Genomic DNA, 110,440 nt, shown 5'->3' on the forward strand with positions numbered 1-110,440 from the left:
ACGGTTTTGGAGACCGTCGCTCTACCAGCTGAGCTATACCCCTGTGGCCGGGTGACCGGATACTACCGGCGAGATTCGAAATCAACCCCGATTTTTCTGCCGGAGACCCGCGACACCGACAATATGTAACGTGCCGACGCTCACTTTCCGTCGCTGCGCGTCACCGCGCCGTGAGAAGTTATTTCAGAATTCCATGTGCATGAGTGCACAAATAATGTTTACGCCTCATGACAGCCGGCTTTCCGGCCTTTCGGTTCACGCTCCGGTCTCCCGTCTGTGCCACCAGATCGTGAAAAACCGCTTGTTTTCACCCCCTTGGAAGCCGTTGTGCAAGTTTCAAGTCCACAAGTTGGTGAGCCGGCGTGAGCCAGAGCGTGATTTGAGAACCGCCGCGGCATCCCCCAGTTTGATTGGTGTCGGAGGCGACCACCGACTTCGAACAGAAACGCCCAGACGGGCACCATTGAACTGAGGAAACGACAATGAAAAACATCATCGCAATCACCGCTCTCGTTCTGGCAGGGGCTGCCACCACCGCATCGGCTGCAACCGTGGCCAACTCCGTGGCAGAACGCACCATCCAGCAATACGCGCCGAACGCTGACCTGTCGCAACTCTCCGAGCGCCAGATCCTCGTCATCCTGAACGCGATCAACTCCGATGAATCGCGCAGCGAAGTCACCTCGACCGTGCGCTCGCTGGTCAACAACGCAGGCTGACCCCCTGCCCTCGATTGCCGTTCTGCCGGAACTCCCCCGGCAGAACAGCCCCAAAAACCGGCCCCTCGGGCCGGTTTTCTAGTTTCGGGATACTGGTTTAGCCCGGCCTCGGGTTGCCCGTCCGAACGCTACAGCTCTCTTGCCAAAACTAATCGGTATCGCAATGGTGAGAGCCTCGTTTCCTTTCAAAATCAGCGCATTATCCCTGTCTAGTGCAGATTCCGAACACGGCCACAAACATTTTGTTTACCGGGCTTTGGCGGCATTTGCATTGAGACCGGCGCCGAGCGCGCCAGTTCGTGGTGGGCTGGTGGCACTCAACGGCCGCCAAACGAGTAACCAAGTTCCGGTCCTCTGGGCCGTTTACCGAAAGGACAAGACATGAAACGCATTCTCTACGCAAGCGCCATCGTTCTCGCCGGTGCGTCCGGTGCGACCGCCGCCACCATCGAAGCGACCGAGCAGAACCTGCTGGCGATTCAGAATTTCGTGCCCGAAGCAACCATGGCCGACCTTCAGGCCATGACCGATACCGAAATCCGGGTGATCCTGAACGCGATCAGCTCGGGCGACTCGGGCAGCAACAAGGCTGCGACCGTGCGCTCGCTGTTCGAAGACTCCAGCGCAATGGATATGGACAGCATGGCGACCAGCGAATTCGCCAACGAGACCAACCTGGCCAAAATTCAGGCGTATGTGCCCGAGGCCACATTGGCGGATCTCCAGGCGATGGAAAACGAACAGATCGCCGGCATCCTGAATACCATCTCGTCCGGTGACGATGGCGGGGACAAACGCTCCACCGTGCGCGCGCTCTTCGAAGGCGACGACTCGATGATGATGAACGCCGAAGCGACGAGCGATTTCGTCAACCAGACCAACCTGGCAAGGATTCGGACCTTTGCGCCCGAGGTCACGCTTGCCGATCTCGCGCGCATCGGTGACGAGGAAGTCGCCGTGATCCTGAACATCCTGTCCAGCGACGCAAGCGAAGGCGACAAACGCCAACGCATCCAGGCGCGTTTCGAATAACGCCAGCCATATTGCGCCCGGCGCCTGACGCCCGGGCATTGAGCAAGGGCCGGCCTCCCGACGGAGGCCGGCCCTTTGCGTCTGCGTCCAGCCGCGCCAAGCACCGGACAAAGAAAAACCCCCGAAGCGCACGCCCGGGGGTCCAATTCTCTTGTGTCCAAAGCTGGGTTGCTCAGAGCAAACCTTCGCGCTGGGCTTTCTTGCGCGCCAGTTTCCGGGCACGGCGGATCGCTTCAGCTTTCTCGCGCGCTTTTTTCTCGGACGGCTTCTCGAAATGTTGCTTGAGCTTCATTTCGCGGAATACGCCTTCACGCTGCAGCTTTTTCTTCAGGGCACGAAGCGCCTGATCGACATTGTTGTCGCGAACACTAACCTGCATGTGGTTTTCACCACCTTTCTAAGTTTGAGTTGCAAGGAAATTGCAGGAAGTCGCCATATAACAAGCCCACCCCGCTTTGTCCAGTGGCGCGGTGCCGCAGCCGCTGGCTGGCTTGCAGCAGGGAACAAGCCCCGCCCTCGCATGGTTGAGCCAGTCCCCGCCTGACGCGGGAAGAGGCCAATCCAGGTCAGCGGTCCGCCCGACACCGCCGCCGCCTGGCAGCGATGGCCAGTCCGGCCAAGCGGCGCAGGATGCGGCTTTCGCTGCCGCGCCGGGCGCGATAACCTCGGCCCGACAGGAGATCCAGAGATGACGCAAACCCCGGTGGAAGACAGGCTGTTGGCGGCAATGACCTCGCATGTGCCCTTTGACGGCTGGAGCGAACCCGCCTTTCGCGCAGCGATCGCGCAGAGCGAAGTCAACGAAACGGTGGCCCGCGCGCTTTATCCGCGCGGCGCGGTGGATCTGGCGCTGGCCTATCACCGCAAGGGCGACAGCGCGATGATCGCGCGGATCGAGCAGGCCGACCTCTCGGCGATGCGCTTTCGCGACCGCATCGCCTTTGCCGTTCGCGCCCGGCTCGAGGCGGTCGAGGACAGGGAACTGGTGCGGCGCGGGATGACGCTGTTTTCCCTGCCCAACCATGCGCCCGAAGGCGCCCGCGCGATCTGGAACACCGCCGATGCGATCTGGACCGCGCTTGGCGACACATCAGACGACGTCAACTGGTACACCAAGCGGGCCACGCTGAGCGCGGTCTACAGCGCCACGGTGCTCTACTGGCTGGGCGACGACACGCCCGACCACCATGCGACCTGGGAGTTTCTCGACCGCAGAATCGACAACGTGATGCAGGTCGAGAAGGTCAAGGCGCAGGCCCGCGGCAACCCGGTACTGTCCAAGCTCATGGCCGGACCGGATATGCTGCTGTCGCGCCTGCGGGCGCCGAAACCGCCGTCAGGCTTTCCCGGGCGCTGGCGGCCACAAGATACCGAACATTGAGGGACACGAGATGACCAAGATGATGCAGGCGGTGGAAATCACCGCCCCCGGCGGGCCGGATGTTCTCCAACTCACCGAGCGCCCGGTGCCGGAACCGAGCCCCAACGAGGTGGTGATCCGCGTGGCCTGGGCCGGGGTCAACCGTCCCGACGCGCTGCAACGCGCCGGCTCTTACGCGCCGCCGCCCTCGGCCAGCGACCTGCCGGGTCTCGAGGCTTCGGGCGAAATCGTGGCCATCGGCACCAATGTCAGCGACTGGGAGGTGGGCGACCGCGTCTGCGCGCTGCTGCCCGGGGGCGGCTATGCCGAATATGTGGCGACACCGGCCGCCCACTGCCTGCCGATCCCAAAGGGCATGGAGCTGAAACAGGCCGCCTGTCTGCCGGAGACCTATTTCACGGTCTGGTCGAATGTCTTTCGGCGCGGCGGCTTGCAGGCCGGCGAGCGGTTTCTCGTGCACGGCGGCTCTTCCGGCATCGGCACGACGGCGATCCAGCTGGCGCAGCACTTTGGCGCGCGGGTCTTTGCCACCGCCGGATCGGCCGAGAAATGCCGCGCCTGCGCCGATCTGGGTGCCGAACGGGCGATCAACTATCGCGAAGAGGATTTTGTCGAGGTGCTGCGCGCCGAGGGCGGGGCCGACCTGATCCTCGACATGGTGGGCGGCCCCTACATCGTGCGCAATCTCAAGAGCCTGGCCGAGGACGGGAGGCTGGTGCAGATCGCCTTTCTGCAAGGCCCCAAGACCGAGGTCAACTTTGCCCCGCTGATGACGCGCCGGCTCACCATCACCGGTTCGACCCTGCGGCCGCAGAGCGATCTGGCCAAGGCGCGGATTGCCGAGGATCTGCACCGCGAGGTCTGGCCGCTTCTGGACACCGGCCGCATCGGCCCGGTGATGGACAGCGATTTTGCCCTGGCCGACGCCGCCGCCGCCCATGCCCGGATGGAGGCCGGCGGCCATATCGGCAAGATCGTCTTGCAGGTTGCCGGATGAGCGACGACCAGCCCGAGCGCATGACGCCGCTCACGCTGTTGCAAGAGCACGCAGTGCGCGACAGCTTCGAAACCTTTCGCGAGGCGATGACCGGCGCCATGCTGTTTCCGCGCAAGGCCGGGCTTCGCAAGTATTGCGCCAAGCAGGCCTTGGCCACCCATGGCGCCCGGAGGCTCTATGCCGAGTTCGGCGTCTGGCGCGGCCATGGCGTCAACCTCTTCGCCCGGATGCTGGAGCCCGAGGGCGGCCATGTGACCGGCTTCGACAGCTTCGAGGGGCTGGAAGAGGATTGGACCGGTCATTCCCGGGGTGGCGAGGCCGGGCGCTACAATCTCGACGGCGTGCTGCCGGAAGTGCGCAGCAACGTGACGCTGGTCAAGGGCTGGGTGCAGGACACCGTGCCGGGCTGGCTGGTGCAGCAGGGCGAAACGCCTTTCGCCCTGGCGCATTTCGATATGGACACCTATACGCCCACCGCCTTCGTGCTCGCGCAGATCAGGCCGCGGCTGGTGGCTGGCTCGGTGCTGCTCTTCGACGAGCTCTACGGCTATCCCGGCTGGCGCCACCATGAATACAAGGCCCTGCGCGAAGCGCTGCCCGAAGACAGCTATCGCTTTGTCGGCTTTTCCGAACAGGCCGTCGCGATCGAGATGACGCGCGCGCTGTGAGGCACCCGGGTCAGGCCAGGGCGGCGCGGGTCACTTCCTGGCCTTGGGCCTGGCGGCGAAAGGCGGTCCAGACCACGATGCCCACCTGGGGTTCGATCAGCGCGATCAGCGCCGCCAGACGGCCCGATATCCGGCGCCGCCGCGAAAGCCCCATCCGACGCAGGAAGAACCGCACCTCGACCGACGACAGCGGCGCGGCGGCGGCATCCTCGACCGTGACATCGAATCGCGCGCGGCCCATCAGCAGATCGCGGCAGAGCGCCCGGATCTCGGCCCGCCGTTCCCGCAAGGCGTCGCAGGCGGCCCAGGCCTCTCTGGCGCAGGCAAAGGCCTGCGCCGGATCATGCGCCACCGCGTGAAACGCCAGCGGCCGCTGGATGTGCTTGACCAGCCAGATCATCTGGCCGTCATCGGTCACGCCGCGCCGGGCAAACATCATGCCGCTTTCGGAGAACACGCAGTAGGACATGTCCACAAACATCCGCACCCAGAGCTCTGATTGCCAGTCCATGTCGCCGGGCGTGGCCTGAAACCCCGGATAGCCGGCCGGGAGCAGCCTGCGCTCGACCGCGAGCCGCGCCCGGCGGGCTGCGGCCTTGTTGGCCTTGAAAAATCTTTGCATTTTATCACCTCGAAATATCATGCGCCGGCCGCCGGGAATGAACGGGTAATTCCGTTCAGGCCGCCTGCGCATGGAGATCATGCAAGACTTGGTGAAAATAATCCAGTCAGGGATTCCCGACCGTGCCCGCCTAGCGCAGCTTGGGCGGCACGTTTCGGGGCGCATTGGCGGCGCGGACAAAGGCGGCCATCTTTTCGGCATCCTTGATACCCGGCGCGCTTTCCACGCCGCTGGCCACGTCGACCTGGGTCGCGCCGGTCATGGCGATGGCGTCGCCCACATTGTCGGGCGTCAGCCCGCCCGCCAGCATCCAAGGCACCGGCCAGCGCCGCCCGGCGATCAGCCGCCAGTCAAAGGTCAGCCCGTTGCCGCCTGGCAATTCAGCGTTCTTCGGCGGCTTGGCATCCACCAGAAGCTGATCGGCGACCCGGCCGTAAGCCTCCAGCGGCGGCAGGTCCTCCGCATCGGCCACGCCCAGCACCTTGATCACCGGCAGGCCGTAGCGCGCTTTGATCTCGGTCACCCGCTCGGGGCTCTCCTGCCCGTGCAGCTGGATCATGTCGAGCGGCATGCCGCCGGTAATGGCATCAAGCAGCGCGTTGTCGGGGTTCACCACCAGAACGACCTTGGCGATCCCCAGCGGCACATCCAACGCCAGTTGCCCAGCGCTGGGAATGTCGAGGTAGCGCGGCGATTTCGGAAAGAAGTTGAAGCCGAGATAATTGGCTCCAGCCGCGGCGGCGGCGGCCACGTCCTGTGGCCGGGTCAGGCCACAAATCTTGGTGCGGACATCGTTCATGCGCGGCCGGTCAGCTTGCCTCGTCGAGCAGGGCAAGCACCTCGTCCTCGCCCGCATGCTTCTCGGCCCGAAGACGCCGGAGCTGACGCTTGAGCTCCTTGATCTCGCGGTCCTTGCGGGCGCTTTCGGCGCGCTGCCTGAACTCGCGCAGCCATTCCCAGACAAAGCCGATCAACAGGCCGGCAGCCACCCCGGCAATGATCACCACAAAGAGCGGCAGATCGATCGCCTGGTTCATGCCGGCCAGCGCCGCCAGCCCCGAGGGCAGCAGCGTCAGGGTGACGATATCCCGGTTGGCCACGGCCACGGCAACCAGCGCCAGGGCCACGATCGCCAGAAAGGCGTATTTGATGTACCGCATGGTGTGACTTTACTTTCCGTTCAGACGATCCCGCAGCAGCTTGCCGGTCTTGAAGAACGGCACATGCTTTTCCTCGACTTCAACCGCTTCGCCGGTGCGCGGGTTACGTCCGGTGCGCGCATCGCGTTTTTTCACCGAGAAGGCACCAAACCCCCGAAGTTCGACCCGATCGCCGCGCGACATGGCGCCGGTGATCTCTTCGAACACGGTGTTTACGATGCGCTCCACATCGCGTTGATAGAGGTGCGGGTTTTCATCCGCAAGTTTCTGGATCAGTTCTGATCTGATCATGTGCGCCATCCCCCCTGAACCGGTCCGCGCGTGAAGTCTCACATTCGCGACTATAGATAGATTGTCGTGTTTCGCAAACATGCGCGAGGGGCAAACTCCCTGAAAATTCGCGATTTTTTTGCATTCCGGGGCGGCCGCGCGCACAAACGGGCGGCAAATCGGCAGCAGCCGGGGATTGCCGGCCTGTCAACCCTGACCTTTGATTCGCTGCGATTTTTCGCGCAGGCGCCTGGCCGGGCCCGGCCCGTGGCACCGCCGAAGGGGGCAAAGAAAAAGCCCCGGCGCAAGGCACCGGGGCTTTCCGAGTTCGGATCAGCGCGAGGCTTACTCGTCGCCGCCCTTCAGGGCCGCGCCGAGGATGTCGCCCAGCGATGCGCCGGAGTCGGAGGAACCATACTGCTGCACGGCCTCTTTCTCTTCGGCGATCTCGCGTGCCTTGATCGACAGGCCGAGCCGACGGCTCTTGCTGTCGACGTTGGTGACGCGGACGTCGACCTTGTTGCCGACCGAGAAGCGCTCGGGGCGCTGTTCGGCACGGTCACGCGACAGGTCGGAGCGGCGGATGAAGGATTTCATGCCTTCGTATTCCACCTCGATGCCGCCATCCTCGATCGCCGTCACTTCGACGGTGATCACGGAGCCGCGCTTCACGCCGCCGATCGCATCGGCAAACTTGTCGCCGCCGACGTTCTTGATCGAGAGCGAGATGCGCTCCTTGTCGATGTCGACCTCGGAGACCACGGCCTGCACCACGTCGCCCTTGCGGTAGTTCTGGATCGCGTCTTCGCCACGCTCGTCCCAGGACAGGTCCGACAGGTGAACCATGCCGTCGATTTCGCCCGGCAGGCCAACGAACAGACCGAATTCGGTGATGTTCTTGACTTCGCCTTCGACGACGGTGCCTTCGGGGTGGGTTTCGGCAAAGACTTCCCAGGGGTTGCGCATCGTCTGCTTGAGGCCAAGCGAGACACGGCGTTTTGCCTGGTCGATCTCGAGCACCATGACTTCGACTTCCTGCGAGGTCGAAACGATCTTGCCGGGGTGCACGTTCTTCTTGGTCCAGGACATTTCCGAGACGTGAACGAGACCTTCGACACCGGGCTCCAGCTCAACAAATGCACCGTAGTCGGTGATGTTGGTGACGCGGCCCTGGTGCACCGATTCCAGCGGATACTTGGCGGCCACCAGATCCCACGGATCTTCCTGAAGCTGCTTCATGCCGAGCGAGATACGGTGGGTTTCCTTGTTGATCTTGATGACCTGGACCTTCACGGTCTCGCCGATCGACAGGATCTCCGAGGGGTGGTTCACACGACGCCATGCCATGTCGGTGACGTGCAGCAGGCCGTCCACACCACCCAGATCGACGAAGGCGCCGTATTCGGTGATGTTCTTGACCACGCCGTCGACCGCCTGACCTTCGGCCAGGTTGGCGATGACTTCGGCGCGCTGTTCGGCGCGGCTCTCTTCGAGGATCGCGCGACGCGAGACAACGATGTTGCCACGGCGACGGTCCATCTTGAGGATCTGGAAGGGCTGCTTCAGACCCATCAGCGGGCCGGCATCACGCACGGGGCGCACATCGACCTGCGAACCGGGCAGGAAGGCCACGGCGCCGCCGAGATCGACAGTGAAGCCACCTTTGACGCGGCCAAAGATCGCGCCTTCGACGCGCTGGTCGTCGGCATAGGCTTTTTCCAGGCGGTCCCAGGCTTCCTCGCGGCGGGCCATCTCGCGCGAGATGACGGCTTCGCCACGGGCGTTCTCAGCCGCGCGCAGGAAGACTTCGACTTCGTCGCCGACGGTGATGTCGGGCTGTTCGCCGGGGTTCGCGAATTCTTTCAGCTCGACGCGACCTTCCATCTTGTAGCCGACGTCGATGATGGCCTGGCCCGCTTCGATCGCGATGACCTTGCCTTTGACGACAGAGCCCTCTTCGGGGGTGTCCATTTCGAAGCTTTCATTCAGGAGGGCTTCGAACTCCTCCATCGATGTGTTTGCCATGTGGCGGTTGGTTCCTTTTTCAAGTCACTATTCTGGCCGGGTGGTTGTCTCCACCGGTCTTACATGATGCGCCGCCTCTCGACGGAGCTTTGGTCACGCGGGCCTCCGCAAAACGAAAGAGGGCCGGAGAAATTGCCCGACCCTGCCCGATCTCTTGTTCTGCGGCGTTTATCGCCTTGTCGACGGGGCGTCCTTACACCTCTGCGCCCCGAGTTTCAAGGCCCTTCGCCGGCGCGGCCGGGCGGGTCAGCCCTGCCCAAGCATCCCGCGCAGCACCTCGGCCGCCACCGCCGCCTCGGGGTCCGGCACGGTGTCCTGCGGCACCTGATCGCGCTTGAGGCTTTTCCAGCCTGTGGTCAGGCTGCGGCAATGCAGAAACGACAGGTCGGCATGGGTCCGGCGGCGCAGGAAGGGCAACCGTTCCATCCCGTGCACATCCCAGCTGAACCCGCCCAGCCGCCCCGAGGGCACCAGGCACCATTTCGGCGGACAGGGGCGCGGCGGCGCGGCTGTGTGGCTGTGATCGGCGTGGCTGAACGGCCCCTCCGCGCCGGGCGCCGGATAGACCCAATGCCCCGCCACCTGAACGAAGCCCAGCCGCGCGGCGCAGGCGGCATCAAACACGCTCTCGCCCCGGGTCACGATCAGCTCGTCGACGTCGCAATTCAGCACCGCCCGGGCCTGCCCCAGAAAGCGCAGCCGCAGCACGTTGAACAGCGCCGTCTGCATATATTTTTCGGTTCGGCGATAAGGCTTCCGCCCGACCGGCCCGTATTTGAACGGCACTTCCAGCACTGTCAGCCGGGACAGCCCCACCCCCTCCAGCGCCGCGCGCAACTCGGCGATGCCGTAGGCCGTCGAGCCATTGTCCATCACGATCAGCGCCTCGAGCCCATGGGCGTCGCGGTGATAGCGCGCATGGGTCACCAGCCACTCGATGGGATTGTCGCGGGACATCACGAACGCCGTGTTCAGCCCGGCAAACTCCGTATGCGCGGCGCGGCTCACGCCGCTGGTGCCGGTCCAGCCCTGAAGCAGCACCGAAATCTCCGCGGGACAGTTCGGCGCATCCAACTCGGCCACCTCGTGGCGCGCATAGCGCCGCAACCGGCGGAATTTCAGAACCCGGTCATCGCCGCGAAACACCGCCTTGCGAAAGGCCGTGCGGAAATTGTTGAGCGGCGGACAGACCAGGAAAAGCCGCCCCTCCGACCAGATCGCATCATACCACAGCGTTTCACGGTCGAGCGCCGCGAGATAGCCCTCGGGCTGGTATTTCGCCGCCAGCACCGAGCTGCGCTGCATATGCGCGGGCAGGCGCAGGGAGGCGAAATCGCCGCTCATCGGCTCAGCAATACCGCTCGGGCCCGACGTATTGCCCGACGCTGTAGCGGTCGCCATGGGCCCAGCCCACCGGCAGCGCCTCTTCGATCCGGGCCAGATCCTCGGTCGAGAGCGCCAATTCGGTGCCGCGCACGCATTCGCGGAAATGCGCAACCGACCGGGTGCCGGGGATCGGAAGGATCTGCGAGCCCTGCGCGAGAAGCCAGGCAATCGCCAGCGCCGCCGCCGGTTCGCCCATCTCGGCCGCCAGGGCGCGGAACCGGTCGGTCGCGGCGATATTGGCCTCGTAATTGGGCGAGAGAAAGCGCGGATTGCTCTTCATCCAGGCTAATGTCGGCACCCGTTCGGCCTCGATCGGCCGGTCGGTGAGAAAGGCCCGGCCCAGCGGCGAAAAGGCCACCAGCGCGGTGCCCTGGCGGGCGCATTCCTGCACCAGACCCAGTTCGGGCGCGCGGGTCGCCAGCGAATATTCCGATTGCACCGCCGCCACCGGGGCCACGGCGGCCGCCCGCCGCAACGAGGCGGGCGCGATCTCGGAAAAGCCGAAACCCTTGATCTTGCCCTTGTCGCGCAGCGCGACCAGCGTCGCGGTCACCTCTTCGATCGGCCGGGCCTCTTCGCGCCGGTGCACGTAAAACAGATCGACCGCCTCAATCCCCATGCGCGACAGGCTGCGGTCGAGCTCGGCCTCCAGATGCTCCGGCGAATTGTCGAAGCAGCGGTTGCCCGCGGCGTCCTTGGAAATCCCCGCCTTGGTGGCGATGTGGAACACCTCGCGCGCCGCACCGTTGCGGCGCAGATAGGCACCGATCGCCTCTTCCGACCGGCCCATGCCATAGACGTTGGAGGTGTCGATATGGGTCACGCCCAACTCCATTGCCGCATCCAGAACCGCCCAGGAGTTTTCTTCGGTGGTCGGCCCGTAGAACTCGGCAAAGGACATGGCGCCCACCCCCATGGCCGAAACCTCGGCGCCGGCGATCTTGCGTGTGGGGCGGCTCATGTGCGGGCCTCCTGCCGGGACCGGACCGCATCCAGCGCCGCGGCGATGGCGGCGTCGATGTCCATCGCGGTGGTGTCGATATGCACCGCATCCTCGGCCGGTTTAAGCGGCGCCTCGGCGCGGCCCATGTCGCGCTCGTCGCGGGCGCGGACATCGGCGAGCACCGTCTCCAGCGTGGTCTCGATGCCCTTGCCGGTCAGCTCCTTGAAGCGCCGCTCGGCCCGCACCTCGGCGCTGGCGATGACATAGAGCTTGGCCTCAGCCTCGGGGCAGATCACCGTTCCGATGTCGCGGCCATCCAGCACCGCCCCGCCATCGCGGCGGGCGAAGGCGCGCTGGAAATCCACCAGCGCAGCGCGGACATCGCCCAGCACCGCCACCTTCGAGGCCGCCTGGGCGACCTCGGGGGTGCGCAGGCTGGGATCGTCCAGCGCCTCGGCGGTCAAGGCCTGCGCCGCCGCCAGCGGGTCGGCGCCGTCCAGCACCTGCCGCCCAACCGCGCGATAGAGCAGCCCGGTGTCGAGATGGGCATAACCCAGCTGTCGCGCCAGCGCCTTGGAAATCGTGCCCTTGCCAGAGGCCGCCGGGCCGTCGACTGCAATGGTAAACGCCATGAATATTCGTCCTTTCCGCTGCCGGGTTACGCCTCGCGGCGCACGTCGGCGCCAAGCTGTGCCATCAGAGGTTCGAAGATCGGGAAGGAGGTGGCGATCGGCGTGCCGTCATCCACCCGCACCGGCTGCCTGGTCGACATCCCCAGAACCATGAAGGACATGGCGATCCGGTGGTCAAGATGGCTGGCGCAGGTCGCCCCGCCGTTGACCGTTCCCGGCCCCTGCCCGGTCACACGCCACCAGTCCGGCCCGTCCTCGACCGTGACACCACAGGCGCGCAAGCCGGTGGCCATCGCCTCGATCCGGTCGCTTTCCTTGACGCGCAGTTCCTTGACGCCGGTCATGTTGGTCACGCCGGTGGCATTGGCGGCCACGACCGACAGCACCGGATATTCGTCGATCATGCTGGCGGCGCGCGCCGGCGGCACATCGATGCCTTTCATGTCGGGCGAATATTTCGCACGCAGATCGGCCACCGGTTCGCCGCCTTCCTCGCGCTGGTTCTCGTATGTCAGATCGGCGCCCATCTCTTGCAGCGTGGTGAAGAGACCGGCGCGCGTCGGATTGAGCCCGATGCCCGGCACCAGCACGTCCGAGCCGGGGGTGATCAGCGCCGCGCAGACCGGGAAGGCCGCCGACGAGGGATCGCGCGGCACGGCGATCACCTGCGGCGTCAATTCGGGCTGGCCGGTCAGGGTGATGACCCGGCCTTCGTCGGTCTCTTCGGTGGTGATCTCGGCGCCGAAACCGGCCAGCATCCGCTCGGTGTGGTCGCGGGTGGCTTCCTTCTCGATCACCACGGTCTGGCCCGGCGCATGCAGCCCGGCCAGCAGCACCGCGGATTTCACCTGCGCCGACGGCACCGGCACCTGATAGCGCACCGGCACCGGCTCTGCCGCGCCCACCAGCGTCATCGGCAACCGCCCGCCGGAGCGGCCGACCGCCTGGCAGCCGAAGAGCGCCAGCGGATCGGTCACCCGCGCCATAGGCCGCTGGTTGAGGCTGGCGTCGCCGGTATAGGTGACCGAGATCGGCGAGGTGGCCGCCGCGCCCATGATCAGCCGCACGCCGGTGCCGGAATTGCCGCAATCGATCACCTGGTCGGGTTCGGCAAAGCCGCCGACGCCGACGCCGTGCACATGCCAGGTGCCATCGTCATCGCGGATCACCTCGGCGCCGAAGGCACGCATCGCCTTGGCGGTGTCGAGCACGTCCTCGCCTTCGAGCAGCCCGGTCACCACGGTTTCGCCCGCCGCCATCGCGCCCAGGATCAGCGAACGGTGCGAGATCGACTTGTCGCCGGGCACCTCTGCGATGCCGGACAGCGGGCCGCAGGGCGTGGAAATCATTGGAATGGGCGTGCCGTGGCCGGACATGGGCGGGTTCCTTCGTTATCGCTCGCGCCCTCATAGCAAGCGGGTTGAGGGGGGTCCATCCCGCGGCGGAAGCGCCCGGAGGAAAACTGCCCGTCGCCGCTGCGCCGCCGTCCCCGGCCTGCCCCGGGCCCCCACCGCCGGCCCCGAGGGAGAGGCGCCGGATCAGGTCCGGCGCGCGCGGGGAAACCCCGCCAAGCCGCGTCGGCCATACAGCCCGCCTAGGTCTTCCGAAACGTCAGGTAATGCGGCACCCGGCCCTCGCGCAGCGCCTTCTGCTCGTAGCGGGTGGAGATCCAGTCCTCCCAGGGCCGGCGCCAATCCTCGGGCCGCTCGGCCAGCCATTCGAAACCGTGCCGCGGCACCTGCTCCAGCGTCTGGCGCACGTAATCAGGGATATCGGTCGCGACGCGGAACTCCGCGCCGGGCTTCATCAGCGCCGACAGCGGCGCCAGATGCTCCGGCGTCACGAAGCGGCGGCGGTGATGGCGTTTCTTGGGCCAGGGATCGGGATAGAGCAGAAAGGCCTTGGAGACCGAACGCTCCGGCAGCACGTCAAACAGATCGCGGGCATCGCCGGGATGAATGCGCAGGTTGTCCACGCCGGCCTGCCGCACCTTGCCAAGAAGCATGGCGACGCCGTTGATGTAGGGCTCGGCGCCGATGATGCCGACGTCGGGATTGGCGGCCGCCTGATGCACCAGATGCTCGCCGCCGCCGAAGCCGATCTCCAGCCAGAGATCGCGGCCGCCGAACAGCGCCCCGAGGTCCAGCGGCGCGCGGTCGGGGTTCTCGTCCCAGCCGACCGGGCCGGGCGACAGCGCGGCCAGGTCCTCGTCCAAATAGCGTTCCTGCGACTTGCGCAGGCCCTTGCCCTTGAACCGGCCGTAAAAATTGCGCCAGGGCGCGCCTGATGGGTGTTTTGTCTCGCTCATGGGGCGCGGGTTTAGCCGGGCTTGGCCAGCGGCGCAACGGCCGCGCGGCGCCTTATCGACGCGGCGCACCCCGTCGAGCAAGCGCGGTGCCCCCGCGCCCTGCACCACCGCCCCCTTTCGGTCAGGTGTTGGCCGGCCCTAGCGGCAGAGCCGGTGAAACAGATGCGCCAGCGTCACCACCATCGCCATGGCAATCACCCCGAGGTAGCGTTCGTACAGCCCGTCGATCCCGGTTGGCAGGAAAAAGAACACCGGCGCGGAGACCAGCCAAAGCGCCGCCAGCGCCACCAGGATGCGGCCATGCGGGCCGCCGTGCCGTCCCGCGCCCCGGGCCATGCCGAGCGGCACCAGGAATTGCAGCACGCCCAGCGCATAAACCAGATAGACATGGATGACCGCCCCGTCCTTGTCCTGATCGCCGTATTCGTTCCGCGCGCCGACCAGAAAGACGATCAAGGCCAGCACCGCCAGCCCCACCAGCCCGAAGCTCCATCCCCGGCCGCCCGGATGCAGATGCGCGGCCACAAGTGCGGCGGCGATCAGCGCGGCGGCAAAGGCATAGATGCCGATATCCACGATGTATTCGTATTTGCCGGCGCCGAGATCGCTGATCGTGTCGGCGATCCAGTCATGATCGGGCACCACGAAATCGGCGATCAGGATGCTGACGGCAAAGATCACACAGCCCAGGCAGGCATAAAGGCTCAGCGCGGTCACAAAGCCGCGCCGGGCCTCGGGGTACAGGGTCTCGCGGGCCATCTGCATCGCCTTCTCTTTCCGGGTGCGGCACCGGAATGCGCCGCACCCGGAAAGAGGTAGACTGGGGCGGGGTGTTGTCGACCAGGGGGTCGGCGGCAATGACAAAGCCGGCTTTGCCCTGATGTCATCTCAGAATGATACGTAACTGCGGTTCTGTATAAAGTCTCGGCGCGGGCCCAGTGGACCGTAGCGTAAGTGCCTTGGCTAGTTTGCCACCGTGATGTTTGTAGGCGTAATTCGGCGACCCTTCACTTCCGATCAAAACGATATCTGTTTTCCGGGTTGGTACGGACTGAAGTATCGCTCCGTATTCCTGCAACCTGTCCGAGACCTTACCTCGAGAACCAAAAGAAAACCTGCCTGTCAGGACGACTCGACTGCCATCAAGAATGGTTTCGTCGATCTCATCGATATCGTGAATAACGGGAAGGGTCTCCGAACTTGGGATTCCGGTATCGGCGTAACTGTCGCCTACCAATGTGGTAATCAGCTGACTGATCTCGGCAGACTCCGCCTCATCTATCAAGTCGTCTTCCAAGGCATCCAGCACCACATGCCGCAACGATACGACCCTTGGATCGTCATCAAGGTCATGCGCAGCCCCCAGTCGATCATAGAGCACCCTGGCTTCTCGTCGGGTGACAATGCCATCGCAGTTGACGCCGGCACAAAAACCCAAGAGCCGGTTCGCATTGGACCGCCGACACGCGGGATCAATCTTTTCCGACCGGATCTCTGCAATTTGCGCTATCGTCTCCAATAGCACCTTTGGCGTGTCGCCATGACCCGCAGACGCTTCGGCCAAGATCTCTGCGGCATCGTCGTCGCCAACCTGCCGACAAATGGCTGCACATTCCGCCAAGAGCGGCTCAACTTCAGTCAGATCCAATCGTTCATTGGCAAGAACGCCATCAAGAAAACCAACAAAGAAGCATTCGTTTTTTGCGGTATTCGCCTTGTGATGAATTGAATCCAGAATATGCGATTCGTATGAAATACGGTCTGTCATTTAGCCAACCCAGATACAATCAAAGCATGAACAACAAGCGTGAGCCGCAGCTGTCCTAGAGTCAACAAGTTCGAACAACCCACCCGAGCGCTCGTCAGAGGGTCTCAAGCAACCGGGAACTTAGCAATTGAGCTCAGATCAGCTCCACCGCGATCGCGGTGCCTTCGCCGCCGCCGATGCAGATTGCCGCGACGCCGCGCTTCAACCCGCGTTTTTCCAGCGCATTGAGCAGCGTCACCATGATCCGTGCGCCGGAGGCGCCGATTGGGTGGCCCAGTGCACAGGCGCCGCCGTTGACGTTGACCACGTCGCGCGGCAGGCCCAACTCCTGCATGAAGGCCATCGGGACCACGGCAAAAGCCTCGTTGACCTCCCACAGATCGACATCCGAGACCTTCCAGCCGATCCGGTCGAGCAGCTTTCTGGCCGCCGGCACCGGCGCGGTGGTGAACCAGCCCGGCGCCTGGGCGTGGCTGGCATGGCCGAGGATGCGGGCGCGCGGCGCCACGCCCTGGGCCTCGGCCACCTCCGGCGTGCCCAGCACCAGCGCCGCCGCGCCATCCGAGATCGACGAGGCATTGGCGGCGGTCACCGTGCCATCCTTGCGGAAGGCGGGTTTCAGCATCGGGATCTTCTCGGGGCGGGCCTTGCCCGGCTGTTCGTCGCAGGTGATGATCTCTTCGCCATGCCGCCGGTGCAGCTTGACCGGCGCGATCTCGTCGGCAAAGGCGCCATTGCGTTCGGCGGCAAGCGCATTGTCCAGCGAGCCGATGGCATATTGATCCTGCGCCTCGCGGGTGAACTGGTAATGCGCGGCGCAATCCTCGGCGAAGGTGCCCATCAGCTGGCCCTTGTCGTAGGCGTCCTCGAGCCCGTCGAGGAACATGTGATCGACCACCTGGCCGTGGCCGATGCGGGCGCCGCCGCGCATCTTGGGCAACAGGTAGGGCGCCTCGGTCATGCTCTCCATGCCGCCGGCCAGGATGGCGCCGGCCTGGCCCAGGGCGATCCGGTCAAAGGCCATCATCGCCGCCTTCATGCCCGAGCCGCACATCTTGTTGATCGTCGTCGCGGGCACGGTTTCGCCGAGGCCGGCGGCAAACCCGGCCTGCCGTGCCGGCGCCTGGCCCTGACCGGCCGGCAGGACACAGCCCATCAGCACCTCGTCCAGCGCCGGTTTGCCGGCTTCGCGATGCGCTGCGGCGATTGCCACGCCGCCCAGCGTGCTGGCTTCGACGCCTTCGAATTCGCCCTGGAATCCGCCCATCGGCGTGCGTGCCGCGCCCAGGATCATCACTTCGCTCATGGCCTACCTCCCCAAATCCTTACCCCTGCATACAATTTAGTAAGGATTGCCGTCTAGCGTGGGGGCGAAATCGTAACGCAAGGTGACCGAGCCATGGACATGACCAGCAGAACCGAAGGCGCATTGCAGATCGTCACGGTCAACGCCGGGCGCATCGACGCCGCGGTGGCGATCCAGTTCAAGGATGCGATGCGAGCGGAAACCGACGGCCCGTCCAGACGGGTGATCCTCGACCTCGCGCAAGTCGGTTTCATCGATTCCAGCGGGCTTGGCGCCATCGTCGCCGCGATGAAACAGCTCGGCCCCGGGCGCAGGCTCGATCTCGCAGGGCTCACCCCGGCGGTGGAAAGCGTCTTCCGGCTGACCCGGATGGACACTGTCTTTGCGCTCTTTCCGACACTGGATGCGGCGCTGATGGCTCACGCCGACTGACGGGCGAAAGGAGCACCGTCCCTTGGAACCGGTTGCCAAGCCCCGCATTACAGCGCACCGCATCTCACTGAACACCCGCACCGGCGGATTGGCCGTGCGCAACCTTCTGGGCGAGGCGATGGTGGCACTGGCGGACTGGGGCCACCCGGCCGAGGCGCGCAGCGCGGTCGAACTGGTGCTGGCCGAAGCGCTCAACAACGTGGTCGAACATGGCTATGGGTTTCGCGAGGGCGGGCCGCTGGGTCTCGAAATGGAACTGACCGCGGAAACCCTGACCTGTACCATCACCGATCACGGCCGGCCCTTCCCGGACGAGGCCCTGCCGGAAGGCCGCGCCGCCAGCCTGGAGGGCCCGACGGCGGAGCTGCCCGAGGGAGGATTCGGCTGGCATCTGATCCGCCAGATGACCTCGGATCTGCACTATCAACGCAATGACGGTCGCAGCAAGTTGACACTTCACTTTTCGGTTGTGTGACATTGCGCACAGTTGCAATCAATTACCGCCCGTTTCGCGCCTTTGCCCCAGTTCCGCCGCAATCCCATCCCACCGACGCCTGAATGGAACGCGATACAGTACGGGTAGCTGCATATAGCTTCACCTCGGCGCCGCGTGTTAACAGCCCCCACCCAGTGCGCGGCGCCGAGGTCCCTTTCTCCGAAATCGCGATTTTCTTCTGCGCCAGGCGACGCTAGCCTCCGATCCATCACGACGGAGGTTCAGATGCGCGATTTTCATCTTCCCGGACGGTCGCCGGTGCGAGCCACCAACGGCATGGTCGCCACCTCGCATCCGCTGGCCGCGGCCGAGGCCCTGGCCTGCCTGAAAGACGGCGGCACGGCGATGGACGCGGCAATCTGCGGCGCCTTGCTGATGAGCCTCTGCGAGCCGCATATGTGCGGGCTGGCGGGCGATTGCTTTGCCCTGATCAAACCGGCAGGGGCGGAGCGCGTGCTGGGCTTCAACGGCTCGGGCCGCGCACCGGCGGCGGCCGATGCGGCACGGCTGCGCGCGGCCGGCCACGACACGATCCCCGATGGCAGCGCGGATGCGGTCACCGTCCCCGGCGCGGTCGAGGCATTTTGCCGAATGTCCGAGAGCCATGGCCGCCTAGGCCTCGACCGATTGCTCCAGCCAGCGATCCGCTATGCCGAAGAGGGCGTGCCGGTGGCCGATCGCGTGGGGTTTGACTGGCCCAACAAGGCGCCGCGGCTGCAAGGCGTGGCGCGCGACTTCTACCTCCGGGACGGGCGACCGCTGAAACCGGGCGATCTGTTCCGCGCGCCGGGCCAGGCCGAGGTGATGCGCCGCATCGCCCGGCATGGTGCGCCGGCCTTCTACCAGGGCGAGGTGGCCGAGGACATGATGGCCGCGCTGGCGGCCGTCGGCGGCCGGCACTGCGCCGGGGATTTCGCCGCCACCCGGGGCGAAGAGACCACGCCGATCACCGGACAGTACCGCGCCACCGAAGTTTTCGAACATCCGCCGAACGGCCAGGGCGCGACCGCCATCCTGCTGCTCAACATTCTCGCGCGGTTCGATCTGGCCTCGATGGACCCGTTTGGCGCCGCCCGCACCCATCTCGAGACCGAGGCCGGCAAGCTGGCCTATGACAGCCGCAACCGGCTGATTGCCGATCCCGACGTTCTGGATGCCACGGCGCAGATGTGCAGCCCGGCGCTGGCCGCCGAGCTGGCCGCGCGGATCGATCCGGGCCGGGCGTTGCCGGGGCCGTCGCGGATCGCCGAATCGGTGCACCGGGACACGATCTACATCACCGCGGTCGATCGCGACGGCATGGCGGTATCGCTGATTCATTCGATTTTCCACAGTTTCGGGTCGGGCCTCGCCAGTCCGAAATTCGGCCTGCTGCTGCACAACCGCGGCTGCGGTTTTAACCTGCGCGAAGGCCATCCCAACGAGTTCGGCCCGGGCAAGCGCCCGCTGCACACCATCATTCCCGGCATGCTGGGCGCGGCCGGGCGCATCGAAATGCCGTTCGGCGTGATGGGCGGGCAGTACCAGTCCTGCGGCCATGCCCGCTTTGTCACAAACCTGCGCGACTACGGCATGGATTTGCAGACCGCCGTGGATGCCCCGCGCGCCTTTTTCGACGATGGCCGGCTTCAGCTCGAACGGGGCTACAGCCCGGAGATGGCGGCAAAGCTGGCGGCGCTGGGTCATGATGTGGTGACCCCGACCGAGCCGATCGGCGGGGCGCAGGCGATCCGCATGCATGCCAGCGGCGTGCTCGAAGGCGCCTCGGACGCCCGCAAGGACGGCTGCGCGATCGGATATTGAGCGGGATGTTCGGCGGCGGTTGGTTGGAAATCCACCCTACGGGGCGATTTTGGTGGGTTTGCAACCCACCGTCCCCTCAATTCAGCTGGAAGTGCAGAGGATAGGATCCATCTTCGAATTCGCCGAAGAGATCGGGGATATCCGGGTGATCCACAGGCCGTCCGGAATAATCTGCGACAAGGTTCTGCTCGGACACGTAAGCCACGTAGAAGCTCTGATCGTTCTCGGCGAGCAGGTGATAGAACGGCTGTTCGCGCTTGGGTCGGCTGTCCTCGGGAATGGCGTTGTACCATTCCTCGGTGTTGTTGAATTCAGGGTCGACATCGAAGACCACGCCGCGAAACGGGTGCTTCTTGTGCCGGACCACCTGTCCCAAATGATATTTTGCGCGTGCTGTGTGCATTCCGGGGCCTCTACCGCCACAGGTTAGCGTCATCAAGGGGGAAATGTCCAATTTTCCGCCGGGAAATCAAGGAAACAAACTGTGACCCATGGTCATACAGTGGCCCGGCAGCGGCCCGGGTGCAGGCCCGCTCAAAGCCCGCCGCCCGGGAAAACGTGATTTCCCTGTCAGGCGATTTTCGCTACACTGCGACAAAACAAAAGACCAAATACACGAGCGAGAGGCAAATGAGCAGAGTCCTTCGCGCCATGGTTATGGTGCTCGCCGTTGCGTCCTGTGGCGGCGGCAATCAATCGGCGCCGCGCAATCTCGATGACGCCTGTGCAATTCTTGAGGAGCGCCCGAAATATTTCCGGGCCTTCCGCGCCACGGAGCGGCGCTGGGGTGTCCCGGTGCATGTGCAGATGGCCACGATCTACCAGGAGAGCAAATTCGTCGGTAATGCCCGCACGCCGCTGCGCTACACGCTGGGGGTGATCCCGATGGGCCGGCAAAGTTCGGCCTTCGGCTATTCCCAGGCGCTCGACGCCACCTGGGACGAATACCGCGAAGAAACCGGCAATCGTCGTGCCAAGCGCGACCGGATCAACGATGCCACCGATTTCATGGGCTGGTACATGAACAAGACCCGCGCCCGCAACGGCGTGTCGCTGGTGGATGCGCGCAACCAGTATCTGGCCTATCACGAAGGCCACACTGGGTTTGCCCGCCAGTCCTACAACAGCAAGGCCTGGCTGCTGCGTGTCGCCGATGAGGTCGGCACCCGGTCGATCACCTATCAGGTGCAGCTGGCCCGGTGTCGCCACGCCCGCTGACCTTTTCCCGCGCACCGCAGCCCCCCATATTCATCCCGAACCCAAGGGAGACCCGCACCATGGACGACCAGACCCGTATCGAGCTTGAAGCCGCCGCCTTTCGCACCCTGCGCGCGCATCTGATGGACAAGCGCACCGACGTGCAGAACATCGACCTGATGAACCTGGCCGGGTTCTGTCGCAACTGCCTGTCGCGCTGGTATCAGGAGGCCGCCAACGAACGCGGCATCGAGATGGACAAGGAAGAGGCGCGCGAAATCTTTTACGGCATGCCCTATTCCGACTGGAGAGCCGCCCATCAGTCCGAGGCCAGCGACGATCAGCGCGAGGCCTTCAAGACCGCCTTTGCCGAGAACGTCGACAAGGGCTGAGCCCTGAGCCCCCTCCCCTGCCGGCGGATCGGCGGGGAGGGGCGCAGCACTCAGCCGTGCAGCAAGATCTTGCCGGATCGGCCCGGGGTCCGGGCCGCCGTGACCGCTTCGCTCACGTCGTCGAGCCCGTAAGTGCCGCCGACGTCGAGCCGCAGCGCCCCCTGTGCGGCCAGGGTCACAAGCTCGGTGATCAGCCGCTTGCGCTCTTCCGGCGCCATCTCGGCGCTGACCCGCGACCCCCAGAAGCCGCGCACGGTGATCTGCTTCATGATCAGCGCCCCGGACGACAGCGGCATCTGCGCGCCGGTCGCGGTGCCAAATATCACCAGCTCGCCATCCGATGCCAGCAGGTCGACCAGCGCGGCCGAGACCTCTCCGCCCACCGAATCGATGGCCGAAACCGCCCGGTCGCCCACCAGCGCCGCGGCCCTGTCCTGCCAGCCCTCGTCCGAAGTCGAAAGCACGTGCTCGGCGCCCAGCGCCTCGAGCTCCGCCGCCGCCTCGGGCCGGCGCACCAGATTCAGCAGGTGGATGCCGCGGGATTTCGCCAGCGCCACCATGATCTTGCCGACCGCGCCGTTGGCTGCGGTCTGGATGATCCAATCGCCTTCCTTGGCTTTCAGCGATTCGAGAAGCGACAGCGCGCTGAACGGCATGGCAATGAGCTGCGCGCCGTCGGCGTCGCTGATCGCCTCGGGCAGCGGAAGCACGCCGCCGGCCGGGGCGGTGAAATACTCGGCCCAGCTGCCGTGGACACCGGCAACGGCCACCCGCTGGCCGACAAGCGCGGCCTCGACGCCGTCGCCGACCTCGGCGATGGTGCCCAGCGCTTCCGATCCGCCGATGGCGCCGGGCAGCTCGGGCTTGTAGCCGTAACTGCCATGCACCGTCCAGAGATCGTGGTTGTGGATCGGCGAGAAGGTCATCTTGACCAGAACCTCACCCGCCGCTGGTGCGGGTTTTTCCACCTCGGTGGATGCAAGCACCTCGACGGGCTCGCCGAATGTATCGTGCGTGGCAGCTTTCATTGCAATTTTCCTTCAGGATGTGCGTGAGAGTTGGTCTGTCGTCTCTGCAAGCGCCTGTTGCAGCGGCGCCTGAGAGCGGGCGAGCTTGGCGAGAATGGCGGCCCCCAGCCATTTCGCATAGAGCATCCGGGCCACGGCCTCGGGGGCATCGAACCGGCGGATCGAGCCATCTTCGGCCCCGGCCCGCAGCAGGTCGGCAATGCGTCCCACCAGCTCTGATATGCCGGTGTCGAGGATCAGCCGCATGTCGTCGGACAGGTCGGCCACCTCGGCCCCCAGCTTGACGACAAGGCATTGGCTGGCAATGCCCTCGGCCCCGGCCTGCGCCAGCCAGGCCTGCCAGAAGCGATCGAGCTTGTCGCGCGCCGCTCCGGGGCCAGCGATCAGCGTATCGAAGCGCGCCAGATAGGTTTCGACATAATGGTCGAGCAGCGCCTTGCCGAAATCCTCCTTGGACTCGAAGTAGTAGTAGAACGACCCCTTGGGGATGCCGCATTCCTTGAGGATGCGGGCGATGCCGACCCCGCCGAAACCGTGCCGGACCACCAGGGCGCGGCCGGTTTCAAGGATGTGCAGCCGTTTGAGATCGGATTTGCTGTGCTCTGTCATGCCGGTGACCTAAGAAATAATAGACCGGTCGTCTAGCATTCCTCACGCGCTTGTGTGCCACGCCAATCCACGACCCCGCAAACGACAATCGCGCCCCGGAGGGCGCGATTGGAAAAACGGGCAAGACGGGGTGGCCTCAACCGAACTGGCGCCTGGCCAATTGGCTGCCGCGGCGTTCCTGCTCGAAGCGGACATAGCCGGTGCGCTCGGCCTCGAGGTCGGCCTCCAAAGTGGCAATACGCGCGTCCTTGTCGGCCTGAAGGCCGATGGCGGTGCGCAACTCGGCCCGCAGCGCCTCGATCTCGGCCACATGCGGCGGCCGCACCATCAGCGCGGAGCGCAACCGCCATCCGAGAGCAACGCCCGCCAAAGCTCCACACAGAGCCGCGGCCAAAACGATCAAGCCTTCCAGCATAATTGCCCCCCAATTACCCTCACAATCCGGTCACGCGGCGTCAGGGTCGGCTCCGGGCACATCGCCAGGGATCGGGCTGGCAGGCCCTCGGCCCTCGGCCAGACGCAGCGCTCACCAAGCAGTGAGAGCTGCCATGACCGCGCCGGAAAAACCGGGCGGCGGCGCCCCTGATGCAGCCCGGACGCATCGCTCCGGCCTCGCTTTGCCACAGACACCACGCCGCATGCGCGGCCTCAAGTGCCAAGCCTGTGAGCGGCAGATATCGGCAGGAAAGCGTGGCTTTTGCGTCCCGCCTCGGCCGATCCTTGCCACCTGTTGCCGCGGTGCCGCAGCTGGACTCAGAGGGCGGCCTTGCGACTTTCCTCGATGTAGATCTGGCGCAACCGTTTCGCCACCGGGCCCGGCGCCCCCGCGCCCAGCGCCACGCCGTCAATCTGCACCACCGGGGTGACAAAGCTCGAGGCCGAGGTGATGAAAGCCTCTTCCGCCGCCTGCGCCTCGTCGATGCTGAAACTGCGCTCTTCGACCTTCATCTGCGCCTCTTCGGCAAAGCGCAGCACGGCGGCGCGGGTGATGCCGTGCAGGATGTCGTTCGACAGCGCCCGGGTGATGATCCGCCCGTCCTTGACGATATAGGCGTTGTTCGAGGTGCCTTCGGTCACCAGGCCCTGCTCGACCATCCAGGCGTCATCGGCGCCGGCGGCCTTGGCCATCATCTTGCCCATCGAGGGATAGAGCAGCTGCACCGTCTTGATGTCACGCCGGCCCCAGCGGATGTCGTCGATCGAGATCACCTTGAGCCCCCGCTCGGCCTCGGCGCTCTCGGCCAGGTTCGGCTTGGCCTGGGTAAAGAGCACCACGGTCAGCGGCGTGGTTTCGGGATCCGGAAAGATGAAGTCGCGGTCGCCCGGTGCCCCCCGGGTGACTTGCAGATAGATCAGCCCGTCGTCGAGCGCGTTGCGCGCCACCAGCTCGCGGTGAATTTCCAGCAGCGCCGCCTCGGTGAGCGGCACCGCCATGTCCAGCGCCTCGAGCGAGCGGGTCAGCCGCCGGGCATGGCCGGGAAAATCCACCAGCTTGCCGCCCAGCACCGAGGTCACCTCATAGACGCCATCGGCCATCAGGAAGCCGCGATCAAAGATCGAGACCCGGGCCTCGTCCTCGGGCAGATAGTCTCCGTTGAGATAGACGGTGCGGGCCATGGGCTGTCTCTCCTGTCAGCGGTCAGCCCCAGAGGGCCGGGTCAGAGGGGTGCACACCCCTTTCATCGAAATGCAGCGGTGCGGCGCGGTCTTCGGCCAGAAGCAGCGGCCCGTCAAGATCGGTCACTGCCGCGCCCTGGGCCACCAGCACGGCGGGCGCCATCGCCAGCGAGGAGCCGACCATGCAGCCCACCATGATGTCATGGCCCGCCGCCCGGGCCGCATCGCGCAGCGCCAGCGCCTCTGTCAGACCGCCGGTCTTGTCGAGCTTGATGTTGACCATGTCGTATTTGCCCGCCAGTCCGGCCAGCGAGGCCCGGTCATGGCAGCTCTCGTCGGCACAGATCGGCACCAGCCGCTCCAGCCCGCGCAGCGCCTCGTCCTCGCCGGCGGGCAGCGGCTGCTCCACCAGTGCCACGCCCAGCCGCCGCAGATGCGGCGCCAGATCGGCATAGACCTCGGCGCTCCAGCCCTCGTTGGCATCGACGATGATCCGCGCATCCGGCGCGCCTGCGCGCACCGCCTCGAGCCGGGGCATGTCATCCGGGGTGCCCAGCTTGATCTTGAGCAGCGGCCGATGCGCATGTTTGGTGGCCTGCGCCCGCATCTTCTCTGGCGTGTCGAGCGACAGGGTAAAAGCGGTGATCTCGGGCCCCGGCGCCGGCAGTCCGGCCAGCTCCCAGACCCGCCGCCCGCTGCGTTTCGCCTCCAGATCCCAGAGCGCGGAATCCACCGCATTGCGCGCCGCGCCGGCCGGCAGCGCTTCTTGCAGCTCGGCGCGGGTGATCGCCTCGGGCAGCCCGGCAATCTGCGCCGCCACCGAGTCCAGCGTTTCGTCGTAGCGGGCATAGGGCACACATTCGCCCCGGCCGGTCGCCCCCGCGCGGGTGACGGACACGGTGAGCACCTGCGCCTCGCTGCGCGAGCCGCGCGAAATGGTAAAGACTTCCGCCAGACGGAAGGTATCGCGGCGCGTTTCGATCACATCCCGCTCCTTCTTCGCTTTCCAATAATTCGCCACGCCGTCGCGCTTCGGGGCTTCGCGGCCCGGGGCTCAGAGCGCGTCCAGCGCCTCGGCCAGACGTTCGGCACCCTGACGGAACGGATCGACCGTGGGAAGCCCCATGCGCGCCTCGATTTCCGACAGGCAGGCCAGCGCCTCATCCTCGGACATCGCGGCGGTGTTGACCGAAATCCCCACGATCCGGCAATCCGGGTTGGCCACCCGGGCCAGCGGCAGCGCCATGTCGCGCAGCGCCTCGAGCGACGGCAGAGGATAATCCGGTAATCCGCGCATGTGACTGCGCGTCGGCTCGTGGCTGAGGATCAGCGCATCGGGCTGGCCGCCATGGATCAGCGCCAGCGTCACCCCGGAAAACGACACGTGGAACAGGCTGCCCTGCCCCTCGATGATATCCCAGTGATCAGCGTCATTGTCGGGCGTCAGCCATTCCACCGCACCGGCCATGAAATCCGCCACCACCGCGTCAAGCGGGATGCCCTCGCCGGTGATCAGGATACCGGTCTGCCCGGTGGGGCGGAACGTGCTCTTGCGGCCCGCCGCCTTCATTGAACGGTCCAGCGCCAGCCCGGTGTACATCTTGCCGACCGAGCAATCGGTGCCCACCGCCAGCACCCGCTTGCCGCTGCGCTTGACGCCATTGGCGATCGGATAGTCCACATCGGGCACCCGCACATCGTGCAGTTCGCGGCCGCAGGCCTTGGCCACCGCCGCCAGATCCGCTTCGTCGCGCAGCAGGTTGTGCAAGCCCGAGGCCAGGTCGAAGCCCTCTTCCAGCGCCGCCACCAGCACCTTTTTCCACGCCGGGCTGATCACGCCGCCCCGGTTGGCAACACCGATCACCAGCGTCTGTGCACCGGCGGCGCGGGCCTCGGCCAGCCCCATGTCGGGCAGTCCCAGGTCGGCCTTGCAGCCTTCCATGCGGAACTGGCCCACGGCATTCTCGGGCCGCCAGTCCTTGATCCCCTGCGCCACCTTGGCCGCCAGAGCATCGGGCGCGTCACCGAGAAACAGCAGATAGGGCGTCTTGATCACGGCGAAGGCCTCCTGAGTCGTCTTGTTCGGCGAGAGATATAGCGCGGAATCGTCATCAGTGCCTCCTGAATTCGTGTGTCTTTCGACAGTTCTTTGCAAGATAACGCGAAAACTCTTCCCAAATTCCGAATAATCGTGCGCCTAGCTGGGCCACCACGCAGAAACCCGCCTTGGCAGCCTGCCGATACCTTGGCAGGCCGTCCAGCGGCGTGGCAACACCAGTCGGCCAGGCGCAGGAATGCTGCGACTGCAAAATACACTTGCATGGCGCAGCGCAATTTAATATCGCTGAGCGCAAAAATCACGTAATTTCCTTACCGAGAGGCGCGACATGTCCTTCCGTATCCAGCCCCAGCCCCCGGCCCGCCCAAATCGCTGCCAGCTCTTCGGCCCCGGCTCTCGCCCGGCGATCTTTGAAAAGATGGCGGGCTCGGCGGCAGATGTGATCAACCTCGATCTCGAGGATTCGGTCGCGCCGTCGGACAAGGACAGCGCACGCGGCAATATCATCGAGGCGATCAACGATATCGACTGGGGCAACAAGACACTGTCGGTGCGGATCAACGGGCTCGACACACCTTGGTGGTATCGCGATGTCGTCGACCTGCTGGAACAGGCCGGCGAGCGGCTTGACCAGATCATGATCCCCAAGGTTGGTTGCGCCGGCGATCTCTATGCCGTCGATGCGCTGGTGACGGCGGTCGAGGCGGCCAAGTCCCGGCAGAAGAAGATCGCCTTCGAGGTGATCATCGAAAGCGCCGCCGGCATCGCCCATGTCGAGGAGATCGCCGCCGCCTCGCCCCGGCTCGAGGCGATGAGCCTCGGCGCCGCCGATTTCGCCGCCTCCATGGGCATGGCCACCACCGGCATCGGCGGCACCCAGGAAAACTATTACATGATCCACGAAGGCCAGAAACACTGGTCGGACCCCTGGCACTGGGCCCAGGCCGCCATCGTCGCCGCCTGTCGCACCCATGGCGTGTTGCCGGTCGACGGGCCGTTCGGCGATTTCTCGGATGACGAGGGCTTTCGCGCGCAGGCGCTGCGCTCGGCCACGCTGGGCATGGTCGGCAAATGGGCAATCCACCCGAAACAGGTGGCGCTGGCCAACGAGGTCTTTACCCCCTCGGACAAGGCGGTGACCGAGGCGCGCGAGATCCTGAGCGCCATGGAAGAGGCCAAGGCCAAGGGCGAAGGCGCCACCGTCTACAAGGGGCGGCTGGTCGATATCGCCTCGATCAAACAGGCCGAGGTGATCGTGCGGCAATCTGAGATGATCGCCGGTAACTGAACCTTAGCGGTTTGGCGGCATGACGGCAGAGCCCCGCTGACCGGGGCCCTGCCGACCCGGACCCTGCCATGACCCTGCCGCTCACGCTTTTGCATTCCACCCAGCTTCATTGCCGGATCTTCGATCGATTGCGCGACCGGATCGCGCCGCCGCTGCGGCTCGAACACAGGGTGCGCGCCGACTGGCTGGCACGGGTGCGCAGCGACGGCATGACCCGCCAGCTCGCCGCCGAAATGCGCAAGGCGGTCGAGACCGCGCCGGGCCGGGTGCTCTGCACCTGCACCTCGCTGGGCGAAGCGGCGGACGAAGCCGGGGCGATCCGCATCGACCGGCCGATGATGGCGGCGGCGGCGCAATCCGACGGGCCGATCCTGCTGGTCTGTGCGCTCGGTAGCGCCGCTGGCCCCAGCCGGGCCCTGCTGCAATCCTGCCTCGAAGAGACGGGCCGCGCCCCGCCGGTCACGACCCTGGTGGTCGAAGAATTCTGGCCGCTGTTCGAGGCCGGGCAAGTGGCCAATTTCTGCGCCGCCGTCGCGGCGGCGGCGCTCGAGGCGGTGCAGGTGCGGCCGGATTTCCGCACTGTCGTGCTGGCGCAGGCCTCGATGGCCGATGCGGCGCATCTTCTCGGCGGTCTCGGGCCGGATGTGCTGGCGGCGCCGGAACTGGCACTGCGCTGCGCGCTGGACCTTGCGTAATCCCGAGGACGGCACGCAACAATTGCCGTTTCCCGCCGCAGCGAAGGCGGGTATCCCTGCGGCATGACCTTTGATCTCTTTTCCGCGCTGGCGGTCTTTGCTCTTGTCGGCACGTTGACCCCCGGGCCCAACAACCTGATGTTGCTGGCCTCGGGCGCCAATTTCGGCCTGCACCGGTCGCTGCCGCATATGCTGGGAATCATTCTCGGCTTTCCGGCGATGATCTTTCTGGTCGGGCTGGGCGCGCTGCGGCTGTTCGACCGCTGGCCGGCACTGCATGACGTGCTGCTGGCCGCCTCGGTTGCCTACATGATCTGGCTGGCGTGGAAGATCGCCCATGCCAGCCCGCCCGCCGAGGCACGGCAGCAGGGACGGCCGCTGACCTTTCTGCAATCGGCCGGTTTCCAGTGGATCAATCCCAAGGCCTGGACCATGGCGCTGGGGGCGATCACGCTTTATGCCGCCAGCCGCGATCTGGCGTCGCTGCTCTGGGTGGTGGGCACCTATGTGGCCGCCGGCGTGCTCTCTACCACGGTCTGGACGACACTCGGCCGGCAGCTGCGCCGGCTGTTGCGCGCGCCGGGCCAGTTGCGGCTGTTCAACCGGGCGATGGCAGTTTTGCTGCTGGCGTCGCTGGTGCCGGCGCTTCTGCCGGGCTGAGACACGCCAAAGATTGCATCCGGCTGCACATCGCGCCATATACCCGGTGAAGAAAAGGAGTTGTCGCATGGCGCATTATCTCGATTTTGAGAAACCGCTGGCCGAGATCGAGGGCAAGGCAGAGGAGCTGCGGGCCATTGCCCGGCAGAGCGACGATCCGATGGATGTGGACGAAGAGGCCAATGCGCTCGACCGCAAGGCCTCGGCGATGCTCAAGGACCTCTACCGCGAGCTGACACCCTGGCGCAAATGCCAGGTGGCGCGGCATCCGCAGCGGCCGCATTGCAAGGATTACATCGAGGCGCTCTTTACCGAATTCACCCCGCTGGCCGGCGACCGGCAGTTCGGCGAGGATCTGGCGGTGATGGGCGGGCTGGCGCGGATCAATGACCGGCCGGTGATGGTGATCGGCCATGAAAAGGGCCATGACACCCAGTCGCGGCTCGACCGCAACTTCGGCATGGCCCGGCCCGAGGGCTATCGCAAGGCGGCGCGGCTGCTGGACATGGCGGACCGTTTCGGTCTCCCGGTGATCACCCTGGTCGACACCGCCGGCGCCTATCCCGGCAAGGGCGCCGAGGAACGCGGCCAGTCCGAAGCCATCGCGCGGTCGACCGAGGCCTGCCTGTCCGTCGGCGTGCCGCTGATTTCGGTGATCATCGGCGAGGGCGGCTCGGGCGGGGCCGTGGCCTTTGCCACGGCCAACCGCGTGGCGATGCTGGAACATTCGGTCTATTCGGTGATCTCGCCCGAGGGCTGCGCCTCGATCCTGTGGAAAGATGCCGAGAAGATGCGCGAAGCGGCGCAGGCGCTGCGGCTGACGGCGGAGGATCTCTACAAGCTGGGGGTCTGCGACCGGATCATCCCCGAACCGATGGGCGGCGCCCAGCGTGACCGCACCGGCACGATCAAGACCGTGGGCCGGGCGATCGAGCAGATGCTGGCCGACCTGTCGGAGAAGGACGGCGAGACCCTGTGCAAGGAACGGCGGCAGAAGTTCCTCGACCTTGGATCGAAGGGACTGGCGGCCTGAGGGCGGATTTGGGGGCTCTGCCCCCGTCGCCAGGGGCGACCCCCCCGAGGGTATTTTCGGCAAGAGGAAGCAGGGGGTGCCGGGCTCAGTTGGCTAGCATCCTCAGCCCCTGGGTGACGTCGGAACGCACCGCGAGGCGCAGGCCGGGTTCGTCACCGGCCTTGAGCGCGGCGATGATCAGCCGGTGGAAATGCGGCGCCTCGGTGCGCCGCAGCCGGCCGTAGAGCGCCCGCATCGTCGGCCCCAGTTGCAGCCAGACGGTTTCCGCCATCGCCAGCATCGCCGGCGCCTGGGCGCGCAGGTAGAGGGTGCGGTGGAACTCGAGGTTGGCGCGGATGTAACCCACCGCATCGCGGTTCGAGATCACATCGGCAATTGTCAGGTTGATACTGTGCAGCCGCTCGATCAGCGCGATATGCGCCCGCGGCAGCGCCCGGCTGGCCAGCTCCACCTCGATCAGCGAGCGCAGCGCCGCCAGCTCCTCGATGCGGTCGTTCGACAGCTCGGGCGTGGCCACCCGGCCCGACGACGACAGCGACAGCGCGCCTTCGGCCACCAGCCGTCGCACCGCCTCGCGGGCCGGGGTCATCGAGACGCCGTATTCGGCGCCGATACCGCGCAGGGTGAGCGCCGCGCCGGGGGCAATCTCGCCATACATGATCTGCGAGCGCAGCCCGCGATAGACCTTGTCATGGGTCGACACCGCGCTGTCGGGCTTGGGGTTGATCAACATGGCGCAACTGTGATCACAAATCTCGCCGTCCGCAACAGGCTTTACGTGAACCGGATGCGGTGAAGCGCCGCGCCTTCCCGGTGCAGCCACCGGCGTTGCGCCTGATAGGGCCCGTAAAGCTGCGTCACCAGCGCCCAGAAAGCGGCGGAATGGTTCATTTCCTGCAAATGCGCCACCTCATGTGCGGCGACATATTCCAGCACCTCGGGCGGGGCGAGGATCAGCCGCCAGGAATACATCAGCCCGCCATCCGCCGTGCAGCTGCCCCAACGCGAGCGGGTGTCGCGCAGGGTGAGCCGCGCATAGCCGCGCCCGAGACGGGCGGAATATCGGTCCGAGGCTTCGGCCAGCCGGCTGCGGGCATGGGTCTTGAGAAACCCCAGCAGCCGCGCCGCGACCCGCTCTTCCGGCCCTGGCACCAGCACCCGGTCGCCGTCGAGCCGCACCCGCCGCCCCTGCCCGGCCTCCACCCGCCGCGCCAGACCCTCGATCGGCAATCGGACGCCGAGGCCCACCGATACCGCGTCCTCCTGATTTGCCAGATGTCCGCGCAGCCAGGCTTCCTTGTCGCGGGCAAAGTCCAGCGCCGCGCGTTCCGACACGCCGCGCGGGCGGGTCAATGTCACGGTGCCGTCGAGCGACGAGATCCTGAGGGTGATCCGGCGCGCCCGCGCCGATGTGCGCATCTGTAGCGGCACCGGGGGGTTGCCGGGAAGCGAATGTTGGCCCATATGGGGTCCTTGAACTGCCGATCCGGTGCCTTTTGCCAAAGGCTTTGACACGGGCACTGGTCTTATGGCAGGGGACCGCAATTGCCCGCAAGACTGAAAGTGTAAGAGGGACCCAGATGCCCAAGGAAGAATGGGGAACGAAACGCCTTTGCCCGACCACCGGCAAGCGATTCTATGACCTGAACGCCAACCCGATCGTCAGCCCCTATACGGGCGAAGTGCTGGAATTCGACCAGTCCAAGAACCGCATGATCGAAGCCGACGCGGAAGATGCCGCTTCGGCCAAGAAAGCCAAGACCAATGACGAGGTCGTGCTGGACGACGAGGATGCGGAAGTCGATGTCGACCTCGGCGACGACATTCTCGAGGACGAGGATGACGATGACAACGTGCCGCTCGAAGAGATCGCGGACGTCGCATCGGAAGACGACGACTCCTGATCGAAAAAAGTGGCCCAGGGGGGAAGATTTTCGCTTGAACCTCCCTGCGCCTTTGCCTAATACGCCCGTCACGAGGACGGACGATGCGTCATCGGCAAGGGGCCTTAGCTCAGTTGGGAGAGCGCTACAATGGCATTGTAGAGGTCAGGGGTTCGACTCCCCTAGGCTCCACCAAATCCCGCCAGCATCGGCGTGCAGAAAAGACCGGGGCCCGGCCCGGTCTTTTGCGTTTCCGGCCACTGTTCCGGCCGACCTGTCGAAGCTCAGGCCAGGAGGTGGTTGCGGCGCGCGCCGGGCCGATGCCCGCCGCGCCACTGGGCAGCAAAACCTGATCCGACCCTTGCCTTTGGCCATGGAGACTTATCCTCCTCTGTCATAAGCTGCGGTAAAACCGCAGAGCAGGGAGTGAGCATGTTCAAATTCGGCCGGTTTTTGGCAGTGGGGGCGGCCCTGGCCAGCCTGACCCTCGAAGCGCGGGCGCTCGAACGGGTGCAACTTCGGCTCGTCGGCCTCGAGTCGGAAGCGGATACCGCCGCGCTGGGTGAGAGCCTGCAATCTGCTTCGGTACTGAATACGCTGGAGAAATCCCCGGACACCGTGCCGCGCGACGTGGTTGCGGCGGCGCGGGCCGATTACACCCGGCTGGTCGAAACGCTTTATGCCCAGGGCTATTACTCGGCCGTCGTCCGCATTGGAATCGACGGACGCGAAGCGGCGCTGATCGACCCGTTCCAGGAACCGGCGACGATTGACGAGGTGATCGTCTTTGTCGATCCCGGCCCCCGCTTCCGGCTGGGTCAGGCGCAGATCGCGCCCCTGGGTGGCGACAATCCGCCGGTCGAGGAATTTCGCAGCGGCGCACCGGCGCTGGCCACCGTTGTGCGCAATGCCGCACAGACCGCCGTGGGCGATTGGCGTGAGCGCGGTTTTCCCAAGGCCGAGATCGTCGATCAATCAATCGCCGCGCGCCATCCGACGGCCCGGCTTGACGTGGATGTGCGTATCGCGCCGGGCCGCCGGGCCCGTTTCGGCGACACCACCGTCACCGGCCAGACCACGGTGCGCGAGCCCCGGGTGCGCCAGATCGCCGGGCTGCCCAAGGGCGAGCGCTATGCCACCAGCGAGGTCGAGCGCGCCGCCGGGCGGCTGCGCAAGACCGGCACCTTCCGCTCGGTGCAGATCGATCAGGCCGAGGCGGTCGAGCCGGATGGCACGATCGACATGGAAATCACCGTCATCGATCGCAAGCCGCGCCGCATCGGCGGCGGCGTCGAGGTATCGACCTTTAGCGGGCTCAACCTCACCGGCTATTGGCTGCACCGCAATTTCCTCGGCGGGGCCGAGCGGTTTCGCGTCGAGGGCGAGATCAGCCAGATCGGACTTCAGGCAGAGGGAATCGATTACGCGCTGTCGTTCCGGTTTGAACGGCCGGCGGTCTACGGCCCCGACACGCTGTTTTTTGCCGAGGCCGGTCTCGCATATGAGGACGAGCCCGATTACCTCGAGCGCCGGGCCGAGCTGACGGTCGGTGTCTCGCGGCAGTTCAACGAATTTCTCACCGGTGAGCTGGGTCTCGGCCTCAGCTATTCCGAAGTGACCGACCGGTTTGCCACACCGGAGACCACGCGCACGCTGCAAATCGTGTCGTTGCCCACGGCGCTGACCTATGACAAGCGCGACGATCCACTCGACGCCACCAGCGGCTTTTTCCTGCGCGGCGCCGCCACACCGTTTTATGAAACCGTCGATGGAGCTCCGGGCGCGCATCTCACCTTTGATGGCCGGGCCTATCGCGCCTATGGCCAAGAGGAACGCTTTGTCACCGCCACCCGGCTGCAACTGGGGGCGCTGGTCGGCCCCGAGGCCGAGGATGCGCCGCCGGGCATGCTGTTTTATTCCGGTGGCGGCGGCACCGTGCGGGGCCAGCCTTATCAATCGCTCGAGGCCGATTACGACGGGGTTTCGCTGGGCGGCCGCTCCTTTGCCGCCGCCTCGGGCGAGCTGCGCTATGGCGTGACCGACACCATCGGCGTGGTGGCTTTTGCCGACGCCGGTTACGTCGGCGCCGAGCTGTTCGAAGACGGCGAATGGCACGCCGGCGCGGGGCTCGGCCTGCGGTACAAGACGCCGGTCGGGCCGATCCGGCTTGACGTCGCGGGCCCGGTGGCCGGCGACACCGGCGATGGCGTACAAATTTATATTGGGATTGGTCAGGCCTTCTGATGCGGATTTTCCTGCTTTGTCTTTTGTTTCTCGCCCCTGCCGCCGCCGTCGCCCAGACCAGTGAAAGCGACCGTGGCTTCATCCAGGGCATTCTCGAAGACGCGCTTTCGGCGCCCGGGCGCGAGGTGCGCCTGGAAGGGTTTGCCGGTGCGCTGAGCTCGCGCGCGACGATCGACCAGATCACCGTCACCGATCCCGATGGCGTCTGGTTCACCGCCCGGGGCGTCGGCTTGTCGTGGAATCGCAGCGCCCTGCTGCGCGGCCGGGTCGAGATCGAGGAGATCTCGGTCGAGGAGATCGCCCTGCCCCGCCTGCCCTTGCCCAGCGAAGGCGAGATGCCTGCCCCCGAGGCCAGCGGCGGCGGCGCCTTTTCGCTGCCCGAACTGCCGGTTTCGGTCCAGATCGACGAAATGCGGATCGATCGGGCCATCCTCGGCGAGCCGCTGTTCGGCGAGGCCGCCGAAATGGCGTTCACCGGCAGCGCGCAGCTGGCCGGCGGCGCCGGCGAAACCCGGCTCGAGGTGCGGCGCCTTGACCGCGAGGGCTCTTTCACCGTCGATGCCGCTTTTGACAACGCCAGCCGCGAACTGGCGCTCGATCTCGATCTGAGCGAGCCGGAAAACGGCATTGCCGCCAATTTGCTCGAGCTTCCCGACCGGCCCTCGGTGGCGCTGAGCGTCGAAGGCAACGACCCGATCAGCAATTTCACCGCCGACATCCTGCTGGCCACCGCCGGCGAAGAGCGGCTGTCCGGCCAGGTCCGGCTGGGCAGCAGCGAGGATGGCGCCGCCTCCTTTGCCGCCGATCTGTCCGGCGACATCGCGCCGGTCTTTGCGCCGCAGTTCCGCGAGTTCCTGGGGAGAGACGTGGCGCTCGTGGCCAGCGGCCAGCGGCGTGCCAGCGGAGCGATGAGCCTCGATGCCCTGCGCGTCCAGGCCGCCGCCATGACGATCGAGGGTGAGGCCCGCATCGCCGCCGACGGCTGGCCGGAAAGCTTCAACTTCGACGCCGAGATCACCCCGCCGCAGGGCGACACGGTGATCCTGCCGCTGCCGGGGGATCTGACTTCTGTCGCCGGCGCCTCGCTGACCGCGACCTTCGACGCCTCGGCCGGCGATGTCTGGTCGCTCAACGGCGCGGCGCGCGGCTATCAGCAGGCCAGCCTGAGCATCGAGCGGGTCGCCTTTGACGGCACCGGCACCATCAAGCGCGACGATCAGAGCGTGACCGGCGGCGTGTCGGTCAACGCCGAGGGCATCGCCCCCGCCGACGCCGCCCTGGCCCGCGCGATCGGGGCGCAGGTGCGCGGCGCGCTCAACTTCGGATGGGCCAACGGCGCGCCGCTGCGGCTGCGCGACATCGCCCTGACCGGGGCCGACTATGGCCTCACCGGCTCGACCGTGATCAGCGGCCTGCAAGCCGAGGCGCCGCTGACCATTGCGCCGGATGTGACGCTGGCGGCAGAAAACCTCGGTCGGTTCGCCGATCTCGCGGGCGTCGCGCTGACCGGGGCCGCCGAACTGGCGATCACCGGGCGGATCGAGCCGCTGACCGGCGTGATCGACCTGGTGCTCGACGGCGCGACCGACGATCTCGGCGCCGGCATCGCCCAGCTCGATCCGTTGCTGGAAGGCGAGGGCATCCTGCGTCTCGGGGTGTTGCGCAACGAAGACGGGCTGCGCGCCGATCCGCTGACCATCCGCACCGATCACGCCAGCATCACCGGCATGGCCAACCTGCGCACCGGCACCTCGTCGGCCGAGCTCACCGCCCGCGTGCCCGATCTGTCGCGCGCTGTCGAAGGCTTTGAGGGCGCGGCGGAAATCACGGCGCAACTGGCACAGGATGGCGACGTCTGGAGCATTACGGCCGATGCCCTGCTGCCGGGTGAGACGACCGCTAGCTATCGCGGCTCGGTCACTGGCGATGGCCAGTCCTCGCTGGTGGTCGCCGGTGAGGCCGCGGCGGTGGTGCAACGACTGTCGGCCTACACGCCGCTGGCCGGGCGCACGCTTTCCGGGGCAGCCAATCTGACGCTCGAAGGCCAGGCCGACGTGCTGGCGCAGAGCTTTGACCTGACCGTCGAAGGCGCCCTGCGCGATCCGCGTTTCGGCGTGCCCCAGGCCGAGGCCCTGCTGCCCGGGCTGACCCGGATCGATCTTTCGGCCGAGGGCGCCGTCGGCGGCACGATCACCATCCGCGAGGCGGTCATCGACGGCCAGGAGATCGACGCCCGGGTGACCGGCGGCTTCGGGCCCGAGACCGGCGACGTCGCCTTCGATCTCACGATTGCCGATCTGGGCCTGGCCCTGCCCGACCTCTCGGGCCCGGCCGAACTGACCGGCACGGCGCAACGCCGCGACGCAGTCTGGCAGATCGACACCGAGGCCAGCCTGCCCGGCGGCACCGGCGCCAGCTATTCCGGTACGATCTCCGGCGATGGCGAAACCTCGCTGCTGATCACCGGCCGCGCCGAGGCGCGGGTCGCCGAGCTTGGGGCCTTTTCCGGGCTCGCCGGGCGCGATCTCGGGGGCGCGGCTTCGGTCACGCTCGAGGGCCGCGGCGATATCGTGCGGCAGAGCTTCGACCTGACAGCCAGCGGCAACCTGCAAAGCCCGCGCTTTGGCGTGCCGGTGGCCGAAGGGCTGCTGCGCGGCACAACGGCGTTCGATCTTTCGGCGGCCGGGGAGATCGGCGACGAGATCACCATTCGCCGTGCCGTGATCGTCGGCGATCAGCTTCAGGCCAATGTCAGCGGCGCCTTCGGCCCGAGGACCGGCGATCTGACCTATCGCATCGCGGTGGCCGATCTCGGTGTCGCCCTGCCCGATCTGCCCGGTCCGGCCAGCGTGACCGGCACGGCGCAACGCGACGACGCGGTCTGGCAGGTTGCGGCCGAGGCCAATCTGCCGGGTGACACCGGCGCACGCTTTGACGGCACGATCACCGGCGACGGCCAGACCGAACTGCGCGCCGACGGCCGTCTCGAGGCCCGCATCGCAAGGCTCGACGCCTTTTCGCCGCTCGCCGGCCGCGCCTTGGGGGGCGCGATCTCGGTGACGGCGCAAGGTTCGGTTGATGCCCTGGCCGGCAGTTTCGACATCGCGGCCGATGGCACCGTCACCAGCCCGGTCTTTGGCGTGCCGACGGTGGAGCCGCTGCTGCGCGGCACGTCGCGTTTCGACGTCAACGTCGCCCGCGGTGCCAGCGGCGCGCTGACCTTCCGCAACCTGGTGTTCGACGGCCAGGCCCTCGACCTCCGTCTCGACGGCGGTTTCGGCGGCGGCAGCAGCAGTCTGAGCTATCGCGTCGCGGTGGCCGACCTGGGCATTCTGGTGCCCGATCTGCCGGGCCCTGCAACGCTCTCGGGCACCGCCGATCAGCAGGGCGACCGCTGGCGCATCGACGCCTCGGGCACCGGCCCGGGCGGCATCCAGCTGGCGGCGCGCGGCAGCGTGGCCCAGGATTTCTCGCGCCTCGATGTCTCGACCGAGGGCCGGGTGCCTCTGGCGCTGGCCAATCGGCGGCTTCAGGGACAGGCGCTGAGCGGCTTTGTCAGCTTCAATCTCGCGGTCAACGGCCCGCCGGCGCTGAGCTCGGTCTCGGGCCGGCTGAGCCTGGCCAACGCGCGACTGGCGCTGCCGGCCCAGAATATCGCGGTGACCGGCATCACCGGGCAGGCCGACCTGGCCGGTGCACAGGCGCGGCTGGCGCTGACCGGCAATATCTCGAGCGGCGGCCAGCTGCGGATTTCCGGGCCGATCGCGCTCGAGGCGCCTTATACCGCCGATCTCGTGGCCGAGCTGGCCAATGTCACCCTGCGCGATGCCGCGCTCTACGAGGCCCAGCTTGGCGGCCGCGTCACCCTGAGCGGGCCGCTGGCAGGCGGCGCGCGGATTGGCGGCGCGATCGACATCGCCACCGCCGAGCTGCGCATCCCCGACATCGGGCCCTCCTATTCGGCGCTTGACGGGCTGCGCCACATCAACCCGCCCGCCGATGTCCGCCAGACCCTGCGGTTCGCCGGGCTCGAACCGGTGGACGAGACGGCAAATGCCATCGGCCCGGATTATCCGCTCGATCTGCTGGTGCGGGCCCCCAACCGCATCTTTGTGCGCGGCCGGGGCCTCGACGCCGAACTCGGCGGCAGCCTGCGGCTCACCGGATCGACCAATGATATCGTCCCGATCGGCAGCTTCTCGTTGATCCGTGGCCGGCTCGACCTGCTGGGCAACCGGCTGACGCTGACCCAGGGCGATGTGCAGATACGCGGCAGCTTTGACCCTGTGGTCGCCTTCGCGGCGACAACCCAGGTCGGCGAGGTCGATGTCACGCTGCGGCTCGACGGGCTGGCTTCGGCGCCCGACCTGACGGTGACCGCAGACCCGGATTTGCCCGAGGAAGAGGCGCTGTCGCTCCTGCTCTTCGGCCAGGACGTGACCTCGATTTCGGCCTTCCAGGCAGTTCAGCTTGCCTCGGCGATCCGCACGCTCTCGGGGCAAGGCGGCCTCGGCCTCACCGGCACGCTGCGCGAGGGCCTGGGGGTCGACGATCTGGATATCGCCACCGATGCCGAAGGCAACACCGAAGCCAGCGTCGGAACCTATATCTCGGAGCGGGTCTATACCGATGTCACGGTGTCGAGCGACGGCACCAGCGAAATCAACCTGAACCTCGACCTGACCGATGACGTCACCGTGCGCGGACGGCTGGGCAACGATGGCGACACCGGGCTCGGCATCTTTTACGAGCGCGATTACTGACGTCGCCTTGACCGGCGGGATGTGCCAGAACGGGGCGATGCAAGAGAGCTTTGTCATATCGCCGCAGAGCGCCCTGCTGACGCCAGAGGCGCGCGGGCTCGCTGCGCTGGTCCAAGCCCTCCGGCACGGCGGCGCGCTGCATCTGTCACAGGCAGCGGGGCCGCTGGCCATGGACGGTCCGCCGATGCTGTTCTGCGAGACCTCCGGGTCCTCGGGCGCGCCCAAGGTGATCCGGCGACGGCCCGAAAGCTGGCAGCGCTCGTTCGAGGTGACCGCAGGGCTCTTTGGCCTCGGCCCCGCCGCGCGCTATGCCTGCTTTGGCGATCTTGGCCATTCGCTCACGCTCTACGCCCTGCTCGAAGCGTTTCATCTCGGCGCCGATGTGGCGGCGCTGGCCGGAATGCGGCCCCGCGCGCAGGCGCAATATCTGGCCACGGGGCGGATCAGCGTGATCTATGCGACACCGACACAGCTGCGGCTGCTGCTGCGCGGCGCCGAAGCGGCGGGGATCGAGGAATTCCCCGCGCTGCGCCATATCTTCTGCGGCGGCGGCGCGCTCGACAGCGCGTTGCAGGGCCAGCTTCGGGCGCGGTTCGCGACGGCCGATCTGCGGGTTTTCTTTGGCGCCAGCGAGACCAGTTTCATCACCATGAGCGAGGCCGGCACGCCCGCCGGATCGGTCGGCCGCGCCTATCCCGGCGTTGACTTGCGGATCGATGCGCCGGCGGGAGAAACCGGCGAGATCTGGGTCGCCAGCCCCTATCTCTTCGACGGCTACGCCAGCGGCGCCGCTGCCGAAACCCGGCGCGCGGGCCACTGGCTGAGCATCGGCGAGATGGGCTATCTCGACGCGGCCGGCCATCTGTTCCTGCGCGGCCGCAAGAGCCGCATGGTCACCGTCGCAGATCACAATGTCTTTCCCGAGGAAATCGAGGCGGTGGTGGCAGGGCAGCCCGGCGTCTCGGCCTGCGCGGTGGTACCCCGCCCCGATGCCGCAAGGGGCCACCGGATGATCGCCTTCGTCCAGGGCACCGCGCCGGAGGCGGCCCTGCGCGCCGCCTGCCGCGCCGTCCTGCCGCCGCAGGCCGTGCCGCAGCGCTTCATCCGCATTGATGCCCTGCCCCTCCTGCCGGCCGGCAAGCCCAACCTCGCGGCCTTGGCCAGAAGGGCCGAGGCATGAGCCACATCCTCGCCGCCCGCCGCAGCGCCGTGGCGCCGCGCAACGGCGCCTTCGCCACGCTGGAGCCGCACGACATCGCCACACCGGTGATCGACGCCCTGCTGGCTGATGCCGGCCTTGCCCCCGAGGATATAGGCGAGTTGATCCTGTCAAACGCCCTCGGCGCCGGCGGCAATCCGGCGCGCGTCACCGCCCTGGCGGCGGGCCTGCCGCAGCGCGTCGCCGGGCTCACCATCGACCGGCAATGCGCCGGCGGCCTCGACGCGCTGCTGCTCGCCGCGGCCATGGTGCAAAGCGGCCTGCATGAGGTGGTGATCGCCGGCGGCGCCGAAAGCTATTCCCGCCGCCCGCAGCGCTTGCGCAGCTTCGCCGACGGCCGCCCGCCCGAACCCTACGACCAGGCCCGCTTCACCCCCTGGCCGGAACGTGACCCCGGCATGGCAGAAGCCGCCGACCGCCTGGCACGAGACCAGGGGATCAGCCGCGAGACACAGGACACCTGGGCCATCGAAAGCCACCGCAAGGCGCTCGCCGCCACAGCTCCCGGCATCGTCGAGATCGCCGGCCTCACCAGAGATCCCTTCACCCGCGCCCTCACCCCCCGGCTCTGCGCCCGCGCACCACAGGTCCATGGCACGATCACCGCCGCCAACATGGCCGTGGCTGCCGATGCCGCGGCCTTCGTTCTGGTGGTGTCAGAGCGTGTGGCCCAGGGCCGCCAAAGCGCCGGGATCATCGCCGGCAGAACCCTCGGCGGCCCCCCGGACATGCCCGGCCTCGCCCCGATGGCCGCCATAGAAGCTGTCCTGGAGGGCACCCCGGCTAACACGCTGATAAGCGCCGAGATCATGGAAGCCTTTGCCGTCCAGGCCATCGCCTGCCAACAGGGCGCGCAGCTCCCCCGAGAGATCGTCAACCGCGATGGCGGCGCCCTGGCCCGTGGGCATCCCATAGGCGCCAGCGGCACGATTCTCGCGGTCGACCTGTTTCACCAGCTGCGCAAGACGCCCGGCACCGGCCTCGCCGCCATCGCCTCCGCCGGCGGCCTCGGCACCGCCCTGCTTCTGCGCACCCAGGGCTGATCCAAGTCCCCTGGTCTTCTTCTCTTTGAAAATACCGCCGGGGGGTCCGGGGGGCTGGCCCCCCGGGTCTCGGGTCTCAGTCCCCCTGCGCCGGGGTGTTGATCCCCATCTTCTGGAAGTAGCGCTTGATGTTGCGCGCCGCCTGGCGGATGCGTTGCTCGTTCTCGACCATGGCGATGCGCACATAGCCCTCGCCGCGCGGGCCATAGCCGATGCCCGCCGCCACCGCGACATTGGCATTGGTCAGCAACTCCTTGGAAAACTCGAGCGATCCCATATGCGCCAGCGCCGGCGGCAGCGGCGCCCAGGCGAACATCGAGGCGGCCGGCGCGGGAATGTCCCAGCCGGCGCGGGCAAAGCTTTCGACCATCACGTCGCGGCGCTTCTGATAGCGGGCGCGGTTCTCGGCCACGATGTCCTGCGGCCCGTTCAGCGCGGCGCAGGCGGCGGCCTGGATCGGAGTGAATGCGCCATAATCGAGATAGGATTTCACCCGCGTCATCGCCGCGATCAGCTTGGGGTTGCCGACGGCAAAGCCCATGCGCCAGCCGGCCATGGAATAGCTCTTCGACAGCGAGGTGAATTCCACCGCCACATCCTTGCCGCCCGGCACCTCGAGGATCGAGCGTGTCGGCTTGCCGTCATAGTAGAGCTCGGAATAGGCCAGGTCGGAGATCACATAGAGATTGTTGTCCTTGGCAAAGGCCACGAGGCGTTCGTAAAACGCCAGGTCCACCGTCTCGGCGGTCGGGTTCGACGGGTAGTTGACCACCAGCACCTTGGGCTTGGGCCGACAATCGGCGACGGCTTTCTCGAGGCTCTCGAAATAGAACTCGTCCGGTGTCGTCGGCACCGCGTGGATCGTGGCGCCGGCCATGATGAAGCCGAAGGTATGGATCGGATACGACGGATCGGGCGCCAGCACCACGTCGCCCGGCGCGGTAATCGCGGTGGCGAGCGAGGCCAGCCCCTCTTTCGAGCCCATGGTCACCACCACTTCGGTCTCGGGATCGAGTTCGACATTGAAGCGGGTGCCGTAGTAATTGGCCTGCGCCCGGCGCAGGCCGGGGATGCCCTTGGATTGGGAATAGCCGTGGGCGTCGGGCTTCGAAGCCACTTCGATCAGCTTGTCGATGACGTGCTGCGGCGGCGGAAGATCGGGGTTGCCCATGCCGAGATCGATCACATCCTCACCCTTGCGCCGCGCCGCCGCGCGCATCGCGTTGATCTCGGCGATGACATAGGGCGGCAGAAGGCTCAGGCGGTAGAATTCATCGGACATGGCAGTATTTCGGTTGTTGTTGGGATGATGCGCCATGGCTTACCCGCCGTCGCCGCCGGTTGATAGCCCGATTCAGGACCAGAGCCGTCCGAAATGGCGAATATTTTCCCTCAGGTCAGCGTGACCACCACCAGGGCCGCCATGCCGAGGTAAGTCAGATGGTGCAGGAACTGGTCCAGACCCAGCGCCAGCCAGAAGCGCGGATCGGCGGTGGTCAATGCCTGCCGGCGCAGCCAGCGTTCCTTGGCCCAGTCGAGATGGTAATGCAGCACCGTCTCGGCCAGGGCGAGCCCGGCCAGAACGCCGGCCCCCACCCCGGTCAGCGCCAGAAGCCCGAAGCTCAGCGCGCCATGGATGCCGGCATGCACCAGGCCGCCGGGGTGGCCGTAGCGGCCCTTGCCGCTCAGCATGAAGGGGGTCTGCAACAGGTAGTCGCCGGCCAGATGCTTGACCTGGAAACCGAGGAGAAGGAGCAGAAGCCATTGCGCCTCGGCGCTCATGGCGCAACCGCGCGATAAAACGCCATGGTGCCCGGCATGTCGATGCCGCCGCCGGCATCGACAAAGGCGGAGAACGCCTCGCGGATCTCGCCGGCGATATGGGCCTTTTGCGCCGCACCGGGTTGTTTCAGGCGATAGAGCGTCGAAATCGGGCCGACGTAAGCCAGTGTCTGCATCAGCGCGTCCAGTCCTCCGGGATGGCGGATTGCGATGGTCTCTTGCCATCCTTCCACCTGACGATAGCCCGCCTGACGCAACAGGCCTGTTACATAGGTCACATCGGCGAAGGCCAGCGGGCCGGGCGGCGGTGTTTCGCCGAGCGGCGGGGACGGCAGCGGGCCAAGGTGCCGTTCGGCAACGCCGAGGGGCAGGGAAAACCACGGGTTGCCCCGCGCCGCCCAGCCGTTGAAGACGATCACCCCGCCCGAGGTCAGCCGCCGGCGCAGGCGTGTCAGCGCCACTACCGGATCGGAAAAGAACATCATGCCGACATGGGCGGCGCAGATGTCGAAGCCGGCGGCATCGAGCGCATCGGTCTGGATGTCGCATTTGGCAAAGGCGAGGTCGCCCCGGCCTTCGGCGCGGGCCCGCGCCAGGCGCAGCAACGGCTCCGAGACATCGAGGCCAAGCACCCGCCCGCCGGGGGCAACCGCATGGGCCAGCGCCAGGCTGAAACTGCCGGCACCGCTGCCGATCTCGAGCACCTGGCGGCCCGGCGCCAGCGGCAGCAGCGCCGCCAGCCGCCGCATCGACTGCCCCAGTAAGAGATCGAGATCGGGCTGGTGTTCGGCCCAATCGGCGCCGGACTGGCCGTTCCAGACGTCATGCGTGGCCCGGTTGCTCACCCGGCCCGTTCCCGGATTGTCGCCAGCGCCGCGCGGGCGTCGGCAAGGTCTGCGGTGGTCATTTCTGCCGGAAACCGCGCCAGGGCCTCGGCCAGCGCCCCGGCCCGGCCCGGATTGATCCGGCTGGCCGAGACATGCGCGCGCAGGGCGCAGAACACCGAGGCCTGTTCTTCCGCCACCGCCAAGGCCTGATCGATGTGCCAGAGCCCCTCGGGCACCTGCCCGCGCTGGGCCAGCAACTCGCCATGCACCCGCAGCACCTCGGGGCGGACAAGGTTTTCCTGGCTGCGTTCGAGCGCGGCCAGAGATTGCTGGGACATTTCCCAAGCCTCGTCCGGAAGGGCGCAATCTTGCGCCAGCCCGGCGCGCAGGGTGAGATAGAGTGGTTGCAGCATGTGGCTGCCCGAGGCGTTGTAGCAGTCAAAGCCGGCGTCGATCTGGCTGCGGCCACGGTCATGATCGCCCAGCCGACAAAGCCCCCAGCCCAAAAGAATCCGCCCCACCCCTTCGTGGAACGGAAACTCGAAACGTTCGGCCAGCGCGGCCGCCTCTTGCGCGGTGGGCAGCAGCCGGTCGAAATCCTGCATCAGGTGATAGGTAAAGGCCGAAAAGGTCAGCGACCGGGCGAGCGAGAACGGGTGTTCGATCCGCCGGGCGATCGAGAGCATCTCGTCACAGCAGCGCAGCGCAGCCTCGGGTTCGCCGAGATACCACAGCCCGCTGCTCAAATAGGCCATGCAGCCCAGCCCCGGATCATCGCCGTAGAGTGCGATATTGCCGGCGCCGTCGCCCTTGGCATAGCCGGCGATGGCCTCTTCCAGGTGGCCCCGCGCCGCGCGTAGGTTGCCCAGCATGAAGGCGGTGGCGCCTAGCGCGCGCCGGGCCTCGAGCGACAGCGCGGCATCGGGCGCGGCATCGCCGGTCAGCGCCATCATCTCCTGCGCCACCTTTTCGGCGGCGATGTATTGCGCGCTCATCTGGCGGTACATCCAAAGCCCGCGGCGCACGGCAAAGCGGTCGGAGGGATGCCCGACACTATCGGCCAGCGCGGCCGCCTCGGCATAAAGCGCGCCGACCGTTTCGGCGCCATACCCGTCGTGCGACGACAGCACCGGCCCCAGTGCCAACAGCATCGCCAGCCGGCGAGCGTCGCGGTCGCGCCCGGCGGGCAGCTTGTCTAGCAGGCTCAGGCCCCGGCGGAAATGCTCGATCGCCTCGCCCTGGGCCGACCGCCGCGCGGCGCGGATGCCGGCGCCCTTCCAGCGTTCCACCGCCTCGGAATAGCGCTCGGCCGCGGTCAGGTGGTTGGCCAGCACACGGTCATCCGCGGTCGGGCTGAGCGCCAGGGTATCGGCCACCGCACCGTGGATCGCGCGCCGCCGCGACTTCGGCTGCGACTGATACGCCGCCTCTTGAATGAGCGCGTGGCGAAAGATGTAGCGGGTGTCGCCGGCCTCGATCGGCTCGATCAGCGCGAGGGCTTCCAGCGTGTCCAGCAAGGCCGCCAGATCGACCGAGTCCCGGCCGGTCACCCGGGCCAGAACTCCGGGATCGAAGATCCGCCCGATGCAGCTTGCCACCTGCGCCACCGGCCGCGCATCGCCCGCCGATTCGAGCCGCGCCGCCAGCACCCCCTGCAAGGTCGCGGGGATGGTCAGCGTGGCGGCGTCGCCGCTGCCGTCTCCGGCGCGCTTGATCACGTCGCGGGTCAGCTCCGAAACGAACAGCGGCACCCCGTCAGAGGCCTCGACGATCCGATCGCGCACCTCCGGCGCCAGCCCGGCCGAAAGCTGCGCCACCATGCGTTCGGCCGCGCCCCGGCCCAGCCGCGACAGCTCGATCCGGCGCACCGGCCCGTGATGTGCCCAGCCCGGCGCATATTGCGGCCGCGCGCTGGCGAGGATGACCAGAGGCAGATCGGCGGCGGATTCGGCCAGATGGCCGAGCAGCTGATCGCTCAGCGGGTCGGTCCAATGCATGTCTTCGAAGACCAGAACCATCGGCGCATGGGCGCAATCGGCGCGCAGGATCTGCGCGATGGCCTCGAACCAGGCCGAACGGCGCAGCTCGGCCGATTGCACCAGTGGCGCAGGATCGAGATCGAGCAGATCGCCGAGACCGCTCAGATAGACTTCGGACGCCAGCCCTTGGTGCGCAGCCAGCGCGGCAAAGCCGTCGCGCCGCTGACCGACCGGGGCATCGGGCAGCACGCCCGCCCGCTCGTAGAGCCAAGCCACCACCGGGTAGAGCGTGGCATTGTCGTTGTAGGGCCAGCACTGAAGCTCGTGCCCCTGCCCGCCGCTGTTGCGGCAGGCGCGCAGGAAATGCGCGCTCAGGTGGCTCTTGCCGATACCGGCCTCGCCTTCGAGCAGCACGATGCGCAGACCGGCGCCTTCGACCACCTCCTGCCACCAACCGGCAAGCCGGCTGAGCGGCCGGGCGCGGCCCTCGATCGGCGCCTCGCCGAGCCGCGCATTGCGCGCCCGGCCCGGCATCGACTGTATCGAGGCTCCGTCAAGCCGCACCACGCCGACCTCCGAGGTGAAACCCTTGACCAGATGCGGCCCCAGATCGGTCATCGCAAAGCGCGGCTCGGGCAAAAGCGCCGCCGTCGCGCTGTCGATCAGCACTTCGCCGGGAGCGGCCAGCGCCTCGAGCCGCGCGGCCAGGTTCGGTGTCTTGCCGAACACGGTATCGAGCCGGAGCGACCCGGATTCGACCTTGCGTCCGGCCAGTACCAGCCCGGTGGCCATGCCGACCCGCACCCGCAGCGGCAGGCCCGAGGGGGCCAGCAGCTTGGCCGCCGCGCCGATCAGCGCCAACGACGCATGGGCGGCGCGCTGCGGCGCATCCTCATGGGCCTGCGGCCAGCCGAAGTAGATCAGCAGCCCGTCGCCGAGGTAATTGCCCACATGCCCGCCCCAGCGCGCCACTTCGATTCGGCAGGTTTCGACAAACCGGGCGATCAGCGCCTCGAGGTCTTCGGGATCCATCGCCGTGGCCAGCCCGGTGAAATCCACCAGATCGCAGAACAACACGGTGATCTGTCGCCGCTCGCCCGAATCCGGCCGGGGCGCCGGCAGGGCCCGGGCCAGGCCGTCGCCAGCCTCGCGGAACTCTGCAATCGCCTTGAGCACCCGTTTGCGCGCGCCCAGCGGCAGGCCGATTTCGCGCAGATCAGCACCGGTCAGCGTCTCGAGAATATCGAGGCCGATTTCGTGCTCTGCAAAGCGCGCCACGTATTTTTCGAGCCCATGGCTGCGAAGCCAGTCTTCAACCTGCAATCGGACCACCTGCCGATCTCAAACGAGATTTCCAAGTAAAGGTATTTAAAGTGATATTCATCACACTTATAACCGGTTACGCCGGATAACGGTATATAGGTAAGTCGCTTTTTTAAATCGATGGTGACAAAATGGGCGGCAACAGGGGGCAGGCCCATGCACAATCGCAGGCAGATATTGGCACTTGGCGCCGGCGGCGCGGCGCTGGGCGCTGTGGCCGCCGTCGGCTGGTCGGGGGATGCGCTGGCGGGCTTTGGCCTTGGCGGGCCCGGCGATCTGGCCAATCCGGCCGAGATCCGCAGCGAGGCCGGCGTCTTGCGGGCGACCCTGCACCCGACGCTCTCTCAGGCGCTGGTTGACGACAAACCCCGTAAATTGCGGCGCTATAACCGAGGGTTGCCCGGCCCGACGCTGCGCGTCCACCCCGGCGACGTAATGGAAATCCGGCTTGAAAACGGGCTTCCGCAGAACCCGCTTGCGTTGCCCGAGCTTGCCGATTCGCCGTTCCTGAGCGCCGCGGATCTTTGCGGTCCACAGGGTATGGGCCATGTCGCACCACATGATCTCAACACCACCAATCTTCACTTTCACGGCATGCACGTAAGCCCCAAGGGCGCCAGCGACAATGTTTTTCTCACTGTCGAGCCGGGCGGAGCATTCAACTACCGCGTGCAAATCCCCCAAAACCACCCTGTCGGTAGTTTCTGGTATCACCCGCATTGGCATGGCTCTGTCGCGGCACAGATCGGCAGTGGAATGGCGGGGCTGATTCTCGTCGAACCCGAAGATTATCTGCCCGCCGGACTGCCCGAACGGCAGATCGTGATCCAGACCGTGATCGGCAGCGACGCGGCAGCGTTTGACGACCCGAGGCAATTCATGTCGCTCGGCGCGCCGCGGATCTTCACCCTGAACGGCCAATACCGCCCCACCCTGCGGCTGCGCCAGGGCGAGCGTCAGTTCTGGCGCATGCTCCTGGCCAATGATTTCCAGTTTTGCCCACTGAATTTCAAGGCTATGGGCCTCGGGGCCATTCTGGTCGGCCGGGATGGCATACCCCTGCATGAACCGAAACCGGTGAACAGCCTGCTCCTGTCACCCGGCAACCGGTTCGATGTGGTGGTCGAGGGGCTGGCGCCCGGTCTGCATGACATGGAGCGCCAGCCCTATCGCCACGGACTTGTCGATCTTGACGCGCGGACCATCGCCCAGGTGCATGTGGAGCCCGGCGGCGCGTCCTCGGGCCTGATGCCCGCGCCGGCGGCCACTCCGCCCGACATCACCGACGCCGAGATCAGCCGCAAGCGGCGGGTGGTTCTGGGCGAGCGCAAGGATCCGCGCGCCATCTTCGATACCGCCTTCACCATCGACGGCCAGTCCTATGACCCCGACACTTGGCACCTGACCCCGAAACTGGACACCGCCGAGGAATGGACCTTCGTCAACACCACCGCCTATCCGCATCCGATGCACATCCACATCAACCCGTTCCAGGTGGTGGCAATCAACGGGAAGCCGGTGGCAGAGCGGCCCTGGCATGACACCTTCGTGGTGCCGGCGGCCGGGACGCTGACGATCCGGTCACGGTTCGAGGATTTCGACGGCGATTTCGTCACCCATTGCCACATCCTGCCGCATGAGGACGCGGGCATGATGATGAATGTAAGGATTTTGCCATGAGCCTTCCGCGCCCGACCCTGCCGGCCCTCGCCCTTGTCGTGCTTGGCGCCTCGCCGGCGCTTGCCGCGCCCCAAGTCGATGCCCAGACCTGCCTGAGCTGTCATTCCGTCGACGGCGTTGCCCAAATCGATCACATCCCGATCATCCACGGCCAGTCGCAGACCTATCTGCGCAACGCCCTGCACGCCTACAAATCCGGTCAGCGCAGCGGCGGCACGGCGGATGTGATGCAGGCCATCGCGCAACAGCTCTCGGATGCCGAGATCGACCAATTGGCCGGGTTCTTCGGCACCGAGGCCTCGGTGGTCAGCGCCGCGCCGGTGACACATCTGGTCAAGGCCTCGGCCGAGGGCGCCGACGACCGCCTTGTCTACCTCACCACCGAAGAGGGCGGCGCCCGTGTGGTGCAGAGCCGGTTCAACCACGATTATTTCCGCGTGGCGCCCTATCTGGAGAGCGAGAAATTCCTGACCTTCTGTTCGATCGCCAGCATGGCGGCGGTGCTCAATTCCTACGAGGACGCGGTGCAGCGGCCCATCGATCCCAAGCGCTATCCCTACCCCTATTTCACCCAGGAAAACCTGTTCAACGCGGCCAACCAACAGGTCAAGAGCTTTGAAGGCGTGGTGACCGACGGGCTGACGCTCGACGAGATCGGCCAGTACCTGACCCATCTTGATGTGCAGCCGACCACGGTCTTCGCCGATGAAAATGACGAGGCGCAGATGCGCAGCGTCATCCTCGACGGCCTGTCGGACCCGAACAGCCGGGTGATCCTGAACTACAATCGCGGCATCGTCGGCCAGGATGGCGAGGGCCATGTCTCGCCCATTGCCGCCTATCACGAACCAAGCGATTCGGTGCTGGTTCTCGACGTGGCGGGGTACAAGTATCCGCCGGCCTGGATTCCGATGCCGCTGCTCTACAAGGCAATGCTCGACAAGGACAGCGCCTCGAACCGCTCGCGCGGGCTGGCGCTTGTGAGGACATTCTGATGCAGCGCCTGGCCCGCCGCGACGTGATCCGTATCCTGGGCGCCGCCCTGGCGCTGGCCCCGGCCGGCGCCAGGGCGCGGCTGGGGGTCGAGGACGATCTGGCTGTGTTTCGCGACATCATCCGCGCCATCGGCGGCACGACCTATATGCCGCCGCTGCTGCTCGAGGCCTGCGAGACCGAGTTCGCCCGCGCCTTTGGCACCGAGGCGATATTCGGCCTGGTGGCGCTGGCGCGGCGGCGCCCCGATCTCGAGGCGATGAGCCAGGCGGCCAGCCTGCGCGCCGGCGACCAGATGCGCTGGATCGCCACCTTTCTCTTTACCGGCGAGGTCGATGGCAAGGTGACGTACTACGACTATTGCCTCGGCTGGCAGGCGCTGACATTCGCCACCGCGCCGGGGCTTTGTGGCGGGCCCTTCGGCCATTGGCAGGAGCCCGAGCGATGACGACGCCCGTGCCGGAAACCGTCGATGTTCTGGTGGTGGGCGCCGGCATGGCCGGGTCGCATCTGGCGCTGGAACTGGCACAGGCCGGGCGGCAGGTCACGGTGCTCGAGGCCGGGCCGAAAAAGCCGCGTCATGACTGGATGTCGATCTTCACCAGAAACCCGGTCAAGGGCCCGCAGGCGCCTTATCCGTCGAACCCCTGGGCGCCGCATCCCGAGGATGGCGGCTATGCCACCTTCTATGACCAGGCCGGGCCGATGGAGTTTGTCGGCGCCTACCTGCGGATCTACGGCGGCTCGACCTGGCATTGGACCGGCTTTGCCGACCGGCTGCGCCCGGCCGATTTCCGCATGAAGAGCACCTATGGCGTCGGCCTCGACTGGCCGGTCGGCTACGAGGAGCTGACACCCTATTACGCCCGCGCCGAGAAGATCTGGGGGGTCGCCGGCAGCATGGAACACACCTGGGGCGCCCCCCGGAGCGAGCCCTATCCGATGCCGCCGATCCCGGCCTCCTACATGGACAGCCGCGTCGATATCGCGCTGAAACAAATGGGCCTGCATTCCGGCATCTTCAGCCACGCCCGCAACTCGGTGCAATTCGACGGTCGCCCGCCCTGCTGCGGCAACAACACCTGCGTGCCGATCTGTCCTGTCGGCGCCAAGCTCGACGGCTCGGTGATCGCCGACAAGGCCGAGGCGGCAGGGACGCAGATCATCACCGAGGCGGTGGTGACGATGATCCACGTCGCGCCCGACGGTCGCGTCAGCGGCGTCGACGTGCGCCGCCCCGACGGCAGCGAAGCCCGCGTCACCGCCAATGTCTATGCGCTCTGCTGCCATGCGATCGAGAACCCTCGGCTGCTGCTGATGTCGGCGCAGGAAAACGCGCCCAGGGGCGTGGCCAACGGCTCTGACGCGGTGGGGCGCTATCTGATCACCCAGGCCAACCAGGACACCAAGGGCGTGACCCGCGACCCGGTCTTTCCCTATCGCGGGCCGCAACAGACCTCGGGGCTGATAGAGCTGCGCGACGGCGATTTCCGGTCGTCACATGCGGCCATCGGCACCAGTTTCATGAACTCCGGCCATTCCGGCAATTCCGACGGCACCGATGTGGCACGGGAGCTGATCCGCAAGGGATACATGGGCCAGGCGCTGGTCCGCGAACTCAATCGCATCGTGTCGCGGCATTTGCGGCTCAATTCCAGCGGCGAGATCCTGCCCGACCCCGAAAACCGGCTGACGCTCTCGGACGAGGTTGACAGCGCCGGCCTGCCGAAGGCGCGCATTGCCTACAACATCGATGCGTACACCCACGCCGGCATGGAAATTTCCCGGAAGATCAACACCGAGGTGCTGCAACGGCTGGGCTCGTCCGAGATCACCTCGAACGAGGTGTATCTCTCGAACGCGATCATCGGCGGCACGGCGCGCATGGGCGACGATCCGAACACCTCGGTGGTCACCGCGCATCAGCAGGCGCACCAGCACCCCAATCTCTACATCCTGGGGTCGTCGGCGCATGTGACCATGCCGGTCAACGCCCCGACGCTGACCATTGCCGCGCTGGCGATGCGCACGGCAGAGCATATTCTGGGATAGGTTCAGACGCTGGAGTTCAACATGCCCGAGCCGAGGAAATACTGCGAGGCGATCGGGCGATAGGCGGCGCCCAGCACGCGGGCATTGGCGCCGACCTCGCCCTCGGCGAACTCCGGCCGGTAAAGGCCGATGGTCTCGATGTCCTGTGCCAGGGCGGCCACGCGCCGGACCAGCCGGGCGCGCACCGCCGCCGGAAAGGCGCCGTCGATCAGCACCGCCTCGAAGTCGATCACCGCGCAGCAGGACAGCGCCGCCATCGCCAACTCCTGCGCCGCCATCTCGATCCAGGGGCCGAGCTGATGTTCGAAATCGGCCCAGTCGGCGCCCTGGGTCCAGAGCAGGCTGGGGTCGCCGCCGGCCTCGCGGATCGCGGCTTCGAGCCAGAAGATCGACGCCCGGTCCATCAGCTGCGCCGGCCGGCCCTTGGCATCGCGGGTGATCAGCGACCCGAGCGCGCCGGCGTTTTCCCGGTGGCCCTCGAAGACCGCGCCGTTCATCACCACCCCACCGCCGGCAAAGGCGCCGATGAAGAAATAGGCGTAATCGCGGAACTTGCGACCCTGGCCAAAGGTGTTCTCGGCATAACAGGCCGAGGTGGCATCATTGACCAGCGAAATCGGCAGCTCGGTGAAAGCCGCCATTTCCTTGACGATGTCCCGACCATGCCAGGAGTCGTAAGAGCGGTCGTCGGCGCCGATGATCTCGTGCCGTTTCCAGAGCTCGAACGGCGCGGCGATGCCGATGCCGCAGATCAGCGCGCGCTGTTCCGGCGCAAGATCGGCCGACATCGCGGCGATCCCGCCCTGAAGAAAGGCAAGCAAGGCATCCGGGTCGGGGAAATGATACTGCACCTGGGTCTGCGCCCGCACCGCGCCCATCAGATCCATCAACGCCAGGTCGGCCGAGCGGCGGCCGATCTTGAGCCCGAAGGAAAAGCTGCCGGCGGGATTGAGCGCCATCGGAATGCGCGGCTTGCCGACCCGGCCGCGCTGCGGCGCGCCTTTGATCAGCAGCCCATCCGCCTCGAGCGAGCGCAGGATCACCGACACTGTCTGCGCCGAGAGGTTGGATTGCCGCGCCATGTCGCTGCCCGGCATCGGCCCCAGACGCTGGATCATCGACAGCAACAGCCGTTCATTATAGTCGCGTACACCGCTCTGGTTCACACCACTGCTGAAGCTTCGACTGTTTTCCTGCGTCATGAATCACCCCTCCCAACTCTATAAACTTTACACGCGTCAATTAATAAATCAAAATGATTTATTAATTGACGCTGCGTCGCGAATCAGGTTGTATTGCCTTGTTCTCGCTCAGCATGGGCGAGACGGGAGGGCCGGTCCAGTGACCGGCACGAGATTATGTCTTTGGGAGGACACCATGAAAAAGCTTCTTCTCGGTACCGCCGTGACCTGCGCCGGATTTGCCGGTGCGGCCCAGGCGGGCAGCCATTCGGTTTCGGCCTGCCTGATCACCAAAACCGACACCAACCCGTTTTTCGTCAAGATGCGCGAAGGCGCGACCGCCAAGGCGGAAGAGCTCGGCGTCGCGCTGAACTCTTATGCCGGCAAGGTCGATGGCGACAACGAAACCCAGGTTCAGGCGGTCGAAACCTGCATCGCCAATGGCGCCAAGGGCATTCTGATCACCGCCTCCGACACCTCGGGCATCGTGCCCTCGCTGGAGCAGGCCCGCAACGCCGGGCTGCTGGTGATCGCGCTCGACACACCGCTCGATCCGATCGACGCCGCCGACATGACCTTTGCCACCGACAATTTTCTCGCCGGTGAGCTGATCGGCCAGTGGGCCGCCGCCAAGCTGGGCGACGAGGCGGCCAATGCTCGCATCGCCATGCTCGACCTCGCCATCAGCCAGCCCACCGTCGGCGTGCTGCGCGACCAGGGCTTCCTTCAGGGCTTCGGCATCGAACTGGGCGACCCCAACAAATGGGGCGACGAAGAGGATGACCGCATCGTCGGCCACGACGTGACCCAGGGCAACGAGGAAGGCGGCCGCCGCGCGATGGAGAACCTGTTGGCCACAGATCCGATGATCAACGTGGTCTACACGATCAACGAACCCGCCGCCGCCGGCGCCTATGAGGCGCTGAAGGCCATCGGCCGCGAGAACGACGTGCTGATCGTCTCGGTCGACGGCGGCTGCCCCGGCGTCGACAATATCGAGGCCGGCGTGATCGGCGCCACCTCGCAGCAATACCCGCTGAAGATGGCGTCGCTGGGCATCGAGGCAATTGCCGCATGGGCCAAGGACGGCACCAAGCCGGAAGCCTCCGAGGGCAAGGACTTCTTCGATACCGGCGTGGCGCTTGTCACCGATCAGCCGGTCGAAGGCGTCGAGTCGATCTCGGTGGCGGAAGGCAAGGACCTCTGCTGGGGCTGAGACAAACGGCCGGGCCGTCTCTGGGCGGTCCGGCCCCACTCCGCAGCCCGCTCTCTGGGCCTGATCGGGGAGCTTGCCCCGGGCTCTGATCCGGGAGCCCGCCCCGGGCTTGATCCGGGAGCCTGCCCCGGGCTTGATCCGGGGCCTGGGGTTGGCCTGGAGGTCCCGGATCAAGCCCGGGACGCGGAGGGCGTCCAGCCAGGACCGGAGCCGTTGCAGGCGCGGTGATTGACGGAACGCCCCGACGACACGCAAGCTGAAACATCGCCGGGCGCGGGCCACCTGCCCGCCCCGTTCCCATTCCTGAACGCCGGGCGGCGTTCGCACTCACATTCCGGGAGGCACCCATGTCCAACGCGGACAATTACGAATCGGCCACCGAGGGAGCGTCGGGCGACGTCGCTTCCTTCGACGCGCCGCACAAGGGCTTCGTGGGCCGGTTCCACGACCTGCTGCATTCCACCCCCGCGCTCGTTCCGCTGATCGTGCTGCTCGCGGCGCTCGTGATCTTTGGCCTTGTGCTGGGCAACAAGTTCTTCTCGCCCTTCGCCATGACGCTGATCCTGCAACAGGTGCAGATCGTCGGTGTGCTAGCCGCCGCGCAGGCGCTGATCATCCTGACCGCCGGAATCGATCTCTCGGTCGGCGCCATCGCGGTGCTCTGCACCGTGGTGATGGGCAAGGTCTCCTTCGACTACGGCCTGCCGCCGGTCTTCGCGGTGATCGCGGGCCTCGCCGTCGGCACCGGCATCGGCGCGGCCAATGGCTGGCTGGTCAGCCGGATGAAACTGCCGCCCTTCATCGTGACGCTGGGCATGTGGCAGATCGTGCTGGCCGCCACCTATCTCTATTCCGCCAATGAAACCATCCGCAGCCAGGACATCGAGGCCGAAGCCCCGTTCCTGCAATTCCTCGGCACCACCATCGACCTGGGTGGCGCGCGGTTCACGCTCGGCGTCTTCCTGATGATCGCTCTGGTGGCAGCGCTGGCCTATGCGCTGCGCTCGACCGCCTGGGGCCGGCATGTCTATGCGGTGGGCGATGACCCGGAGGCCGCCGAATTGGCCGGTGTCGACGTGCACCGAACGCTGATGTCCGTCTACATGCTGGTGGGCTTCATCTGCGCGCTGGCGGGCTGGGTGATGATCGGGCGGTTCGGTTCGGTCTCACCCTCGGCCACGACCGGCGTGATCGGCAACATCCAAGCGATCACCGCCGTGGTGATCGGCGGCATCTCGCTCTTTGGCGGGCGCGGCTCGATCCTCGGCGCTTTCTTCGGGGCGCTGATCGTCGGGGTCTTCGAACTGGGGCTCCGGATGGCCGGCGCCAACCCGCAATGGACCTTCCTGCTCATCGGTGCGCTGATCATCGCCGCCGTGGCCGTGGACCAGTGGATCAGAAAGGTGACAGCATAATGGAACCGATACTCAAGGGACGCAACCTGACCAAGCGCTACGGCAAGGTGACGGCGCTCGACCGCTGCGACTTCGACCTCTATCCGGGCGAGATCCTCGCCGTGATCGGCGACAACGGCGCCGGCAAATCGACGCTGATCAAGGCGGTCTCGGGCGCGGTGATCCCCGACGAGGGCACGGTGGAGCTGGACGGCAAGCCGGTCAACTTCCACTCGCCGATCGACGCCCGCAACGCCGGGATCGAGACCGTGTACCAGACGCTGGCCATGTCGCCCGCCCTGTCGATCGCCGACAACATGTTCATGGGCCGCGAGATCGTGCGCCAGGACTTCATGGGCAAGTGGTTCCGAAAGCTCGACAAGAAGGAGATGGAGCGGTTCGCCCGCGAGAAGCTGTCGGAGCTGGGCCTGATGACGATCCAGAACATCAACCAGGCGGTCGAGACGCTCTCGGGCGGCCAGCGTCAGGGGGTGGCGGTGGCCCGCGCGGCGGCCTTCGGCTCCAAGGTCATCATCCTCGACGAGCCGACGGCGGCGCTCGGCGTCAAGGAGAGCCGCAAGGTGCTGGAGCTGATCCAGGACGTGAAGTCGCGCGGCATCCCGATCATCCTGATCAGCCACAACATGCCGCATGTCTTCGAGGTCGCCGACCGGATCCACGTCCACCGGCTGGGCAAGCGGCTCTGCGTGATCAACCCCAAGGATCACAGCATGTCCGACGCCGTCGCCTACATGACCGGCGCCAAGGTGCCGGACGGGGCCCAGGCCGCCTGACCCCGCCCCGGGCCTGCCCCGGGGCCTCGCGGCCCCAAATGGCGCGGCCCCGGTTTTCCCCGGGACCGCCCGCCTCGATACCGGCCCCGCTCACGCCGCCGTGACGGCAGTGACAGATATTGGACAAACCGACCCCGCCACCCCACATTCGCTGCAACGGAGAAAACTGGAGGGGTCCGACGTGACATATGACAAATCCGCTGACGCGATCGCCGCGCTCAGCCCCGAGGAATACCGGGTGACGCAGGAGAATGGCACCGAGCGGCCGTTCACCGGCAAGTACAACGACACCAAGGAGCCGGGGATCTACGTCGACATCGTGTCGGGCGAGCCGCTGTTTGCCTCCACCGACAAGTTCGACTCCGGCTGCGGCTGGCCCAGCTTCACCAAGCCGATCGAGCCTGCCCATGTCAATGAGCTGCGCGATACCACGCATGGCATGATCCGCACCGAGGTCCGCTCGACCCATGGCGACAGCCACCTCGGTCATGTCTTTCCCGATGGTCCGCGCGACCGGGGCGGGCTGCGTTACTGCATCAACTCCGCCTCGCTGCGTTTCATCCACCGCGATGACATGGAAGCCGAGGGCTATGGCAAATATCTCGATCAGGTCGAGGAGGTGACCCAATGAGTGACACAGTGAAACGCGCCGTGCTGGCTGGCGGCTGCTTCTGGGGGATGCAGGATCTGATCCGCAAGCTGCCGGGGGTGACATCCACCCGCGTCGGCTATACCGGCGGCGACGTGCCCAATGCCACCTATCGCAACCACGGCACCCATGCCGAAGGGATCGAGATCAGCTATGATCCCGACCAGATTTCCTTTCGCGCGCTGCTGGAGTTCTTTTTCCAGATTCACGACCCGTCGACCCTGAACCAGCAGGGCAATGACCGCGGGATGAGCTATCGGTCGGCAATCTACTACGTGGACGAGGCGCAGAAAGAGGTGGCGCTCGATACCATTGCCGATGTCGACGCCTCGGGCATCTGGCCCGGCAAGGTGGTGACCGAGGTCGAGCCGGTGGGCGATTTCTGGGAGGCCGAGCCGGAGCATCAGGATTACCTCGAACGCTTCCCCGGCGGCTATACCTGCCACTTCCCGCGCAAGCACTGGGTACTGCCCCGGCGCTCTGCGGCGGAATAAGCCGGTCTGACGGCGAGGTCCCGGGGCACGCCCGGGACAGGCGTCGTTGTCCACCCCCGCCCCGGACCCGGGGCCTCTCACCACAGGCGGCCCGAGCTCGGCCCTGCGAATCCGGCCGGCGCCCCGGCACCTCGACCGCGCCCGCGCAGGGCCGCCGCGGCTGCATTACTGTCGGCCGCGCTGCGGAAAGCGCGATCGCCCCTTGGAAATCCGCCGCAACCGACACACCTTACAGATATGACACATCACACGCCGGATTTCACCTTCGACAACAGCTACGCGCGCGAGCTTGACGGCTTCTATGTCCCCTGGGAGGGCGACAAGGTGCCGGAACCGCGCATCGTGTTGCTGAATGCCGAGCTGGCCGAGGCGCTGAACCTCGACGCCGATGCGCTCGACAGCGACGAAGGCGCGGCGATCCTCGCCGGCGCCCGCGCCCCCGACGGCGCCGAGACGCTGGCGCAGGCCTATGCCGGGCACCAGTTCGGTGGCTTCTCGCCGCAGCTCGGCGATGGGCGGGCGATCCTTCTGGGCGAGGTGATCGACCGCGACGGCAATCGCCGCGACCTGCATCTCAAGGGGTCCGGCCGCACGCCGTTTTCGCGCGGCGGCGATGGCAAGGCGGTGCTCGGTCCGGTGCTGCGCGAATTCGTCATCGGCGAGGCGATGCATGCGCTGGGCATCCCCACCACCCGCGCGCTCTCGGCGGTGACCACCGGCGAGACGGTCTGGCGCGAAAGTGCCAAGCCCGGCGCGGTGCTGGCCCGGGTGGCCGCCTCACACCTGCGCGTCGGCACCTTTCAGTTCTTTGCCGCCCGGGGCGAACGTGACCGGGTGCGCCAGCTGGCCGAGTACGCCATCGCGCGCCACGATCCCGCGCTGGCCGGCACGGACGACCGCTATCTCGGCTTTCTGCGCGCGGTGATCCGGCGCCAGGCGGCGCTGATCGCGCAGTGGATGCATGTGGGCTTTGTTCACGGGGTGATGAACACCGACAACATGACAATCTCGGGCGAGACCATCGATTACGGCCCCTGCGCCTTTATTGATACTTTCGATGCCAAGGCGGTGTTCTCCTCGATCGACCATGGCGGGCGCTATGCCTATGGCAACCAGCCGGTCATCGCGCAGTGGAACCTGGCGCGGCTGGCCGAGACGCTGGTGCCGCTGCTGCACGAAGATCAGGAAGAGGCGGTGCGTCTGGCCACAGAAGAACTCGAGGAGTTTCCCGAGATCTACTCCGCGCAGTGGCTCGACGGCGCCCGCGCCAAGATCGGGCTGACCGAGGGCGACGACAGCGACATCGGCTTCGTCAACGCGCTTTATGCCGCGATGTCAGGGCAATCCGTGGACCACACACTGTTTTTCCGCCACCTGCCCGACGCCATCGCAGGCGATGAGGCGGTGGTGACCGATCTTTTCGACGACGCCTCGGCGATCCGCGAATGGCTGCCGCATTGGCGCGAACGGTTGGCGCGCGAGGGCCGCGATCCGGCGGAACGCCGCGCGGCGATGGCGGCGGTCAATCCGGTCTATATCCCGCGCAATCACAAGGTCGAAGAGGCGCTGACCGCGGCCGAGACCGAGGGCGACATGGGGCCGATCACCCGGCTGCTCGAGGTGTTGCGCGCGCCGTACCAGGAGCGCGCCGGGCTCGAGGATTACGCCCGCCCGGCGCCTCGGGATTTCGGCCCCTACAAGACCTATTGCGGCACCTGACACCCCGATGAAAGAACGGAGACACCATGGACAAATCCGTGCTCAAGACCCGCCTTCTCGAACTCACCCGCGCCGATTACGAAGCCGCGCGCGAGAAATACGAAACCCTCGTCGCCGAGGCCCGTGTCACCGGTGACGAGCCGCTGGATCACGATCAGCAGAGCCGGGCGGAATCGAACGGCGAGCTGGCTGCCGCCTGGGACGAGGCAATGCATGACGACGAGGCGCGGCTGCGCCGGCTGAACGAGATCGATTTCGGCGCCAAGGACGAGGTCACCGCCGGTGCCGCCGTCGAGCTCGATGGCCGCATGCTGGTGGTCTGCGTGGCGACACCCGAGTTTGATCTCGATGGCCGCAAGGTGATGGGCATTTCCCCCGCCGCGCCGATCTTTCGCGCCATGCAGGGCCTGGGCGCCGGCGACAGTTTCGAATTCAACGACACCCGCCACCAGATCACCGCCGTCTACTGACCCCGACCAGGAGTATCCGGTTTGCGCTTGCTCATCTCTGCCCTGATCGCGCTCTTGCCGCAGGCCCTCTGGGCCGGTTGCGAAGGCACCGACCTGCGCGCCGGCCTCTCGCCGGCACAACAGGCGGCGCTGACGCAGGCGGCGGAACAGACGCCTTTTCCCGAGGGCAACCGCTGGCGCGCAAGTCGCGGCGACCGGGTGATCGATCTGGTCGGCACGATCCACATCCCCGACCCGCGGCTCGACCCGGTGATGGACCGGCTGACACCCGATATCGAACGCGCCGAGCGCCTGTTTCTCGAGGCCAACGCCGAAGACCGCAAGGCGCTGGAGCGCAATCTGGCAGCCGATACCTCGCTGTTGCTGTTGCAGGAGACCTCACTGCCCGAACTGCTTGCGGAAGACGACTGGCAGGCGCTGGCCGAAGCCGCCCGCAGCCGCGGCATCCCGCCGGTGATGGCGGCCAAGATGCAGCCCTGGTATCTGTCGCTGGTGCTGGCGCTGCCGGGCTGCGCGATGGATCTGATGAAGGACGGTGGCGGGCTCGATGCGCAGATCGAAGCGGTCGCCACCGAGGCCGGGGTGCCGCGCAGCTCGATCGAGGCCTATGATACGGTCTTCCGGGTGTTCAACGAAGAGCCGCTGGAAGAACAGCTCGACATGCTGCGGCTTGGCGTCTTTCCCGAGGCCACCGGCGCCGATCTGCTGGTGACCACGGCCAACGGCTATTTCGACGAGGCGCATTCCGACAACTGGCAAGTGTCGCGGATGATGACCTTTGCCCATCTCGATCTGCCGGAGGCGCAGACCGAGGCGATGCTCGACGAGATGGAGAACAAGCTACTGACCGACCGCAACCTGGCCTGGATCGAGGTGATCGAAGCGGCGCCGGAAGACCGCCTGATGGTGGCGGTGGGCGCGGCGCATCTGATGGGCGAGAGCGGGCTGCTCAACCAGTTGCAGCGCCGGGGCTACAGCCTCGAACGTCTGGAATTCTGAGGGCCGGGGATCAGCTGGCCAGGCCGCGCCCCTTGAGCAACGCCTCGACACCCGGCATGCGACCACGGAAGGCGAGATAGAGAGCCTCGGCCTCCTGCGAACCGCCGGCCGAGAGGATGTGTTTTTCCAGTTTCCGCGCCATTTCGGGATCAAAGGCGCCGCCGGCTTCTTCGAAGGCGGCAAAGGCGTCGGCGTCCATCACCTCGGACCACATGTAGCTGTAATAGCCGCTGGAATAGCCGTCGCCGGCAAAGACATGGGCGAAATGCGGCGTGGCGTGGCGCATGCCGATGGCGGCGGGCATCTCGAGCGCCGCCAGCACCTCGGCCTGTTTCGCCATCGGATCGGCCGGCGCCGCGCCTTCGTGAAAGGCCAGATCGACCAGGGCCGAGGCGACATATTCCACCGTCTGGAACCCCTGATCGAAGTTTGCGGCCTTCAGCACCTTGTCGAGCATTTCCTGCGGCATGGCGTCCCCGGTCTCGACATGGGTGGCAAAACGGCGCAGCACCTCGGGCACCTCGAGCCAATGCTCAAAGAGCTGGCTTGGCAGTTCGACGAAATCGCGCGCCACCGAGGTGCCGGCAACCATCTCGTAGGTGACATCCGACAGCATCTGGTGCAGCGCATGGCCGAACTCGTGGAACAGCGTGCGCGCATCGTCATAAGACAGCAGTGCCGGGGTGCCCTTGGCAAAGTTGCAGACGTTGACGACCACCGGGTGCTGCACCTTCGGGAACTTGCCCTGCATCCGCATCGCCGAACACCAGGCGCCCGAACGCTTGGAGCCACGGGCAAAGTAATCGCCGATGAACACCGCCACATGCGCACCACCCCGCGTCACCTCCCAGGCCCGGGCGTCGGGGTGATAGAGCGGCAGATCGAGCGCCCGGAACTCCAGCCCGAACAACCGGTTGGCACAATCGAAAGCGGCCTCGATCATCCGGTCCAGTTGCAGATAGGGCTTGAGCGCCGCGTCGTCGAGATCATGTTCGGCCTTGCGCCGTTTCTCGGCGTAGTAGCGCCAGTCCCAGGGTGCCAACGCAGCGTTGACACCATCGGCGTGCATCCGCTCTTCGAGCAGCTGCGCATCGGCCTCCGCCTGGGCCCGGGCCGGCGCCCAGACCGCCGAGAGCAGCGCGCGCACCTTCGCAGGCGTGCCGGCCATCTCGGTTTCGAGCTTGTAGCTGGCGAAATCGGCGTAGCCCAGAAGTGCCGCCCGCTCCTGCCGCAGCCCGAGGATCTCGGCGGCAATCTCGCGGTTGTCGGTCGCCCCGCCACCGGCGCCGCGCGCCACCCAGGCCTTGTAGGCCCGCTCGCGCAGGTCACGCCGCGGCGAGAATTGCAGGAACGGCACGATCAGCGAACGCGACAGGGTGAGCACCGGGCCGGCGGCGCCGCGCTCCTCTCCGGCCGCGCGGGCCGCAGCCACGACAAAGCCCGGCAAACCCACTAGATCGGCCTCGGACAGCGGCATCGACCAGTCGCGCTCATCCGCCAGCAGGTTCTGGGTAAAGCTGGTGCCCAGCACCGCCAGCCGCTGCTTGATCGCGGTCATCCGCGCCGCGTCGTCGCCCTCCAGCGCGGCCCCGGCGCGGATGAAATTGCGGTGCACCAGCATCAGCACGCGCGCCTGCTCGTCGTTCAGCCCAAGCGTCTCGCGGCGCTCCCAGAGGCTGCGGATGCGGTCGAACAGCGGCCGGTTGCCATAGATCGCCGCCGCATGGGCGGCCAGTTTCGGCGAATACTCCCGCATCAGCGCCTCGCGCGCGGGCGTGCTGTCGCTGCCGGCAAGGTTGAAGAACACCCCGGTCACCCGGTCGAGCGTCGCGCCACAGCGTATCAGCCCCTCGATGGTATTGGCGAAGGTCGGCGGCTCGGCGGCATCTGCAACTCCTGCGACCTCGGCCAGATCCTCGGCCAGCGCAGCCTCCAGGGCGGGGCCGAAATCGGCGTCCTCGATGGCGTCGAAGGGCGGCAGGCCGAAGGGGCCCGTCCACTCGGCCAGCAGGGGATTTGTCATGATGTGGCTCCTTTTTCTCCGCCACAGACCGGACATTCCGCGCGCCGTTTCAGGGCGATCTTGCGGGTCTCGGACCACAGCGCATCATAAATCAGCATCTCGCCCCGAAGCGGCGCGCCGGCATCGGCCAGCACCTTGACCGCCTCGACCGCCATCATCGCGCCGACCACGCCGGGCAGCGGCCCCAGCACCCCGGCCTCGGCACAGGAGGGCGCAAGGCCGGGGGCGGGCGGCTCGGGAAAGAGGCATTGGTAACAGGGGGTGCCGCGCGCCGGATCGAACACCGAAAGCTGGCCCTCCCATTGCGACAGCGCGCCCGAGATCAGCGGGATGCCGGCCCGCACCGCCGCCCGGTTGGCCAGGTAGCGGGTGTCGAAATTGTCGGTGCCGTCGAGCACCAGATCGAATTCGGCGAACAGGTCATCGGCCACCTCTTCGGTCAGCCGCCGGTGATAGGGCAGCACCCGGGCATAGGGATTTTGCGCCATCATCGCGGCCCGGGCGCTGAACACCTTGGGCGTGCCGATATCGCCGTCGCGGTGGATCACCTGGCGTTGCAGGTTGGCATTCTCGACCACGTCGTCGTCGATCACCCCGAGCGTGCCGACCCCGGCCGCCGCCAGATATTGCAGCGCCGGGGCGCCCAGCCCGCCGGCGCCGATCACCAACACCCGCGCCCGGCGCAGCCGCTGCTGGCCCGGTCCGCCCAACTCGCGCAGCACGATGTGGCGGGCATAACGCTCCAGCTCCGCCTCGCCCATCGGCCCCTCCGGCGCCGCCGCCGGCGGAGGCGGCGCCTCCTGCCCCTGCGCCCGGGCCCGCACCCGTCCCAGCAGGTGGCGATAGGCCAGGATGACCGCGACAAAGCCCGCCAGCAAGAGCCAGAGCGCCGGCTCGCCGCCGGTGGCCGCCCGCAGCGCATGCCCCTGGGGAAACAGGAACTGGATGCCCAGCACGGCGACAAACAGCAGCCCGATCAGCGGCCAGCGCGCCGCCCGGGGCAGACCGAGCGCCCAGCCCAGCCCCCAGATCGCCGCCGCCAGCGCCAGAACCAGCAGCATCAGCCGGCCCCGGTAGAGCCAAAGCCCCCCGCCCCGCGCACGGTCTCGTCCAGGGTCTCGACCAGCGCGAAATCGGCCTGCACCACCGGCGCCAGCACCATCTGCGCGATCCGCATTCCGTGGGTGACCTCGAAATCCGCCTGCCCGGCATTGAGCAGGATCACCCCCAGCGGGCCGCGATAATCGCTGTCGATCGTGCCGGGCGCATTGGCCAGGGTTACGCCATGCTTCAACGCCAGACCGGAGCGCGGCCGGATCTGCACCTCGTACCCCAAAGGCACGGCCAGGCGCAGCCCGGTGGGCACCAGCGCCCTTGCGCCCGGCGCCAGCACCAGGGGCCGCTGCTCCGGCAAATGCGCCCGGAGATCCGCCCCCGCCGCCCCCGCGGTTTCATATCGCGGCAGCCCCAGCGACACATCCGCGCCTTGGTCCCACATGATGTTCAAAGCAACCACGCCCTGTCCTTCTTCTCTTTCAAAAATACGCCATCCCGCCGTCTCAGCCCAGCGCCGCCGCCAGCCGTTCTGCCAGACGCTCCGCCACCGCGCGCTTGCCCATGCGCGGCCAGGCCTCGGCGCCCTCGGAGGTGATCAGCGTGACGGCATTCTCGGCCCCGCCCATGATCCCGGTCTCGGGCCGCACATCGTTGGCGACGATCCAGTCGCAGCCCTTGCGTGCCCGTTTCGCCGTGGCATTTTCCACCACGTCATTTGTCTCGGCGGCAAAGCCCACCACCAGCCCGGGCCGCCCGGTCGCCATCTGCGCCACCGTGGCCAGGATGTCCGGGTTCTCGTCGAAATGCAGCGCCGGCAGCGCGCCGGCCTGTTTCTTGATCTTGCGGTCCGACGCCTCGCGGACGCGCCAATCCGCCACCGCCGCCGCGAACACCGCCGCATCCACCGGCAAGACCGCCTGCACCGCGTCCAGCATCTGCCGCGCGGTCTCGACCCGGTGCAGCGCAACACCATCGGGCGGCGCCACATCCGCCGGACCGGTGACAAAGATCACCTCCGCCCCCAGCCGCAACAGCGCCTCGGCGATTGCCGTGCCCTGCGCGCCGGAGGACCGGTTGGCGATATAGCGCACCGGATCGATCGGTTCATGCGTCGGCCCCGAGGTCACCAGCACCCGCTTGCCCGCCAGCGGCCCCGCCGCGAAATGCCGTTCTACCGCCGCAAGGATATCCGGCACTTCCGAGAGCCGCCCGGGGCCGAATTCGCCACAGGCCATGTCGCCGTCATCGGGGCCCACCACGGTCACGCCGTCCGCTTTCAGCACCGCAAGATTGCGCCGCGTCGCCGGGTGCTGCCACATCCGCACGTTCATCGCCGGGGCGATCATCACCGGAGTATCCGTCGCCATCAGCAGAGTCGTCGCCAGATCGCCGGCCAGCCCGGAGACCATCTTGGCCATCAAGTCCGCCGTCGCCGGCACCACCAGCACCAGATCGGCCACCCGGCTGAGCTGGATATGGCCCATCTCGGCCTCTTTCGTCAGGTCGAAGAGATCGCGGTGCACCGCCTCTCCGGCCAGCGCCGAGACGCTGAGCGGGGTGACGAATTGCTCGGCCGCGCGGGTCATCACCGGGGTCACCGCCGCACCGCGCTCGCGCAGCCGCCGGATCAGGTCGAGGCCCTTGTAAGCCGCGATTCCGCCGCCGATAATCAGAAGTATCCGCTTGCCCGCCAACATGCCCGGCCTCCAAAAACATCGCGCCGACCCTACGGCCTTTGCAAGGAGACCCGCAAGGGCGGAAGAACCCGCTACCGGAAGGCCGCGCAGGGATCCTCGCGCGGCGCCGCCGGGGCAAAAACCACGTCGTCGTGGCCGCCCTCGGGCACCACGTCCTCCTCGCCCTGCAACAGCACATGCACCCGCGCCTCGGGCGCCACCCGCGCCAGTACGCGCGGCAGGCCCCAGTCGCGGCGCGCATGGCCGTTGCCGGTAATCACCGCCACCGGCCCGCCGGTCGCCGCCAGCGCCCGGACCACCGCCCGCGCCAGCGCCGCGTCGCGCAGCCGCTGCACCGCCACCATCGCCGGCAGCATCTCGTCGGGCAGCGCACCGCAATGCGCCTCCTGTTGCAGGGTCTCGCGCTGCGCCTGCTCGGCCGGGGGTAACGCCTCTGTCAGCCCGTACCGCCCGGCCTCATCGCCAAAGGTGGCAGCCAGACCGTCACGCATCGCCGCGCGCGCCGCCGCGCGGGGCACCGCCGCGCCAAGGATCCGCGCCTCGGGCGCCGCCGCAAACACCGGGTAATACATCGTGAAATCGGGCCAGCCGCTCTCGGCCCAGCCCAGCGCCTCTTCCAGGGCCGTCGGATCGCCGCGTAGTTCCGGCAGGGCGCGAGCCGCCTGTGCCTCGGTCAGCATCTCGAACACCAGCGCCGCCGGGACGATCTCGGTCACCCGCCGGGCCTGCTCGGCATGATGCGCCGGATTGTCGTGCACCTCGCCCAGGACATGCACATCAAAAGCCCCGGCCGCCAGGGCGACCGGGGTCAAACTCATCAACCAGACGAAAAACAGAATCCTCATGCGAGGAAGTCGTGAACTTCCTTGCTCTGACCTTCAAGCGATTTCCGCATTTTCTGAAACGCCGCCGCCTCGAGTTGGCGCACCCGCTCTTTCGACAGGCTCAGCTCGCTGCCGAGGCTCTCGAGCGTGCGCGGCTTGTCGCGGAGCTTGCGCTCCTGCACGATGAAACGCTCGCGCTGGTTCAGATCGCCCATCGCGGCCACCAGCCAGTTGCGCAGCTGCTCGATATCATGCTCAAGCTCGACCTGCTCGGCGGCCTGCGGGCCTTCGTCCTCGATGGTGTCGATCCATTCGCGGCCCTCGTCCTCGGTGGACTGGGTCGCGTTGAGCGAGAAATCCGAGCCCGACAGCCGGCCTTCCATCATCTCGACATCCGCCAGCGGCACGCCGATCTCGGAGGCGATCTTGTGACGCATCTGGTTGCGATCCAACTCGCCGCCCTCGGCCGCCGCTTCGCGTTCGATCCGGGCCTGGACCCGGCGCAGGTTGAAAAACAGCGACTTCTGCGACGAAGTGGAGCCGGTGCGCACCATCGACCAGTTGCGCATCACGTAATCCTGGATCGAAGCCTTGATCCACCAGACCGCATAGGTCGAAAAGCGTACCCCGCGGTCGGGGTCGAACTTGTCGGCCGCTTTCATCAGCCCAAGTCCCGCTTCCTGAATCAGATCGTTCATCGGTGCGCCGTAGCGCCGGAACTTCGAGGCCATGGAAATCGCCAGCCGCATGTAGGCCGTGATCAGCCGGTGCAGCGCAACCTCGTCTCGCTCGTCCCGCCATGCATAGGCGAGCCTGCGTTCGGTGTCCGCGTCCAGCAATTCGGCTTTCATGGCGGCGCGGGACAGTGTTCTGTCATCCAGTGCGTCGAGTGCCATTTCCATTCCCCACAATTCCGTAGATGTCTGGTTTCAAACACCAAAGGTACGGGTCCGGTTCCGGTGCGGACCAAAAATACTTGAAAAAACATTCGATTTTCAGCCGCGCGGCCCTAGCCGTATGGCGTCACCAACGCTGATGCGGATGCGAACAAAACTTTGTTGGACAAGGAAAATCCGCGTTTCTAACCTGCTCTGATGACAGATACGCTTCATATCGGCGATTACGCCTATTCCAGCTGGTCGCTGCGCGGCTGGCTGCTCTATCACCGCTTCGACATTCCCTGCCGGATCGCGGTGGTCGACTTCAACCGAGCAGAGAGTGTGGCCGCCCAGCTGGCCCTGCCGCCGGCCCGCACCGTGCCCTGTGCCGAGCTGTCGGGCGGCGGGCTGGCCTGGGATTCGCTGGCGCTCGCAGAAGAGCTGGCCTGCCGCCATCCCGAGGCCGGGCTCTGGCCCATGGATCCGGTGCGGCGCGCCACCGCCCGATCGCTCGCCGCCGAAATGCATGCGGGCTTTGCCACTTTGCGGACGCTCTGCCCGATGAACCTGCGGCTGGCGTATGCCGGCGTGCCGGTGCCGGCACCGCTGGCCGCCGATCTCGCCCGCATCGAGGAGATCTGGAGCTTTGCCCTCGCCCAATCCGGCGGCCCCTGGCTCTGTGGCGAATATTGCGTGGCCGACGCGTTTTTCGCACCGGTCGCCGCACGCATCGCCGGCTACGGTCTGCCGGTGGGCGAAACCGCCGCCCGGTATGTCGCACGCCACCTGTCCGATCCGGCCTTCCGCCGCTTTCGCGCCATGGGGCTGGTCCGGGGCGAGACCCTCGCGCGCTATGCCCAGGAACATGCCACCACCCAATGGCCCGGACCCGCGCCAGAGGCCGCGCAGGCGGTGGACAGGGGGTCTTCGGTCAATGACATCTGCCCCTATTCCGGCGCGCCGGTGGCGCATTTCCTGGGATTTCGCGGCCGGACCTGGGGGTTTTGCAACGCCTTCTGCCGCGACAAGACCCTGGCCGACCCCACCGCCTGGCCCGCCTTTGCCGCCTTGGTCGCGGCCGCGCGGTAACCTTCTCTCGCCCCTGTTAACCCTTCCTCAACCCTTCGCGCGGCACCTTGGTCAAGGCGTGAAAGGTTGAGGAGGTGGCATGGTTGCGCGCGCCTATACGGTGGCATTCGAAGGCGTGACGGCGCGCCCGGTCGAGGTGCAATGCGCCGTCACCCCGGGGCTGCCCGCCTTTTCCATCGTCGGCTTGCCTGACAAGGCGGTGTCGGAGGCCCGCGACAGGGTGCGCACGGCGTTGTCGTCGATGTCGATCGCCCTGCCGTCCAAGCGAATCACCGTCAACCTCTCGCCCGCCGACCTGCCCAAGGAAGGCTCGCATTTCGACCTGCCGATCGCATTGGGGCTTCTGGCGGCGCTCGAGATCATCCCCGAGGACGCCGTTGCCGGGATCGTGGCCCTGGGCGAGCTGTCGCTCGATGGCGGGCTGGTGCCGGTGATCGGCGCCCTGCCCGCCGCCATGGCCGCCGCCGAGGATGACCGCGCCCTGCTCTGCCCGCGCGCCTCGGGGCCAGAGGCCGCCTGGGTCGGCGCGACCCAGGTGATCGGTGCCGCCACGCTGGCAGACGTGGTGCGCCATTTCACCGGCCAGTCGCCCCTGCCCCCGGCCGAACCCGGCGAAGTCCATGCCGTCCCGGAGGGCCGTGATCTGCGCGACGTGCGCGGCCAGGAACGGGCCAAACGGGCGCTGGAAATCGCCGCCGCCGGTCGCCATCACCTGCTGATGGTCGGCACGCCCGGCTCTGGCAAGTCGATGCTGGCCGCGCGCCTGCCCACCATCCTGCCCGATCTCTCCGCCGCCGAGGCGCTCGAGACCTCGATGATCCATTCTCTCGCCGGGCTGCTCGACGAGGGCGGCATTTCCCGCGCCCGCCCCTTTCGCGAGCCGCATCACACCGCCTCGATGGCCGCCATCGTCGGCGGCGGCCGCGGCGCCAAACCGGGCGAGATCAGCCTGGCCCACAATGGCGTGCTCTTCATGGACGAGTTTCCCGAATTTCCCCGCATGGTGCTTGAAACCCTGCGCCAGCCGATCGAGACCGGCGAGGTCATGGTGGCCCGCGCCAATGCCCATGTGAAATACCCCTGCCGCTTCATGCTGGTGGCCGCCGCCAACCCCTGCAAATGCGGTTATCTGCCCGATCCGGCACGCGCCTGCGCCCGGGTGCCGCAATGTGGCGAAGAGTACATGGGCCGCATTTCCGGCCCGCTGATGGACCGGTTCGACCTGCGCGTCGACGTGCCGCCGGTGTCCTTCGCCGATCTCGACCTGCCCGAGGGCGGCGACAGTTCGGCCGAGGTCGCCGCCCGCGTCGCCACTGCCCGCGCGGTGCAATCGGCGCGATATGCCGCGCTCGAAGACACCCGCGTCAATGCCGACATCCAGGGCAAGGCGCTCGAGGCCTTTGCCACGCCCGACACCGAGGGCCGGGCGCTGTTGTTGACGGCCGCAGAGCGTTTCGGCCTCTCGGCACGGGGCTATCACCGGGTGCTGCGGGTGGCGCGGACGATTGCCGATCTCGGCGGCGCCGACGACCTGCGCCGTCCACATATCGCCGAGGCGCTCAGCTACCGGCTTCTCGGGGCGAAAGACGTCTGATCCACTGCGCCAGATCGCCCAGCGTGGCCCGGCCTTCGGGCAGCAAGCTGTGCAGGATCGGCCAGACATGCGGCAGATCCCGGGTGATCGTCTCGGAGACTTCGACGCCCTGCGCGCGCAGCGCCGCCGTCATCCGGCGGGTGTCGTCGAGCAGGATCTCGCGGTCGGCGGCGGTCAGCCAGACCGGCGGCGCGCCGGTGAATTCTGCAAACAGCGGGGAGGCGCGCGGGTCTGCGGGATCGGCGCCCTGAAGGTACATCTCGGCGATCTCATGACAGCGTTCGGCCGGCAGGATCACGTCGCTGCCGGCATTTCCGACGATGCTGTTGCCGGAGTAGGTCATGTCGGTCAGGGGCGAAAAGGCAAACACCCCCAGTGGCTTGCGCAGGCCCTGCGCCAATATTCCGGCCAGCACCGCCAGGGCGAGCCCGCCGCCGGCGCTGTCACCGCCAAGCACCACGCCGCCGGGATGATCCATCACCGCCCGGTAGCTGGCCAGCGCATCGTCAAAAGCGGCGGGAAAGGCATGTTCCGGTGCCTTGCGATAGCCCGGCAGCAGCGCCGGGCCGTCGGTGCGCCGCGCCAGATGCGCCAGCATGGCACGGTGGGTGCGCGGCGCGCCAAAGACATAGCCGCCGCCGTGAAAATAGAGCAGCAGCGGCCCGGGTCGGCCCCGGTCGACCCAGGTGGCCGGGCATCCGGCGATCTCGGCCGCGTCAAAGGCCGCACCGCGCGGCGGCCAGAAAAACAGCCGCGCATTGACCTCGAAGGCCCGGCGCAGGGTCTCGGGGTCGGTGGCCCGTGCCAGGCGCCGCCGCTCCGTCACCCGCAGCCAGGGGTTGAGGAGTCGGCGCATCAGGCTCACGCCAGCTTGGCCTCGATCGCCTGCCAGATCTTCTCGGCGACGTTGATCCCGTCGAAGCGCTCGAGCTCCTGAATGCCGGTGGGCGAGGTGACGTTGATCTCGGTCAGGTAGTCGCCGATCACGTCGATGCCGACAAAGACCTGCCCCTTGTCACGCAGCAGCGGCCCGATCTTCTCGCAGATCTCCTGGTCGCGGGCGCTCAGCCCGATCTTTTCCGGGCGGCCGCCCACATGCATGTTCGACCGGGTCTCGCCCTTGGCCGGCACCCGGTTGATCGCCCCGACCGGCCTGCCATCGACCAGGATCACCCGCTTGTCGCCCTTGGTCACGTCGGGTAGATATTTCTGCACAATCAGCGGCTCGCGCGAGAAACTGGCAAAAAGCTCGTGCAGCGAGGCCAGGTTGCCGTCGGCCTGGGCAAGCTTGAACACCCCGGCGCCGCCATTGCCGTAAAGCGGCTTGAGGATGATGTCGCCATGCCGGTCGCGGAACTCGCGCAGGGTTTGCAGATCGCGGGCGATGGCGGTGGGCGGGGTCAGCTCGGGGAAGTCGAGCACCAGCAGCTTTTCGGGGTAGTTGCGCACCCAGAAAGGATCGTTCACCACCAGCGTCTTGCCCTTCAACCGGTCGAGCAGATGGGTCGAGGTGATGTAATGCATGTCGAACGGCGGATCCTGACGCAGCCAAACCACGTCGAACTCGGCCAGATCGACCTCGCGCAGCGGGCCAAGATCGGCATGGTCGCCCTGCACCCGCCGCACCGTGAGATCATGGCCCCGGGCGGTAATCCGGCCCTCCTGATAGGCCAGCTGGTCCGGCAGGTAGAAGAACAGCTCATGTCCCCGCGCCTGCGCCTCTTCGGCAAGCCGGAAGGTGCTGTCGGCATTGATGTCCACGGCCCCGATCGGGTCCATCTGAAAGGCGATTTTCATGGGCTGTTCCTGCTGATGTCCGCCCCTTACATGGCCCAAGGCCGGGGCGGGTTCAATGCCGCAGCCCCCATCAGTAGCCCAGCAGCGCACCCTCCATGATCTCGATCCGGCCCTGGCCGTCCATCAGCGCCGCGTCAAAGCGCGCCGCGCTGTCGAGCCCGGCCGGGCAATCGGCCAGAAATTCCGCCGCGGCGGCGTGGATGCGCGCCACCTGTCGCGGCGAAATGCGGGCCAGCGCGCCGTCGAGATCGCGGGCGGTCTTGACCTCGACAAAGACGAAACCGCCGGCGCCATCGCCAAACACCAGATCGATCTCACCGCCCTTGCCGCGCCAGCGGCGGGCGACGGCGGTATAGCCCGCCGCAAGATAGCGCCGCGCGACGGCCTCTTCGGCGCAGGTCCCCGCGCGGTGATTGCGCTCTCCGCGCCGGGCGCGCGCGGCGCCGATGTCGTCATTTTCGAGTTCCGGTGGCATTGCCGGCCCCTCCGGCGTCAATCCTTCGCCAAGCCTAGGGCCATCTGATAAACAATCCGTTTCTTTTGCCCGTATCCCTTGGCCACCACATCCGCCGCGTCGCGCACCGACATGGTTTCCAGTGCCTGACGCAGCGCGCTTTCGATGTCTTCCGCGCTCTCTGCCGGGGCCGCGCCCCGGCCGATCACCACGACAAATTCGCCGCGCGGCTCGGTTTCGGCCAGGCGATCCGCCAGCGCGCCCAGCGGCGCGCGCTGCACCTCTTCGAATTTCTTGGTCAATTCCCGACAAGCCGCCGCCGGGCGGTCGGCACCAAGCGCATCGCGGGCATCGGCCAGCATCGCCGCCACCCGGCGCGGTGATTCGTAGAACACAAGCGTTGCCGCCACGCTCGAAAGCTCTTCCAGCGCCTTGCGCCGGGCCGCACCGGACGAGGGCAGGAAACCGGCAAAAAAGAACCGGTCGGTGGGCAATCCGGCGACATTGAGCGCCGCCAGCACCGCCGAGGCGCCCGGTGCCGCCGTCACCGCCGCGCCGGCCTCGCTGGCGGCCCGCGCCAGGTCGAATCCCGGATCGGAAATCAGCGGCGTTCCGGCCTCGGAGGCATAGGCCACCGATTGCCCCTCGGAGAGCGCCGCAAGCAACCCGGGGCGTATCTTTTCGCCGTTGTGCTCGTGATAGGCGCGGATCTGGCGTCCGTTCAGCGCCACCCCGTGCAGCTCCATGAGCCGGCGTAAGGCGCGGGTGTCCTCGGCCGCCAGCACATCGGCCCCGGCCAGCACATCCAACGCGCGCAGGGTAATGTCGCGGGCGTTGCCGATCGGCACCGCCACGAAATAGAGCCCGCCCGGCAGTTTGCGGGCGTCTCTCTGCCAGTTCCGCCCCTCTGTCACATTCGCCACTGGACCCGCCTCGCTCTGTGTTTATTATCGCGGCGAACCGCACGGCTCCGGCCGCGCCACCCAACCGCGAAGTGAGATAGACCATGTTTGCCGTTTTGTCTGCCGCCCGCAAGCGGCTGCGCCTGCCGCGTTTTGCCCGCGGTGCTGCCGCCACGCTCGGCCTGATCGCTCTCGCCGCCTGTGAGCCGGTGCAGATCGGCGGAGTCGGCGGCGGCACGGGACCGCGCATCAACACCAGCCGGCCGGTGCCAGTGGCGCTGCTGGTGCCCAAGAGCGACGCCGGCGCCGGCGCGGTGGCCCGCGCGCTGGAAAACGCAGCCAGGCTCGCCGTCGCCGATCTCGACGGGGTCCAGATCGACCTGCGGGTCTATGACACCGCCGGCAATGCCGCCACCGCCGCGGCCCAGGCGCAACAGGCGGTGGACGCCGGCGCCAAGATCATTCTGGGGCCGTTGTTCGGCGAAGCCGCCAACGCCGTGGGCGTGCAGGTGGCCGATGACAACGTCAACGTGCTGAGCTTTTCCAACAACCCCTCGATCGCCGGCGGCAATGTCTTTGTGCTTGGCCCGACCTTCCGCAACACGGCCGACCGCCTGATGGGTTTTGCCGCGCGCCAGGGCAAACAGTCGGTGACCGTCGTCTACCCCGACAATGTCGAGGGCCAGTTCGGCAAGGGCGCCATCGAAGCCGCCGCCGGCGCCAATGGCGTGCGGGTCGTGGCTGCCGAAGGCTTTGATTTCTCGCAGCAGGGCGTGATCGCCGCAATGCCGCGCATCGCGGCCGCCGCCCGGCAGTCCGATGCGGTCTTCCTGACCTCGAACGCCGCTGGCGCGCTGCCGTTGCTGGTGCAGCTGCTGCCCGAAAACGGCATCAGCCCGGACGCCACGCAATACATTGGCCTCGCCCGCTGGGACGTGCCGGCGCAAACGCTGTCGCTGCCCGGTGTCCAGGGCGGCTGGTTCGCGCTGCCCGATCAGACCCGCACGGCGAATTTCGCGTCGCGTTACCAGGGCGCCTATGGCACCGCGCCGCATCCGCTCGCGGGCCTCGGCTTTGACGGCATCGCCGCCATCGGCGCGCTGGTCGGCGCGGGCAAATCCGACGCGCTGACCGCGACGGCGCTGACCCAATCCTCGGGCTTCCAGGGCACCGGCGGCATTTTCCGGCTGCGCGCGGATGGCACGAACGAACGCGCGCTGGCAGTCGCCACCGTGCGCGACAACAAGGTGGTGATACTTGACCCAGCGCCCAATCGATTTGGCACTGCCGGTTTCTGAACCGGTTGATACGACCCGACTTGAGACCATGCTGATCTGCCCCGCGGCGCGCATCTTCGATGCCGCCGCGGTTGCGGATCTGATGGAGGACTTCGACAGGACCGATCCGGCCGCCTTTCGCAAGGCGCTGGTCGGGCAGCTGCTTCAGGCCCGCAAGGCCGGCATGGCCACCATTGCCGAGGCCCTGCGCGCCCGCCCGCTCGAGGCCGAGGCCGCCAAGCGCAGCTATACCTGGCTGACCGACGAACTTGTCCTGAGCGCCTGGCGCGCGGCAACCGAATATCTGCATCCGCTGTCCAACCCCACCGATGGCGAACGGCTCGCGCTGATTGCCGTGGGTGGCTATGGCCGGGGCGAGATGGCGCCCTATTCCGACGTCGATCTGCTGTTCCTGACGCCTTACAAGATCACCTCCTGGGCCGAGAGCGTGATCGAATCGATGCTCTACATCCTCTGGGATCTGCGGCTCAAGGTCGGCCATTCCTCGCGCACGATCCGCGATTGCATCCGGCTCGGCGGCGAGGATTTCACCATCCGCACCGCCCTGCTCGAACACCGGCTTCTGGCCGGCGACGCGGCGCTGGCCGCCGATCTGTCGCGGCGGCTGAACAATGATCTCTTCAAAGGGTCCGAGCGGGAGTTTGTCGAGGCCAAGCTCGAAGAGCGCGACACCCGGCACGAAAAGCAGGGCGGCCAGCGCTACATGGTCGAACCCAACGTCAAGGAGGGCAAGGGCGGGCTGCGCGACCTGCAATCGCTCTACTGGATCGCCAAATACGTCCATCACGTCGCCCATTCCAGCGAACTGGTCCGGCTCGGCGTCTTCGAGCCAGAGGAATACGAGGGCTTCGTCAAAGCCGAGACCTTTCTCTGGGCCACCCGCTGCCACCTGCACCTCGTCTCCGGTCGACCACAGGAGCAACTGACCTTCGACCTTCAGGTCGAGGTCGCCGCCGCCATGGGCTATCAGGACACCGGCGGGCGCCGCGCGGTCGAGCATTTCATGCAGGATTTCTTCCTGCATGCCACCGAGGTCGGCGACCTGACCCGTATCTTCCTGACCGCGCTGGAGGCCGACCACACCAAGGGGCCGGCCCTGCTCGAACGGATTTTCACCCGGAAGACCAAGGTCAAGACCGGCTATACCGTCACCCATGGCCGGCTGGCGATTGCCGACGAAGCGGCGTTCCTGTCCGACAAGCTCAACATGCTGCGGCTGTTCGAAGAGGCGCTGCGCTCGGATCTGCTGATCCATCCGCATGCCATGCGGCTGGTGAAATCCAACCTGCAACTGATCGACGACGGCATGCGCCGCGACCCGGCGGCCAACAAGCTGTTTCTCGACCTGCTGCTGAAACACGGCAACCCCGAGCGGGCGCTGCGACGGATGAACGAGCTGGGCGTGCTCTCGGCCTTCATCCCCGAGTTCGCGCCGATCGTGGCAATGATGCAGTTCAACATGTACCATCATTACACGGTGGACGAACACACCATCCAGGTGATCCACCACCTGGCCGAGATCGAGCGCGGCGAGCTGGGTGAGGAGCTGCCGGTTTCGACCGAGATCATCGAGAAGGGCATCGACCGCCGGGTGCTCTATGTGGCCCTGCTGCTGCATGACATCGGCAAGGGCCGAGACGAGGATCATTCGATCCTCGGGGCACGGATCGCCCGCATCGTGGCACCGCGGCTGGGGCTGAACCGGAAAGACAGCGAAACCGTCGAATGGCTGGTGCGCTATCACCTGCTGATGTCGGATATGGCGCAGAAACGCGACATCGCCGATCCCCGCACGGTGCGCGATTTCGCCAAGGCGGTGAAGTCGGTGGATCGGCTCAACCTGCTCTGCGTCCTGACGGTCTGCGACATCCGCGGCGTCGGCCCCGGCACCTGGAACAACTGGAAGGCGGCACTGCTGCGCGCACTCTATCGCCAGACCCGGCGGGCGCTCGAGGACGGGATGGAGGCGCTCAACCGCGAGAACCGCGGCACCGAGGCCAAGAAGCACCTGCGCCGGGCGCTCACCAACTGGCCCCCCAAGGATGTCAAGACCGAGACCGGACGGCATTATCCGCCATATTGGCAGGGTCTTCACATCACCGCGCATGTGGTCTTTGCCAATCTGGTGCGCGGGCTCGAGGATGACGCCATCGCCATCGACGTCCATCCCGACGAGGACCGCGACGCCACCCGCGTCTGCTTTGCCATGGCCGATCACCCCGGCATCTTCAGCCGGATGTGCGGCGCGCTGTCACTGGTCGGGGCCAATGTGGTCGATGCGCGGACCTTTACCACCAAGGACGGTTTCGCCACCGCCGCCTTCTGGATCCAGGACGCCGAGGGCGCGCCTTACGAGGCCAGCAAGCTGCCGCGCATGCGTTCGATGATCCACAAGACGCTGATGGGCGAAGTGGTCACCGGCGAGGCGATCAAGTCGCGCGACAAGATCAAGAAACGCGAACGCGCCTTCCGGGTGCCGACCCATATCACCTTCGACAACGACGGCTCCGAGATCTACACGATCATCGAGGTCGACACCCGCGACCGGCCCGGGCTGCTCTATGACCTGACCCGGACGCTGGCCAACAACAACGTCTATATCTCGTCGGCGGTGATCGCGACCTATGGCGAGCAGGTGGTCGACAGCTTCTACGTCAAGGACATGTTCGGCCTGAAGTTCCACGCGCCGTCAAAACAGAAGGCGCTGGAACGGAAGCTGCGCGAGGCGATCGAGAAAGGCGCGGAACGGGCCGCGTCCTGAGCCCAAAGGCAAACCGCGCCACCGCCGGCACGTCGCGGCCCGCGCCCCGGACCTGATCCGGGGCCTCCGCAGCCACGCCGGCACGTCGAAACCGCGCGCAAGCCACCCGGCCATGAGTTCCCGGATCAGGCCCGGGACGGTGTCACATGGCTCAGCCGATGCGGCCCAGGGTGTCGCCCACGGCGCCGCCGATCTGGCCGCGATGCATCAGGATGTGATCGAGCAGGACGCAGGCCATCATCGCCTCGCCCACCGGCACCGCGCGGATGCCGACGCAGGGGTCGTGCCTTCCCTTGGTGATGATCTCGGTCTCTTCGCCGCTCTTGGTGATCGTCTTGCGCGTTGTCAGGATCGACGAGGTCGGCTTCACCGCAAACCGCACCACGATCTCCTGGCCGGTGGAAATGCCGCCCAGGATGCCGCCGGCGTGGTTCGAGGAATAGACCGGCCCGTCCGGCCCCATGAAGATCTCGTCGGCATTCTCGGAGCCGGTCAGCGCCGCCGTCGCCATGCCGTCGCCGATCTCCACCGCCTTGACCGCGTTGATGCTCATCATCGCGGTCGCCAGATCGGTGTCCAGCTTGCCATAGACCGGCGCGCCCAAACCGGCCGGCGCGCCCTGCGCCACCACCTCGATCACCGCGCCCACCGAATTATGCACATCCTTGCGCAGATGGCCCAGATAGGCATCCCACTCCGGCACGGCCGCGGCATCCGGCAGCCAGAAATCGTTGTTGCCGATCTCGTCCCAGTCGAACCGCGACCGATCGATGTGTTTCTCGCCCATCTGCACCATGTAGCCGGTGATCTTCAGCCCCGGCAGCATCTGGTTCAGCACCGCCCGCGCCACGCCACCGGCCGCCACCCGGGCCGCCGTCTCGCGGGCCGAGGACCGGCCGCCGCCGCGATAATCGCGGATGCCGTATTTCTGCCAATAGGTGATGTCGGCATGACCGGGGCGGAACTTCTCGACGATATCGCCGTAATCCTTCGACCGCTGGTCGGTGTTGCGGATCATCAGCTGGATCGGCGTGCCGGTCGACTTGCCCTCGAAGACGCCCGACAGGATTTCCACCGCGTCGGGTTCCTTGCGTTGGGTGGTGTTCTTGTTCTGCCCCGGCTTGCGCTTGTCCAGCCAGCGCTGAAGGAAGGCCGGATCGATCGCGATCCCCGGAGGGCAGCCATCCACCGTCGCCCCCAGCGCCGGCCCGTGGCTCTCGCCCCAGGTGGTGACGCGGAACATGCGGCCAAAGGTATTGTAGCTCATGTCAGACCCTCCATTTGCCCCTTCCCTAAGGCCCCGCCCGGCGACGCTCAAGCACTATTGGCTTGATGCGGCCCGGCCCGCACCCTAGGTATGAGGCCACCTCGGGGTGCTGGCGCAGTTCAAACCAGCTGAGATGCAAATCGCGAACCCGTTGAACCTGAACCGGCTAGAACCGGCGGAGGGAAGGTCGACCGCCCCGGCGCTCCCCCACTCCGCCCCGAACTGAGGAGAGACCCATGCTGGGACGCACCCTTGCCGCGGGCATGATCGCCGCCACCGCTACCATGGCGGCGGCCGAGACCCCCGTGCTGACCGTTTACGCAGGCGATTACTTCAAATCCGAATGGGGCCCCGGCCCCGGCATCGAAGCGGGGTTCGAGGCGCGCTGTGGCTGCGATCTGGTCTACAAGACCGGCGATCTGCTGCCCCGCATCCTGCTCGAAGGCGAACGCACCGAAGCCGACGTGGTGATCGGCCTCACCTCCGACGTCACCAAGAAGGCGCGCGAGAGCGGCCTCTTTGCGCCGCATGGCCTCGACACCTCGGCCCTGACCCTGCCGGTCGTCTGGCAGGACGACACCTTCCTGCCGTTCAACTACGGCCACACCGCCTTTGTCTACAACAAGGAGAAGGTGGCCACCCCCCCGGCCAGCTTCGACGATCTGCTGAACGCCCCCGACGACCTGCGGCTGGTGATCCAGGATCCGCGGTCCTCGATCTCGGGCCTCGCGCTGGTGCTCTGGGTGCATGCCGTCTATGGCGACGAGGCCGAGGCCGCCTGGGCCAAGCTCGCCCCCAAGATCGTCACCGTCACCAAGGGCTGGTCCGAGAGTTACGGCCTGTTCACCGATGGCGAGGCCGACATGGTGCTGAGCTACACCACCTCGCCGGCGTATCACATCATCGCGGAAGAGGATGACACCAAGGCGGCGGCGATCTTTCCCGAAGGCCATTACTTCATGGTCGAACTCGCCGCCAAGCTGGCCACCACCGACAACCCCGAACTCGCCGATCAATTCATGGCCTATGTCCTGACCGAAGACTTCCAGTCGATGATCCCGACCTCGAACTGGTCGCTCCCCTCGGCGCTGCCGCAGGAGAAATGGCCCGAAGGGTTCCGTGCGCTGCCGATGCCGGAAAAGGTGCTGTTCTACAACGAGGACGAGGCCGCCGCGCTGCGTGACGAGGCCATCGAGGCATGGCGCAGCGCGCTCTCCCGCTGAGCTCTTTGCCCCGGTCCGGGGCGGGGCTCTGGGCGCTCCTGGTCGCAGGGCTGGTGATCGGCCCGGTGACCGCGGTGATCTGGCGCGCCGGCGGGCTCGGCGCGCTCGGACCGGCCGATTTCGACGCGCTCTGGTTCACCCTCTGGCAGGCGGCGGTCTCGGCCGGGCTCAGCGTGGCGCTGGCGGTGCCGGTGGCGCGCGCCTTGTCGCGCCAGCGCTTCCCCGGTCGCGGGGCGCTGATCGCCCTGCTGGGCGCGCCCTTCATTCTGCCGGTGATCGTCGCGGTGCTGGGCCTTCTGGCGGTGTTCGGCGGCAACGGTCTGGTCAACCAGCTCACCGGCGCGCTCGGCCTGCCGCGCATCGACATCTATGGCTATCACGGCGTGATCCTGGCGCATGTCTTCTTCAACCTGCCGCTGGCCACCCGGCTGATCCTGCAAGGCTGGCTTGCCATCCCGGCCGAGCGCTTCCGCCTCGCCGCCTCGCTCGACGCGCCGGTCGGGCGTCTTCTGGAACGTCCGATGCTGCGCCGCATCGCGCCCGGCGCCTTCGCGGTGATCTTCGTGATCTGCCTGACCTCCTTTGCCGTCGCACTGACCCTGGGGGGCGGGCCGCGCGCCACCACGGTGGAACTGGCGATCTACCAGGCCTTCAAGTTCGACTTCGATCTCGCCAAGGCGGCGACGCTGGCGCTGGTGCAGCTGGCGCTGGGCATCGCCTCGGCACTGGCGCTGTTGCTGCTCTCGCCGCCCGACGGTTTCGGCGCCGGCCTCGACCGCCTCCAGGCCCGCTGGGACGGCCGGAGCCGGCCCGCCCGGCTGGGCGACGCGCTCTGGATCGGTTTCGCCGCGCTCTTCCTGCTGACCCCGCTGGCGATGATCGTGCTGGCCGGGCTGCCCGGCCTGATGGTCCTGCCGGTCGAGACCTGGCAGGCCGCTCTGCGCTCGGTCTCGGTGGCCCTCGGCGCCACCGCGCTCACCCTGGTGCTGGCCCTGCCGCTGGCCACTAGGGCCGGCGAACTGGCCGGCCTGCTCGGCGTCGCGGTCTCGGGTCTGGTGCTGGGCACCGGGCTGTTCCTCATCGTCCAGCCGCTGATGCGCCCGGCCGAGGCCGCCCTGCCTGTCACCCTGCTGGTCAATGCGCTGATGGCCTTGCCCTTCGTCCTGCGCATCCTGCGCCCGGAACTCGACGCCGCCCGCGCCGATTTCGGCCGCCTGGCCGCCACCTTGGGCATCACCGGCTTCGCTTTGTGGCGCATCGTGCTGCTGCCGCGCCTGCGCCGGCCGCTGGGCTTTGCCGCCGGGCTGACGGCGGCGCTGTCGATGGGCGATCTCGGGGTCATTGCGCTGTTTGCCGATGGCGAACACGCCACCCTGCCGCTGCAACTCTACCGATTGATGGCCGCCTACCGGATGGAGGCCGCCCAAGGCGCGGCCCTGCTGCTTCTGACCCTCAGCCTCGGGCTGTTCTGGCTGTTCGACAAGGGCCGGCGCGCCAATGCTTGAGCTGCGCCGGATCGCCTATCACCAGGAGGATTTCCACCTCACCGCCGACACCCGCATCAGCGCCGGGTTCACCGCGCTGATCGGCCCCTCGGGCGCCGGCAAGTCCACCCTGCTCAACATGATCGCGGGCTTTCTCGCGCCGACCTCCGGCCAGGTGCTCTGGGACGGGCAGGAGATTTCCGGCCTGCCGCCGGCGAAACGTCCGGTGAGCATCCTGTTCCAGGACAACAATCTCTTTCCGCATCTCACTGTCCGCGCCAATCTGGCGCTTGCGATGACCACCCGCCGCCCCGACGCGGACCAGCTCGCGCGCATCGAGGCGGCGCTGGCGCAGGTCGGCCTCGGCGGCATGGGCGGGCGCAGGCCGGCGGCGCTCTCGGGTGGCCAGCAGGGCCGTGCGGCGCTGGCGCGGGTGCTGCTTCAGGACCGCCCGCTGATGCTCCTGGACGAGCCGTTCTCGGCTCTGGGTCCGGCGCTGCGCAGCGAGATGCTGGATCTGGTCGCCCGGCTGGCGGCAGAGCAGGGCATCCGGGTGCTGATGGTCAGCCACGCCCCCGAAGACGCCCGCCGGGTCGCCGATGAGGTGGCGCTGGTCTCGCAGGGCGCGCTGCACCCGCCGCAGCCCACCCAGGGCTTCTTCGCCACGCCGAGCAAACAGCTGCAAGCCTATCTCGGCGACGGCTGAGCCCCTTTCCAAGGCTTTTTCTCTTTGAAAAGACGCCTGGGGGTGTGGGGGCAAAGCCCCCACCCCGGTCGGCGTGCGCAGGCACGGCGACAACAAAAAAAGCCCCGCCGAAGCGGGGCCTTTCGGAATGATATCGGCCGAGCCTCAGGCCTTGGTGCGGTTCTTGACCGGCTTCCAGATGCGCTTGTTGGTCAGGTAGAGCAGCACCGAAAGCAGCACGAGGAACAGGACGCCAGTCAGACCGGCCTGCTTGCGCGCCATCATCTTCGGCTCCGCCGTCCACATCAGGAAGGCAGAGACGTCTTCGGCCAGGGCCTGTTGGTCATTGGAATGACCGTCGGCGTAATCCACCAGCCCGTCGTCCAGCGGCGGCGCCATGGAAATCCAGCCGCCCGGAAAGGCGGTGTTTTCATACAGCGTCACGCCAGCCTCGGTCTTTTCCTCGCCGGTATAGCTGGTGAGGATCCAGGTGATGTACTCCGCGCCGCCCATGCCATTGAAGAGCTGGCTCAGGCCGGTGCCATAGGGGCCGTGAAAGCCGGCACGCGCCTTGGCCATCAGCGACAGGTCGGGCGCGCCAACGGCGGTGTTGGCCGGGAAGTTGTCGGTCTGTTTCGCCGGGCGGAAATCATCCAGCTCGGCGTCGAACACCTCGAAGTTCTGGGCCGCATAGGCGCGAACCTGATCTTCGGGCAGGTGCGGGCCGCCTTCGTCCGCAAGCGTGCGGATCGGCACATATTGCAACCCGTGGCAGGCGGCGCAGACCTCGGTATAGACCTGAAGGCCGCGCTGAAGCTGGAACTCGTCAAAGGCGCCGAACGGGCCCTCGAAGGAAAAGTCCACATCTTCCTTGGGGCCTTCCGCGACGGCGGCAAGGGCCCCGGTCGCCGTCAGCGCAAGCGCGGTGACGGCCGAGATCGTGAGGGTCTTGATGGTCATCTGTCTCTTGCCTCTCGATTATTCGCCGGGGGACACGACGGTCTTGGTGCCGCCGGTCTTGGGGGCATAATGCGCGTCGAAGTCATCCGCGATGGTGGCGGGCGGGGTCTGCGGTTTCTCGATCACGCCGAGCAGCGGCAGGATCACCAGGAAATAGGCGAACCAATAGGCAGAGGCGATCAGCGAGAAGGTGGCATAGGGCTCTTCCGCCGGCATGGCGCCCAGCCACATCAGCAGCATGAAGTCGAACGCCAGCAGCCAGAACCACCACTTGAACATCGGGCGATAACGGCCCGAGCGCACCGAGGAGGTATCAAGCCAAGGTGCCAGCGCCATCACCGCGATGGCACCGAACATGGCCAGCACGCCAAAGAATTTCGCATCGACGATGCCGCCGGTCACGAAAGAGGCGAATTGCACGACCCAGACTTCCGAGGTGAAGGCGCGCAGGATCGCGTAGAACGGCAGGAAATACCATTCCGGCACGATATGCGCGGGCGTCGCCAGCGGGTTGGCCTCGATGTAGTTGTCGGGGTGGCCGAGGTAGTTCGGCATGAAACCGACGATGGCAAAGAACACCACCAGGATCACCGCCAGGGCAAAGAGATCCTTGATCACGAAATAGGGCCAGAACGACACCGTGTCCTTTTCGGCTTCCGCCTTCGAGGTGCGGCGCACTTCCACACCGGTGGGGTTGTTGTTGCCGGTGGTGTGGAAGGCCCAGATGTGCACCGCGACCAGCGCCGCGATCACGAAGGGCAGCAGGTAGTGCAGCGAGAAGAAGCGGTTCAGCGTCGCGTTGTCGACCGCCGGCCCGCCCAGAAGCCAGGTCTGGATCGGCTCGCCGATGAAGGGGATCGCGCCGAACAGGCCGGTGATCACCGTCGCGCCCCAGAAGGACATCTGACCCCAGGGCAGAACGTAGCCCATGAAGGCGGTGCCCATCATCGCCAGGTAGATCAGCATGCCGATGATCCAGGTCACTTCACGCGGCGCCTTGTACGATCCGTAGTAGAGACCGCGGAAGATGTGCATATAGACCGCGACAAAGAACAGCGAGGCGCCGTTCATGTGCAGATAGCGGATGAAATGGCCGCCGTTGACGTTGCGCATGATGTGCTCGATCGAGGCGAAGGCCAGATCGACATGCGGCGTGTAATGCATCACCAGAATGATGCCGGTGACAATCTGCAACACAAGGCAGAAGGTCAGAACGATGCCCCAGATCCACATCCAGTTGAGGTTCTTGGGGGTGGGGATCATGATCGTGTCATACAGCAGCCCGACAATCGGCAGTCGCTTGTGCAGCCACTGCTCGCCACCGGTCTTCGGTTCGTAATGGTCGTGAGGAATACCAGCCATATCTTACGCTCCTTATCCCAGCAGCAGAGTGGTTTCGTCTTCGAAGACGGCAGGCGGCACATGGAGGTTTTCCGGCGCCGGACCTTTGCGGATGCGGCCCGCGGTGTCGTAGTGCGAGCCGTGGCAGGGGCAGAACCAGCCGCCGAACTCACCGGCACCATCGCCCAGCGGCACACAGCCGAGGTGGGTGCAGACGCCCATCTGAACCAGCCATTCGCCGGCTTCGTCCAGGGTGCGGTTCTCATCGGTGGCCGCGGTCTCGCCCGAGATGTTGGGGTTGCGCGCGATCGGATCGATCAGGTCGTCCAGATCTACGGCGCGGCCCTCTTCGATCTCGGCCGCGGTGCGGCGACGGATGAAGACCGGCTTGCCGAGCCATTTGACCGTCAGCTGCGTGCCCTGCTCGACACCCGAGACATCGACCCGGATCGAGCTGAGCGCGCGCACGTCGGCGGAGGGGTTCATTTGATTGACGAGCGGCCAGACCGCTGCACCGGTCGCAACGGCGCCCGCGCCGGCGGTGGCATAGTAGAGAAAATCTCTGCGGGTGCCTTCGTGATCGTCTGCGTGGGACACGAGTGATCTCCATTTCAGCGCCAGATGACTGGCTATAAAATCATGGCCGCACACGAGACCGAATGCAGCTTTCCTGGTGCGGTATGTAACCAAGCCTCAAAATGGCGTCCAGCGTTCAAAAGCGCGCAGGGGCCATCGCGCCGTATTGTCGCGCCAAAAAAGCATTGAAATCGCGTTCCCGACGCCCATGAGCCGGCCGAGGGCCGAAATTTCGCCAACCCGGCGAAGCGCTTGGAGCCGAATTCCCGACCGTTCGGCGACTCGGACGAATCTTTGGCCGTTTAGTCCTTCGGTGCGGTGGCCTGCATCGAGGGCCGCTCGGCAAATTCGGCATACCAATCGGCCAGAGCCGGGTTGCCGGTGCGCCAGACCCGCGCGGCATGGCGGAAGTCGAGATAGGAGAGCGCGCAGCCCACCGCGATCTGGCCGATGTCCAGCGGTCCGCGCAGATGGCTGATCCAGCGGGTGTTGAGCGCCGAGACCGCGCGGTCGATCTTGGCCCATTGCGCCTCGACCCATTCCGCCGATTGCTTTTCCTCGGGGCGGAAGCGCGCCTCGTAGACCATCAGCACGGCGGCATCCATCATGCCGTCCGCCGTCGCCTCGAGGGTCAGCGTATCCCATTGACGGCGCTCGGGATAAAGCCCGCCCTGCACCCGCGCATCAAGAAAGCGGCAGATCACCCGGCTGTCGTAGATCGTCGGCGCATCGGGCCGGATCAGCGCCGGGATCTTGCCCACCGGATTGGCCGCGATCAGCTCGGGCGAGGGGCCGGTGGGCGAGGCCACGACTGTTTCGTATTCCACCGCATCGACCTGATCGGTCTCATGCAGGGTGACCATGACCTTGCGGACAAAGGGCGACGGCCCCGCCATCAGAAGTTTCATGCCGCTGTCCTTTCCGTTGCGGAATTTGCGGCAGGTTAGCAGCCTATCCGGCGGTGTCCACGCCCCGCATCAGGGCGGCGAGCAGCGCCAGCTCCTGCCCCTGGCCATAGGCTGCGACCCCCTCGGCGGCGCGGGCGCGCACGGGCCCGGGCTTGTTCTGGCTCAACTTCCAGGTGCCGTCGACACCGGTCACCTCGAAACGATACGGCCGGATCATTCGCATCATCTTGTCCATCACCCCGGCCGACATCTTGCCCGAGGTCCAGGGCGGCTTGGGCAGCAGTTGTTCCTCGAACTTTGCGGTCAGCCGGTCGAGCAGATCCCAGAGCGCCTCGGGCGGCAGCGGGCGCAATTCGCCGGTGAGATGCACGGCGACATAACTCCATGTCGGCACCTGATCGGCGAGCTCGTACCAATCGGGAGAGATGTAGGAATCAGGACCGCTCACCGCGATCCGCCCGGCCATCGCGCCGGTGCAGGCCCGCGCAATCGGATTGGAGCGGACGAGGTGCAGATCGGCTTCGGTCCCCTCGGCGTTCAGCAGGAAGGGCACATGCGACAACAGCGGCGCACCGCTGCCCCCCGACATCGCCAGCACGCCAAAGCCGCGCGCGCGGGCGAAAGCCAGATTGCGCGCCGCATCCTCGCGGCGGAACGCCGGATTGGGATGCATTCAGACCACCAGCTGCTGGCCGTCGAAGCCGGAGATGGTTGCGGTCACGATCTCGCCTTCGGGCTGGGCCGCGGCAAAGCGCACTTCGGCGAATTGTTCGGTCCGTCCCATATGCGGGTTTTCCATCAACATATGATGAACGCGGCCCTGCTGCGCCGCCAGATGCGCCGCGACCTGTCTCGCACCAGCCGCACGCAGCCGCCCGGCCCGGTCCTTGATCGCCCGGCCATCGACCTGCGGCATCCGCGCCGCCGGGGTGCCCGGACGCGGGCTGTAGGGGAAGACATGCAGCCAGGTCAGCCCGCACTCCTCGACCAGCTTGAGCGAATTGTCGAACATCGTTTCGGTCTCGGTCGGGAAACCGGCGATGATGTCGGCACCATAGGTCATGTCGGGCCGCAGCCGCCGCGCCTCTTCGCAGAAGGCGATGGCGTCGTCGCGCAGGTGGCGGCGCTTCATCCGCTTGAGAATCATGTCGTCGCCGGCCTGAAGGCTGAGGTGCAGATGCGGCATCAGGCGGGGCTCGGTGGCAATCGCCTCCATCAGCGCCGGGTCGGCCTCGATCGAATCGATCGACGAGATCCTGAGCCGCGCCAGATCGGGCACCAGCTTGAGGATGCGCCGCACCAGATCGCCCAGTCGCGGCGTCGCCGGCAGGTCGGCGCCCCAGGAGGTCAGGTCGACCCCGGTCAGCACCACCTCGTTGTAGCCGCGATCCACCAGCCGCTTGATCTGGTCCACCACGACCCCCGCCGGCACCGAGCGCGAATTGCCCCGGCCATAGGGGATGATACAGAAGGTGCAGCGGTGGTCACAGCCGTTCTGCACCTGCACGTAGGCGCGCGAGCGGGTGCCGAAACCATCGATCAGATGGCCGGCGGTCTCGGTGACCGACATGATGTCATCGACCTTGACCTTCTCGGTCTCGCCGACAAAATCCGCCGCCAGGCCCTGCCAAGTCTCGGGCTGCATCTTTTCGGTATTGCCGACCACCAGGTCGACCTCGTCCATCGCGGCAAAGGTCTCGGGCTCGGTCTGCGCGGCACAGCCGGTGACGATCAGCCGGGCCTGCGGGTTCTCGCGCCGAAGCTTGCGAATCTCCTGCCGCGCCTTGCGCACCGCCTCGGCGGTGACGGCACAGGTGTTGACCACCACGGCGCCATCAAGGCCGGCCTCGGCGGCCAGCTCCTTCATCGCCTCGGTCTCATAGGCGTTCAGGCGGCAACCCATGGTCGAAAACACCGGCGCGCTCATGTCAGGCTCTCCAGAAAGGCATCGGTCAGGGTGCCGGTAAAGACATGCGCCGTCGGCCCGGTCATCCAGACGCCTTCGTCGGTGACGCGGATGCGGATTTCGCCGCCGTCGAGGTGGATCGTCACCTCCGGCCCGGTCAGCCCGCGGCGATGCGCCGCCACGGCGGTGGCGCAGGACGACGAGCCCGAGGCCAGTGTCACCCCGGTGCCCCGCTCCCAGACGCGCATCCGCAGGATGTTTTCGCCGGTCACGCTGACAAACTGCACATTGGTGCGTTCGGGGAACAGCGGGTGATTTTCGATCTCGGGGCCTCGGCTCTCCAGATCCACCGCCTCGGCGTCGGCGACAAAGAAGGTGCAATGCGGGTTGCCCATGCCGGTGGCGGTGGGGCCGCCTTCGATCGGCAGCTCCAGCGTCTCCATCGCGCGCGCCAGTGGCACCCCCTGCCAATGGGTCTCGGGCGGGCCCATGTTGACCGAGGTGAGCCCCTGCCCCGCATCCCGCGCCTCGAGCACGCGCGCGCCGGCCTTCAGGCGCAGCCGGGTCTTGCCGGTCTCGTCCATCAGGTGCCGCGCGATGCAGCGGGTGGCATTGCCGCAGGCGGCGGAAATCGAGCCATCGGCGTTGTAGAAAATCAGCTCGGCATCGACCTCCGCGCCCGGCACGATGACCGCCAGTTGATCGAAGCCGACGCCACGATGCCGGTCGGCCAGCGCCGTGGCCAGCGCCGGGGTCATCGCAAGCTTGCGCGCACGACCGTCGAGGACAACGAAATCGTTGCCCAGACCGTGCATCTTCATGAAGGTGCGATCTGTCTGATCCATGGTGTTCATGGGCGCGCATATACGCCTCTGACAGAACTTATTCCAGAGGCTGACGATTTTTCGCGTTTTCGGGGTTGACCCTATCGGCCGCAGTTTCTAGAAGCCGCGAACACAGTGGGCCGTTAGCTCAGTTGGTAGAGCAACTGACTTTTAATCAGTGGGTCGCAGGTTCGAATCCTGCACGGCTCACCACTGCACCAAATCGCCGAAAATTCCATGCCACCCCCTCCGGGGACCGGGGCGCCGAGACCTTGTGCGCACAGCAGCGTGGAACCAACCCGGCAGCGCGGCGTTTGGTGGTATGCTTCACCGTATCCGGCTTCTTCTCCTCGCGGTCCTGATCGGCCTCGCGCTTCCCCTCGTGGCCCAGGAAGAGAAAAGCCAGTCGTGGTATGAGGTCGATGCGCTCAATGCCGGGCTGGGCCCGGCGCCGGAAGAACTTGACCGGTCGACGCCGCGCTCGGCGATGCGGGCCTTTGTCGAATTGTCCGACGAAGGCAATTTCGCGGCGGCGCAGCATATGCTCAACCTCAACGCCCTGCCCCCGGAGCGCCAGGCCGAAGCGGGCGAACGCTTTGCCCAACAGCTCTATCAGGTGATCGACCGGCGGGTCTGGTTGGACTGGTCGGGGCTGCCGGCGCGGCCCGATGCGCTGGTCGAAAGTGGCAGCAGCAGCAATCCGCAGGCCGGCCAGGTGCGCCGCGACCTCGGGATCAAGTTGTTTCAGCTCAATGGTCGCGCCTACGAGATTCGCCTAGCCCGGTACAAGGCGCCAACCGGCGAGGAGGCGCATTGGCTGTTCACCCCGCAGACCGTCGAGGACGTGCCGGCGCTGCACGATGCCTATGGGCCGCGCGCCTTCGAGCGCCACATTCCCGACAGCCTGCAACGCGAGTTGGGCGCCCTGCGGATATGGGAGTGGATCGGCCTTCCGGTGATGGTCGTCACGCTGCTCGCGCTGGGCTGGGCGGTCAAGAACACGCTGGACGCGGCCTCGGGCCGGTTACGGCGCCCCTTTCTCAAGACCGCCGCCGAACGCGCCAGCGTGCCGCTTGCGCTGTTCGTCGTGGCGCTGGTGGCGCAGACGGTGCTGGAGCTGGCGGTGTCCTTCTCGGGGCCGGTCACGGCGGTGGTGCAGCCGCTTTTCGTGGTGGTCATGACCACTGCGGTGGGCATCGCCATCCTGCGGGTGATCGACGCCGTCCTCGACCGCGTGACCCAGCGCTACGTGGGCGAGATCGACGATGCGCGCAATCTCGACAAGCGCGAGCTTTACACCTCGATCTACGCGCTGCGGCGGGTCATCGTGCTGTTGATGGTCGGCTTCGCGGCGATTTTCGTTCTGGTGCAGCTCAACCTGTTCGAATCGCTCGGCATCACCCTGCTGGCCTCGGCCGGGGTGCTGACCGTGCTGCTCGGCATCGCCGGGCAGGCCGTGCTGGGCAATATCCTCGCCTCGCTTCAGATCGCCCTGGCCAAGCCTGTGCGGATCGGCGACAGCGTCGAATTCGAAGGTCACTGGGCCTATGTCGAAAGCATTTTCTACACCTTCATGCGGCTGCGCACCTGGGACGAGCGGCGGATCATCGTGCCGGTGAAATACTTCGTCTCCAGGCCGTTCGAGAACTGGTCGGTCAAGGATGCGCGGTTGATGAAGACCGTCCGGCTCTGGCTCGACCATGCCGCCGACGCCGAGGTTCTGCGCGAGACCTTCGAGACGCTGGCCAAAGACCTGGACGGCGTGATCGAACCCGAATCGCTGGCGTGTTTCGTGACCGATCACAACGAACATGGCCAGGAAATCACCTGCTACGTCATGACCCCCGATCCCTCGACCGGCTGGGAAGTCGAAATGCGGCTGCGCGAACAGCTTCTGGCCTTCATCCGCGCTAACCATCCCGACTGGTGGCCGCGCGAACGGGTCATTGGCGGCCGCCACGTGCCGGACAACGATTGACAGGCAGGGCGCGGCCTCTGGCGCCCTGCCGCACCCGGGGTCACACGGGGGCGAGAACCGCCACGGCAAAACGCCGCGCCGCATCGGTCAGCAGCGTTTCGACACGCCAGCCGGCGGGCTGCACCAGCCGCGCCAGCGAGGCCTCGGTGTATTTGCGCGAGGCGCTGACGTGAATGGCCTCGCCGGCGTCGAAACCGATGGTCGCCCCGCCCAGCGCCACGTTCTGGGCACGGCGCGAGACCAGCTCCATGTCGATCCGCGCCGCCGCGGCGTTCCAGCGGGCTCGATAGGCGAAGTGCGACAGGTCGAAATCGGCGCCCAACTCGCGATTGAGCCGGTGCAGGATGTTGGCGATGAAATCCGCCGTCACCCCCTGGCTGTCGTCATAGGCCGCCACCAGCGTCTCGCTGTCCTTGACCAGATCGACCCCGAGGATGAAGCCTTCGACCCCCGGCCAGGCACGGGCATGGGCCATCAGCGCCGTGGCGGTTTCCGGCGGCAGGTTGCCGATGGTCGAGCCGGGAAAGAAGCCCACTTTGGGCGTGGCCTCCAGATGCTCCGGCAGGGCGACCGCGGCGGTGAAATCGGCCACCACCGGCGCAATCTCGATCTCGGTGTAGCGGCGCCGCAGATCCTGCGCGGTTTCGGCCAGGAACACCGCGGAAATGTCGATCGGCACATAGGCCGCGAAATGACCGCCGGCATCGAGCAGCCGACGGGTCTTGACCGAGGCGCCGGAGCCGAATTCGACCAGCGCGCCGCCCTCGGGCACCAGCCCGGCCAGCCGCGCGGCGTTGTCCTTCAGGATCGCCGCCTCGGTCCGGGTCAGGTAATATTCCGGCAGGGCGGTGATCTGCTCGAAGAGTGCGCTGCCACGCTGATCATAAAGCCACTTGGGGCTCAGCACCTTTTGGGGCTGTCGCAACCCGCGCAGGGCATCGTCGCGCAGGGCGGCAGCAGTGGCGGAGCGGGCCTGAAGCGAACCGTCCATCAGGCCACGTCCCGCGCCAGCCGCAGCCCCATCATCTGCCAGCGTTGATGCGGGTAGAAAAACGTCCGGTAGGTCGCCCGCATCTGTTCGCGCGGTGTGGCGCAGGAGCCGCCGCGCAGCACCCGCTGATTGACCATGAACTTGCCGTTGTATTCGCCAAGCGCGCCCTCGGGCGGGCGAAATCCGGGATAGGGCGCGAAATCCGAGGCTGTCCATTCCCAGACATCGCCCCAGACACCTGCGCCGGGCATCGGCCGCAACATGCCGATATCGTCGCCATCGCCCATCAGGTTGCCTGCGATGGGCCGGTCGCGAAAGGCCAGCTCGTGCTCGGCCTCGGTGGGCAGCCGCGCGCCGGCCCAGCGGGCAAAGGCATCGGCCTCGTAATAGCTCACATGCACTACCGGCGCCTCCAGCGCCACCGGCTGCGGGCCGCGCAGGGTGAAGGTCCACCAGGTGCCGTCCTGCTGCCACCAATAGAGCGGATGCTGCCAGTCTTCGCGTTGCGCCACGGCCAGGCCTTCCATCAGCCAGTGCCGGGCGTCGCCATAGCCGCCATCCTCGATAAAGCCGATCCAGTCGCGATTGGTGACCGGCCGATTGGCGATCTCGTAGGGGCTGAGAAAGGTTTTGTGCCGCGGCCCTTCGCAATCATAGGCAAATCCCGCGCCATCATGGCCGATCTCGACCAGACCACCTTCGTGGCTGTCAAACCGCAGTTCGGTGCCGGCGGTCACTTCGAGCGGCTCGGGTTCCTTGTAGACCGGCAGCAGCGGATTGAAGCTCAGCCCGTGCAGCAGATCGGTCACCAGCAGTTCCTGATGCTGCATTTCGTGGTGACAGCCAAGCTCGACCAGGCCGGCGATCTCGTCGCCGTCCTCGCGGCGCTGCATCAGCAGGGTGGCAAGGCTGTCTTCCACATGGGCGCGGTAATCGCGCACTGCCTGGCCGCCGGGGCGCGAGACCAGCCCGCGCTTGTCGCGTGCGTGACGCGGGCCGGCCTGAGTGTAATAGGAATTGAACAGAAAGGCGAAACGGTCGTCGGGCGAGCGGTAGTCGGGCACCCGTGGCTTGAGAATGAATTCCTCGAAAAACCAGGTGGTATGGGCCAGGTGCCATTTGACGGGCGAGGCATCCTCCATGCTTTGCAGCATGGTGTCTTCGGGGCTGAGCGGCGCCGCCAGCGCATCGCTGCGCGCGCGGGTCCGGGTGAAAAGCGCGATCGCCTCATTCGGCGTCAGCGGCGCAAGTGCTGGGGTCATGAAATCGTCCTTGGGTCGAAACAGGCCAAACGGTCGTCCGCAAAGACATAGAGGCAGACCGATCAGATCAAGTCTGCATTCCGAGATTTGACAAGGGTGTGAAGATTGGCGCAAAAATCCGCCTGAGCTGCACGGCAGGCTCACCCCATAACCCCTGGGTTGCGCAACGCCCGCAACCGCCGCGCCTGGCGCGACGGTCTCGGTTTGCAGGGATTCCGACCTCAGCCCAGCAGTGCCAGCACCTTTTCGGCAGCGCCGTCGGAAGAGGCGGGGTTCTGGCCGGTCACCAGCCGGCCGTCGACCACCGAATGCGGCTGCCAGTCGGCGACACCGTCAAAATCCGCCCCCAGCTCGCGCAGGTGGGTTTCGAGCAGGAAGGGCATCGCCTCGGCCAGCCCCACGCCGCGCTCTTCGCTGTCGGTAAAGGCCGAGACCTTGCGGCCCTTGACGATGGGCGTGCCCTCGGCGTCGACCGCCTTGGAAAAGGCCGCCGGGCCGTGGCAGACCGAAGCGACGATCTTGCCCTGATCCCAGGCCTTGCCGATGACCTCGGCCACCAGATCGCTTTCGGCCAGATCGTACATCGCGCCATGACCACCGGGAATGTAGAGCGCGTCATATTCCGCGATATCCTCCGCTTCGAGCCGCCCCGGCGCGGCAAGCAACTCGGTTGCCGCCGCATCGTCCCTGAAGCGCGAGACCGAGGCCGGGGCCTCGTCGCCGGCGACATCCGAGTTCGGATCGATCGGCACCGGCTTGCCGCCGAGAGTGACCAGCGTCACCTCGTGCCCGGCGTCGGTGAAGGCGTAATAAGGCGTCGCCAGTTCTTCGTACCAAACGCCGGTCGGCTTGCCGGTCTCGCCCAGGGCGTCAGATGCGGTCGAGAGGATCAGAATACGTGCCATGTTGCTGTCTCCAGTGGTCGTTGGTTTTGTCGGGGCCGAACCAAAGAGCGCCTTGCTCCGGCCAGTCACTCGGGGCGGCTAAGCGCCTCTTGGACAGCAGATAGGGGCGCCTCAGTCGTTTGAGAAATTGATGCAGGCAAGGTCAGAAATCGATATCCTGGACATATGACCCCGGATCTTTCGCTTCTCCGCGTCTTTCATGCCGTCATGGAAGAGCGCAATGTCACCGCCGCCGCCGAACGGCTCGGCCAATCGCAAAGCACGGTCAGCGCGGCGCTGTCGCGGCTGCGCGAGGCGTTGGGGGACGAGTTGTTCCTGCGCGCCCGCTACGGCGTCGAGCCGACCGAAAAGGCGCGGGCACTCGCCCCCGAGATCGCCGCCGGGCTGGCGCAGCTGGAACAGGCCTTTCGCGCCGCCGAACCGTTTGATCCCGCCCGTACCAAACGGCGGTTTCGGCTGTTGCTGGGACCCTACGCCGAGATCGTGCTGGTGCCGGATCTGGCGGCGGCCTTTGCCGAAAAGGCACCGCGAGCAGCGCTGGAGATCGCCCCGCTCGGCCCCGATCTCGATCCGCGCAGCCTGGCCGGGCGGGCCTTCGACCTGGCGATCGGAAGGTTTCATGCGCCGCCAGAGGATCTCGTGGTCTCGGATCTGTTCGAAGACGGCTTCCGCTGCCTCGTCGCGCCCCGGGCCTTGCCGCCGGGGGCGACACTCGACCGGGCGCTCTATGAACGGTTGCCGCATGTGGTGGTGGCGCCACCCGGCAAGTGGCGCACCGGGCTGCACAAGCGGCTGGAGGGCACCGGGCTGCGCCGCAACACGGCGGTGGTGGTGTCGCACTTTCTCTCGGCACCGCCGGCTGTCGCCCGGCTGGGCGGCATCGCCACCGTGCCCACGCGGGTCGCCGCGATGACCGCCGCCCCCTACGGGCTGCGCGATGTCGCCGTGCCGGTGGAACTTGGTGCATTCCCCAGCCAGATCGCCTGGCATCCCCGGCTGCGTCGCGATCCCGGCCATGCCTGGCTGCGCGCATTGATCGCCGAGCTTGTTGCCGGCTTCACCACGGGCCGCTGAGCCCCGAAGCGCGTTAGGCGGTGCAATCGATCAGAATCTTCACATCCGCCTCCTCCGGCGCGGCGATCAGGTCAAAGACATGGGCAGACCCGCTCAGCGGCAGCGTCCGGGTGATCACCCGCTCCAGATCCTCGGCCATCGCCTGTGCCAGAGTAATGCTGCGGCGGAATTGTTCGCGGGTATAGACCCGCGAGCCGATCAGGCGCAGCTCCTTGAAGGCAATGTCGAGCAGCGCCACCGGACAGGGCGCCTTGTGCAGCGACGTCAAACAGATCGTGCCGCCCGGCCGGGCAATCCGGGTCATGTCGCGCGCGGCGGGGCCGACCCCGGCGCATTCAAAGACCACATCGACGCCGTCGCCATCGGTCGCCGTCTGAACCTGCTCGGACAGGTCGTCCTGGCGCAGATCGACGGGCCGAAAGCCGAGCGCCCCGGCCAGCGCCAGCCGCGCCGGATCGATATCGGAGACGAGCACCTCGGCCGCGCCGGCCTGGCGCGCCGCAAGCGCCGTCAGCAGCCCGATGGGCCCGGCGCCCAGCACCGCCACCCGGTCGGCAAGCCCCAGGCGCGATTGCTCGACCGCCCGCAGCGCCACCGCCAGAGGCTCGACCAGCGCGGCGATGCGATTGTCCATATCCTCGGGCACCGCAAAGAGCATATCCTCGGGCACCGACAGGTATTCCGCCAGTCCGCCCGCCTGATCGATGCCGATCAGGCGCAGGCCGGTGCAGACATGCGGGCTGCCGGTGCGGCAGGGGTGGCAGACGCCGCAGGACAGCAGCGGATAGGCCACGACCCGTTGCCCCCTGGCAAAGCGGGCGCCAGCTTCGACAACCTCGCCGACGAACTCATGCCCGAGGATCAGCGGCGCGGCGGCGCGTGGATGGGTGCCGGAATGGATGCCGATATCGGTGCCGCAGACGCCACAGAGCTGCATCTTGAGCAGCACTTCGCCCGGCTTCGGCCCGGGCCGGGCGGTGTCCCGGATCTCGACCGATTTCGGGCCGGTGTAGACAAGAGCTTTCACGGGGTTTGCCTTCTGACGTCAGGCGACCGCATAGCCGCCGTCCACGGGGAGGATCGTGCCGGTCATGAAACCGGCCAGCGGCGTGGTCAGGAACAGCGAGGGACCGGCCAGATCACCCGGCTCGCCCCAGCGGCCCATCGGGGTCCGCGACAGGATCGCCTCGGCGCGCGCCGCGTCTTCCTGCAAGCCGGCTGTCAGCGGTGTCCTGATCCAGCCCGGCGCGATGGCGTTGACGCGGATGCCCTCTGCCGCCCAGGCGATGGCCAGCGACTTAGTGAGCTGCGCCACACCGCCCTTGGACGCGGAATAGCCCGGCACCAGCCCGCCGCCAAAGAACGACAGCATCGAGGCGGTCATCACCACGGAGCCGCCGGTGCGCGCCAGCGCCGGTTTCGCCGCATGGGCACAGCGCATCGCGCCGTTGAGGTTGACGTCGACCACCTGGGCGAAAACCTCCGGCTCCAATTCGGCGCCCCGCCGGATCACCCCGGCGCAACAGACCAATGCGAAGAGATCCGCAATGCCGCCGACCTCTCGGGCCACTGCCGCATCGTCGCGCACGTCAAGCTGGCGGAAAGAGAGACTGGCGCCCAGCCCCTCCGCCTCGGCCCAGTCGCGAGCCGCCGTGACGTCGGCTTCGGCCACACCGGTCGCCACCACCTCGGCGCCGGCCTGGGCGAAGGCCTGCGCAATGCTGCGGCCGATGCCCGAGGAGCCTCCGGTCACCAGGACTTGCCGGCCCGAAAGGAAAGGCGCCGCCCAGGCGCCGGTGTCTGCCGCCCCCGACATCAGCGGATGAACTGGTCGACGTAATCCGCCCCCAGCCCCACCTCTTCATAATGGTTTCGGCACATCTCGATCTTGGTGAAGACGTCTTCGAACCCCATGGTCTTGCCGTAGGGATCGACATAAAGCATCACGCCGTTGACCTGGAAGAAGGTGATCATCTCGGTCACATCTTCGGGCACCACAAGCGTATGGGTCTCGCCCGGCGGCTCGTAGACATAGCCGCCTTCGCGGGCCTCCCAGTCATGCTCCAGATAGTGCCAGCGGCCTTTGAGGACAAAGCCATGCACCGGCTGCGGATGGCGGTGACGCGACAGCACGCCGGATTGGCGCACCCGCAGCAGGTTCATCCAGTAGCCCTGCGAGGCATTGAGGCAGAGCGGCCGGAAGGACACCGTTTCGGTCTGCGGCACCCAGACGCGTTCATCACTGGCGATCGCCTCGGGAACGACGATCTCTTCCGCGGCATCCTTGGGAAAAGGCAGTTGATAGGGGGTACGCGCATCGTCCTGCGCTTCCACTTTATCGGGTTCGACGGGCATGGGGGTCTCCTTTGTCGAATTACGTGAGCTCGGGGGTGCGCCGTCTCCGCCGCCACATGGCGACAAGGGGCGGCAGGATCCAGACGAGGATGGTGATCACGCCCAGCGTTCCGGCAATGGGGCGTTCGAAGAAGGTCAGCAGGTTGCCGTCTGCCTTGATCATGCTGGACATGAAGCTCTCTTCGACGATCTTGCCCAGCACCAGGCCCAGAACGAGCGGCGCGGCCGGATAATCGTTGGCCTCCATGATCCAGACCAGCACGCCGATGGCGGCCAGCGTCCAGAGGTCGAAAAGCGCGTTGTTGGTGGCGAAGGTGCCCAATACGCACATCAGAAGGATCGCCGGATAGAGCAGGCCGGGCCGCAGCCCCAGCACGTGCCGCCCGCCCATGACCGCCGCCAGCCCCAGCGGAATGATCAGCAGGTTTGCCAGGACAAAGACGATGTAGATCGCATTGACCAGATCGGGCGAGGTGACAAAGACCATCGGCCCCGGCTGGATGCCCTTGAGCACCAGCACGCCGACGACGATGGCGGTGATCGAATCGCCGGGGATGCCAAAGACCAGCGCCGGCACATAGCTGCCCGAGAGCGCGGCGTTGTTGGCCGAGGCGGAGCCGGCGATGGCTTCGGGCTCGCCCTTGCCGTAGTTGGCCTTGACCTTGGAAAACCGCTGGCTGACCGCAAAGGCGATCCAGGCGGCAATATCGGCCCCTGCCCCGGGCAAGGCACCGATCACCGTGCCCATCAGGCTGCCGCGCAGCACCGGCAGCTTGAAGCGCCAGAGGTTGCCGAACTGTCCCTTGAGGATCGAGAACCCGGCGGCGGCGGGCTTTCTGGGCTGCGTCAGCGGTGCCGCGGCCGAGCGCAGGATCTCCGCGACCGCGAAGGCGCCGATCATGACGGCGATCAGCGAGACGCCGGCCTGAAGATCGATCACCCCGAAGGTGTACCGCGGCAGGCCGGTGGTCACGTCGAGCCCGACCATCGTCAGCGCCAGCCCGAGCAGCAGCGACAGCGTGCCCTTCAGCCTGTCCTTGCCGGCCACCATCGTCGCACAGGACAGACCGAGCAGCGCCAGCCAGAAATATTCGTAGCTCGAGAAGCGGAGCGCCACCCGCGCCAGTTGCGGCGCGGCGATCACCAGCACCGCGGTGCCGACCAGCCCCCCCATGACCGAGACACACATCGAAAGCCCGAGCGACAGGTCAAGCCGCCCTTTCTGCGTCAGCGCATCCAGCTCGCGCATGTAGGCGGCCGAGGCCGGGGTGCCGGGGATGCGCAACAAAGCCCCCGGAATGTCGCCGGCAAAGATCGACATGGCCGAACAGGCGACGATGGCGCCGATGGCCGCGACCGGCGACAGGAAGAAGGTGACCGGAACCAGCAGCGCGACGGCCATCGTCGCGCTCAGCCCCGGAGTGGCGCCGACAAAGAGGCCGAAGGCCGCGCCCAGAAGGATCACGCCGATGACCTGATAGGTGAAGACCATCTGAAGCGATGACAGGAACACATCCATGGCGAAACCTCAGAACCAGGGGCCGAAAAACGGCCCGGTGGGAAGCGGAACGCGCATCACCCGCGTAAAGAACACGGTGACCACCACGCAGATGACCACCGCCGACACCAGCGCCGGCACCGGTTTTTCCTGCCAGGCCAGCGCGTTGAGAAAGATCAGCGGCGTCGCCACCAGAAGCGTGCCGAAGGCCGGCGAGAGCAGGCCGAAGGCGACGATGGTCAGCGGGATCAGAAGAACCCGGACCATCCGCCTTGGCGACCGCATCCAGTCTTCGGCCACGGGCCGGAACAGGCGGCCGTCGTCATGCCGGCGGGCGCGCAGGCTGCGCGCCACGACGGCCAGTCCCAGCAGCACAAAGGCGCTGCCGATCATGTAAGGGAACAGTCGTGGGGATGCGGCTCCGGCCGGTTCCGGGAAGGTCGTGGCGCGCAGCACCACGAACCCGCCCAGACACGCGAAGCCCAATCCTGTCCAGATATCGGGGAGCCGCATCTGTCCGGCCTCAGTTTTCGCGCTGCGACAGGCCGATGGACTTCATGACCGCGCCAACGCTTTGCTGGGTTTCGGCCAGGAAGGTCTCGAAGGCCTCGGACCCGCGGTAGTCGGCGCCAAAGCCCTGTTTGGACATGAAGCCCTGAAACGCCTCGCTGTCAAACACCGCCTGGGTCGCCTCTTCCAGCCGCGCTGCCGCCTCGGCATCCATGCCCGCCGGGCCGACAACCCCGCGCCATGTGCCGCCGGCAAACGGCTCGCCGGTCTGTTCGGAGGCGGTCGGCACCTCGGGGAAGGAGGCATTGCGCTCTTCCGAGAAGACCGCGATGGCGCGCGACAGGCCCGCATCCATCATCGTCTTGCCTTCGGGCAGCGAGGACGGGATGATCTGCACGCCCCCGGCAGCCAGTTCCTGGAACCCGGGCGCGGCGCCCTGTGACGGCACCATGGTGACCTTCAGCGGATCGATGCCCTGCTGTTGCAGGAAGCCGGCGAAGGCCAGGTGATAGGCCGCGCCCACGGCGGTGCCAGACATCTTGTAGGTGCCCTGCGGATCGGCCTTGATCGCGGCCACCGCCTCCTCGACGTTCTGCCAGTCGCTGCCGGCGGCGATGTGAAAGGCCGCCGGGTCGAAGTTGATCAGCGCGATCGGCGTGAAATCCTCGGCCTGGAACTCGGCATTGCCGGTCCAGTAATAGGTCAGCATCTCGGCGGTGGCAAAGCCGATGGTGTAGCCGTCGGTCGGCGCGGTAACCATCGCGTTGTGGCCGACGACGCCGGCGCCGCCCGAACGGTTGACCACCGAGACCGGCACGCCCAGCTCGGCCTCGAGACCGTTGGCCAGGGTGCGCGCAATCGCGTCGGTGCCGCCGCCGGCATTCCACGGCACGATCAGGGTGATGGGTTTCTCGGGATATTGTGCAGCGGCCATCGTCGTGGTGGCCACCGCTGCGGCCATCGCCAACAGGGTGTTCTTCAGCATGTAAAATTCCTCCTGATTTCAGCTGATTGGTTTTATGATCTGGTAATTCTCCAGGTTTCGGCGCGTAAAGCCGATCATGTCGAGCATCGCCTGTCGCGCCTCCTCCGGCCTGCGTTGTTCGATCGCTTCGAGAACCCGCAGGTGATTGGCCAGGTTCTTGCGAAAACTTTCCATGTGCCGTTCGATCGCGGCCTTGAACAACAGCCCCAGTACCGCATCGATGGCAGTGTCGAATGCCTCGAGGATCGGGTTGCCGGTGGCAGCCAGGATCCCGAGGTGGAAATCCTTGTCTGCCTGAATGGCCGCTTCCACGTCGTCGTTTTCGGCGGCCCGCTCCATCGCTTCATAGGCCAGCCGGATGCGGGTGATCTCGCGCCGGTCGGCGCGGACAGCGGCCAGCGCGCAGGCTGCCGGCTCGAACACCTCGCGCGCCTCGTCGATGGCCGAGGACAGCTCGACGTTGACCCCCTCCACCGGCTGCATCCAGCGCAGCACGTCGCGGCTGAGCAGGCTCCAGTCCTGCCGTGGCCGGACCCGTGTGCCGTGGCGCGTGCGCACCTCGAGCAGACCCAGCGCCGTCAGCGTCTTGATTGCCTCGCGCAACGTGGTTCGGCTGACCGACAGCTCTTCGATCAGCTCTTTCTCGACCGGAAGCGTTTCGCCGACGGCGTAGTCGCCGGTCACGACGCGCCGGCCGAGAAGCTCCAGCACCTCCGAGACCTTGGCCGGCCGGCCTCCGGCCGCACGCATGGCGCTTTGAGCGGTGATGTTCGGTTTTTCCATTTTCACCTCCCTCTTCAACTCGCCCCGGCAAAGGGGCCGCCATGCATCTTGGTGATTGGTATGACGAATCTCCAGCGCAGTCAATGGTACGATTATTGGTTTTCATTTATCACACCATTTATCGAAATGCGCGGCGACGGCGGCGCCCAGGCCCGGCACCCCGGCCCAGGCCAACAAACGCCATGCCCGTGACGCACCGCAGAGCGCCGCTCAGCAAATCAGGGAGTTCGATCAGGAAAAGGGCCTGACCAACGGCAGGGCAGCCGAGGCAGAGGCCATCGCCTGCGCAAGCTGCGGCGGAAACCGGGGCCCGAAAAAACAAACGACGCCGCAAGGGCCAGCCCTTCGCGATTCGCGGCACAGCCTCCGAAGAAGGCCTTTATGAATGCGAAGGCATGTCCAGCAGAGGCGCCCTAAAAATCCTCGGGAGCCTCTGTTCGATGTCAGCTAAGCGGACAAAGCTGCCGTTGAGTGCGATTTGGCCGAAAGGTTCGCAATCGGACCATGCCGGACAGAAGTTTCAGGCCACGTAGAAGAACAATGGCACCGGGGCAACGGCACAGATGACCACCGCCAGAAAAGGCCAAAAGGAATATAGCCGCGAGGCACCCGCGATGAACGCCAGTCCACCTCCGCCGCCGAGGAGCGAGTTTCCCGGTGTGTTGAGCGCTATGGCGAGCAGCAGGTGCCTGTTGTCAATCAGTCTTCGACCGAGGTTCGACGGAATGATCCCGGAAAGCGCGTCCATTCGGTCAACCGGGGCGGCGGCGTCATATTCGGCGACGAAGTCCGCGGCCCTGGTCAGTCTAAGCCAGTTCAGCAGACCTGCGAGGATCGTTGCGGGTATCAACCGCGCGACAGCGAATGACAGAACCAGCGCGCTGACCATCCCAAGGTAAACAAGCGGTGCAACTTGCCCACCAAACAACAAGAGCATTGCGAATCCGATTTCCGCGCCCGGAACAAAGGGGATAGCAGCGAGAACGATGAATGCCACGAATGCCGTCATCACAATCCGATGGATCAATGGCTCATTCATCGGGCGCATGTCTGGAACGGTCAGGTCCTTCAACAGGTCGCCCAGATACCACCCCCCCAGCAAGAGCAGGCCGTAAAATGCAATTGCTCTTCGCCTTGCCCAAAAACCTTTCAAAACCGCGCGCACAACGGATTGCCGTCCGGGTCCATCAACTGCATATCCTGAAGGATGTCCGCAGGCGAAGCCGTCTCGAACGCTGACGCAGATTCTCCGATGAAGACGATCTCGCGTCGGGACGTCCAGTACCATCGACGACGCTCCCAGGTGATCGAAACGCGGATTGACCCGTCGCCCTTTACCAGCCCATCGTAGTCGAAACGGCCACGGCTTTCGCTTTCAAGCATACCGGTGAAGCGAACGCCCTCGGCGGTCTCTTCCGTGTGGTAGGGTCCCGGAACGAAACCGCAACGCGTACAGATATCGGACCAGAATTGGCCGTCGTTGAAAAACAAGCTGTCTTCCATGTCGGGATTTTCAATCGGCCCGATCATGCCTGAAAAGGAACGGCCATCAAGGACGCCCTCGGCGTTCGCACCGCCTGGCCCGGTGAACGTGACGAATAGCGTTGCGGCTAATGAGATGACAATTCGTCTGAACAATTCCCTCACTCCTGCAGCCTGCAAGCTAAACAGCAAACCTTGTGTGCGCAACAAATGTAACGATTTGGTCGCCGAGGCAGGTCTGCCTCGGGCTCGAAGCGGAGAGTGCACCTTGGGCCCAAGTCTCGCTCACCTGCACCACGAAGCGCAAAAAAGGCGCCGCAAGGGCGCCTTGTTTCATTGGTCGGAGTGAGAGGATTCGAACCTCCGGCCCCTGCCTCCCGAAGACAGTGCTCTACCAGGCTGAGCTACACTCCGACCGTGACCGGCGGATTACATCGGCGCTTGCGGCAATGCAAGAGGTTTCAGTCGCTTTTCCAGCGCTTCAGGATCGCCGACGTGCGAAGGCTGCCGGGGCTGTAGCCGCGACTGCGGTTGCGCAGCACCGGCGTGTTGCTGGATTTGCCGCCGCGGCTCTCGCGATAGACGATGTAGAGGCCGGAAAGGATGATCAGCCCGGCGCCGGAAATCGTCGGCCGATCCAGGCTTTCACCGAAGAGCAGAAAGCCGAAGAAGGTGGCCCAGATGATTTGCGAATATTGCATCGGCGCCACGATGGCCGCCTCGCCGAAGCGATAGGCGGCGATGACACACATGCTGGCGGTAAAGCCCAGCAAGGCCATGATGCCGAGACCGCCGAGATCCAGCATCGGCATCGGCACATAGACAAAGGGCAGTGCCAGGCCCATTAGGATGAAATTGCCCGCCAGCGGATAAAGCAGCAGCACAACGGTGCGCTCTTCCTTGCCGATCTTGCGCACCACCACCGAGGACAGCGCGTTGCAGAAGGCAGAACCCAGCGCCGCAGCATGGCCCAGCGTCAGCTCCTGCGCGCCGGGCCGCAGCACCACGATCACCCCCAGCAGCCCGATCAGCACCGCCGCCCAACGGTGCGGGCCGACACTTTCGCCCAGCATCGGGATCGCCAGCACGGTGATCAGGATCGGCGCGGCAAAGAGCAGCGTGTAGGTCTGGGCCAGGGGCAGCACGGAAAAGGCATAAAACGCCAGAAGGCCCGCCCCCAGCGCGCCAAAGACCCGCACCGAGACCCACCAGGGATGCACCGGGCGCAGGTTCTCGCGGGTCGGATCGCTCATCAGCACAAAGGTCAGCAACGGAAAGCTGAACAGCCCGGCAAAAAAGATGATCTGGACCGGCGAATAGCTGCTGCCGAGGTATTTCACCACGACATCATGCACCGAAAACATGGCAAAGCCCAAAAGGGCAAAGAGCAGGCCTTTGATGTTCATGGGGTCTCGCAGAAGTTCTGGCCGCGGCCAATTTGCGTCATGCCCGTGTTACGGCGATTTGACGCCGGGGATCAAGCCCCGGGGCGGCGCGGCCCGGACCGGGGCCGCAAGCCGTGGCGTGATCGCCCCGCGCGGGGGCGATCACGCGGTCTGGCTCAGAGCGAGGCGTCGAGCGCCGCGAGAACGGCGTCGCCGGCCTCGGAGGTCGAGGCCGGCTTGGCGCCTTCGGCCTGCAACAGGTCGGCGGTGCGCACGCCGTCGGCCAGCACCTTTTCGACAGCCTTTTCCAGCCGGTCGGCCTCGGCGCCCTGGTCGAAGCTGTAGCGCAGCGCCATGGCAAAGCTCAGGATACAGGCGATCGGATTGGCCTTGCCCTGCCCCGCGATGTCGGGCGCCGAACCATGCACCGGCTCGTAGAGCGCCTTCGGCCGGCCGTTCTCCATCGGCGCGCCGAGCGAGGCCGAGGGCAGCATGCCGAGCGAACCGGTCAGCATCGCCGCGAGGTCCGACAGCAGGTCGCCAAAGAGATTGTCGGTCACGATCACGTCGAACTGCTTGGGCCAGCGGGTGAGCTGCATGGCGCCGGCGTCGGCATACATATGCGACAGCTCGACATCGGGGTATTCCGCCTGATGCACCTCGGTGACCACGTCGCGCCAGAGCACGCCGCTTTCCATCACATTGGCCTTTTCCATCGAGCAGAGCTTGTTGCCACGCTTGCGGGCCAGTTCGAAGGCCGACCGGGCGACGCGCGCGATCTCGCTCTCGGTGTAACGCTGGGTGTTGATGCCGACGCGCTCGTTGCCTTCCTTGATCACGCCGCGCGGCTCGCCGAAATAGACGCCCGAGGTCAGCTCGCGCACGATCATGATGTCGAGGCCCGAAACCACGTCAGTTTTCAGCGACGAGAAATCCGCCAGCGCGTCGAAACATTGTGCCGGGCGCAGGTTGGCATAGAGGTCCATTTCCTTGCGCAGGCGCAGAAGGCCTCGCTCGGGCTTGAGCGAGAAGTCGAGGGTGTCGTATTGCGGCCCGCCCACGGCGCCCAGCAGGACGGCATCGACCTCCTGCGCCTTGGCCATGGTGTCGTCATGCAGCGGCGTGCCGTGTTTGTCGTAGGCGCAGCCGCCGACGAGATCTTCGCTGACCTCGAACTTGAGCCCGCGCTTGTCGCCGTACCAGTCGATGATCCGGCGGACCTGCTGCATGACCTCGGGGCCGATGCCGTCACCCGGCAGGATCAGAAGGGAAGGCGTGCTCATGAGGCGGTTCCTTTGTCACAAAAACGTTCCCGCATCGCCTATCCAATGCCTGCCGGAGGGTCAAGAATGACGAGGCCCGCGCGCCTCTCGTCTCGCGCGCCCCGGAGCGCGGTCCGGGGCGGGGTCACCGGCCCGGCGGCCAGTCGATATCAACCCAGACCAGCGCATGCCGCGAGGCCCGTGCCGCCAGGCTGTCGGGCGCCGGCCAGCGGGTGCCGCTGCCCAGCACCTTCAGATCGGCCGCGGGCAGGACGTAATCGACCCGCAGGTTGCCCGGCACCGGCTCGGTCCAATTGGCGGTGTCGCGCGCCGGATCGCCGCGCTGGCCGGGAGTGGCCTCTTCCGCGGCGGCCGGATCCCGCGGAGCCGGGTCTTGCAGGCGCGGGTCGGCCAGCAGCGTGCGGATCGCCGCATGGCGGCCCTCGCCATCCTCGGGGTCGAGGTTGGCATTGCCCATCAGCACCAGGTTTTGCGGCACCGCCCCGAAAGCGCCGTCGAGATAGTGCCGCCAGAAGATCACCTCGTCGTGGTTGCGCCGGCCGTTGCGGTCCTCGGGCCCGTCGAACACCGGGGGCGAGGCGGAAAAGGCCAGCACGGTCAGCTGGCCGCCCGACAGGGTCAGCGGCACCGCCCAATGCGCCACGCTTGACAGCGGCAGCACGTCCTGCGCCGCCGCCGGGAGCTCCGCCCCCGCCATCAGATTGCCCGGCAGGTCGCGCCAGAGCCGCGCCGAGAAATCCCGCGCGCCCGCCGCCAGCGGATAGCGTGACAGCAGCGCCATGCCGTTGTCGCCGGTGAAAAAGCCGAAGCCCAGCGCATCCTCGGGCTCTTGCCGGCGCCCGTCAGCATCGAGATCCACCCCGATGTCGCGCCCGGCATTCTGTGCCGGTGCGAAAAGATGCGGATAATCGGGTCCCGCCGTGGCGATCCGGTCGCGCAGCGCGTGCAGGCTCAGCAGCGTCAGGTCATGGTCGATGTCGGTGAGCAGCAGGATATCGGGCCGCACCTCGGCCAGCAGCCGCACCACCGCCGCGACCTGCGGATCCTCACCCTTGCGGATATCGCGCAGCAGCAGGCCGGGCCCCTTGCGGCTCAGTTCCACATGCCAAGTGGCAAGGCGCAGCGGCTCGGCGCCAAGCGGCGGCCCGACCAGGCAACAGAAAAGAAGGATCAGCCAGCGTGCTGGGCGCGCGCATAGGCGCGGCGGCGCTTTTCCTCGATCAGGTCGGCCACCCGGCCCATGGCGATGCCGCGCATGATCATGCTGGCGGGAATGAAGGCCCATGCAACCATCGTCCATACAAAGCTCTGCGAGTCAAACAGCGTGAAGGCATCGAACACCCCGGAGGCCAGCCGGATACCGGCCGGGATCACGAAGGGCAGGACAACCCCTGCCGCGATGTTGAGCCAGCCGTCGCGGCGCAGCCGGGGCAGCACGTCGCCGCCGGTGGTCGGATCGAAAAGCGGCAGGTTGACCCAGACGTTGAACGCCCCGTTGCGCGACGGCCAGTCATAGACATGCACCAGAAGCGCGAACGTGCCAAGAGCGGTAAGCGACATGGCATAGACCATCGCCGCGCCGTCGCGGGCCCGCTCGATCAGCTCGAGGCTGGAATCCGTGGGCAGGCCGTAGATGAAGATGCGCACCGGCGAATACGGCAGATCGAGCAGTTCGCCCATTGCCGAAGCCCCGCGCGAGACGATGCCGGTCAGCACGCCGGGATGCCCGGCATGACGGGTCAGCCAGGTCAGGCAGATCACCATCAGCATCAGCATGACAAAGCGCATGCGGTTGAACGGCGGCGCGTGCCGGAACTCGACAAAGCTGGGGTAGGACGAGGAATATTCGGCAAAGACAAAGACCGCCGCGAGGAGCGCGACCAGCACCGATATCTGTGCGCCATCGGAACCGTTCGGGCCCAGCATCAAAGCTGGCAGAACCACCAGGCTTGACACCAGCAACGCCCGTACCGCCGCACCGAATATGCGTGAAATCACTGCCCCGTTCCCTTCAATCCGGTTGGACACGGTACGATGCCGTGCCCTTGTTCCAGTTTGATGCCGCTTGGGTTCTGCGGCCTGCCTCATTCTTGCCCAATTGTTGCCCCCTTTCGGCCGGTCTCTCAACCGTCTGTTCACAGTATTGAAACTATTCGGGCAATTTCGTGGGATAGGTGGTGCCCGATTGCATCAATAATAGGGCAGGAAAACGTCAATGAAAACAGCGCACACCAGATGTAGCGGCGCATAGGTATAGGGATACAAGCCCCACCATATTCCTTCGAATTGCCGCCCTATTCGAAAGTATCGCTGCAATCGTCTTTCGAGCGCGATTGCGGCGCCCCCTCACAATCGCATCCGCCTGTGACCCCGGTCACGGGGCACCACCTTTCCTGCTCTGAGAGAGCCTGATTCGCGCGATTCTACCTTTGGGTGATAGGTTGCCTCGGGTACGCTCCGCTCGGGTCGCGCCTGAAGCGGCCGGATAGATCAAGGGGAGACCTCCATGAGAACGCTTGTCGCAACCGCCCTGCTGAGCCTCGTTCCGGGTGCGGTTCTGGCCGCCGGCCATTCCGACGCCAGCACCTTTCCGAACACCTGCTCCAACACCTCGTTTCAATACGGCGCTGACGGCGGGGCCGAGATCCATGCCACCTGCCTGCGCGCCGACGGCTCGCCCAACCAGACCAGCATCGCCATGCCGGCGATCGCCAACAACAACGGCAGGCTCGAGATGTCGGGAGACGTCGCCAGCTTTCAGAAGAGCTGCGGCAACATCTTGCTCGAGACCAATATCGACGGCGTGACCCTGACCGCCAACTGCCGCACCGAGGCCGGCACATTCGAAGAGACCTCGATCAATGTGCCCGGCATCGGCAATTCCGACGGCACCCTGTCGAACTGAACGAGGCCGCAACAAAAAACGGCGCGGAGGACCGCGCCGTTTCCGTGACCGTCGTGCAGGCCGTGGGCCTCAGACCCAAGGACGCTCCTGCGCCGCCTTGGCCTCGAAACTGTCGATCGAGGCTTCCTTGGCCATGGTCAGCCCGATGTCGTCGAGGCCTTCCATGAGGCAATGTTTCTTGAAGGCATCGACCTCGAACGTGATGGTGCCGCCATCGGGGCCCTGGATGGTCTGGTTTTCCAGGTCGATGGTCAGCTTGGCATTGGCGCCGCGCTCGGCGTCATCCATCAGCTTGTCGACATCTTCCTGCGGCAGGACGATCGGCAGGATGCCGTTCTTGAAGCAGTTGTTGTAGAAGATGTCGGCGAAGGAGGTGGAGATCACGCATTTGATGCCGAAATCCTTCAGCGCCCAGGGCGCGTGTTCCCGCGACGAACCGCAGCCGAAGTTGTCGCCGGCGACGAGGATCTCGGCGTTGCGGTACTGCGGCTTGTTCAACACGAAATCCGGGATTTCCGAGCCGTCGCGGTTGTAGCGCATCTCGTCGAACAGGTTCTTGCCGAAGCCGGTGCGCTGGATCGATTTCAGGAACACCTTGGGGATGATCATGTCGGTGTCGATATTGACCAGCGGCATGGGCGCCGCGGTGCCGGTGAGTTTGGTGAATTTTTCCATCGGTTCTTCCTTGTCGGACGGTGCGCAGTACATGCGCACCCTACGGGTGGGGCGTAGGGTGTGCGGTTTCCGCGCACCTGTGCCGTTACATCATCTCGCGCACATCGGTCAGGTGGCCGGTCACTGCCGCCGCCGCCGCCATCGCGGGGGAAACGAGGTGGGTGCGGCCCTTGTAGCCCTGACGGCCCTCGAAGTTGCGGTTCGAGGTCGAGGCGCAGCGCTCGCCCTCGGACAGCTGGTCGGGGTTCATCGCCAGGCACATCGAACAGCCGGCCATGCGCCATTCGAACCCGGCTTCCTTGAAGATATCCGCCAGGCCCTCTTCCTCGGCCTGGGCCCGCACGAGGCCCGACCCGGGAACGACCATGGCCCGCATGCCGTCCTTGATCTTCTTGCCCTTGAGGATCTCGGCCGCGGCGCGCAGGTCCTCGATCCGGCCGTTGGTGCAGGAGCCGATGAAGACCGTGTCGATCTCGATCTCGGTCAGCGGCTGGCCCGGCTTGAGGCCCATGTAATCCAGCGAGCGTTTCGCCGCATCGACCTTGCCGCCCTTGAAATCCTCGGGCGCCGGCACCTTGGCGGTGATCGGCAGCACGTCCTCGGGCGAGGTGCCCCAGGTCACCACCGGGGCGATGTCTTCGCCCTTGATCGTGATCACCTTGTCCCAATGGGCGTCATCGTCGGAAAAGAGCGTCTTCCACCAGGTCAGCGCCGCTTCCCATTGCGCGCCTTTCGGGGCGTGCGGCCGGCCCTTGATATAGGTGAAGGTGGTCTCGTCCGGCGCGATCAGGCCGGCGCGGGCGCCGCCTTCGATCGCCATGTTGCAGACCGTCATCCGGCCTTCCATCGACAGGTCGCGGATCGCCTCGCCACAATATTCGATAACATAGCCGGTGCCGCCGGCGGTGCCGGTTTCGCCGATCACCGACAGGGTGATGTCCTTGGCGGTGACACCGGGGCGCAGCTTGCCGGTGATCTCGACCTTCATGTTCTTGGATTTCTTCTGGATCAGCGTCTGGGTGGCCAGCACGTGTTCGACCTCGGAGGTGCCGATGCCATGCGCCAGGGCGCCAAAGGCGCCGTGGGTCGCCGTGTGGCTGTCACCGCAGACCACGGTCATGCCCGGCAGGGTCCAGCCCTGTTCCGGCCCGACGATGTGCACGATGCCCTGGCGGACGTCGCTGACCGGGTAGTAATGCACGCCAAACTCCTTGGCGTTCTTGTCGAGCGCCTCGACCTGGATGCGGCTTTCGGGGTTGTCGATGCCGTTCACCCGGTCGGGGGTGGTGGGGACGTTGTGATCCGGCACGGCGATGGTCTTTTCCGGCGCGCGCACCTTGCGGCCCGCCATGCGCAGGCCTTCAAAGGCCTGCGGGCTGGTCACTTCGTGCACCAGATGGCGGTCGATATACAGCAGGCTGGTGCCGTCTTCGGCCTCATGCGCGACATGCGCATCCCAGATCTTGTCATAGAGCGTTTTGGGGGACATGGCTGGTCCTCTCCCGTTCAATTAATCATCATTTCAGGGGCGGATTGGCAAAAGGCCGCTTATAGCCGTGCGAGAACCGCGAAGGTCGCACCGAAGAACCGCT

General features: G+C 66.5%; 105 protein-coding genes, 4 tRNA genes and 1 riboswitch (1 of these 110 cut by a window edge). Of the genes, 43 read left to right on the forward strand and 66 right to left on the reverse strand.

All coding sequences use genetic code 11. The features are described from left to right. A tRNA-Trp gene (locus tag AC0J5K_RS14200) sits at positions 1-43 on the reverse strand (it extends 33 nt beyond the left edge of the window). A 439-nt stretch (positions 44-482) separates the two neighbouring features. Here AC0J5K_RS14200 and AC0J5K_RS14205 point away from each other — a divergent pair. Further along, positions 483-719, forward strand: a complete 237-nt coding sequence (locus tag AC0J5K_RS14205; protein ID WP_048532963.1) for a hypothetical protein — start codon at positions 483-485, stop codon at positions 717-719. Positions 720-1,100: 381 nt separating this feature from the next. Then, on the forward strand, positions 1,101-1,751 hold the full coding sequence (locus tag AC0J5K_RS14210) for a hypothetical protein (RefSeq protein WP_048532964.1): 651 nt from the start codon (positions 1,101-1,103) through the stop codon (positions 1,749-1,751). Between the two features lie 172 nt (positions 1,752-1,923). On the opposite strand, the gene rpsU is transcribed toward AC0J5K_RS14210, so the two are convergent. Continuing rightward, on the reverse strand, positions 1,924-2,130 hold the full coding sequence (gene rpsU / locus AC0J5K_RS14215; protein ID WP_005614280.1) for a 30S ribosomal protein S21: 207 nt from the start codon (positions 2,128-2,130) through the stop codon (positions 1,924-1,926). A 309-nt stretch (positions 2,131-2,439) separates the two neighbouring features. On the opposite strand from rpsU, the gene AC0J5K_RS14220 reads away from it, so the two are divergent. The 3 genes from AC0J5K_RS14220 to AC0J5K_RS14230 are packed head-to-tail and all read left to right on the forward strand — an operon-like array spanning position 2,440 to position 4,797. Then, positions 2,440-3,132, forward strand: a complete 693-nt coding sequence (locus AC0J5K_RS14220) for a COQ9 family protein (RefSeq protein WP_048532966.1) — start codon at positions 2,440-2,442, stop codon at positions 3,130-3,132. Positions 3,133-3,142: 10 nt separating this feature from the next. After that, positions 3,143-4,129, forward strand: coding sequence for an NAD(P)H-quinone oxidoreductase (locus AC0J5K_RS14225; protein ID WP_048532967.1), 987 nt, complete (start codon positions 3,143-3,145; stop codon positions 4,127-4,129). Next, on the forward strand, positions 4,126-4,797 hold the full coding sequence (locus AC0J5K_RS14230; protein ID WP_048532969.1) for a class I SAM-dependent methyltransferase: 672 nt from the start codon (positions 4,126-4,128) through the stop codon (positions 4,795-4,797). Before AC0J5K_RS14225 ends, AC0J5K_RS14230 begins: the two co-directional genes overlap by 4 nt. A gap of 10 nt (positions 4,798-4,807) precedes the next feature. Here the strand turns inward: AC0J5K_RS14230 and AC0J5K_RS14235 are convergent, their stop codons facing one another. The 13 genes from AC0J5K_RS14235 to AC0J5K_RS14295 form a co-directional block, all read right to left on the reverse strand. Next, positions 4,808-5,419 carry a hypothetical protein gene (locus AC0J5K_RS14235; RefSeq protein WP_048532970.1) on the reverse strand — a complete coding sequence of 204 codons (612 nt, stop codon included), beginning with the start codon at positions 5,417-5,419 and terminating at the stop codon, positions 4,808-4,810. 130 nt (positions 5,420-5,549) lie between these two features. Next, complete coding sequence (locus tag AC0J5K_RS14240) at positions 5,550-6,218, reverse strand: phosphoribosylanthranilate isomerase (protein WP_274564087.1); 669 nt, start codon at positions 6,216-6,218, stop codon at positions 5,550-5,552. 10 nt (positions 6,219-6,228) lie between these two features. Then, positions 6,229-6,579 (reverse strand): LapA family protein, encoded by a 351-nt coding sequence (locus tag AC0J5K_RS14245; RefSeq protein ID WP_048532973.1) that lies wholly within the window; start codon positions 6,577-6,579, stop codon positions 6,229-6,231. Between the two features lie 9 nt (positions 6,580-6,588). Then, the gene (gene ihfB, locus AC0J5K_RS14250; RefSeq protein ID WP_048533965.1) at positions 6,589-6,870 is read right to left on the reverse strand and encodes an integration host factor subunit beta; all 282 of its coding nucleotides are present in this window, start codon (positions 6,868-6,870) and stop codon (positions 6,589-6,591) included. A gap of 324 nt (positions 6,871-7,194) precedes the next feature. Continuing rightward, on the reverse strand, positions 7,195-8,874 hold the full coding sequence (rpsA, locus tag AC0J5K_RS14255) for a 30S ribosomal protein S1 (RefSeq protein WP_048532974.1): 1,680 nt from the start codon (positions 8,872-8,874) through the stop codon (positions 7,195-7,197). 246 nt (positions 8,875-9,120) lie between these two features. Further along, positions 9,121-10,218, reverse strand: coding sequence for a hypothetical protein (locus AC0J5K_RS14260; protein WP_283644651.1), 1,098 nt, complete (start codon positions 10,216-10,218; stop codon positions 9,121-9,123). A 4-nt stretch (positions 10,219-10,222) separates the two neighbouring features. Continuing rightward, entirely contained in the window at positions 10,223-11,221 is a 999-nt protein-coding gene (locus tag AC0J5K_RS14265) for an aldo/keto reductase (protein ID WP_274564093.1), read from the reverse strand. Continuing rightward, positions 11,218-11,835 (reverse strand): (d)CMP kinase, encoded by a 618-nt coding sequence (locus tag AC0J5K_RS14270; RefSeq protein ID WP_274564095.1) that lies wholly within the window; start codon positions 11,833-11,835, stop codon positions 11,218-11,220. Before AC0J5K_RS14270 ends, AC0J5K_RS14265 begins: the two co-directional genes overlap by 4 nt. 26 nt (positions 11,836-11,861) lie before the next feature. Continuing rightward, on the reverse strand, positions 11,862-13,211 hold the full coding sequence (gene aroA, locus AC0J5K_RS14275; protein ID WP_274564097.1) for a 3-phosphoshikimate 1-carboxyvinyltransferase: 1,350 nt from the start codon (positions 13,209-13,211) through the stop codon (positions 11,862-11,864). A 218-nt stretch (positions 13,212-13,429) separates the two neighbouring features. Beyond that, positions 13,430-14,143 carry a tRNA (guanine(46)-N(7))-methyltransferase TrmB gene (gene trmB / locus AC0J5K_RS14280; protein WP_074840297.1) on the reverse strand — a complete coding sequence of 238 codons (714 nt, stop codon included), beginning with the start codon at positions 14,141-14,143 and terminating at the stop codon, positions 13,430-13,432. A 138-nt stretch (positions 14,144-14,281) separates the two neighbouring features. Then, positions 14,282-14,902 carry a DUF998 domain-containing protein gene (locus AC0J5K_RS14285; RefSeq protein ID WP_048532980.1) on the reverse strand — a complete coding sequence of 207 codons (621 nt, stop codon included), beginning with the start codon at positions 14,900-14,902 and terminating at the stop codon, positions 14,282-14,284. Between the two features lie 124 nt (positions 14,903-15,026). Then, positions 15,027-15,911: a hypothetical protein gene (locus AC0J5K_RS14290; protein WP_274564102.1), complete on the reverse strand. Its 885-nt coding sequence runs from the start codon at positions 15,909-15,911 to the stop codon at positions 15,027-15,029. Between the two features lie 133 nt (positions 15,912-16,044). Beyond that, the gene (locus tag AC0J5K_RS14295; RefSeq protein ID WP_274565394.1) at positions 16,045-17,217 is read right to left on the reverse strand and encodes an acetyl-CoA C-acyltransferase; all 1,173 of its coding nucleotides are present in this window, start codon (positions 17,215-17,217) and stop codon (positions 16,045-16,047) included. Positions 17,218-17,310: 93 nt separating this feature from the next. Here AC0J5K_RS14295 and AC0J5K_RS14300 point away from each other — a divergent pair, with 93 nt between their 5' ends. The 3 genes from AC0J5K_RS14300 (at position 17,311) to AC0J5K_RS14310 (ending at position 19,948) form a co-directional block, all read left to right on the forward strand. Further along, a complete protein-coding gene (locus AC0J5K_RS14300) occupies positions 17,311-17,649 on the forward strand; it encodes an STAS domain-containing protein (protein ID WP_048532983.1) in 339 nt (112 codons plus the stop codon). A 22-nt stretch (positions 17,650-17,671) separates the two neighbouring features. Further along, the gene (locus AC0J5K_RS14305; RefSeq protein WP_083416174.1) at positions 17,672-18,124 is read left to right on the forward strand and encodes an ATP-binding protein; all 453 of its coding nucleotides are present in this window, start codon (positions 17,672-17,674) and stop codon (positions 18,122-18,124) included. Between the two features lie 246 nt (positions 18,125-18,370). Further along, positions 18,371-19,948: a gamma-glutamyltransferase family protein gene (locus AC0J5K_RS14310; RefSeq protein ID WP_274565395.1), complete on the forward strand. Its 1,578-nt coding sequence runs from the start codon at positions 18,371-18,373 to the stop codon at positions 19,946-19,948. Between the two features lie 76 nt (positions 19,949-20,024). Here the strand turns inward: AC0J5K_RS14310 and hspQ are convergent, their stop codons facing one another. Further along, the gene (gene hspQ, locus AC0J5K_RS14315) at positions 20,025-20,351 is read right to left on the reverse strand and encodes a heat shock protein HspQ (protein ID WP_048532986.1); all 327 of its coding nucleotides are present in this window, start codon (positions 20,349-20,351) and stop codon (positions 20,025-20,027) included. A gap of 227 nt (positions 20,352-20,578) precedes the next feature. Between hspQ and AC0J5K_RS14320 the strand changes: the two genes are divergently transcribed. Further along, a complete protein-coding gene (locus AC0J5K_RS14320) occupies positions 20,579-21,166 on the forward strand; it encodes a transglycosylase SLT domain-containing protein (protein ID WP_274565396.1) in 588 nt (195 codons plus the stop codon). A 59-nt stretch (positions 21,167-21,225) separates the two neighbouring features. Beyond that, complete coding sequence (locus AC0J5K_RS14325) at positions 21,226-21,537, forward strand: DUF1244 domain-containing protein (protein ID WP_274565397.1); 312 nt, start codon at positions 21,226-21,228, stop codon at positions 21,535-21,537. Positions 21,538-21,587: 50 nt separating this feature from the next. On the opposite strand, the gene AC0J5K_RS14330 is transcribed toward AC0J5K_RS14325, so the two are convergent. The 6 genes from AC0J5K_RS14330 to dgcN form a co-directional block, all read right to left on the reverse strand. Further along, entirely contained in the window at positions 21,588-22,565 is a 978-nt protein-coding gene (locus AC0J5K_RS14330) for a zinc-binding dehydrogenase (protein ID WP_274565398.1), read from the reverse strand. A 12-nt stretch (positions 22,566-22,577) separates the two neighbouring features. Next, positions 22,578-23,174: a TetR/AcrR family transcriptional regulator gene (locus AC0J5K_RS14335; RefSeq protein WP_274565399.1), complete on the reverse strand. Its 597-nt coding sequence runs from the start codon at positions 23,172-23,174 to the stop codon at positions 22,578-22,580. A 136-nt stretch (positions 23,175-23,310) separates the two neighbouring features. Next, positions 23,311-23,517: a hypothetical protein gene (locus tag AC0J5K_RS14340; RefSeq protein ID WP_048532993.1), complete on the reverse strand. Its 207-nt coding sequence runs from the start codon at positions 23,515-23,517 to the stop codon at positions 23,311-23,313. A gap of 410 nt (positions 23,518-23,927) precedes the next feature. Then, positions 23,928-24,791, reverse strand: coding sequence for a D-amino-acid transaminase (locus AC0J5K_RS14345; protein WP_048532994.1), 864 nt, complete (start codon positions 24,789-24,791; stop codon positions 23,928-23,930). Positions 24,792-24,813: 22 nt separating this feature from the next. Further along, complete coding sequence (gene dgcA, locus AC0J5K_RS14350) at positions 24,814-25,776, reverse strand: N-acetyl-D-Glu racemase DgcA (protein ID WP_274565400.1); 963 nt, start codon at positions 25,774-25,776, stop codon at positions 24,814-24,816. Between the two features lie 69 nt (positions 25,777-25,845). Further along, positions 25,846-26,847, reverse strand: a complete 1,002-nt coding sequence (gene dgcN / locus AC0J5K_RS14355; protein WP_274565401.1) for an N-acetyltransferase DgcN — start codon at positions 26,845-26,847, stop codon at positions 25,846-25,848. Positions 26,848-27,178: 331 nt separating this feature from the next. Between dgcN and AC0J5K_RS14360 the strand changes: the two genes are divergently transcribed. From AC0J5K_RS14360 to AC0J5K_RS14375, 4 genes are all read left to right on the forward strand, one after another. Further along, positions 27,179-28,138 (forward strand): L-malyl-CoA/beta-methylmalyl-CoA lyase, encoded by a 960-nt coding sequence (locus AC0J5K_RS14360; RefSeq protein WP_074839655.1) that lies wholly within the window; start codon positions 27,179-27,181, stop codon positions 28,136-28,138. A gap of 68 nt (positions 28,139-28,206) precedes the next feature. Further along, positions 28,207-28,833, forward strand: coding sequence for a hypothetical protein (locus tag AC0J5K_RS14365; RefSeq protein ID WP_074839652.1), 627 nt, complete (start codon positions 28,207-28,209; stop codon positions 28,831-28,833). A gap of 63 nt (positions 28,834-28,896) precedes the next feature. Continuing rightward, a complete protein-coding gene (locus AC0J5K_RS14370; RefSeq protein ID WP_048532998.1) occupies positions 28,897-29,493 on the forward strand; it encodes a LysE family translocator in 597 nt (198 codons plus the stop codon). 67 nt (positions 29,494-29,560) lie between these two features. Continuing rightward, a complete protein-coding gene (locus AC0J5K_RS14375) occupies positions 29,561-30,526 on the forward strand; it encodes an acetyl-CoA carboxylase carboxyltransferase subunit alpha (protein ID WP_274565402.1) in 966 nt (321 codons plus the stop codon). A gap of 85 nt (positions 30,527-30,611) precedes the next feature. Here the strand turns inward: AC0J5K_RS14375 and AC0J5K_RS14380 are convergent, their stop codons facing one another. Together AC0J5K_RS14380 and AC0J5K_RS14385 are read right to left on the reverse strand one after the other, a co-directional pair. Then, on the reverse strand, positions 30,612-31,259 hold the full coding sequence (locus AC0J5K_RS14380; RefSeq protein WP_048533000.1) for a GntR family transcriptional regulator: 648 nt from the start codon (positions 31,257-31,259) through the stop codon (positions 30,612-30,614). Between the two features lie 41 nt (positions 31,260-31,300). Continuing rightward, positions 31,301-31,990: a M48 family metallopeptidase gene (locus tag AC0J5K_RS14385; RefSeq protein WP_074839649.1), complete on the reverse strand. Its 690-nt coding sequence runs from the start codon at positions 31,988-31,990 to the stop codon at positions 31,301-31,303. 116 nt (positions 31,991-32,106) lie between these two features. On the opposite strand from AC0J5K_RS14385, the gene AC0J5K_RS14390 reads away from it, so the two are divergent. From AC0J5K_RS14390 to AC0J5K_RS14415, 6 genes are all read left to right on the forward strand, one after another. After that, positions 32,107-32,430 (forward strand): TIGR02300 family protein, encoded by a 324-nt coding sequence (locus tag AC0J5K_RS14390; RefSeq protein WP_074839647.1) that lies wholly within the window; start codon positions 32,107-32,109, stop codon positions 32,428-32,430. Positions 32,431-32,528: 98 nt separating this feature from the next. After that, positions 32,529-32,604, forward strand: a tRNA-Ala gene (locus AC0J5K_RS14395). Between the two features lie 237 nt (positions 32,605-32,841). Continuing rightward, complete coding sequence (locus tag AC0J5K_RS14400; RefSeq protein WP_074839604.1) at positions 32,842-34,653, forward strand: autotransporter assembly complex protein TamA; 1,812 nt, start codon at positions 32,842-32,844, stop codon at positions 34,651-34,653. Then, on the forward strand, positions 34,653-39,416 hold the full coding sequence (locus AC0J5K_RS14405; protein WP_274565403.1) for a translocation/assembly module TamB domain-containing protein: 4,764 nt from the start codon (positions 34,653-34,655) through the stop codon (positions 39,414-39,416). The genes AC0J5K_RS14400 and AC0J5K_RS14405 overlap by 1 nt, the downstream gene beginning before the upstream one ends. 37 nt (positions 39,417-39,453) lie before the next feature. Beyond that, positions 39,454-40,596, forward strand: a complete 1,143-nt coding sequence (locus AC0J5K_RS14410; protein ID WP_274565404.1) for an AMP-binding protein — start codon at positions 39,454-39,456, stop codon at positions 40,594-40,596. After that, positions 40,593-41,678: a thiolase family protein gene (locus AC0J5K_RS14415; protein WP_274565405.1), complete on the forward strand. Its 1,086-nt coding sequence runs from the start codon at positions 40,593-40,595 to the stop codon at positions 41,676-41,678. Before AC0J5K_RS14410 ends, AC0J5K_RS14415 begins: the two co-directional genes overlap by 4 nt. A 76-nt stretch (positions 41,679-41,754) precedes the next feature. Here the strand turns inward: AC0J5K_RS14415 and AC0J5K_RS14420 are convergent, their stop codons facing one another. The 4 genes from AC0J5K_RS14420 to AC0J5K_RS14435 all read right to left on the reverse strand — a co-directional run bounded on the left by AC0J5K_RS14420 (position 41,755) and on the right by AC0J5K_RS14435 (position 47,589). Next, positions 41,755-42,960, reverse strand: a complete 1,206-nt coding sequence (locus tag AC0J5K_RS14420; protein WP_048533978.1) for an LL-diaminopimelate aminotransferase — start codon at positions 42,958-42,960, stop codon at positions 41,755-41,757. 110 nt (positions 42,961-43,070) lie between these two features. Then, the gene (locus AC0J5K_RS14425; RefSeq protein WP_074839594.1) at positions 43,071-43,460 is read right to left on the reverse strand and encodes a DUF3307 domain-containing protein; all 390 of its coding nucleotides are present in this window, start codon (positions 43,458-43,460) and stop codon (positions 43,071-43,073) included. Beyond that, positions 43,457-44,305, reverse strand: coding sequence for a class I SAM-dependent methyltransferase (locus AC0J5K_RS14430; RefSeq protein WP_074839591.1), 849 nt, complete (start codon positions 44,303-44,305; stop codon positions 43,457-43,459). The genes AC0J5K_RS14425 and AC0J5K_RS14430 overlap by 4 nt, the downstream gene beginning before the upstream one ends. After that, entirely contained in the window at positions 44,302-47,589 is a 3,288-nt protein-coding gene (locus AC0J5K_RS14435; protein ID WP_274565406.1) for an adenylate/guanylate cyclase domain-containing protein, read from the reverse strand. Before AC0J5K_RS14435 ends, AC0J5K_RS14430 begins: the two co-directional genes overlap by 4 nt. A 156-nt stretch (positions 47,590-47,745) precedes the next feature. Here AC0J5K_RS14435 and AC0J5K_RS14440 point away from each other — a divergent pair, with 156 nt between their 5' ends. The 4 genes from AC0J5K_RS14440 to AC0J5K_RS14455 are packed head-to-tail and all read left to right on the forward strand — an operon-like array spanning position 47,746 to position 52,314. After that, positions 47,746-49,269, forward strand: a complete 1,524-nt coding sequence (locus AC0J5K_RS14440) for a multicopper oxidase family protein (RefSeq protein ID WP_274565407.1) — start codon at positions 47,746-47,748, stop codon at positions 49,267-49,269. Further along, a complete protein-coding gene (locus tag AC0J5K_RS14445; protein WP_274565408.1) occupies positions 49,266-50,264 on the forward strand; it encodes a phytochelatin synthase family protein in 999 nt (332 codons plus the stop codon). The genes AC0J5K_RS14440 and AC0J5K_RS14445 overlap by 4 nt, the downstream gene beginning before the upstream one ends. Beyond that, positions 50,264-50,710, forward strand: a complete 447-nt coding sequence (locus tag AC0J5K_RS14450; protein WP_274565409.1) for a hypothetical protein — start codon at positions 50,264-50,266, stop codon at positions 50,708-50,710. The genes AC0J5K_RS14445 and AC0J5K_RS14450 overlap by 1 nt, the downstream gene beginning before the upstream one ends. Beyond that, complete coding sequence (locus AC0J5K_RS14455; protein ID WP_074839584.1) at positions 50,707-52,314, forward strand: GMC family oxidoreductase; 1,608 nt, start codon at positions 50,707-50,709, stop codon at positions 52,312-52,314. The genes AC0J5K_RS14450 and AC0J5K_RS14455 overlap by 4 nt, the downstream gene beginning before the upstream one ends. A gap of 2 nt (positions 52,315-52,316) precedes the next feature. Here AC0J5K_RS14455 and AC0J5K_RS14460 read toward each other — a convergent pair whose 3' ends face one another. Continuing rightward, on the reverse strand, positions 52,317-53,516 hold the full coding sequence (locus tag AC0J5K_RS14460; protein WP_274565410.1) for an ROK family transcriptional regulator: 1,200 nt from the start codon (positions 53,514-53,516) through the stop codon (positions 52,317-52,319). Positions 53,517-53,691: 175 nt separating this feature from the next. Between AC0J5K_RS14460 and AC0J5K_RS14465 the strand changes: the two genes are divergently transcribed. From AC0J5K_RS14465 to AC0J5K_RS14500, 8 genes are all read left to right on the forward strand, one after another. Continuing rightward, a complete protein-coding gene (locus AC0J5K_RS14465; RefSeq protein ID WP_074839582.1) occupies positions 53,692-54,711 on the forward strand; it encodes a sugar ABC transporter substrate-binding protein in 1,020 nt (339 codons plus the stop codon). A 347-nt stretch (positions 54,712-55,058) separates the two neighbouring features. Next, complete coding sequence (locus AC0J5K_RS14470) at positions 55,059-56,126, forward strand: ABC transporter permease (RefSeq protein WP_371398808.1); 1,068 nt, start codon at positions 55,059-55,061, stop codon at positions 56,124-56,126. Then, entirely contained in the window at positions 56,126-56,899 is a 774-nt protein-coding gene (locus tag AC0J5K_RS14475) for an ATP-binding cassette domain-containing protein (protein ID WP_371398809.1), read from the forward strand. The genes AC0J5K_RS14470 and AC0J5K_RS14475 overlap by 1 nt, the downstream gene beginning before the upstream one ends. Positions 56,900-57,080: 181 nt before the next feature. Next, positions 57,081-57,530, forward strand: coding sequence for a peptide-methionine (R)-S-oxide reductase MsrB (gene msrB, locus AC0J5K_RS14480; RefSeq protein WP_274566254.1), 450 nt, complete (start codon positions 57,081-57,083; stop codon positions 57,528-57,530). Then, positions 57,527-58,042 (forward strand): peptide-methionine (S)-S-oxide reductase MsrA, encoded by a 516-nt coding sequence (msrA, locus tag AC0J5K_RS14485; RefSeq protein WP_274566253.1) that lies wholly within the window; start codon positions 57,527-57,529, stop codon positions 58,040-58,042. Before msrB ends, msrA begins: the two co-directional genes overlap by 4 nt. A 237-nt stretch (positions 58,043-58,279) precedes the next feature. Further along, positions 58,280-59,761 (forward strand): protein adenylyltransferase SelO, encoded by a 1,482-nt coding sequence (locus tag AC0J5K_RS14490; protein WP_274566252.1) that lies wholly within the window; start codon positions 58,280-58,282, stop codon positions 59,759-59,761. Positions 59,762-59,787: 26 nt separating this feature from the next. Then, positions 59,788-60,231, forward strand: a complete 444-nt coding sequence (locus tag AC0J5K_RS14495; protein WP_048533027.1) for a hypothetical protein — start codon at positions 59,788-59,790, stop codon at positions 60,229-60,231. 21 nt (positions 60,232-60,252) lie between these two features. Further along, a complete protein-coding gene (locus AC0J5K_RS14500; RefSeq protein WP_274566251.1) occupies positions 60,253-61,230 on the forward strand; it encodes a TraB/GumN family protein in 978 nt (325 codons plus the stop codon). Between the two features lie 10 nt (positions 61,231-61,240). Here the strand turns inward: AC0J5K_RS14500 and AC0J5K_RS14505 are convergent, their stop codons facing one another. From AC0J5K_RS14505 to AC0J5K_RS14530, 6 genes are all read right to left on the reverse strand, one after another. After that, the gene (locus AC0J5K_RS14505; protein ID WP_274566250.1) at positions 61,241-63,253 is read right to left on the reverse strand and encodes a M3 family metallopeptidase; all 2,013 of its coding nucleotides are present in this window, start codon (positions 63,251-63,253) and stop codon (positions 61,241-61,243) included. Next, a complete protein-coding gene (locus AC0J5K_RS14510; protein ID WP_274566249.1) occupies positions 63,250-64,314 on the reverse strand; it encodes a HesA/MoeB/ThiF family protein in 1,065 nt (354 codons plus the stop codon). The genes AC0J5K_RS14505 and AC0J5K_RS14510 overlap by 4 nt, the downstream gene beginning before the upstream one ends. Continuing rightward, positions 64,314-64,751, reverse strand: a complete 438-nt coding sequence (dut, locus tag AC0J5K_RS14515) for a dUTP diphosphatase (protein ID WP_048533032.1) — start codon at positions 64,749-64,751, stop codon at positions 64,314-64,316. The genes AC0J5K_RS14510 and dut overlap by 1 nt, the downstream gene beginning before the upstream one ends. A 61-nt stretch (positions 64,752-64,812) precedes the next feature. Then, positions 64,813-66,006 carry a bifunctional phosphopantothenoylcysteine decarboxylase/phosphopantothenate--cysteine ligase CoaBC gene (gene coaBC, locus AC0J5K_RS14520; protein WP_274566248.1) on the reverse strand — a complete coding sequence of 398 codons (1,194 nt, stop codon included), beginning with the start codon at positions 66,004-66,006 and terminating at the stop codon, positions 64,813-64,815. 71 nt (positions 66,007-66,077) lie between these two features. Beyond that, complete coding sequence (locus tag AC0J5K_RS14525; RefSeq protein WP_274566247.1) at positions 66,078-66,851, reverse strand: ChaN family lipoprotein; 774 nt, start codon at positions 66,849-66,851, stop codon at positions 66,078-66,080. Beyond that, positions 66,848-67,726 (reverse strand): RNA polymerase factor sigma-32, encoded by an 879-nt coding sequence (locus AC0J5K_RS14530; RefSeq protein ID WP_274566246.1) that lies wholly within the window; start codon positions 67,724-67,726, stop codon positions 66,848-66,850. Before AC0J5K_RS14530 ends, AC0J5K_RS14525 begins: the two co-directional genes overlap by 4 nt. Positions 67,727-67,924: 198 nt before the next feature. Between AC0J5K_RS14530 and AC0J5K_RS14535 the strand changes: the two genes are divergently transcribed. Together AC0J5K_RS14535 and AC0J5K_RS14540 are read left to right on the forward strand one after the other, a co-directional pair. Then, positions 67,925-68,797 (forward strand): glutathione S-transferase, encoded by an 873-nt coding sequence (locus tag AC0J5K_RS14535; protein ID WP_274566245.1) that lies wholly within the window; start codon positions 67,925-67,927, stop codon positions 68,795-68,797. A gap of 79 nt (positions 68,798-68,876) precedes the next feature. After that, a complete protein-coding gene (locus AC0J5K_RS14540; RefSeq protein ID WP_274566244.1) occupies positions 68,877-70,391 on the forward strand; it encodes a YifB family Mg chelatase-like AAA ATPase in 1,515 nt (504 codons plus the stop codon). On the opposite strand, the gene AC0J5K_RS14545 is transcribed toward AC0J5K_RS14540, so the two are convergent. The 4 genes from AC0J5K_RS14545 to rsmI form a co-directional block, all read right to left on the reverse strand. Continuing rightward, complete coding sequence (locus AC0J5K_RS14545) at positions 70,357-71,247, reverse strand: alpha/beta hydrolase (protein ID WP_274566243.1); 891 nt, start codon at positions 71,245-71,247, stop codon at positions 70,357-70,359. The two genes, AC0J5K_RS14540 and AC0J5K_RS14545, sit on opposite strands and share 35 nt — an antisense overlap. Before the next feature lie 5 nt (positions 71,248-71,252). After that, positions 71,253-72,188, reverse strand: coding sequence for a glutathione synthase (gene gshB, locus AC0J5K_RS14550; protein WP_048533038.1), 936 nt, complete (start codon positions 72,186-72,188; stop codon positions 71,253-71,255). Positions 72,189-72,258: 70 nt separating this feature from the next. Then, entirely contained in the window at positions 72,259-72,663 is a 405-nt protein-coding gene (locus AC0J5K_RS14555) for a YraN family protein (RefSeq protein WP_074840047.1), read from the reverse strand. Positions 72,664-72,680: 17 nt separating this feature from the next. Next, a complete protein-coding gene (rsmI, locus tag AC0J5K_RS14560; RefSeq protein WP_274566255.1) occupies positions 72,681-73,556 on the reverse strand; it encodes a 16S rRNA (cytidine(1402)-2'-O)-methyltransferase in 876 nt (291 codons plus the stop codon). A gap of 92 nt (positions 73,557-73,648) precedes the next feature. On the opposite strand from rsmI, the gene AC0J5K_RS14565 reads away from it, so the two are divergent. Both AC0J5K_RS14565 and AC0J5K_RS14570 read left to right on the forward strand, forming a co-directional pair. Further along, positions 73,649-74,842 (forward strand): penicillin-binding protein activator, encoded by a 1,194-nt coding sequence (locus tag AC0J5K_RS14565; protein ID WP_048533040.1) that lies wholly within the window; start codon positions 73,649-73,651, stop codon positions 74,840-74,842. 28 nt (positions 74,843-74,870) lie between these two features. Then, entirely contained in the window at positions 74,871-77,603 is a 2,733-nt protein-coding gene (locus AC0J5K_RS14570) for a [protein-PII] uridylyltransferase (RefSeq protein WP_274566242.1), read from the forward strand. 151 nt (positions 77,604-77,754) lie between these two features. On the opposite strand, the gene aroC is transcribed toward AC0J5K_RS14570, so the two are convergent. Further along, complete coding sequence (aroC, locus tag AC0J5K_RS14575; RefSeq protein WP_274566241.1) at positions 77,755-78,870, reverse strand: chorismate synthase; 1,116 nt, start codon at positions 78,868-78,870, stop codon at positions 77,755-77,757. A gap of 92 nt (positions 78,871-78,962) precedes the next feature. Further along, positions 78,963-79,071: riboswitch (TPP riboswitch) on the forward strand. A 35-nt stretch (positions 79,072-79,106) separates the two neighbouring features. On the opposite strand from aroC, the gene thiB reads away from it, so the two are divergent. The 3 genes from thiB to AC0J5K_RS14590 are packed head-to-tail and all read left to right on the forward strand — an operon-like array spanning position 79,107 to position 82,283. Continuing rightward, complete coding sequence (gene thiB / locus AC0J5K_RS14580; RefSeq protein ID WP_274566240.1) at positions 79,107-80,093, forward strand: thiamine ABC transporter substrate binding subunit; 987 nt, start codon at positions 79,107-79,109, stop codon at positions 80,091-80,093. Next, positions 80,069-81,598 carry a thiamine/thiamine pyrophosphate ABC transporter permease ThiP gene (locus AC0J5K_RS14585; protein ID WP_274566239.1) on the forward strand — a complete coding sequence of 510 codons (1,530 nt, stop codon included), beginning with the start codon at positions 80,069-80,071 and terminating at the stop codon, positions 81,596-81,598. Before thiB ends, AC0J5K_RS14585 begins: the two co-directional genes overlap by 25 nt. Further along, positions 81,591-82,283 carry a thiamine ABC transporter ATP-binding protein gene (locus AC0J5K_RS14590; protein WP_074840055.1) on the forward strand — a complete coding sequence of 231 codons (693 nt, stop codon included), beginning with the start codon at positions 81,591-81,593 and terminating at the stop codon, positions 82,281-82,283. Before AC0J5K_RS14585 ends, AC0J5K_RS14590 begins: the two co-directional genes overlap by 8 nt. Before the next feature lie 144 nt (positions 82,284-82,427). On the opposite strand, the gene AC0J5K_RS14595 is transcribed toward AC0J5K_RS14590, so the two are convergent. From AC0J5K_RS14595 to dapF, 7 genes are all read right to left on the reverse strand, one after another. Next, complete coding sequence (locus AC0J5K_RS14595) at positions 82,428-83,222, reverse strand: cytochrome c1 (RefSeq protein ID WP_074840059.1); 795 nt, start codon at positions 83,220-83,222, stop codon at positions 82,428-82,430. A gap of 18 nt (positions 83,223-83,240) precedes the next feature. Beyond that, positions 83,241-84,584 (reverse strand): cytochrome b, encoded by a 1,344-nt coding sequence (petB, locus tag AC0J5K_RS14600; protein WP_274566238.1) that lies wholly within the window; start codon positions 84,582-84,584, stop codon positions 83,241-83,243. 12 nt (positions 84,585-84,596) lie between these two features. Further along, positions 84,597-85,160 (reverse strand): ubiquinol-cytochrome c reductase iron-sulfur subunit, encoded by a 564-nt coding sequence (gene petA / locus AC0J5K_RS14605; RefSeq protein WP_048533050.1) that lies wholly within the window; start codon positions 85,158-85,160, stop codon positions 84,597-84,599. Positions 85,161-85,441: 281 nt separating this feature from the next. Further along, positions 85,442-86,047, reverse strand: coding sequence for a glutathione S-transferase (locus tag AC0J5K_RS14610; RefSeq protein WP_048533052.1), 606 nt, complete (start codon positions 86,045-86,047; stop codon positions 85,442-85,444). Between the two features lie 43 nt (positions 86,048-86,090). Then, a complete protein-coding gene (locus AC0J5K_RS14615) occupies positions 86,091-86,720 on the reverse strand; it encodes an FMN-binding negative transcriptional regulator (RefSeq protein WP_274566237.1) in 630 nt (209 codons plus the stop codon). Continuing rightward, complete coding sequence (gene mtaB, locus AC0J5K_RS14620) at positions 86,721-87,974, reverse strand: tRNA (N(6)-L-threonylcarbamoyladenosine(37)-C(2))-methylthiotransferase MtaB (RefSeq protein ID WP_074840063.1); 1,254 nt, start codon at positions 87,972-87,974, stop codon at positions 86,721-86,723. Continuing rightward, on the reverse strand, positions 87,971-88,807 hold the full coding sequence (gene dapF, locus AC0J5K_RS14625) for a diaminopimelate epimerase (protein ID WP_074840065.1): 837 nt from the start codon (positions 88,805-88,807) through the stop codon (positions 87,971-87,973). The genes mtaB and dapF overlap by 4 nt, the downstream gene beginning before the upstream one ends. Before the next feature lie 107 nt (positions 88,808-88,914). Here dapF and AC0J5K_RS14630 point away from each other — a divergent pair. Together AC0J5K_RS14630 and AC0J5K_RS14635 are read left to right on the forward strand one after the other, a co-directional pair. Continuing rightward, positions 88,915-88,990, forward strand: a tRNA-Lys gene (locus tag AC0J5K_RS14630). 109 nt (positions 88,991-89,099) lie between these two features. Further along, positions 89,100-90,755: a mechanosensitive ion channel family protein gene (locus AC0J5K_RS14635; RefSeq protein WP_274566236.1), complete on the forward strand. Its 1,656-nt coding sequence runs from the start codon at positions 89,100-89,102 to the stop codon at positions 90,753-90,755. 40 nt (positions 90,756-90,795) lie between these two features. Here the strand turns inward: AC0J5K_RS14635 and egtD are convergent, their stop codons facing one another. From egtD to AC0J5K_RS14650, 3 genes are all read right to left on the reverse strand, one after another. Then, positions 90,796-91,746, reverse strand: coding sequence for an L-histidine N(alpha)-methyltransferase (gene egtD, locus AC0J5K_RS14640; protein WP_074840069.1), 951 nt, complete (start codon positions 91,744-91,746; stop codon positions 90,796-90,798). After that, a complete protein-coding gene (egtB, locus tag AC0J5K_RS14645) occupies positions 91,746-93,008 on the reverse strand; it encodes an ergothioneine biosynthesis protein EgtB (RefSeq protein ID WP_074840071.1) in 1,263 nt (420 codons plus the stop codon). Before egtB ends, egtD begins: the two co-directional genes overlap by 1 nt. Before the next feature lie 221 nt (positions 93,009-93,229). Further along, positions 93,230-93,913: a type 1 glutamine amidotransferase domain-containing protein gene (locus tag AC0J5K_RS14650; protein WP_274566235.1), complete on the reverse strand. Its 684-nt coding sequence runs from the start codon at positions 93,911-93,913 to the stop codon at positions 93,230-93,232. Positions 93,914-94,078: 165 nt separating this feature from the next. Between AC0J5K_RS14650 and AC0J5K_RS14655 the strand changes: the two genes are divergently transcribed. Further along, complete coding sequence (locus tag AC0J5K_RS14655) at positions 94,079-94,987, forward strand: LysR family transcriptional regulator (protein ID WP_274566234.1); 909 nt, start codon at positions 94,079-94,081, stop codon at positions 94,985-94,987. A gap of 13 nt (positions 94,988-95,000) precedes the next feature. Here the strand turns inward: AC0J5K_RS14655 and AC0J5K_RS14660 are convergent, their stop codons facing one another. From AC0J5K_RS14660 to AC0J5K_RS14725, 14 genes are all read right to left on the reverse strand, one after another. Continuing rightward, a complete protein-coding gene (locus tag AC0J5K_RS14660; protein WP_274566233.1) occupies positions 95,001-96,014 on the reverse strand; it encodes a zinc-dependent alcohol dehydrogenase in 1,014 nt (337 codons plus the stop codon). An 18-nt stretch (positions 96,015-96,032) separates the two neighbouring features. Next, entirely contained in the window at positions 96,033-96,740 is a 708-nt protein-coding gene (locus tag AC0J5K_RS14665) for an SDR family NAD(P)-dependent oxidoreductase (RefSeq protein WP_244526610.1), read from the reverse strand. A gap of 62 nt (positions 96,741-96,802) precedes the next feature. Then, positions 96,803-97,342 carry a 2,4'-dihydroxyacetophenone dioxygenase family protein gene (locus tag AC0J5K_RS14670; RefSeq protein ID WP_048533064.1) on the reverse strand — a complete coding sequence of 180 codons (540 nt, stop codon included), beginning with the start codon at positions 97,340-97,342 and terminating at the stop codon, positions 96,803-96,805. A gap of 19 nt (positions 97,343-97,361) precedes the next feature. Next, positions 97,362-98,861 carry a tripartite tricarboxylate transporter permease gene (locus AC0J5K_RS14675; protein ID WP_048533065.1) on the reverse strand — a complete coding sequence of 500 codons (1,500 nt, stop codon included), beginning with the start codon at positions 98,859-98,861 and terminating at the stop codon, positions 97,362-97,364. Positions 98,862-98,870: 9 nt separating this feature from the next. Beyond that, complete coding sequence (locus AC0J5K_RS14680; RefSeq protein ID WP_074840079.1) at positions 98,871-99,353, reverse strand: tripartite tricarboxylate transporter TctB family protein; 483 nt, start codon at positions 99,351-99,353, stop codon at positions 98,871-98,873. A gap of 10 nt (positions 99,354-99,363) precedes the next feature. After that, on the reverse strand, positions 99,364-100,335 hold the full coding sequence (locus AC0J5K_RS14685) for a tripartite tricarboxylate transporter substrate binding protein (protein ID WP_074840081.1): 972 nt from the start codon (positions 100,333-100,335) through the stop codon (positions 99,364-99,366). Between the two features lie 18 nt (positions 100,336-100,353). Then, positions 100,354-101,118, reverse strand: coding sequence for a FadR/GntR family transcriptional regulator (locus AC0J5K_RS14690; RefSeq protein ID WP_274566232.1), 765 nt, complete (start codon positions 101,116-101,118; stop codon positions 100,354-100,356). A gap of 520 nt (positions 101,119-101,638) precedes the next feature. Further along, positions 101,639-102,190, reverse strand: a complete 552-nt coding sequence (locus tag AC0J5K_RS14695) for a hypothetical protein (RefSeq protein WP_274591799.1) — start codon at positions 102,188-102,190, stop codon at positions 101,639-101,641. A 77-nt stretch (positions 102,191-102,267) separates the two neighbouring features. Then, positions 102,268-102,756, reverse strand: a complete 489-nt coding sequence (locus tag AC0J5K_RS14700) for a hypothetical protein (protein ID WP_274566230.1) — start codon at positions 102,754-102,756, stop codon at positions 102,268-102,270. A 181-nt stretch (positions 102,757-102,937) separates the two neighbouring features. After that, a tRNA-Pro gene (locus AC0J5K_RS14705) sits at positions 102,938-103,014 on the reverse strand. 47 nt (positions 103,015-103,061) lie between these two features. Next, positions 103,062-104,006 (reverse strand): DMT family transporter, encoded by a 945-nt coding sequence (locus tag AC0J5K_RS14710; RefSeq protein WP_048533071.1) that lies wholly within the window; start codon positions 104,004-104,006, stop codon positions 103,062-103,064. Positions 104,007-104,161: 155 nt separating this feature from the next. Next, positions 104,162-105,268, reverse strand: a complete 1,107-nt coding sequence (gene leuB, locus AC0J5K_RS14715; RefSeq protein ID WP_074835824.1) for a 3-isopropylmalate dehydrogenase — start codon at positions 105,266-105,268, stop codon at positions 104,162-104,164. 124 nt (positions 105,269-105,392) lie between these two features. Further along, positions 105,393-106,370, reverse strand: coding sequence for an endonuclease/exonuclease/phosphatase family protein (locus AC0J5K_RS14720; protein ID WP_274566229.1), 978 nt, complete (start codon positions 106,368-106,370; stop codon positions 105,393-105,395). Positions 106,371-106,438: 68 nt separating this feature from the next. Next, the gene (locus tag AC0J5K_RS14725; protein WP_048533074.1) at positions 106,439-107,266 is read right to left on the reverse strand and encodes a hypothetical protein; all 828 of its coding nucleotides are present in this window, start codon (positions 107,264-107,266) and stop codon (positions 106,439-106,441) included. Between the two features lie 508 nt (positions 107,267-107,774). Here AC0J5K_RS14725 and AC0J5K_RS14730 point away from each other — a divergent pair. Next, the gene (locus AC0J5K_RS14730; protein WP_274566228.1) at positions 107,775-108,173 is read left to right on the forward strand and encodes a CVNH domain-containing protein; all 399 of its coding nucleotides are present in this window, start codon (positions 107,775-107,777) and stop codon (positions 108,171-108,173) included. A 69-nt stretch (positions 108,174-108,242) separates the two neighbouring features. Here the strand turns inward: AC0J5K_RS14730 and leuD are convergent, their stop codons facing one another. Further along, positions 108,243-108,848, reverse strand: a complete 606-nt coding sequence (gene leuD / locus AC0J5K_RS14735) for a 3-isopropylmalate dehydratase small subunit (RefSeq protein ID WP_048533078.1) — start codon at positions 108,846-108,848, stop codon at positions 108,243-108,245. Between the two features lie 85 nt (positions 108,849-108,933). Then, positions 108,934-110,337: a 3-isopropylmalate dehydratase large subunit gene (leuC, locus tag AC0J5K_RS14740; protein WP_048533080.1), complete on the reverse strand. Its 1,404-nt coding sequence runs from the start codon at positions 110,335-110,337 to the stop codon at positions 108,934-108,936. Between the last annotated feature and the right edge of the window lie 103 nt (positions 110,338-110,440).

The organism is Marinovum sp. E3, from assembly GCF_055755275.1.

What these genes read in the sequence shown, in the direction of transcription:
- AC0J5K_RS14205 (WP_048532963.1), top strand. Translation starts at nt 483, where the DNA reads ATGAAAAACATCATCGCAATCACCGCTCTCGTTCTGGCAGGGGCTGCC.
- AC0J5K_RS14210 (WP_048532964.1), top strand. Translation starts at nt 1,101, where the DNA reads ATGAAACGCATTCTCTACGCAAGCGCCATCGTTCTCGCCGGTGCGTCC.
- rpsU (WP_005614280.1), bottom strand. Translation starts at nt 2,130, where the DNA reads ATGCAGGTTAGTGTTCGCGACAACAATGTCGATCAGGCGCTTCGTGCC.
- AC0J5K_RS14220 (WP_048532966.1), top strand. Translation starts at nt 2,440, where the DNA reads ATGACGCAAACCCCGGTGGAAGACAGGCTGTTGGCGGCAATGACCTCG.
- AC0J5K_RS14225 (WP_048532967.1), top strand. Translation starts at nt 3,143, where the DNA reads ATGACCAAGATGATGCAGGCGGTGGAAATCACCGCCCCCGGCGGGCCG.
- AC0J5K_RS14230 (WP_048532969.1), top strand. Translation starts at nt 4,126, where the DNA reads ATGAGCGACGACCAGCCCGAGCGCATGACGCCGCTCACGCTGTTGCAA.
- AC0J5K_RS14235 (WP_048532970.1), bottom strand. Translation starts at nt 5,419, where the DNA reads ATGCAAAGATTTTTCAAGGCCAACAAGGCCGCAGCCCGCCGGGCGCGG.
- AC0J5K_RS14240 (WP_274564087.1), bottom strand. Translation starts at nt 6,218, where the DNA reads ATGAACGATGTCCGCACCAAGATTTGTGGCCTGACCCGGCCACAGGAC.
- AC0J5K_RS14245 (WP_048532973.1), bottom strand. Translation starts at nt 6,579, where the DNA reads ATGCGGTACATCAAATACGCCTTTCTGGCGATCGTGGCCCTGGCGCTG.
- ihfB (WP_048533965.1), bottom strand. Translation starts at nt 6,870, where the DNA reads ATGATCAGATCAGAACTGATCCAGAAACTTGCGGATGAAAACCCGCAC.
- rpsA (WP_048532974.1), bottom strand. Translation starts at nt 8,874, where the DNA reads ATGGCAAACACATCGATGGAGGAGTTCGAAGCCCTCCTGAATGAAAGC.
- AC0J5K_RS14260 (WP_283644651.1), bottom strand. Translation starts at nt 10,218, where the DNA reads ATGAGCGGCGATTTCGCCTCCCTGCGCCTGCCCGCGCATATGCAGCGC.
- AC0J5K_RS14265 (WP_274564093.1), bottom strand. Translation starts at nt 11,221, where the DNA reads ATGAGCCGCCCCACACGCAAGATCGCCGGCGCCGAGGTTTCGGCCATG.
- AC0J5K_RS14270 (WP_274564095.1), bottom strand. Translation starts at nt 11,835, where the DNA reads ATGGCGTTTACCATTGCAGTCGACGGCCCGGCGGCCTCTGGCAAGGGC.
- aroA (WP_274564097.1), bottom strand. Translation starts at nt 13,211, where the DNA reads ATGTCCGGCCACGGCACGCCCATTCCAATGATTTCCACGCCCTGCGGC.
- trmB (WP_074840297.1), bottom strand. Translation starts at nt 14,143, where the DNA reads ATGAGCGAGACAAAACACCCATCAGGCGCGCCCTGGCGCAATTTTTAC.
- AC0J5K_RS14285 (WP_048532980.1), bottom strand. Translation starts at nt 14,902, where the DNA reads ATGGCCCGCGAGACCCTGTACCCCGAGGCCCGGCGCGGCTTTGTGACC.
- AC0J5K_RS14290 (WP_274564102.1), bottom strand. Translation starts at nt 15,911, where the DNA reads ATGACAGACCGTATTTCATACGAATCGCATATTCTGGATTCAATTCAT.
- AC0J5K_RS14295 (WP_274565394.1), bottom strand. Translation starts at nt 17,217, where the DNA reads ATGAGCGAAGTGATGATCCTGGGCGCGGCACGCACGCCGATGGGCGGA.
- AC0J5K_RS14300 (WP_048532983.1), top strand. Translation starts at nt 17,311, where the DNA reads ATGGACATGACCAGCAGAACCGAAGGCGCATTGCAGATCGTCACGGTC.
- AC0J5K_RS14310 (WP_274565395.1), top strand. Translation starts at nt 18,371, where the DNA reads ATGCGCGATTTTCATCTTCCCGGACGGTCGCCGGTGCGAGCCACCAAC.
- hspQ (WP_048532986.1), bottom strand. Translation starts at nt 20,351, where the DNA reads ATGCACACAGCACGCGCAAAATATCATTTGGGACAGGTGGTCCGGCAC.
- AC0J5K_RS14320 (WP_274565396.1), top strand. Translation starts at nt 20,579, where the DNA reads ATGAGCAGAGTCCTTCGCGCCATGGTTATGGTGCTCGCCGTTGCGTCC.
- AC0J5K_RS14325 (WP_274565397.1), top strand. Translation starts at nt 21,226, where the DNA reads ATGGACGACCAGACCCGTATCGAGCTTGAAGCCGCCGCCTTTCGCACC.
- AC0J5K_RS14330 (WP_274565398.1), bottom strand. Translation starts at nt 22,565, where the DNA reads ATGAAAGCTGCCACGCACGATACATTCGGCGAGCCCGTCGAGGTGCTT.
- AC0J5K_RS14335 (WP_274565399.1), bottom strand. Translation starts at nt 23,174, where the DNA reads ATGACAGAGCACAGCAAATCCGATCTCAAACGGCTGCACATCCTTGAA.
- AC0J5K_RS14345 (WP_048532994.1), bottom strand. Translation starts at nt 24,791, where the DNA reads ATGGCCCGCACCGTCTATCTCAACGGAGACTATCTGCCCGAGGACGAG.
- AC0J5K_RS14360 (WP_074839655.1), top strand. Translation starts at nt 27,179, where the DNA reads ATGTCCTTCCGTATCCAGCCCCAGCCCCCGGCCCGCCCAAATCGCTGC.
- AC0J5K_RS14365 (WP_074839652.1), top strand. Translation starts at nt 28,207, where the DNA reads ATGACCCTGCCGCTCACGCTTTTGCATTCCACCCAGCTTCATTGCCGG.
- AC0J5K_RS14370 (WP_048532998.1), top strand. Translation starts at nt 28,897, where the DNA reads ATGACCTTTGATCTCTTTTCCGCGCTGGCGGTCTTTGCTCTTGTCGGC.
- AC0J5K_RS14375 (WP_274565402.1), top strand. Translation starts at nt 29,561, where the DNA reads ATGGCGCATTATCTCGATTTTGAGAAACCGCTGGCCGAGATCGAGGGC.
- AC0J5K_RS14380 (WP_048533000.1), bottom strand. Translation starts at nt 31,259, where the DNA reads ATGTTGATCAACCCCAAGCCCGACAGCGCGGTGTCGACCCATGACAAG.
- AC0J5K_RS14385 (WP_074839649.1), bottom strand. Translation starts at nt 31,990, where the DNA reads ATGGGCCAACATTCGCTTCCCGGCAACCCCCCGGTGCCGCTACAGATG.
- AC0J5K_RS14390 (WP_074839647.1), top strand. Translation starts at nt 32,107, where the DNA reads ATGCCCAAGGAAGAATGGGGAACGAAACGCCTTTGCCCGACCACCGGC.
- AC0J5K_RS14400 (WP_074839604.1), top strand. Translation starts at nt 32,842, where the DNA reads ATGTTCAAATTCGGCCGGTTTTTGGCAGTGGGGGCGGCCCTGGCCAGC.
- AC0J5K_RS14405 (WP_274565403.1), top strand. Translation starts at nt 34,653, where the DNA reads ATGCGGATTTTCCTGCTTTGTCTTTTGTTTCTCGCCCCTGCCGCCGCC.
- AC0J5K_RS14410 (WP_274565404.1), top strand. Translation starts at nt 39,454, where the DNA reads ATGCAAGAGAGCTTTGTCATATCGCCGCAGAGCGCCCTGCTGACGCCA.
- AC0J5K_RS14415 (WP_274565405.1), top strand. Translation starts at nt 40,593, where the DNA reads ATGAGCCACATCCTCGCCGCCCGCCGCAGCGCCGTGGCGCCGCGCAAC.
- AC0J5K_RS14420 (WP_048533978.1), bottom strand. Translation starts at nt 42,960, where the DNA reads ATGTCCGATGAATTCTACCGCCTGAGCCTTCTGCCGCCCTATGTCATC.
- AC0J5K_RS14425 (WP_074839594.1), bottom strand. Translation starts at nt 43,460, where the DNA reads ATGAGCGCCGAGGCGCAATGGCTTCTGCTCCTTCTCCTCGGTTTCCAG.
- AC0J5K_RS14440 (WP_274565407.1), top strand. Translation starts at nt 47,746, where the DNA reads ATGCACAATCGCAGGCAGATATTGGCACTTGGCGCCGGCGGCGCGGCG.
- AC0J5K_RS14445 (WP_274565408.1), top strand. Translation starts at nt 49,266, where the DNA reads ATGAGCCTTCCGCGCCCGACCCTGCCGGCCCTCGCCCTTGTCGTGCTT.
- AC0J5K_RS14450 (WP_274565409.1), top strand. Translation starts at nt 50,264, where the DNA reads ATGCAGCGCCTGGCCCGCCGCGACGTGATCCGTATCCTGGGCGCCGCC.
- AC0J5K_RS14455 (WP_074839584.1), top strand. Translation starts at nt 50,707, where the DNA reads ATGACGACGCCCGTGCCGGAAACCGTCGATGTTCTGGTGGTGGGCGCC.
- AC0J5K_RS14460 (WP_274565410.1), bottom strand. Translation starts at nt 53,516, where the DNA reads ATGACGCAGGAAAACAGTCGAAGCTTCAGCAGTGGTGTGAACCAGAGC.
- AC0J5K_RS14465 (WP_074839582.1), top strand. Translation starts at nt 53,692, where the DNA reads ATGAAAAAGCTTCTTCTCGGTACCGCCGTGACCTGCGCCGGATTTGCC.
- AC0J5K_RS14470 (WP_371398808.1), top strand. Translation starts at nt 55,059, where the DNA reads ATGTCCAACGCGGACAATTACGAATCGGCCACCGAGGGAGCGTCGGGC.
- AC0J5K_RS14475 (WP_371398809.1), top strand. Translation starts at nt 56,126, where the DNA reads ATGGAACCGATACTCAAGGGACGCAACCTGACCAAGCGCTACGGCAAG.
- msrA (WP_274566253.1), top strand. Translation starts at nt 57,527, where the DNA reads ATGAGTGACACAGTGAAACGCGCCGTGCTGGCTGGCGGCTGCTTCTGG.
- AC0J5K_RS14490 (WP_274566252.1), top strand. Translation starts at nt 58,280, where the DNA reads ATGACACATCACACGCCGGATTTCACCTTCGACAACAGCTACGCGCGC.
- AC0J5K_RS14495 (WP_048533027.1), top strand. Translation starts at nt 59,788, where the DNA reads ATGGACAAATCCGTGCTCAAGACCCGCCTTCTCGAACTCACCCGCGCC.
- AC0J5K_RS14505 (WP_274566250.1), bottom strand. Translation starts at nt 63,253, where the DNA reads ATGACAAATCCCCTGCTGGCCGAGTGGACGGGCCCCTTCGGCCTGCCG.
- AC0J5K_RS14510 (WP_274566249.1), bottom strand. Translation starts at nt 64,314, where the DNA reads ATGCTGCTGGTTCTGGCGCTGGCGGCGGCGATCTGGGGGCTGGGCTGG.
- dut (WP_048533032.1), bottom strand. Translation starts at nt 64,751, where the DNA reads ATGTGGGACCAAGGCGCGGATGTGTCGCTGGGGCTGCCGCGATATGAA.
- coaBC (WP_274566248.1), bottom strand. Translation starts at nt 66,006, where the DNA reads ATGTTGGCGGGCAAGCGGATACTTCTGATTATCGGCGGCGGAATCGCG.
- AC0J5K_RS14525 (WP_274566247.1), bottom strand. Translation starts at nt 66,851, where the DNA reads ATGAGGATTCTGTTTTTCGTCTGGTTGATGAGTTTGACCCCGGTCGCC.
- AC0J5K_RS14530 (WP_274566246.1), bottom strand. Translation starts at nt 67,726, where the DNA reads ATGGCACTCGACGCACTGGATGACAGAACACTGTCCCGCGCCGCCATG.
- AC0J5K_RS14535 (WP_274566245.1), top strand. Translation starts at nt 67,925, where the DNA reads ATGACAGATACGCTTCATATCGGCGATTACGCCTATTCCAGCTGGTCG.
- AC0J5K_RS14540 (WP_274566244.1), top strand. Translation starts at nt 68,877, where the DNA reads ATGGTTGCGCGCGCCTATACGGTGGCATTCGAAGGCGTGACGGCGCGC.
- AC0J5K_RS14545 (WP_274566243.1), bottom strand. Translation starts at nt 71,247, where the DNA reads ATGCGCCGACTCCTCAACCCCTGGCTGCGGGTGACGGAGCGGCGGCGC.
- gshB (WP_048533038.1), bottom strand. Translation starts at nt 72,188, where the DNA reads ATGAAAATCGCCTTTCAGATGGACCCGATCGGGGCCGTGGACATCAAT.
- AC0J5K_RS14555 (WP_074840047.1), bottom strand. Translation starts at nt 72,663, where the DNA reads ATGCCACCGGAACTCGAAAATGACGACATCGGCGCCGCGCGCGCCCGG.
- AC0J5K_RS14565 (WP_048533040.1), top strand. Translation starts at nt 73,649, where the DNA reads ATGTTTGCCGTTTTGTCTGCCGCCCGCAAGCGGCTGCGCCTGCCGCGT.
- AC0J5K_RS14570 (WP_274566242.1), top strand. Translation starts at nt 74,871, where the DNA reads ATGCTGATCTGCCCCGCGGCGCGCATCTTCGATGCCGCCGCGGTTGCG.
- aroC (WP_274566241.1), bottom strand. Translation starts at nt 78,870, where the DNA reads ATGAGCTACAATACCTTTGGCCGCATGTTCCGCGTCACCACCTGGGGC.
- thiB (WP_274566240.1), top strand. Translation starts at nt 79,107, where the DNA reads ATGCTGGGACGCACCCTTGCCGCGGGCATGATCGCCGCCACCGCTACC.
- AC0J5K_RS14585 (WP_274566239.1), top strand. Translation starts at nt 80,069, where the DNA reads ATGGCGCAGCGCGCTCTCCCGCTGAGCTCTTTGCCCCGGTCCGGGGCG.
- AC0J5K_RS14590 (WP_074840055.1), top strand. Translation starts at nt 81,591, where the DNA reads ATGCTTGAGCTGCGCCGGATCGCCTATCACCAGGAGGATTTCCACCTC.
- AC0J5K_RS14595 (WP_074840059.1), bottom strand. Translation starts at nt 83,222, where the DNA reads ATGACCATCAAGACCCTCACGATCTCGGCCGTCACCGCGCTTGCGCTG.
- petB (WP_274566238.1), bottom strand. Translation starts at nt 84,584, where the DNA reads ATGGCTGGTATTCCTCACGACCATTACGAACCGAAGACCGGTGGCGAG.
- AC0J5K_RS14610 (WP_048533052.1), bottom strand. Translation starts at nt 86,047, where the DNA reads ATGAAACTTCTGATGGCGGGGCCGTCGCCCTTTGTCCGCAAGGTCATG.
- AC0J5K_RS14615 (WP_274566237.1), bottom strand. Translation starts at nt 86,720, where the DNA reads ATGCATCCCAATCCGGCGTTCCGCCGCGAGGATGCGGCGCGCAATCTG.
- mtaB (WP_074840063.1), bottom strand. Translation starts at nt 87,974, where the DNA reads ATGAGCGCGCCGGTGTTTTCGACCATGGGTTGCCGCCTGAACGCCTAT.
- dapF (WP_074840065.1), bottom strand. Translation starts at nt 88,807, where the DNA reads ATGAACACCATGGATCAGACAGATCGCACCTTCATGAAGATGCACGGT.
- AC0J5K_RS14635 (WP_274566236.1), top strand. Translation starts at nt 89,100, where the DNA reads ATGCTTCACCGTATCCGGCTTCTTCTCCTCGCGGTCCTGATCGGCCTC.
- egtD (WP_074840069.1), bottom strand. Translation starts at nt 91,746, where the DNA reads ATGGACGGTTCGCTTCAGGCCCGCTCCGCCACTGCTGCCGCCCTGCGC.
- egtB (WP_074840071.1), bottom strand. Translation starts at nt 93,008, where the DNA reads ATGACCCCAGCACTTGCGCCGCTGACGCCGAATGAGGCGATCGCGCTT.
- AC0J5K_RS14650 (WP_274566235.1), bottom strand. Translation starts at nt 93,913, where the DNA reads ATGGCACGTATTCTGATCCTCTCGACCGCATCTGACGCCCTGGGCGAG.
- AC0J5K_RS14655 (WP_274566234.1), top strand. Translation starts at nt 94,079, where the DNA reads ATGACCCCGGATCTTTCGCTTCTCCGCGTCTTTCATGCCGTCATGGAA.
- AC0J5K_RS14670 (WP_048533064.1), bottom strand. Translation starts at nt 97,342, where the DNA reads ATGCCCGTCGAACCCGATAAAGTGGAAGCGCAGGACGATGCGCGTACC.
- AC0J5K_RS14675 (WP_048533065.1), bottom strand. Translation starts at nt 98,861, where the DNA reads ATGGATGTGTTCCTGTCATCGCTTCAGATGGTCTTCACCTATCAGGTC.
- AC0J5K_RS14680 (WP_074840079.1), bottom strand. Translation starts at nt 99,353, where the DNA reads ATGCGGCTCCCCGATATCTGGACAGGATTGGGCTTCGCGTGTCTGGGC.
- AC0J5K_RS14685 (WP_074840081.1), bottom strand. Translation starts at nt 100,335, where the DNA reads ATGCTGAAGAACACCCTGTTGGCGATGGCCGCAGCGGTGGCCACCACG.
- AC0J5K_RS14690 (WP_274566232.1), bottom strand. Translation starts at nt 101,118, where the DNA reads ATGGAAAAACCGAACATCACCGCTCAAAGCGCCATGCGTGCGGCCGGA.
- AC0J5K_RS14710 (WP_048533071.1), bottom strand. Translation starts at nt 104,006, where the DNA reads ATGAACATCAAAGGCCTGCTCTTTGCCCTTTTGGGCTTTGCCATGTTT.
- leuB (WP_074835824.1), bottom strand. Translation starts at nt 105,268, where the DNA reads ATGAGCACGCCTTCCCTTCTGATCCTGCCGGGTGACGGCATCGGCCCC.
- AC0J5K_RS14730 (WP_274566228.1), top strand. Translation starts at nt 107,775, where the DNA reads ATGAGAACGCTTGTCGCAACCGCCCTGCTGAGCCTCGTTCCGGGTGCG.
- leuD (WP_048533078.1), bottom strand. Translation starts at nt 108,848, where the DNA reads ATGGAAAAATTCACCAAACTCACCGGCACCGCGGCGCCCATGCCGCTG.
- leuC (WP_048533080.1), bottom strand. Translation starts at nt 110,337, where the DNA reads ATGTCCCCCAAAACGCTCTATGACAAGATCTGGGATGCGCATGTCGCG.